Here is a 114,471-nt window from a genome sequence, read left to right on the forward strand (position 1 = left end):
TCGTGGCCGCGCTGCGCACCCTGGTGCCGTGGGCGGCCATCACGGCGGGCATGGCGTCGGCGGCCGCGGTGCTGCCGCTGACCGCGCCGGTCGGACGCACCGTCAACCGGTCGCTGACCGTCCTGCTCATCCTCGTCACGACGATCACCGCCGCCCGGCTGATCACCGGCCTGGTCCAGTCGGTGACCCAGTCCCGCTCGGGCGTCGCCGGTTCGGCCACCATCTTCGTCAACATCACCCGGGTCGTGGTGATGGCGATCGGCTTCCTGATCGTCCTGCAGACGCTGGGGATCTCGATAGCGCCTCTGCTGACGGCCCTGGGTGTGGGTGGTCTGGCCGTCGCCCTCGCCCTCCAGGACACCCTCGCCAACCTCTTCGCGGGCGTGCACATCCTCGCGTCGAAGACGATCCAGCCGGGCGACTACATCCGGCTGAGCAGCGGTGAGGAGGGATACGTCGTCGACATCAACTGGCGCAACACCACGGTCCGTCAGCTCTCCAACAACCTGGTCATCATCCCCAACGCCCAGCTGTCGGGCACCAACATGACCAACTTCACCCGGCCCGAGCAGCAGATGACGCTCCTCGTGCAGGTCGGCGTCGGCTACGACAGCGACCTGGACCATGTCGAGCGGGTCACCAACGAGATCGTCGCCGAGGTGATGACCGAGATCACCGGCGCCGTCCCGGACCACGAACCCGCCGTCCGTTTCCACACGTTCGGCGACTCCCGCATCGGCCTCACCGTGATCCTCGGCGTGGGCGAGTTCAGCGACCAGTACCGGATCAAGCACGAGTTCATCAAGCGCCTGCACCGGCGCTACCGGGACGAGGGCATCCGGATTCCGTCGCCCGCCCGGACGGTCGCGCTGCAGCCCGGCGGTGTGGGGCTCCTGGAGACCGCCATCCCGCATCAGCGCGAGGCCACGAAGCAGACCTGAGAACGGGCCGTGGGGCCGGGCGGAACACGTCCGCCCGGCCCTTCGCCGCTCGACGCGCGGGTCAGAGCGTGGCGGACGAGTCCGGGTAGTGGCCGGGCTCGCGGTGGCGGGGCGCGACCAGGCTCGACACGACCGGGGTGACCGTCCAGTCGGGGTGGTTCGGCATGCGCGGTGTCTTCGTCCCGTACAGCCAGTCGTTCAGGAAACCGGACTGGTCCTGTCCGGAGACCTCGGAGGCGACCGCGATGTAGTCGGCGGTGGTCGCCGCGGAGTTGCGGTACCGCTCCAGGAAGGTGCGCTCGATGCGGTTGAAGACGTCCTCGCCGACGGCCTCGCGCAGCGCGTAGAGGACCAGGACACCGCCCACGTAGCGCTGGTTGTCGAAGAGGTTGACGGCGTTCGGCGCGGCGACGGGCCCGGAGTCCCTGCGCCACTGGTCGCCCTTGGCGTACGTGTCCTTCATCCGGGCTTCGAGGGTGGTCAGACCGAGCGAGTCGGCCCAGCCGCGCTCGTAGCGGTAGAGCAGCCCGTAGAAGTCCGCGTGGCCCTCGTTCAGCCACAGGTCCGCCCAGTTGGCCGGGCTGACGCTGTTGCCGAACCAGGAGTGGACCAGCTCGTGCATCATGTGCGAGCCGATCTTCTTCTCCTCCTGGAGCAGGAAGTTCGGCTTGTAGAGCGTCAGGGTCTGGGTCTCCAGGCCCGTGAAGTCGAAGGCGTTCGCGGCGTCGGAGTTGCAGGGCAGCAACCCGTACGTCTCGAACGGGTAGGCCCCGAGCCGCTGCTCCAGCCAGTCGAGGAGGCCGGGGGTGAGCGCGAGCGCCGGCTCCAGCGCGGCGGCGCGCGCCGTCGGGACGACGTCCCGCAGCCCCAGCCCGTGCGGCCCCTGCCGCTCCTTGACGACGTAGTCGCCGACCGTGATCTGCACCAGCTCGGTGGCTATCGGCGAAGCCGAACGGTAGGTGTACGCCGTCCGGTCGCCGTCCAGGTTCTCCGTGCGGACCAGCGTGCCGCTCGCGACACCGCGCAGGGTGCTCGGCACGGTGATGCGGAAGCTGAAGTCCGCCTTGTCCGTCGGGTGGTCGTTGCACGGGAAGACGGTGTGCGCCGCGTTCGGCTGCGGGCACACCGCGAATCCGTCGACGGTGGGGACCCAGGCGGTGTACGCGAGCGTCCTGGCCGGGTCGGCGCCGTACTCGACGCAGACCGCGACGGCGCAGTGCTCCGGAAGGGTCCGGGCCGGGGTGACGCGCAGCTTCTCGCCCACCTGCTCGAAGGTGGCGGTCGCACCACCGACCCGCACCGAACGCACGTCCAGGCCGAGCGCGTCGAGCGAGAAGCGGGAGAGGTTCTGGGTCGCCTTGATCATCAAGGTCGCCTTGGCGTCGACCAGACGGGTCGTGGCGTCGTACGAGAAGTCGAGGTGGTACGCCTCGACGCGGTAGCCGGCGTTGCCGAGGGCCGGGAAGACGGAGTCGCCGAGGGTCTCCGCGCCCGGGGTGCCCTCAGGCCTTAAAGCCTGGGGGCGCGCCGAGGCCGCGGGTCCGGCGGCGAGCACGGCGGCCGTGCCGATCAGCGCGGCCGCGGGGGCCGTCACTCTGGTGCGATATCTCATGGTTCGCTTTCGTTCGGGCGGCGGGGAGCCTGGAGGCCCGTCGCCGGATCCAGTGGGTGATCGAGTGAGTGATCACCTTCCTTTACGCATGAGCGGGGCGCCCGGTTGCCTCCGGCTCAGCATTTCCGTTTTCACTCGGGCCCGCGTGTTCACTCCGGCCCGCCGCGGAGGGCGGTTTTCCGACGCGCTCGCCCGGCCCGGGACGTACCCCTGTCGAGCCGGGGTCGCTCACGAGATATCTTGATGTCGAGCAATGTTGCAGACGTGGAGCGGAGCACCCGGTGACTGACTCGACCATCATTTACACGCACACTGACGAGGCCCCGGCCCTGGCGACGTATTCGTTCCTGCCGGTGGTCCAGGCGTACGCCTCGCAGGCGGGTGTCACTGTGGAGACCCGTGACATCTCGCTGGCCGGGCGCATCATCGCCCTGTTCCCGGAGTTCCTCCGGGAGGACCAGCGCATCGAGGACGCCCTGTCCGAGCTCGGTGAGCTGGCCAAGACGCCCGGGGCGAACATCATCAAGCTGCCGAACATCTCGGCCTCGATCCCCCAGCTGAAGGCGGCGCTGGCCGAGCTGCAGGCGCAGGGCTACGCGCTCCCGGACTACCCGGACGACCCGAAGTCGGACGAGGAGCGCGACATCCGCGCCCGTTACGACAAGGTCAAGGGCAGCGCCGTGAACCCGGTGCTCCGCGAGGGCAACTCCGACCGCCGCGCCCCCGCGTCGGTCAAGAACTACGCCAAGACCCACCCGCACCGCATGGGCGCCTGGTCGTCGGACTCGAAGACGAACGTCGCCACCATGGGCGTCGACGACTTCCGCTCCACCGAGAAGTCGGCCGTGGTCTCCGAGGCCGGCGCGCTGAAGATCGAGCTGGTCGGCGACGACGGCTCCACCACCGTGCTGCGCGAGTCCGTACCGGTCAAGGCGGGCGAGGTCGTGGACGCGTCCGTCATGCACGTCGCGCCGCTGCGCGAGTTCCTCACCGAGCAGATCGCCCGCGCCAAGGCCGAGGACGTGCTGTTCTCGGTGCACCTCAAGGCCACGATGATGAAGGTCTCCGACCCGATCGTCTTCGGTCACGTCGTGCGCGCCTTCTTCCCGAAGACCTTCGCGAAGTACGGCGAGACGCTCGCCGCCGCCGGTCTCTCCCCGAACGACGGTCTCGGCGGCATCTACAAGGGCCTGGAGGCCCTGCCGGAGGGTGCCGGGATCAAGGCGTCCTTCGACGCCGAGCTCGCCGAGGGCCCGGCCCTGGCGATGGTCGACTCCGACAAGGGCATCACCAACCTGCACGTGCCGTCCGACGTCATCGTCGACGCCTCGATGCCGGCCATGATCCGCACCTCCGGCCACATGTGGGGCCCGGACGGCCAGGAGGCCGACACCCTCGCCGTGCTGCCGGACAGCAGCTACTCCGGTGTCTACCAGGTCGTCATCGACGACTGCCGCGCCAACGGCGCCTTCGACCCGTCGACCATGGGCACCGTCCCGAACGTCGGTCTGATGGCGCAGAAGGCCGAGGAGTACGGCAGCCACGACAAGACCTTCGAGATCCCGGTCACCGGCACGGTCCGCCTCGTCGACCAGGCCGGCAACGTCGTCCTGGAGCAGACCGTCTCCGCGGGCGACATCTTCCGCGCCTGCCAGACCAAGGACGCCCCGATCCGCGACTGGGTGAAGCTGGCCGTCACCCGTGCCCGCGCCACCGGCGACCCGGCCGTGTTCTGGCTGGACGAGGACCGCGCGCACGACGCCGTGCTCATCGAGAAGATCAAGCAGTACCTTCCGGAGCACGACACCGAGGGCCTGGACATCCGTGTCCTGTCCCCGGTCGAGGCGACCAAGCTGTCCGTGGAGCGCATCCGCCGCGGCGAGAACACGATCTCGGTCACCGGCAACGTGCTGCGCGACTACCTCACCGACCTGTTCCCGATCCTGGAGCTGGGCACCAGCGCCAAGATGCTGTCGGTCGTCCCGCTGATGGCGGGCGGCGGCCTCTTCGAGACGGGCGCCGGCGGCTCCGCGCCGAAGCACGTGCAGCAGCTCGTCAAGGAGAACTACCTGCGCTGGGACAGCCTCGGTGAGTTCCTCGCGCTGGCCTCCAGCTTCGAGCACCTCGCGACCACCACGGGCAACGCGCGCGCCCAGGTGCTCGCGGACACCCTCGACCGCGCGACGGCGACCTTCCTCGACGAGGACAAGTCGCCGACCCGTCGCGTCGGCGGCATCGACAACCGCGGCAGCCACTTCTTCCTCTCCCTGTACTGGGCGAAGGAGCTGGCGCAGCAGACCGACGACGCGGACCTCGCCAAGGCGTTCGCCCAGCTCGCCGAGGTGCTGACCGCGCAGGAGCAGACGATCGTGGGCGAGCTGATCGCGGTCCAGGGCGACGCGGCCGACATCGGCGGCTACTACCAGCCCGACCCGGCCAAGGCCGCCTCCGTGATGCGCCCGTCGGCCACCTGGAACGAGGCACTGGCGATCCTCGCCTGACCTGAGCACACCTCGCGGACACGCCCCGCGCACGCCGCCCCGGCCGGATCCCTCAGGCCGGGGCGGCTGTCGTCGTGCCGGGGGCGCCCGCCCGGGCGCGACGGAGTGACTTACTCCAGGCATGTGCGTCAGGCACGGAGTCCGAGCCGAGCGCGGCGCGACCGGCCGCCACGAGCAAGGTCGCTCCGCACGCCACTGTGACTTCGTTCGGCGCGTCACGGTGATGGAGCGGGCCACCTGGACGAGCACCGGTGGCGGGCCCGAACGCCCCTTCATAGCTTCGGCCCATGACCAAACAACAGATGGCCTACCTCGCGTGCACCGCGGTGGTCCTGGCCTCAGGGCTGGGCGCAGCCCCTTCGGCCGACCACCGTTCGGTGCACGTGGTGCGCGCCGGAGAATCCATCCAGAAGGCCGTGGACTCGGCGAAGCGGGGCGACACCGTCCTCGTCCGCCCCGGCACTTATCACGAGAGCGTCCGCATCACGGTGTCGGACCTGACCCTGCGGGGCACCGACGCCCGTTCCACCGTCATCGTTCCGGGTACGGCCACCGCCGACGCGTGTTCCAAGGCGGGCAACGGCGTTTGTGTGACGGGGACGGACAGCAGTCCCGTCCGGGGTGTCACCGTGACCTCACTGACCATCAAGGGCTTCGCCAAGCAGGGCCTGTGGGCGTCGAGGACCGACCGGCTGACGGTCCGCAGGGTGACCTCCGAGAAGAACGGCCAGTGGGGTCTCGCCTCGGAGCGGTCCGTCCGCGGGAGGTTCGTCCACAACATCGCCAAGGACAACGGCGACGCCGGTCTCTTCCTCTCCAACACGGTCGACACCGAGGAGGGAGCCCGTGACACCAAGGGAACGGTGGCCAGGTACAACCTGCTGAGCGGCAACCGGATCGGCATCACGGTGCGGCGGCTGCGGAACCTGACCGTCGCCCACAACGAGGCCACCGGCAACTGCGCCGCGGTCTTCGTCGTGGGTGACGAGAACAAGCCACGTATCGGCGGAATCAGTGTGCGCCGCAACTACATCCACGCCAATAACAAGTCCTGCCCCAAGACCCCGCGGCTGCCCGCGCTCCAGGGTTCGGGGATCGTCCTCACCGGCGCCGAGGACACGCACGTGACCCGGAACCGGGTCGAGGACAACGTGGGCACGTCCCCGCTGTCCGGCGGCATCGTGCTGTTCAAGAGCTTCGTGGGCGCGCTCAGCGAGAACAACGAGGTGCGCGACAACGTGGTCCTGCGCAACGGCCCGTCGGACCTGGCCAACCGCGACACCGGCAAGAACAACTCGTTCCGGGGCAACACCTGCGCGGTCTCCGAGCCCGCCGGAATGTGCTGACGTCCCACCCGTCCACAGGACCGGGTCCGCACTCCCGTACGGCCCGGTCCTGCCTCCGTACCGCCAGGTCCGCCCCCCGTCCGGACCGGCCCGGTCTCCCCGTACAGCACGGCATCAGAATCAGAAGCGAGGCATTGAATGACGACTGTCGATCAGAGTCCCCCGCCGTCCATGCAACTGAGGGAACTCGTCTTCGGAGCGGCCCGCGCAGCCGCCGTACGCGCCGCCGCCCGTCTGGGTGTGGCGGACGCGCTGGACGACACGCCCATGAGCGCCGAGGACCTGGCGGCGGCGGTGAAGACCCAGCCGAAGACCCTGCGCCGGCTGCTGCGCGCCCTGTCCTGCCAGGGCGTCTTCGCGGAACGCCCCGACGGCATGTTCGAGCACACGGAGATGTCCCGGCTCCTGCGCGAGGACGACCCGCACAGCCTCCGCTACATCGCGCTGTGGTGCACCGAGCCGTGGACGTGGAACGTCTGGCCGAAGCTCGACGAGGCGGTGCGCTCCGGCCGCAACGTCTTCGAGGACGTGTACGACAAGGAGTTCTTCACGTACCTCAACGAAGACGCCCCCGAGTCCGCGCACGTCTTCAACCGGGCCATGACGACGTCCAGTTCGCAGTCGGCCCAGGACGTCGCGAACCTGCTCGACCTGCGGGGTGTGAAGGCGGTCGCCGACATCGGAGGCGGTCAGGGACACGTCGTGGCCTGCCTGCTGGAGAAGCACCCGGGCATGCACGGCACCCTGCTCGACCTGCCGGGCGTGGTGGAGAACGCCGATCCCCGCCTGCGGAGCGGCGGGGCGCTGGCCGACCGGGTGCGGATCGTGGCCGGGGACTGCCGTGAGGACATCCCGGTCCAGGCGGACGTGTACATCATCAAGAACATCCTGGAGTGGGACGACGAGAGCACCCGCCGTGCGCTCGCGAACGTCCGCAAGGCCGCGCGGCCCGGTGCCCGCGTCGTCGTCATCGAGAACCTCGTGGACGACACCCCGTCGATGCGCTTCACGACGGCCATGGACCTGCTGCTGCTCCTCAACGTCGGCGGTGCCAAGCACACCCGGCAGAGCATGGTCGACCGGCTCACGGACGCGGGTCTGGTCATCGGCGAGATCCGCCCGGTGAACGCCTATCTGCACGCCTTCGAGTGCACCGTCCCCGGCTGATCCGTCCGCAACGCCGAGGAAAACCCGAGGCCGCCGGTTCCGCTTCTTCGCGGAGCCTGCGGCCTCGGGTTGTGTCACGGTGCTCGTTCAGGAGGCGGAGTCCCGCTCCCAGCGGTAGAAGCAGTGCGCCATGGCGTCCTTGGGGCTCCGCCAGGTCTGCGGGTCGTACGCGCTGACGTACGCCGACAGTTCCTCGCTGACACTGCGGAACTCGGGGTGCCCGACCACCTTCGCGATGGCGGGTGCCGGGTCCCGGTCGGATTCGATGAGGTGCAGATACACATCACCGAACTGGAAGAGGCTGCGCCGGTTGACTCCGATGAGGTGCGGGAGTTCACCCCGGTCGGAGGCGGCGAACACGTCGGAGATCGCCGGCGCCGAGTCGGGCGCCATGCGGGCGACGATCAGGGCGTGATGCATCGGGTTTCCTTCCTGTGCCGGGATCAACGGGGCATGGCGGCCGGGCTGCGGCGCTCACGGGCGGCCTGCTCGATCCGGTCCCGGATGAGCGCCATCTGCGTGACGGAGTTGCGGTTGATGTTGTCCGTCATCCACGCGTCGTCGACCGGGGCCTCGGGCTTCATCGCGAAGTCCTGCACCCAGCGCATGTGGGTGCCGGCCGGGGTCTCCTCGTACTCCCACCGGATGTTCATGTGCGCGAACGGTCCCGTCTCGACGCGGCGGGCCCGGACGGTCCGCCTCGCCCGGTCCACGGTTCTCTGCGAGACCCAGCTCCACACCTTCCCGTTGTCGTCCGGGTGCATGGTGAGGCGGAAGGTGGTCGTGTCGCCGTCCCGGGAGAGGACTTCGAGGGACGCGTACTCGCTGAAGAGCTGAGGCCAGTTCTCGATGTCGTTCGTGATGTCCCAGACGAGGTCGAGAGGAGCGTCGATCGTGATGCTGTTGTCGGTGTGTCCGGGCACTTCAGGCTCCAGCCTTGAGGTTGTCGTTGACGAGATCGAGGAACTCGCGGGGGGTCTTGCAGCGCTCCGTGTCGGGGGGCAGGGGCCGGCTGTACCGGTTCTCCAGCTCGCCGACGATGCCGAGCAGCCCGAGCGAGTCGAGTCCGAGGGTGCCGAACGGCGCGTCGGACGCCTGCGCGAGCTCCTTGGGGTCGACGGTGATCCCGGCCGCCTTCTTCATGAGGGCGGCCAGTTCGTCGTAGGTCACTTCGGTGGTGATCATGCGGGTGTTCCCTTCACTTGCGCCCGGGCTCCCGGGCGGAGTCGCCGCCGCGGCGCACGACCAGCGCCGCGTTGGAACCCATGAGTCCCCTGCTGAGGATCAGGGCCGTGTGCAGCTCGGCGGGGCGGGCGTTCGACGTCACCAGGTCGAGGTCGTGGCAGATGTCGAACACGTTCGGGGTGGGCGGGACCTGGCCGTGCTCCATCGCGAGCACCGCGGCCGCGGTGTCCAGCAGGGGTGCCCCGCAGTAGGCCCGTCCGATTCCCGTCTTGGGTGCCGTGACGGGTACGCGGGTTCCGTGTGCTCCCAGGGCGTCGGCGATGGCCAGGGCTTCGGCGCGGTCGGCCGCCGGGACGCCCAGGGCGTCGGCGAAGACGACGTCGATCTCCTCCGGGGCGCAGTCCGCCTCGGCGAGGGCGCCCCGGATCGCGTGCGCGAGTCCCTCCCGGGACCGCTCCCACTGCGAGGCGCCGGTGAACGTGGCCCCGTGTCCGGCCACGACGGCCCGGACGGCCGCTCCCCGCTCGCGGGCACGCCCCTCGTCCTCCACGACGAGCATGGCGCCGCCTTCCGCGGGCACGAAGCCGCAGGCTCCCCTGGTGAAGGGGCGGTAGGCGCGATCGGGGTCCTCGACGGTGCTGAGCTCGGGGTAGGCGAGCTGGCAGACCATCGAGTACGGGGCCAGGGGCGCCTCCGCGGCTCCGACGAGCATCGCGCCGGTGCCGCGCCGTACGCCGCGGGCGGCGTGCGCGATGGCGTCCAGTCCGCCCGCCTCGTCGCTCGCGACCACTCCGCACGGTCCCTTGAAGCCGCCGCGGATGGAGATCTGGCCGGTGCTGGCGGCGTAGAACCAGGCGATGGACTGGTACGGGCCGACGAACCGGGAACCCTGTCCCCACAGCTTCTGCAGTTCCCGCTGGCCGAACTCGCCGCCGCCTGATCCGGCGGCGGTGACCACACCGATGTCGTACGCCTCCTCGGGGTCGACCGCGCCGAGGCCCGCGTCGTCGAGGGCGAGGACGGTCGCCGCCATCGCGAAATGGCTGAACCGGTCGGTCTGGACGAGGAACCGTTCCTCGATGAGGTCCGCGGCGTCGAAGGCCCGGACCTCACCCGCGACGCGCAGCGGCAGATGCTCGCAGCCCTCGCGGGTGATCCGGTCCAGAACGCCGAGGCCCTCCCTGACGGACTTCCAGTACGCGTCCGCACGCAATCCGTTGGGCGCGATGACACCGATGCCGGTGACGGCCGCGCGCCGGGGGCGCTGAGTACTCATCGTGTCCTCCCACCCGTCCCGGTCAGGAGCACCGCGGACTGGAATCCGCCGAACCCGCTGCCGACGGAGAGCACATTCCTGAGCTTCCGGGGGCGTGCGGTGCGCGGCACGTAGTCCAGGTCGCACTCGGGGTCGGGGGTTTCGTAGTTCGCCGTGGGCGGCACCACCTGGTGCTTCAGGGCGAGGACGCAGGCGACGACCTCGATCGCGCCGATCGCGCCCAGCGAGTGGCCCACCATGGATTTGATGGAGCTCATGGGCGTGTTGTAGGCGTGCTCGCCCAGGGACAGCTTGACCGCGGCGGTCTCGTGCCGGTCGTTCTGCCGGGTGCCCGAGCCGTGCGCGTTGACGTAGTCGATCAGCGTCGGGTCGAGGCGGGCCTGATCGAGCGTGCTGTCGATCGCCCGGGACATCTCCAGGCCCTCGCTGGTCAGACCGGTCATGTGATAGGCGTTGCCGTAGGTGGCGTAGCCGCCGATCTCGCAGTAGATGTGCGCGCCGCGGGCCCTGGCGTGCTCGTACTCCTCCAGGATCAGCACGGCCGCGCCCTCGCCCATGACGAAACCGTTGCGGTTGGCGTCGAAGGGCCGGGAGGCGTGCTCGGGGTCGTCGTTGTTGGGCGACGTGGCCTTGATGGCGTCGAAGCAGGCCATGGTGATCGGGGATATCGGCGAGTCGGACGCCCCGGCGATGCAGACGTCGGCCCGGCCTTCCTCGATGGTGTGGAAGGCGTATCCGACCGCGTCGAGTCCGGAGGTGCAGCCGGTGGAGACGGTCTGCACGGGTCCCTGGGCCCCGAACTGCTCGGCGACGACCGAGGCGAGCGTGCTGGGCGCGAACGCCAGGTGCAGTCGCGGGTCGGCCGCCCGATGGTCCACGTCCCACCGCCGGCCGCCTTCGCTGACCTTGACGTAGTCGTGCTCCAGGCGGGTGGTGCCGCCGACGGCGCTGCCCAGGGAGACGGCGACGCGCCAGGGGTCCTGGCTGCCGGCGTCGAGTCCCGAGTCACGGACGGCTTCTCCGGCGGCGACCACCGCGAACTGGATGTAGCGGTCGGCGTCCCGGATCAGCTCCGGGTCGAGTCCGTGGTCGAGCGGGTCGAAGTCGCATTCGGCGGCTATGCGGGAGCGCAGTCCCGCCGGATCGAACAGCGTGATGCCGCGGGTCGCGGTGCGGCCGCCTGCGAGGAGGTCCCAGAACGCCTTCGTTCCGGTACCGCCCGGAGCGACCACACCGATGCCGGTGACGGCCACCCGCCGGGTCACTGTATGGCCCCACTTCGCTCGGACGGCTGTCCGTGGTCCGGCGCGGACAGGTCCGGGCCGCCGATGACGACCTCGTGGCCGGGCGCGGCGGCGTCGGTCGCCTCCGTGTCGACGTGGCCGAGGCTCGGACGCGGGGCGAGCGGGCCCAGGTGGAAGACCATGCGGGCTTCCTCGTCGCCGACGTTGCGGAAGCGGTGCCGCATGTCGATCGGGATCAACAGGCCCTGGTCGGGCCGGAGCGCGAACGCCTCACCGTCCAGGTCCACTTCGAGGGCGCCGCTGACCACGTACACGAACTCCTCGGAGTACGGGTGGTAGTGCTCGCCGATGCGCTCGCCGGGCTGGATGATGGCCAGACCCATGAAGCCGCTGGTGGACCCCGCCGTGGCGGGCGTGAGCAGGGCCCGGATGTCGCCTCCGCGCCTGCGGTTGGGTTCCGTCTCGCTCAGGTCCACGATGCGTGGATGGTGCTTGATCATGCTTGGTACCTCCGGGTGGGGCGAGGACGTCGGATGGGACGTCCGGGGACGCGGGCTGCGGCGGTCCGTCAGGAGCCCGCCGCGCTGCGGTCGGTGATGGGCAGCATGTCGGCGTGCGACAGGAGGCGGTTGATGTTGCGTTCCGTATCCAGCGAGCCCTCGACGCCGATCGCGGCACCGTCGAGGAGACGCTCGAGCTCGGCGGCCTTCTTGGTGCCCTTGAGGCCGAGGGAGGCGACGGGGTCGCCGTCGAGCTCGCCCACGATGTCGATGAGCCGCACCACGATGTCGTCGCGCTGGAAGACGGTGCTGCTGTACACCGGGCTGTCCTTGTCGTCGGCCGCGGCCTCGTCCTGGTGGGCCAGCAGCCGGGCGAGTTCCATGCCGCTGCCCGGCCGGGCCGGGTAGTACAGCGCGTGCCGGCGCAGCTTCGCGGGTTCCTTGCGGCCGGAGACCACGTGGTGCACGGCCGGGAGCGCCGCCCGGGTGAAGAACACCCGTGCCGAGTCGGGGTCGCTCAGGTCCCGGTCCTGCTCCAGGTAGGGGTTGATGGCCTCCTCGACCGCCCGTACCTCGGGCTGGCGCGAGACGTGGCGCAGTGCCGCGAGGAGGTCGCCCTCCACCTCGACGGCCCGCACGACGCGGTTGCCGTGCATGAAGAGCGAGGTGCGGCGCAGCCGGGTGGTGTCGTCGACCTGGGCCTGGGGCGACTGGTACCCGGCCAGGATCTCGGCGACCTTCGACTCGGATCCGGGCTTGACGGTGAAGGTGAGGGCGTGGCGTGCCACACCGTTGCCGACACGGGCCTCGACCTGCTTGGGCGCCTTGGCCGACTCCGGGGTGAGCGGTTCGGCGGGGCTCGTCTCGCGGAGGATGCTGTAGCGCATCGACCGGGTGTCCCGGACGCAGCTGTGCATCGGCCTGACGGTTTCGACGTGCTCCTCGCTGTTCACCCAGGCGAGGAAGGGCGGGGCGCTCTCCCACTCGCTGGTGATGAGCCACTGCGAGGGGTTCTCGATCGACTGGCACAGCTGGTCACTGATGTGGCCGGGGACCGAGGCGACCTGGTTGCGCATGAGTTCGTACGCGTCGAGGAACTGCTGCTGAGCGCCTTCGTACAGGTCGAGCAGCAGGATCACCCGAAGCCTGGAGCCGTCGAACGCCGACTGCGAGATACGTCCTGAGGGAGTCATTCCGGCACACCTCTCCTTTTCGTCACGGAAAGTCAGGAACGACCGCGGTATCCGAAACGCCGGGGCCGCCATGAGCTGATCGTTGACGCGAGCTCCCCAGTGCGCGAGCCCCACGGGTCGGACGAGTGAACCGCGCGCCATCCGGGTGCCCCTGGCGCGCGAACCGGTCCACAAGGGGCATGGAACCTGCATCCCCTTCCCTCACTCACGTCGCAGGCGACGCTGGAGGCAATCAATGAACCGATTCGAAGAGGCCGGAGAGATCGGTCACCACACGCCCGTCCTCATCGTCGGCGGCTCTCTGGTGGGCCTGTCCACCTCGCTGTTCCTGGGGCGGCTCGGCGTGCCGCACATCCTGGTGGAGCGCCACGCGGGCACCTCGATCCATCCGCGGGGGCGCGGCAACAATGTGCGCACCATGGAGGTCTTCCGGGTGGCCGGGGTCCAGCGGCGCATCGAGGAGGCCGCGTCGGTCCTCGCGGACAACCACGGCATCCTGCAGACGCCGACCCTGGTGGGCGATGCCGGCGAATGGCTGTTCAAGGAGATCGATCCCGGCAACGGACTCGCCCGTTTCAGCCCGGGCGCATGGTGCCTGTGCAGCCAGAACGACCTGGAGCCGGTGCTGCTGGAGAGTGCCCGGGAGCTGGGCGGCGACCTGCGGTTCTCCACCGAGCTGATGTCGTTCGAGCAGGACGCCGAGGGCGTGACCGCGAAGGTCAAGAGCCGGGAGACCGGCGAGCACACCACGATCCGCGCGGACTACCTCGTCGCGGCGGACGGTCCGCGCAGCCCCATCCGCGAAGCGCTGCGCATCGGGCAGACCGGGCCGGGCGACCTGTTCCACAACGTGAGCGTCACGTTCACCTCGCGCGGCCTCGCGGACGTCGTCGGTGACCGGCGGTTCATCGTCTGTTACCTGACCAACCCGGAGGCCGACGGGGCTCTGCTGCCGGTCGACAACAAGGAGCACTGGGTCTTCCACGCTCCCTGGCACCCCGAACACGGCGAGACCCTGGAGGAGTTCACCGACGAGCGCTGTGTGGACCACATCCGGCGGGCCATCGGCGTGCCGGATCTGGATGTGGAGATCACCGGCAGGGCCGCCTGGCACGCCGCCGAGCGGGTCGCCGAACGGTACGCGCGGGACCGGGTGTTCCTGGCCGGCGACTCGGCCCACGAGATGTCCCCCACCGGGGCGTTCGGGTCCAACACCGGTATCCAGGACGCGCACAACCTGGCCTGGAAACTGTCCGCCGTGCTGTCCGGCTGGGCCGGTCCGGGACTGCTGGAGTCCTACGACGCCGAGCGCCGGCCGGTGGCCGAGGCGACGAGCGCGCGGGCCTCCTCGCGTTCGGTCGAGCACAGCCACCCCGGGTACACCCCCGGTCCCGAAGCCGGTGGTCAAGGCGGCCCCGGTGGTCAAGGCGGTCCTGGCGGCCCCGGCGGTCGAGGCGGCCCCGGCGGTCAGGGCGGTCCCGGCGGTCAGGGCGGTCCCGGCGGTCAGGGCGGTCCCGGCGGCAGGAAGGGCGGGATCCTCAACGTGGCGCTCGCCTACCGCTACCCGCGGGGCGCGGTCCTGGGCGCCGATCCGGCCGGTCCGGTCGTGCCCGAGGGGGTACGGCTGACGGGCGAGCCCGGAACCCGGGCGCCGCACCTGTGGCTGACCCGCGCCGGGGCCCGGATCTCCACCCTCGATCTGTACGAGCGGTCCATGGTGCTGCTGAGCGCGGCGGACGGCGCCGGCGGGTGGGACGCCGCGGCGAGGGACCTGGCCCGGCAGATGTCCGTCCCGCTCGACTCCCACCGGATCGGCACGGGGCCCGAGGCGGACCTCGTCCCCGCGGGTGACGCGGACTGGGCGGAGATCCACGGCGTCACCTCGGACGGTGCGGTGCTGGTACGCCCCGACGGATTCGTCGCCTGGCGCTCCGAGGGGCCGGTCAAGGATCCTCGGACGACCCTGCGGGAGGCCCTGATCTCACTGCTGGACCAGGCCTGACCTGCCCGTTCCGGGCGGGTCCAGGACATCGCCCGGCCGGGAGGCCGGCCACCGTCCCCTGAGAAGCGCGGAAACGGCCGGAGGCCGTATCGGAATTCCGATACGGCCTCCGGCCTCGTCTCGGCCCCTCTCGCCTCAACTGCCCCGAAGGCAAAGGAGGTCGAAGCACGTCACGGCTCGGTCCTGCCGCCCTCCCCTGGGCAGACGGCGGTTGACTGTCGCCGGTGAACGCACCGTTCGGGCCGTCGTAGTCGGGCGCCACGGCGTTTCAGCGACTGCTGAACGCCGTTGACCATGGTCGGCTCCGGGATGCCGGCGGCCTCCAGGACGGTCGGCGCGACGTCGATCACGTGGGTGAACCATTGGCGTTCTCCGCCGGGGGCGAGGCGGGGATGGCGGCGGGAGCGGGGGCGAGGCGCAGCGAGAGGACGTAGGAGACCACGACCGCGACGATCACGAGGGGCATGACGGTGAGGCCCTGCGTCCCCAGGAGCAGGGTGGCCAGCAGCACCGCGGTCATCGGCAGTTTCAGCAGCGCGACGCACATCGCGCCGACGCCCATGGCGAAGCCGGATGTCACGTCCAGCCCGGGGAGGTGGCTCATGGCCAGCCCGACGGCCGCTCCCACGAACATCGAGGGAAAGACCGGACCGCCGCGGAAGCTGCTGAGGGAAAGGCTGTAGGCGACGGACTTGCAGACCACGAGGACGACCAGGGTGGCCGCCGTGTATCCGGCCTCACCGGCCAGCAGCGGGCCGAGGGCGCTCTGGCCCGAGTACAGCACGTCGGACGCCGCCCTCCCCGTCCCCTCGGCGTACACGAGCGCTGCCACTCCCACGAGGGCACCGGTCAGCGCCGTGGCCGCCACCCGCCGCCGCTCGACCCGGGGCTGCAGGAAGAGTGCCGCCCGACGGATGCCCGTCCCGAGCAGGGCGGCGACCACTCCGATGACGAGTGCCCAGCCGAACCCGGCCATGTCGGGGCGGTCGGCGTGCGGCACTTGCTGAAGCACCAGGGAGTACGTGCCCAGTCCGGTCCATGACCCGAGTCCGGTGAAGATCAGTGAGCCGACACCGGCGGCGAGCAGGCCCGGCACCAGGACGACGCCCATCATCACGCCGCCGAGGCCCGCCGCCTCCATCAGGAGGAACGCGCCGAGCAGAGGGGAGCCGAGCAGTGTGCTGACGGCCGCGAAGCTCCCCGCGGCCCCCAGCACGGCGCTCGCGCTCGGCTGGATGTCACGCTTCACCGACCTGACGGCGTACACCGCCAGGCCTCCGCCGAGCGCGATGAGCGGTGCTTCGGGCCCGAGCACCACGCCCATTCCCAGCGAGGCCACCGCCGCGAGTGCGATGGCGGGCAGTTCCGCCGCCGACGGAGCTCCCTTGGTGACGAGACCCTCGGCCGGCTTGTGCCCGCCCTCCCCCGGCAGGTACCGGATGGTCAGCGCCACCAGTAGTCCGGCCAGGGTCAGAAGCGGGATCGGCCACCATGACGGCGTCCCGTCGAAGCCCAGACCTCTGGGCAGGTCGGTGTAGGTCAGCGACTGGAGTTCGGACACGAGTGCGAGAAATCCGAACGCGAACGCGGAGATCGGGATGCCGAGAAGCGCCGTCATCACCAGCAGAACCGCGTACCGGCGACTGCGGATCAGCGCGAGCGGATCCAGCGGTGCGGCGGGGGAAGGTCCGGCGGGTGTGGCCGACACGCTCATCGTCTCCTCGGTATCGGAAGCCATCTGAAACACGTCGGCGTACAGGCCTCGTGGCTGTCGTATCACGGGAGTACGGCCTGCTCGTGGTGTGCGGTCGGCGGTGGTCCGGCGAGGTACGGGAACGTCATCCGCACGGCTCAACCGCCAGGTACGGCTCGGGACCGCTCCGGCATCCGGCCACGGATGGCGCCGCCCGGCCCCGAGCGCTCACGGCCTGAGGACGCGCCTATCGCCGGGCTGACTTTTCGCGCCGGGCCGCGACCCGCCGCCAGATCACCCGCTGGCATCGGAGCGTACCGGTGCCCACCACGATCAGCACGGCGACGTTGACCAGCAGCTGGACGAAGGATCCCCAGACCTCGTTCCAGTCGGTGAAGGCGGCTGACACCGCGATGTCCGCGGCGGCCGGGATGGTCGTGACCGAGATGAACACGCCGAGCAGGGCACTGGTCCGCGCCTCGGTCAGCGAGACGATGCCGACGATCCCGGCCAGTGCGGCGACGGCGAACGAGAAGAAGTCGGGGCTGTCGATCAGCTGGGAGACCGGCCGAACGCCCAGGCTGAACGCCTTCGACTCGAAGTCGCACGCGCGGATCAGCAGGCTGAAGAGGAACGTGGCGGCGATGGCCAGGAGGAATCCCACCAGCAGCGCTCGCAGCCCCTCGTGGATCCGTCGGCCGTCGCGCTGGTCGATGCCGAGGGCGACGCTGACGATCGCCCCGTACTCGGGGCCGACGACCATGGCCGCGACGATCAGTACCTGGGAGTTGGTGACGATGCCGACCGCGCCGATGAGGCCGGCGATGACCAGGTAGAGGTAGAAACTCGGCGCGTACGTGCCCTGGGCCCGGATACGTGCCTCGACCTCGTCCCAGACGGGCGCGTGGGTGCGGGCGCCGAGCTTCCGCGCGCCGGTCCCGGCTGCTCCGCCGACGAAGGCCATGTCCACCGGCTCGATGACGATGGAGCCCCGGCTGTCCAGGTGCAGCGCGCGAAGGGCGCGCAGGACGTCGTTCGCCGCTCCGGTCAGCACGTCGCAGGCGATGGCGTCGCCGTCCGGATGGCGCGCGGCGGCGGGTTGCACGATCAGGTTCAGGACGGAGGGATCGCCCGCGAGGAGGTCGACGACCGGGCCGGTGAGGTCCGGCGGGCTCACCGCGCGGACATGGATCATGTCCAATCCCCGAACCTCCACGTCTGTCGGGCCCGGTCCGGCTGCCGGACTCCTGAGGATGATCGCGCACACCGACCGGTCCGCCGCGGCAACGCGCGCGCCGGGTGTCCGGTGGTGCAGGGCCCCGCAAGGAAGCCCGGGCCGACGGCACGTCGGCCTCTTCGCCGGGGAAATCGGCCCCAGCGGTGAACAACTCGGCACCTTCCCGCAGGCGTTCAGCCGTCTCTCGCTCATCATGGCCGCCTACACGCTGGACGAAGCCTCGGCCAACGGCGCGGCTGACACGGCACGAGGAGCGACGGCCATGGGTGCGGAGCACCGGCGCGACCGTCAGCAGCAGCAACGACAGAGCGAGTTCGGGGTCCTGTACGAACGGCAGCCTGGCGCACCGCCCCGACCCGCCCCGACCCGCAGGGCCGAGAACACTCGCGGTGGCGGGGTGATGGAGCACCGCGCGGAACATCAGCTGACGGACAGCGGAAAGGCCGCTCTCGCCCCGTGCGAAAACGGCCTCCGACCTGCAAGAAAGCTGGTCGGGACGACAGGATTTGAACCTGCGACCCCTTGACCCCCAGTCAAGTGCGCTACCAAGCTGCGCCACGTCCCGATGCGTCACCTCGCGGTTCCCCGCGTGATCGCGCATCCGAACCCTACCGCACGTCGGTGGATGGGCGCGCACGCATTGTCATCGTCCCAGCGCAGACGGGTCGCCGTCCGGGAAGAAGCGTCGTCCGGGCGCGGGAGCGGCTGCCGTCCGAGCCCGGGAGGGGTCGCGTCAGGACGGTTCGCCCAGGTCGGCCGCCGCCGCCCGGAGCGCCTCGGCCAGCCGGGCGGCCGGTTCCGGCAAGGGCCCCGGAAGGCGGGCGAGGACGACGCGGCGGCGCTCCTCGGGGCCGCCGCGCACGGACAGGATCCGTACGCCGGCCGGCGCGGCGGGGGCCAGCGAGGCGGGAACGGTGGTCAGGCCGCAGCCCTCGGCCACCAGGTGCAGTTTGGCCAGCCAGTCACGGGCGGTGTGGGCGATCACGGGACGCTCGTCCAGTCCCGGCCAGACGCCCATCAGCCTCTCGTCTCCGACGGAGGAACCGGCGATCCAGCGCTGTCCCCGCAGGTCGGCGACGTCGACCGAGTCACCGGCGGCGAGCGGATGGGTCGCGGGCACCGCGAGCCGCAGACTGCGTTCGCCGAGCGTCCGCACCGTCAGCGGGGGCGACTCGCTGTCGAAGGGCCGGAACGGTGGCGCCGAGGCGAGCAGGGCGAGGTCCAGGGTGCCGGCCCGCAGCGCGCGCACCAGCGCCGGTGTGCTGCCCTCGCGGGTGCTGACGGTGATCGCCGGATGGCTGCGGCGCAGTGCGGCGACGGCTCGGGGCAACAGCACGGCGCCCGCGCTGGCGAACCAGCCGAGGCGGACGGTCCCGGCCTCGGCGGGCAGCCCGGCGAGTTCCCGCGCGGTCGCGTCGATCTGGTCGAGCACCGTCACGGCCCGGCGCAGTACGACGTGCCCGGCCGCGGTCAGCCGCACGCCGTCCCTGCGCCGCTCCAACAGCTGGGCCCGCGCGGCCCGTTCGAGCGAGGCGATCTGCCGGGACACCGCGGACTGCGTGTAGCCGAGCGCACCGGCCGCCGCGGTGAGCGTGCCGCGTTCGGCCACCTCACGGAAGACGCGCAGCGCGACCAGCGAGACGTCGGTGAAGTCCATGAAGATTACGCATACCAGACGTGAGCAGGTTTCGTTGGACGCATGCCCGAGGCGTTCCTAGCGTGGTGGACATGACTGTCGCACGCATCGCTCTCGTCACCGGCGCCAATCAGGGGCTCGGCTTCGCGCTCGTCCAAGGACTCGCCGCCCGGATGGACCGCGACGACCTGGTCCTGCTCACGGGGCGCGACGCCCACCGGGTCGCCGACGCCGTCGCCCGGGTCACCGGGTCCGTGGACACCACCAGCAGGGTCGAGGGCCGCGTCCTCGATGTCACCGACGCGCGGGCCGTGGCGGAGCTGGCGGCCGAACTCGGCGCGCGCCACGGCGGGGTGGACATCGTGGTGTCCAGCGCGAGCGCCATGCTGACGCCGGACCGGTCGCAGGCCGAGCAGGCCGACGCGTTCATCGATGTCGCGAACGGGGGCACGCACGCGATGCTGCGCTCGTTCGGCCCGGTGCTGCGTCCCGGTGGGCGGCTGATCGTGGTGGCCAGTTCGCTGGGCACGCTGGGGTGTCTCGACGCCCGGCTCCACCCGCTCTTCGACGGCGCCTCGCTCGACGAGGTGGAGGCCGTGGTCGCGGCCTGGCGGGCCGCCGTGCACGCGGGCACCGAGCAGGAGCTCGGCTGGCCCCAGTGGATCAACGTGCCGTCCAAGGTGGCCCAGGTCGCTGCCGTACGGGCGGTCGCGGCCGAGCGCCGGGACGCCGACCTGGCCCGCGGCACCCTGGTCGCGGCCGTCTGCCCGGGGCTCGTGGACACACCGCTGTCCCGGCCGTGGTTCACCGACTTCAGCCAGGCCCAGACCCCGGCGCGGGCCGCGGTCGCGGTGCTCGATCTGCTGCTGCGCGAGAAGGCCGATCCTGCGCTGTACGGCGAACTCGTGCGGTTCGGGGAGGTGGTGCCGTGGCACGCGGGCAGGCCACCGCGTCACCAGGAACAGCTTCTCGGCTCCTAGTGCATGCCCGCGAAGTCCCGTCGTCCGCCCGGAGGACGGGGCCTCCGAAGGACGGACGCGCGACGCCCGGCACGGCACCGGCCGCGCCTGTCGGGGCACCGGCCCGTGGTGGGTGACGCCGGGCGCGTCACCCACCACCGGACCGCGGGTCAGGCGTTGGGGTCGAAGGCGATACCGGCCGGCTTGGCCTTCACCAGGTGGGCGTTGAAGTTGCCGTCCTTGAGCCCGAACACGGCGCTGCCGAAGTCGTACGCGCTCAACTTCTCGCGCAGGCCGGCGGGGTAGCCGTTCCAGCCGACCAGGGTGGGGAACTGCCAGGTGTGGTAGTGGTTCTCCGGCGGCTCGTCATTGGTGTTCGCGGGCCGGAAGCAGTGCGTGCCGATGCCGTCCTTGTGGTAGACGACCTTGGGATGTGTGCCGTCCCAGCGGATCTGGTCCCGGCCGTAGATGTTGAAGTTGCCGTGGGCCGAGGTGGACACGTACTTGGCCTCGTTGTCCTGGACCCACACCACGACGTGCTCCCAGTCGTTGCGGTGCCCGCCGAGGCCGCTGCCGGCGACGGCCTGGTCCTTCTCCATGTAGAGGCCGTACATGATGGCGCACCAGCCGTTGTTGCACTTCTCGCGGGAGTACCCGTTGGTGTTGTCGAGGTCCCAGGAGTCGCGGCACTGGCCGTTCAGGGCCCCGGAGGGCTTGAGGCCGCCGTTGACGGTGCCGTCGGGGCCGATGGCTGGCGTCGGGTAACAGCCGTCGGTGTCGTAGTCGAAGGCCGGCTGGAACGTCTGCTCCAGTCCGTCCGCGTTCGCGGGCAAGGCCTTCGGCGGGTCGGCGAGGGCGCTGCCCGGGAAGGCGACGACCAGCGCGACGGCGCTGCCGAGAATCACCGAGACCCTGCGGATCCGCGAGCTTCTTTTCACTGCTTCCTCCAGATCGACCGCGACGTGGGGGCAGGGCAGGCCAGGCGGTCGTCTTGGCATGCCCAGGTCAGCCTTCCGGGTGGGCGCGGAAAACACCAGAGGTCGCGGGTGTCCGAGCGATGAAGGATCCACCAATGGGGAGGGCAGGAAGGCAAGTTGAGAGAGGCCGGGCCCGTCCGGGGCTCGACTCCCGTGCCCGGCGGCCCGGTTGCCGCCGGGCACAGGGTGCGCCGGAACTGGCACGTGATAGCTGGGCGCAGGCTGCGCCGGAGCCACACGCGAACGTAGCTGGGCGCAGGCTGCGCCGGAGCCACACGCGAACGCCGGTCAGGATGTGCCGGAGCTACACACGAACGCGGGGCGCTGGATGTGCCGGAGTTGCACGCGATCGCCGGGCACAGGATGCGCCCGAGCCACACGCGAGCGTCGGGCGCAAGAGGTGCCCGAGCTACACGCGAACGTCGGGCGCAAGCAGCTCCCGAGCCACACGCGAACGCCGGGCGCAGGCAGCTCCCGAGCTACACGCGAACGTCGGGCGCAAGAAGCTCCCGAGCTACACGCGAACGTCGGGCGCAAGAAGCTCCCGAGCCACCCGCGAACGCCGGGCGCAAGAGGTGCCCGAGCTACACGCGGCCGTCGGCCAGCTTCCATTCGCGGTGCAACGTGCCCAAGGGGATGGCGCGTTGGAATACGGGCGTGCCGAAGACGGACAGCTGCATCCGCAGGGTGCCCGTCAGGTCGACACCTCCGTAGAGGGCCCAGGCGCCGGTCGCGGTGGCGTCGGTCTTCGCCGTGGACCCGGTCGCGGTCGCGGCGTCGGCCGAGCCCGCGGCCTCGCCGCGCAAGTACGGCGCCAGGTCGGCGGTGACCCCGACGGCGCCGTACAGGCCGACCGTGGCTTCCGCGCCGAGGGCCGCCTTCAGCCGCCCCGCCGCGCTGACCGAGGTGTGCACCGGACTGCTCGTCATGTGCGACTCGTCGACCGGCTTCCACCCCTGGGCAGCGCCGAAGGTGCCACCGGCCTTGAAATCACCCTTCAGGCGCTGTTCGACGTCGACGCTGACGGTTCCGTCGGCGGCGATCTGGAAGTAGCAGGTCAGATCGAGGTTCACCACGACGGGAATCGGGCCGACCTGGAGCACGGGGTCGGCGTGCAGTTTCGCGAACGCCACCCGCTGGGGCCGCGAGGAGGCGGCGGCACGCCCCTTCACCGTCCACTGCGCGTCCCAGTCGCCGGAGACGCCCAGGTACGCGGCACCCGGACCGGAGCCGGCCCCGTCACCGCCGTAGGAGAAGTCGACGTCGGGCGCGACCTGTACGTACCCGGACACGGACGCGGAGGCCGACGCCGGTGCCTCCGGAGCCGTGGCCACCTTCGCGCCGACATCGATCCGCAGGCTGCCGAGCGGGACCTTCGCGCCCTCGGGACCGACGTGGACGTCTCCGGCCTTCGCCCAGGAGACCCGTACGTCCGGCAGCAGTTTCTCGATGTCGAAGGACGCCGGGTCGACGGGGACGGAGCCCTTGGCGTCGTCGTCGCCGAGCAGCGCGTCCAGGGTCGTCGGCGCGGTCTGCACCTCGGTGCCGTCGCCGTGCTCGCCGATCACCGAGGTCACCTTGGCGAGGAGGCCGTCGGGGGCACCGGGCGCGGGAGCGCTGGCGATGACGTCTCCCACGGCGGTGCCGCGCGGCTTCGCCGTGCTCCCGGCGGTCGGGGACGGCGACTTCGTCGCGCTTCTGCCCGAACCACCCTTGCCGATGGGCGATATGACGGCACGTCGGGTCCTGCTGTCGTAAGAGGCCACCTTGAGCGCGGCCCGGTGGGCCCGGCCGCCGGCCGCGCCCGGACGGGCGACGGCGGTCGAGGTGGCCGCGGCCTCGGGGGCGGCGGCGACGGCGAGCGGCTGCCCGGTGTCCGTGGTGGCGGAGGCCGAGGCCGCGGCGGGCCGGGCACGGTCGGCCCGGGAGGACGACTCCGCGGGACTCGCGGAGCAGCCGGCGGCGAGGAAGAGGGCGGATGCGGCGAGCGCGGGCACGACGGCGCGCGAGGGCCGCTTGCGGATACGCAAGTTCAGTCCTGAGGGGGGTGGGGGGTGGCGTGGGATTACCGGTGGGTAACCAGAGGTGAGGGTGTCATGAACCCGTGAAGCCGCGCTTCACGTTTCGACGCCCGCCGGGGTGATGTACGCCACTCCCACCGGAACGGCCCGATGAGTCGTCAACTGTTCAACTGACCTGCGAGGCAAGCAACATGATGGTACGTCAGCACATTCCGGGACGGGGTGCTTCGACGGACCCGGCCGGTCATCTCGTGGCGGCGGCGGAACCGGCTCCAGCGCCCCTAGGAGACCTCGCTCCGCGGCTCCCATCCCTCGAACGCCGCCGTCAGCAGCCCCAGGACGCCGTTCGCGGTGACCTCGCGGGGGTTGGGATAGGACTCGGCGGCGGCCTGTGTCGCCGCCAGGGTCAAGTCCGTTTCCCTCAGGCCTAGTTCGGCGAGGGTGCGGGGAGCGCCCAGGCCGCCCGCGAGCTCGCGCAGGGCGCGGGGGACGTCGTCGGTGCCCAGGGCGCGGGACAGCACGGCGATCGCCCGCGGCGCGGCGGCCGCGTTGTAGGCGAGGGCGTACGGGAGGACCACGGTGTGCGTCTCGGCGTGCGGCAGGCCGAAGGTGCCGCCGAGGACATGGCACAGCTTGTGGTGCAGGCCCATGGTCGTCGCGCCGAGGCAGGCACCGCACAGCCAGGCGCCGTAGAGGGCCCGGCCGCGCGCCTCCCGATCGGCTGGGGCCGCGGCCACCTCGGGCAGCGCGCCGGCCATCGCCCGTACACCCTCCTCGGCCATCAGGGAGACCAGCGGGGAGGCATCGGGGGCGTACAGCGACTCGACCGCGTGCGCCAGCGCGTTGACGCCGCTGGTCACCGAGAGCGGGACCGGGAGGCCGAGGGTGAGGTCGGGGTCGTAGACGACACAGCGGGGCTGTACGGAGGAGTCGCGGCCGGTGCGCTTGACCCCGCGCTCGGTCAGCCCCCACACGGACGTCATCTCGGAGCCCGAGTAGGTGGACGGGACGGCGATCAGCGGCAGGCCGGTGCGCAGCGCGATCGCTTTGCCGAGGCCGATCGCGGAGCCGCCGCCGACGGCGACGCAGCCGTCGGCGCCCGCCGCGCGCGCCACCTCGACCGCCCGGTCTGCGACCTCCACGGGTACGTGCATCCGGGCGCCGTCGTGCAGGCCGACGCAGCTGTCGCCGAGCGCGTCCGCCACCGATCGCGCGGCCTCCACGCCCCGGCTCCCGCACACCACGAGGACCCGGTGCAGCCCGAGCCGCGCGGCCTCCCCCGGTGTCGCGGTGACCGAGGCGCCGGGCCGGAAGACGACCCGGGCGGGCCGGGTCTCGTAGGAGAAGTCGAGCGGAGCGCTCGGTGGGGTGGTCATGCCGGCTCCAGTACGAGTTCGAAGCGGGCGTGCCGGAAGGGGTTCGCGAGGCCGAACTCCCGTGCCAGGGAGGGATCGTCGGTCTCGGCGAAGTCCTGGACGAGGCTCTTCCTGACGGCGAAGACGGCGTCGGAGCCGAGATAGGGGCCGCCCGCCACGAAGAGGTGCGTGGTGACGGGGGTGTGGCCCTCGGCCGAGGCGATGAAGTGGATGTGGGCGGGCCGGTAGGGGTGGCGGCCGGTGGCCCGGAGCAGGGCGCCGACCGGGCCGTCGGTGGGGATCGGGTACGGGCTCGGCACACAGGTGCGGAACCGGAAACGGCCCTCGGCGTCCGCCGTGAAGAGTCCGCGTCCGTTGCCGGGCGGCTGGACGTCCGGCCGCTGGACGTCGTAGAAGCCCTCACCGTCCGCCTGCCACACGTCGAGGACCGCGCCGGGCAGCGGGGTGCCGTCCCGGGACAGTACCCGGCCGCTGACCACGCACGGCTCGCCGGTGCCCACCAGGTCGATGGTCGCGCCGAGTTCCCGTACGGGCGACGCCGTCATGTGGAACGGGCCGAGGACCGTGGACTCCGTCGCGCCCGGGTCACGGTGGCCGTTCAGGGCCTCCACGAGCATGGAGACGCCGAGCACGTCCGACAGGAGGATGAACTCCTGCCGGGTGTCCGTGCACAGGTGGCCGGTCTCCGTCAGGAAGTCGATGGCGCGCTCCCACTCCCCTGTCGTCGGTCGCGTCTCGCGGGCGAAGGCGTGCAGGTGGCGGGTGAGCGCGCCGAGCAGCTCGCGCAGTCTCGGGTCGGCCGTCCCCGCGAAGCTGTCGACGACCGCTTCGGTGATGTCCGTGGTGAATTCCGTGGCCATGCCGCTCCCGTGGTCCCGCCGGTCGTCCTGCCGGGCGTGCACCAGGCTACGAGGCTGCCGGTGCTCACAGTTCGAAGCTGACGAACCCGTCCGCCGCGTCGGGCTCCGGGGCCGTCACCGTGTACGCGAACCGGTTCCTGAGCCCGGCGACGTCCCACATCGCCGCCCGGTCGCGGTAGTTGAAGACGATGTCCTTCCCGTCGCCGCCGTGCTCCAGGATGCGGGCGACGGCGATCTCGTTGGGGTGGTCGTGCCGTGCGCCGCTGGTGGAGATCAGATAGCGGTCGCAGTCGATCAGTCCGAGCAGGTCGTTCGAGAGGTTGTGGTCGCTGCCGTGGTGGGCGACCTTGAGGACGTCGAGGTGGAGCCGGCCGCCCGCCGCCTCGGCCGGCGCTCGCAGCGAGGCGACCAGCCGGCGGTCGTCCGCGTCGCCGGTGAGCACGATGCGCCGGTCCTCGAACTCGAAGAGCAGGCCGATGCTGGTGAGGTTCGTCTTCGAGGTGTCCGGCTTGAACGGTGTCGCGGCGAGCTGCTCGACGTTCGGTGCGCCGAAGTGCTCGAAGCCCTCCACCGGGGGGAGTTCGTCGGGGTCCCGGCCCGGTGTCAGCCCGTTCTTCGCGCATTCGGCGCTCCATACGGGGGCCAGCCGCTCCAGTTGCCCTCGGTCGGGTGAGAGCACGGTCATCGTGGAACCGTCGTCGAACCAGGCGAGTTCCCGTCCGACCTCGACGCCGCGCCCGCCGAACGCGTCGTTCCAGGGGATCTTCTGGGCCAGCAGGGCGCTGGTGAGCTTCTCGCCGTCGACCGCGCCGAACCCCTCGGCGTCGAGAAGGTGGTCGAAGCCGTTGAACCAGACGTCCCCGAACTCCACGGACCGGTCGGGGTCGTCCAGCAGGGCGAGCACGCCGAGGATGTGGTCCTGGTCGACATGGGTGACCACCAGGAGGTCGACCAGTCCGTCGAGTCCGGCGAGCACGGGCTTGACGAGCGGATAGGTTCCCGAGCGGCCGCCGTCGACCAGGATGCGGCGTACGAAGGTGTCGTCGCCGTACTCCAGGAGCAGGCAGTCGCCGTCCTCACCGGGCATCATCGTGAATCTGATCATCTCGGCCTCCAGGCGAACGGATCCTTGTCGCCCCCACCCGCGGGGCCCTCATCGCGATCTCCCGTGCAGCGACACCACGACGAACGGCTCGCGGGTGTCGACGCGCCAGGAGAGACGGCGGGCCTGATCGAGCCGCGCCGCGCACTCCGGGTCGTCGGGGAACTCGGAGAGTCCATGGATGAGGCGGCTCAGGCCGAGGGTGAAGACGGGCACCCCTCGGTCGAACGCCTCGACGAGCGCGTCCCGCGCCGCCTGGCGTTCCGTCTCGGTGTGCGCCCGGCGCAGATGGCGCATGGCCCACAACAGGGACCCGTCGCTCATCCACGCGAAGTCCTGGCGCAGCCGGGACAGCCACGGGTCCCAGCGGTGCGGCCGGTCGGTCAGTTCGCTGCCGATCAGGACGTAGGCCCCGGCCATGGCGGCGAGCGGGTTCGTCAACTCGTCGTAGAGCATGGCCTCCGCGTCGTGGACGAGGGTCGCGGCGGCGTCGAAGGCGCCGCGCACCATGTAGCCGAGGGCGGGTCCCACACGGCTGTCGCGCACGGTCACCGATACGGCGCTGCCGGTCGGGCTCTGGCGCTCGTTGACGAGGACCTCGATCTGGGCGGTTCCCCAGGGCGCGGGCAGGGTGACGACGTACTCGCTGCCGGCCAGCGAGACGACCAGGAACTGCCGCGGTCCGGTGGCCCCCTCGATGCTGGGTTCGCCCCGCTCGTCGACCGGGCCGTCGGGGCCGAAGCGGTAGAGCCTCGCCGCCGCGTCTCCCAGATCGAGGCTGGGCACGGAGTGCGGCGCGGAGTGGGCGATCTCGAACACGACCGGCCGCCGGCAGGTTTTCTCTGCCACGTCGAGCATGGTGGCGAACTGCCAGCTCGACGGCTTCGGGTCGCCGACCCAGGCCGCGTGGCCCGGTTCGACGACCGAGTCCCACTCCCAGACGCCGGAGCGCGACCCCTGGGACCGGGGCACCGGAATCGCCTCGCCGTGGTGGTAGTCGCCGTACGACTCGATGTTGCCCATGAGGTACTGCCAGGAGTGCGACGCGTAGGGCGAGCGCGCGGTGCGCAGGGTCACCCATGTGTCGGTGCCCTCGCGGGCCTCGGCGTCCTTGGTGAGGACGACACCCGAGGGCAGCGTGGCGGTCACGAGGTAGCGCCCGGGTTCGACGGGGTAGGTGGCCGGCCGCGCCGAGGCACCGCAGGGGAAGAGGACATTGCGGTGGGCGGCTCCGGCGCCGTCGACCGGATAGATGTTGCCGACCACCCTGGCGCCGTCGGACACATCGTTGTCGTCGAGGCTGAGCGCGACCCGGACGCGCAGCACGGTGTTCATGGCTTCACCAGCTGCACACGGCGGAAGACCGGCCGTACGGTGATGGACTTGGTCCGCACGTCCTGATCGCCGAGCCGTGCCTCGAAGTCGTACTCGCCGAAGCGGAGTTCGATGGCCCACTCGCTCTCCGGGTCCGCCTCTCCGACGGCTCCGGCCGGGCGCCGCAGCCGCTCGTGGCCGCCCTCGCGGCAGACGAACTCCGCCTCCGCGTTCTCCTGGGCGCGCTCGCAGCCCACGTACACCGGGACGACGGGCGGGCCGGGCAGCTCGTGCAGGACGAACACGGGCAGTTCTCCGACGGAGGGGACCTGGACACCGGCGACGGCTCCGGCGAACTGCGGCTGGTGCATGAAGTGGTCGATCGCTTCCAGGAGATGGGCGGTGTTGACCCGCCAGTCGCCCTCGGGGTCGTCGCTGGCCGCCCCGGCGAGGCTCCTGAGCAGCGCCTCGGTGAACAGGCTCACCTGTCCGGGGCGCGCGTGCGACCGGTCCCCGGCGAGGGTGGCGTAGTACGGGATGTGGAACCGTCTGGGGAGATCGAGCGGTCGCGACCCGGCACCGAGCGGCGAGCGTCCGGCGAACCGGGTGCCCGAACTCTCGATCAGCACATCGGAGTTGGACCGGCAGGCGTCGACGAAGAACACCTGCTGGCCGGCCTTGCACCGCTTGAGTCCGTTCATCAAGGCCGCGAAGTCCAGTGCGCCGTTGAGGGGGTTGTGCCGGTCGGCGAAGATGTCGGCGGCCAGGAGCGCCATGTCGTCGCCCTGCGAGACGCCGTGTCCGCAGAAGTAGAAGACGAGCCGGTTGTCGACGTGGCTGTCGCCGCGGTCGAACCACGCGGTGACCGCGGTGAGGATGTTGTCGATGGTGGCGGCGTCGACGTCGTGCGCGGTGCGGGTGCGGGGGTCGGTGAAGGGTGCCGGTTGTTCCTCGCTCAACAACAGGGCGACGCTGCCTAGCGGTCGCGTCGGATCGTTGTACTCGGCCAGCAGCCAGTGCGCGAGGGCGCGTGCGGAGAGCGGGGGCGAGCTGAGCTGGCGCATCCCGTCCGGGTCCGCCACCGGTGCGTCGCCACCGGCCAGATGCGGATACTTGCCGACGCCGATCACCAGTGCGTGGGTGCGCGGAACACCGGTGTCCTCTTCGAGGTGGATCACGGAACCGGCCATGGCCCCTCCGGAACCCGACTGAGCCGGAGACTGCCGACGGAGCCAAGAACCGCCCACCGACAGCATTTCCTTTATTATATTTCTGGACGCTCTTTATGTCCTGATATGCCCCGTCTTATTCCTTGCTCGTTTCTCGGCCCGTCCCCCGGCCCTCCCCTCTGGCCCATCGGGATCGCGACCGATCGGTGAACGTGAGGCCCGGCATGCCCAAGAACCTCGTCATCTGCCTCGACGGCACCGGCAACCAGGTGAAGGCGAAAGGGAACACCAACGTCGTCCGGCTCTACGAGATGCTGGACCTCTCCGATCCCGCCCGCCAGATCGCCTACTACGACCCCGGCGTCGGCACCTTCTCCGCGGTCGGCGCGTGGACCCCCGTGGGCCGCCGCCTGTCGAAGCTCCTCGGCCTCGCCTTCGGTTCCGGAATGAAGACCAACCTGGCCGAGGCCTACACATATCTGATGGGTCATTACCAGCCGGGCGACCACATCCATGTCTTCGGGTTCAGCCGGGGCGCGTACACGGCCCGCGCGCTCGTGGGCATGCTCAAGGCCGTCGGGCTGATGCGTCCCGGAATGGAGAACCTCGTCCCGTACGCGGTGTCGGTGTACGCCAGGAACAAGGACTGGACCCGGCAGGACTGGGACCAACTCCACCATTTCGCGGGCGCCTTCAGCAACGCGGTCGAGGGCCGCGTCGGCATCTCCGTCGCCTATCTGGGGCTCTGGGACTCCGTGAAGGCGGCCGGTGTGCTGCGCTGGAACCTGCGGTGGCCCTACACCCGTCAGGTCCCGAACGTCGCGCACATCCGCCACGCCGTGTCCGTCGACGAGAAGCGCAGGCCCTACCGCGAGTACCTCGTGGCACCGGGCGACGGCAGGCGCCCGGCACCCGGGCTGGTCGAGCAGGTGTGGTTCGCCGGGGTCCACTCCGACGTCGGCGGCACCTTCGACGACGATCCCCGGACGGCGACCGTCGCCCTCAAGTGGATCGTGGACGGCGCCCTCGACGCGGGTCTCCTGCTGAAGAAGGGGGCGTACGCCCGCGAGGTGACCCTGGTGCCCGATGACGCCCTGGGCCGGATCCACCGGATGGGCCGGATCTGGGCCCTGCTCACCTACCGGCGCCGGAAGGTGCCCGCGGACGCACGGGTTCACGCCAGCGTCCGCGCACGCGACGCACGCTACCGGGACCGGATTCCGTCGACGGCTCTCTGGGCCGACACCGCCTGGCTGACGCCGAGGGATGCGCGATGACCCTTGCCGTGGGGCATCGTTGAGCTGGAGCATCACGCCCGCAGCGGACGCACGGAAAGTATGATCAAGCAATGTCTGACTTGACCGAAACCACGCCCGGCTGGCTGTCCCGTGACGAACTGGAATCGGCCCGCGCCCGCCTGCCGATCCTGTACGTCGAAGCCGTACCGGTGCGCGTCGACGACAACGGCGAAGTCACCCACATCGGGCTGCTGCTCCGTATCGGTCCGGACGGGACGGTCAGCCGCACCCTCGTCTCCGGCCGGGTGCTGCACCACGAGCGGGTCCGCGACGCCCTGCTGCGCCACCTGGAGAAGGACCTCGGCCCGGTGGCACTCCCCCGGATCCCGGCCTCCCTTCAGCCCTTCACCGTCGCCGAGTACTTCCCGACGCTGGGTGTCACGCCGTTCCACGACCCCCGCCAGCACGCCGTGTCCCTGGCCTACATCGTCCCCGTGACCGGCGACTGCCGCCCCCGGCAGGACGCCCTCGACCTCGTCTGGTTCAGCCCGGAGGAGGCCGCTTCACCGGTGGTCGCGGACGACATGCCCGGCGGCCAGGGCGTGCTGCTGAGGCAGGCGCTGGCGCATGTCGGGCGCCTTTCCTGACGCGCCTTTCCTGACGCGAGACCCCGCCGGACGCCCCGGGAACCGGGGAGGGCCGACGTCCCGCCCGTCGCGGCCGCCGGGTCACATCCCGCCCGGCGCCGCCCGGCGGAACGAGCCGGTCCGCCCGAGAAACCGGAGGACGGGGACGACGGGCCGCGGAGGAAACCGACGGGCCGTCACGTCCTGTCCTACCGGCCGCTCCACACCGGGCTGCGCTTCTCCGCGAACGCCGCGGCGCCCTCACGCGCGTCCTCGAAGGCCGGATGCCGAACCCTCCGACCGGCAGCGCCGGACCGAGCAGGGGCGCCCGGTCACTTCCCGGGCGGCTGATCGGCCTGGTGCCTGCTGAGGGACGCCCGCGCGGAGAGCACGTGCGCCGTCATGACCGACTGCGCCCACATCCCGTCGCGGGCGGTGAGGGCGTCGACCAGTTCCCGGTGCTGACGCAGGCTGCGCCGCATCTCCTCCGGGGAGTAGTGGTGGAACGTGTGCCGTACGAGGGAGATCTCGATGACCCCGGAAAGGATTCCGGGGAGCAGCGCGTTGCCGGCCGCCCGGTGCAGCGCGCGGTGGAATTCCAGGTTGAGTTCGGTGATCCTGTCGTCGGCGTCGTCACCGCCGGCGCTCGCCACCTCGTCCATGGCGTCGCACAGCGCGCGCAACTCCTCGCGCTCGGCCTCCGACCCGTCGCGCTCGGCCGCACGACGCGCCGCGTAGCCCTCCAGCAGCGCCCGCAGGCTGAAGATGTCGTCGAGGTCGGCGGCGTCGAATCCGGTCACCTGCGCACCGCGGTTGGGGTGCAGGGTGACCAGCCCGTCCGCCTGGAGCCGGCGCAGCGCGTCGCGAACGGGAGTGCGGCTCACCTCGTAGGTGGTCGCGATGTTCTCCTCGCGCAGCCACGCGCCCGACGCGTGCGCTCCGGTCAGGATGCGCCTGCGCAGGTCCTCGTAGACCCTCACCGACGGCTTCGTCATCGTTTCTGCTCCCGGTACGGCGCCACGACCTGCGCGCGGCTGGACACCGCCGCGCGACCGTTCCGTGGGGTCATCGCGCGGGCGCGGGGAACCGTCCGGCGCGCAGCAGCTGTCCCGGCAGCGGCCTGCCGAGAACCTCCGTGATCCACGCTGCGGTGGACAGCAGCGCGTCGAGATCGATGCCGGTGTCCACGCCCTGCCCTTCGAGCAGGTAGACGAGGTCCTCGGTGGCGATGTTACCGGTCGCCTTCGGAGCGAAGGGGCAGCCGCCGATGCCGGCGACGGAGCTGTCCAGGACCGACACGCCGGCTTCCACCCCCGCGTAGGCGTTGGCATAGCCGGTGTTGCGCGTGTTGTGCAGATGGAGGCCGAGCGGGATGCCGAGCCCTGCCGCGCCGGTGAGGAGCCGGGTCACCTGGCGGGGCACCCCGACGCCGATGGTGTCGGCGAAGACGAGTTCGTCGGCGCCGGTGGCCGCGACCCGCTCGGCGATGGCCAGCACCCGGCCGGGGTCGACCGCCCCCTCGAACGGGCAGCCGAACGACGCGGCCAGGGTGACCGCGGCCCGGCGGCCGTCCGCGTGCGCCGCCGCGACGATGTCGGCGGCCTCCGCGATCGACTGCTCGACGCTGCGGCCCTGGTTGCGCTCGTTGAAGGTCTCGGTGACGCAGAAGGCCATCCGGGCCTCCACGCACCGGGTCTCCGCCAGCCGGGTGTAGCCGCGGCCGTTGAGCACGAGCGCCGCGAGGCCGACGCCCTCCGCGGGCCTCACCGCGGCGCAGACCTCTTCCGCGCCGGCCATCTGCGGCACACGGGCGGGGTTGACGAAGCTGGCGATCTCGATGCTGTCGACGCCGGTGGCGGACAGCCGGTCGACGAAGTCCGCGCGCTGCCGCGGACTCAGGTGTTCGGGTTCGTTCTGCAGGCCGTCGCGCGGTCCCACTTCACAGATTCTGACGTTCACGGGGTGTCTCCTCTCGTTGCCCGGTGTCCGCGGCCGGACCGCTAGATGACGCCCTGCTCGTGCAGGAGGGCGCGGGCAGCGGTGTCGAGGCCGAGGATTCCGCCGTACACCTCGTCGTTGTGCTGTCCCAGTTCCGGGCCGAGCGTGTGCACCGCGCCGGGGGTTCCGGACAGCCTGGGGGCGACGTTCTGCATCGGGAACGAGCCCAGCCTGTCGTGCATCAGCCGGACGATCGTCTGCCTGGCCTCGAAGTGCGGGTCCGCGAACATGTCCTGCGCGGTGTACGTCAGCCCGGCCGGCACCCCGCTGTCGTGCAGGAGCTCCAGCAGCGCCTCGGCATCCTGGCCCTCGGTCCACTCGGAGACCAGCTTGTCGAGCTCGGCCTGGTGCTCCCCGCGGGCGGCGTGGGTCCCGAACCGCTCGTCGGTCTGCCACTCCGGCCTGCCCATCAGCTCGGCGAGCCGGTTGAACACCGTGTCCCGGTTGGCGGCGATCAGGACGGACGAGCCGTCGCGGGTGGGATACACGTTGCTGGGCGAGACGCCCGGCAGGACCGACCCGGTGCGCTCGCGCCGCGACCCGCTCAGCTCCCACTCCGGCAGGATCGACTCCATCATCGCCAGTACGGCTTCGTAGATCGCGGAGTCGACGACCTGACCGCGGCCGGTGTGCTCACGGGAGAACAGGGCCATCACGGTGCCGAGCGCGGCGAACGTGCCGGCCAGCGAGTCGCCGATCGAGATGCCGGTGCGGCTGGGTGCGCGGTCGGGTTCCCCGGTGATGTGGCGCAGGCCGCCCATCGCCTCACCGATGGAGCCGAACCCGGCGCGACGGGAGTACGGCCCGTCCTGGCCGTAGCCCGTGACCCGGGTGACCACGAGCCGGGGGTTCAGCCCGGCGAGCTCGGCGGGTCCGAGCCCCCATCGCTCCAGGGTGCCGGGCCGGAAGTTCTCGATGAACACGTCGGCCGTCGCGAGCAGGTCCCGGAGCAGTCGCTGCCCCTCGGGCCTGCGCAGGTCGCACGTGATGGACTTCTTGTTGCGGGCGATGATCGGCCAGGTCAGGGAGAGGCCCTGCGGGAGGTTGCTCCCCCACTGCCGCATCGGGTCGCCGTTGCCGGGGTCCTCCGCCTTGATCACTTCGGCCCCGAAGTCGCCGAGCAGCTGTCCGCAGAACGGCCCCGCGATCAGCGAACCCGTCTCGACGACCCGCACCCCCGCCAAGGGTCCCTGGGCAGCCGCCGCCGTAGAGCAGTCACTCGGCCGATCGTCAGCCATGGGATGTCCACCTCTCGCCCGCATCGTGCACCTCGGCACCCTGTCGCCGACTTGTACACAACTTTGGTTTGCCGTCGAGGCCTCAGCGCCCTCTGCGCTGGCACCATAGCCGCTCCCTGACCGAATGGCACGGCTGATTGTGTCCAATTTTTGATGCGATCAGCCTGCCGGGCGCCGGCGGGCCTGTACCCGTGGCCGCGGGTCGAGGTCGAAGTGGGGGTCGGGGTGGGGTCGGGGTGGGCGCCATCGGCAACCGGGCGGGCGGGATACGCGCGACGGCACCACGGCACCCGACGGCGAGGAGGCCGACGGCGCCGGACGAGAGGGAGGCCGGAGGAAGGGGGCGCACCGGCGGCGCCGAGGTGACACACCATCAGGATCCTGCCGACGCGCCCCGGGACATCGGGCGGTGATCAGTCGGCGGAACAGCGAAAAGGCCGTTCCCGCGGAAGCGGAAACGGCCTACGACCTGCGTTCGTGCAAGTCGGGACGACAGGATTTGAACCTGCGACCCCTTGACCCCCAGTCAAGTGCGCTACCAAGCTGCGCCACGTCCCGGTGCGTTCACCCGCGGAAACCCGCGTGATCGTGCGAACAGAACTTTACCCCACGCCGGGGGCTGCTCCGCAGGGGGACGGGGCGCGGGACAATCGGCGTATGACCGGGACATCTGAGACGCGGCAGTACGGCGGACGTGATCGGGACACCGAGGGGCGGGCGCGGAACGCCCGGCCCCGCGACGGACTGGGGCGCCCCCTGCCGTACGGCGCGGACGGCGTGGAACGGCAGCCGGAGGGGGTCGTGCGCGGTCCGGAGGCGACGGTCACCGAGGCGCAGGCGCTGCTGGACGCGGGCAGGCCGTTCCACGCGCACGAGGTCTTCGAGGACGCCTGGAAGTCCGGTCCGCCGGACGAGCGCGGGCTCTGGCGGGGGCTGGCCCAGCTCGCCGTGGGACTCACCCACGCGGCCCGGGGAAACACGACCGGCGGCGCACGGCTGCTGCGACGCGGCGCCGGGGCGGTCGAGGAGTGGACGGCGGGCACCGGCCGGCCGGTGCCCCACGACCTGGCCCTCGCGGAACTCATCGGCTGGGCAAGGGAGTTGGCGGACGTAGTGGAGCGCGACGGCGGGCCGGTCGACGCGGCGGCGTCGTCACCACGGCTGCGCGGCCGGGCCGCCTGACACGTGCGAGCCCCGCCCGACCCGGTACGGGCCGGGCGGCCGGCCATGCGGTCCGTCGGCCCCCCGAACAGGCACACGCCGGGTGCCGGACCGCGCTCCGCCGGGTGCGGTGCGTCCACGGTCAGTGGCGTGCGGCAGACTCTGGGTGTGCGAAAGATTCATGTCATCGGCATCGGTGCGGGCGACCCCGATCAGCTCACGCTGCAGGCGGTCAAGGCGCTGAGGAGCACGGACGTGTTCTTCATCCTGGAAAAGGGCGAGGTGAAGTCGGACCTCGTCCAGCTGCGCCGCGACATCCTCGACGCGCACCTGCCCGAGGGGGCGTACCGCCTGGTCGAGGCCCGCGACCCGGACCGGGACCGGACGGCGGGGGGCCAGGCCTACTCGCCGGCCGTCGGGGACTGGCGCAGCGCCCGGGCCGCCATCTACGAGCGGCTGATCGCCGAGGAACTGGGCGAGGACGAGAGCGGCGCGTTCCTTGTCTGGGGCGATCCCGCCCTGTACGACAGCACACTGGGCATCCTGGAGGAGATCCTGGACCGGGGCACGGTGGCGTTCTCGTACGACGTGGTGCCCGGCATCAGCAGCGTCTCGGCGCTCGTCGCCCGGCACCGCACGGGACTGAACCGGGTCGCCCGGCCCGTGCAGATCACCACGGGGCGGCGCCTCGCGGAGGGCTTCCCGGAGGGGGTGGACGACGTGGTCGTGATGCTCGACGCCCACCAGACGTTCCGGCAGTACGTGGACGAGGACATCGACATCTACTGGGGTGCCTACATCGGCACGCCCGACGAGATCCTCGCCTCCGGTCCGCTGGCCGAGACGGCCCCCCGTATCGAGCGGCTGCGCGCAGAGGCCCGGGAACGCAAGGGCTGGATCATGGACACCTACCTGCTGCGCAGGAACCCACGGGCGTAGTCCGCCGGGTGTGAGGCCGCGGACCCGGGTCCTCCGCCGGACCCGGCGGAGGCCTCCCCGCCGGTACACCGGGCGGGTCGCCCCGCATGCACGGGGAGCGCACCGGTGTGAGGGTGGCGATTGTGACGATCACGGAGGATTCCGCGCCGCCCGCGGCGGGGGCGCCCGGGCCACCGGTGCTGGACAGCCGACGCCGCAACATCGTCTTCGCGACGATCGTGCTGGGCATGCTTCTCGCCGCGCTCGACCAGACGATCGTGGGCACCGCGCTGCCGACTATCGTGTCCGATCTGGGCGGCGCGGCCCACATGTCGTGGGTGGTGACCGCGTACCTGCTGGCCGAGACCGTGGCGACGGTGCTGGTCGGCAAGTTCGGCGACCTGTTCGGCCGCAAGGTGGTCTTCCAGGTGTCGGCGATCATCTTCATCACGGGTTCGTTCCTGTGCGGGCTGGCCACGAACATGTCGCTGCTGATCGCCTGGCGGGCGTTGCAGGGCATCGGCGCGGGCGGTCTGATGGTGACCTCCATGGCGCTGATCGCGGACGTCATTCCGCTGCGCGAGCGGGGCAAGTACCAGGGCGCGATCGGCGCCGTGTTCGGTGTGGCCACGGTCATCGGGCCGCTGCTCGGCGGACTGTTCACGGACCATCTGTCGTGGCGGTGGGCGTTCTACGTCAACGTGCCCCTCGCGATCGTGGTGGTGATCGCGGCGGCCCGCACCATCCCGGTGGTGAAGTCGGTGACCCGGCCGGTCATCGACTATCTGGGCATCGCGCTGATCGCGGTCGGCGCCAGCGCCCTGATCCTGGCGACGAGTTGGGGCGGCAACGAGTACGCCTGGACATCACCGACCATCATCGGCCTCTTCGTCGGCGGTGTGGTCGCGCTCGGCCTGTTCTGCCTGGTGGAGACGCGTGCGGCCGAACCCATGCTGCCGATGCGGCTGTTCTCCAACCCGGTCTTCACGGTCTGCTCGATCCTCAGCTTCATCGTGGGGTTCGCGATGCTCGGCGCGATGACGTTTCTGCCGACGTATCTGCAGTACGTGGACGGGGATTCGGCCACGATCTCCGGTGTGCGCACCCTGCCCCTGGTCCTGGGGCTGCTCATCGCGTCGATCTTCAGCGGCAACGTGGTCAGCAAGACCGGGCAGTACCGGATCTTCCCCATCGTCGGCTCCCTGGTGATGGCGGTCGGGCTCTATCTGATGTCGCGCATGGGACCGGACACCGGGGCCTGGCTGGAGTCCCTGTACATGTTCGTGCTCGGCACCGGGATCGGGCTGTGCATGCAGGTGCTGACGATCGCCGTGCAGAACACCGTCGAGTACACCGACCTCGGCACCGCGACGTCCGGTGTCACCTTCTTCCGTACGCTGGGCAGTTCCTTCGGTACGGCGGTCTTCGGCACGATCTACACCAACGCGCTGAAGCCGAACCTGGCCGAGGGGGTCAGATCCGCCGCGGAGACCGGAGCGGCCGGACCGGCCGTCATCGCCAGGGCGGCGCAGAGTCCGGAAGGCCTGCACCGACTGCCGCCGGAGGCGGCCCAGCCCATCGTCGACGCGTACGCCGACACCATCCACACGGTGTTCCTGTGGACGGTTCCGGTCGCGGTCCTCGGCTTCGTCGTGGCGCTCTTCCTCAAGCAGGTGGAGCTGCGCGACAGCGCGCGGATGGGGTCGACGGACATGGGCGAGGGCTTCGCGTCGCCGTCCACCGCGGACTCCCAGCGGCTGCTGGAGTTCTCGGTCGCGAAAATCATCGGCACCACGGAGATGGACACCGCGCGCCGGATCGTCGCCGAGTCCGACACCCGGCTGGATGTGGCGGGCTCCTGGGCCGTGATGCAGGTGGAGCTGTTCACCCGGATGGTCGGCCACGCCAATCTCGCGCTGATCGCCGCCCGGCGCCATCTGCCGCCCGAGGTGCTGGTCCCGGTGTTCAACCGCATGGTCGAGGAGGGCTATCTGACCCGGCACGGCTCGTTGTTCTCGCACACCGCGGCGGGTGAGCGCGAGGCACGGGTGATCAGCGAGGCGTGGGGCCGCTGGCTCGCCGAACGGGTGGAGCAGGATGTCGGCCGCCCGTCCGGCGCGGAACTGCGCGCCGCCGTCGACACCATCGCCAAGCGTCTGCTGGTCGAGGACCTGACCCAGGGCCTGCCCGGCCGGACCCCGGAACTGGCCTCGGCCACGAAGAGTTGACCGCCCGGAGGCGGTCACCCAGGGCCGAGGTCGAGCAGGGCCAGCACCGACGCGACGTCCGGTACCGCGCTCACGTCCTTCGGGAGGGGCGGCCGGCGTACGACGACCACGGGGAGGCCGAGGTCGCGGGCGGCCGTCAGTTTCGCCGCCGTCGCGGCTCCGCCGCTGTCCTTCGTCACCAGGACGTCGATGCGATGCCCGCGGAGAAGGCGCGTCTCGTCGTCCGGAGTGAAGGGACCGCGCGCGAGCAGCACTTCGGTGTCCGCAGGCAACGGCGGCTCGGGGGCCTCCACCGAACGTACGAGAAAGTGCAGCCCGGCGAGATCCGCGAAGGCCGCGAGACCGAGGCGGCCCGTGGTGAGAAAGACACGGCGGCCCAGCGCGGGCAGCAGCGCGGCGGCTTCGGCGAGGGAGTCCACCGGGTGCCAGCGGTCGCCGGGGCCCGGGCTCCAGCCGGGACGGCGCAGCACCACGGCGGGAATCCCGGTCGCCGCCGCGGCCCGTGCCGCGTTCGCGGTGATGCCGGACGCGAAGGGGTGCGTCGCGTCGACCACGGCGTCGACCCGGTGCTCGCGCAGCCATCGCGCGAGTCCGTCCGCCCCGCCGAACCCGCCGGTCCGTACGGCCCCTTCGAGCGCTCCGGGCCGCGACACCCGGCCCGCCAGCGAGGTCGTCACCCGCACGCCGGGGCGCGTCGCCAGCTCGGCGGCGAGTTCGCGGGCCTCGGTGGTGCCGCCGAGGAGGAGCACGTGCGGGGACATGGAGCGAGCGTACGGGGTACGGGAACGGCTGTGCGCATGCCCCGGTCGCCGTGGCTCGGTATCGTCCTGGCATGGATGCGGTGCGTGCGGTCCTGATCGACATCGACGGCGTCCTCACCGTCTCGTGGGAGCCGATTCCCGGCGCGGTCGAGGCGCTGCGGCAGATCCGCGACTCCGGCCTCGGTGTCGCCCTGGTCACCAACACGACGTCCCGCACCCGCGCTTCCCTCGCCGCCACGCTGGCCGGAGCGGGCTTCCCGGTGGACGCTGCGGACATCCTCACCGCGCCCGCCGTCACCGCCGCGTATCTCGCCGAGCACCATCCGGGTGCCCGGTGCGCCCTGCTGAACAGCGGTGACATCCGGGAGGATCTCGAAGGCGTGCATCTCGTCGAGGAGGACGCGGATGTCGTCGTGGTGGGGGGTGCCGGTCCCGAGTTCGGCTACGCGGCGGTGAACCGGGCCTTCGGACATCTCCAGCGGGGTGCCCGGCTGATCGCCATGCACCGCAATCTGTACTGGCGCACGGACCGGGGGCTCCAGCTCGACGGCGGCGCGTTCCTGCTGGGGCTCGAACGGGCGGCGCGCACGGAGGCGGAGATCACCGGGAAGCCGTCGCCCGCGTTCTTCGAGACGGCGCTGGCACGTCTCGGGGCCGGTCCCGGCGAGGCGCTGATGATCGGCGACGACATCGAGTCGGACGTCCTCGCGGCGCAGCGCACCGGCATAACCGGCGTCCTGGTCAGGACCGGGAAGTACCTGCCGGAGAGCCATCGGGCGGCCGACGGCACGCCCGATCACGTCCTGGACTCCTTCGCGGACCTCCCGCGCCTGCTGGCCTCCGCCGCTCCCCGATAGCACCGGGGCGCGTCCCGGAGGTCCCGGACTCAGCGCAGCAGCAGCTGCACTCCCCCGACGATCGTCGCCCCGATCACCAGGCGCTCGAAGAGCAGCTGGTTGATGCGGTTCACCGCCCGTTTCCCGATGAACGCTCCCGGCACGACGAACGCGGCCAGGGCCGCGTCCAGCAGCAGGGAACGGCCGTCGATCAGGCCGAGGCCCACGCTGAAGGGCACCTTGGAGACGTTGACGATGAGGAAGAAGAAGGCGGAGGTGCCGAGGAAGCCGAGCTTCCGGAAGCCCGCCGAGAGGAGATACATCGACATCACCGGGCCGCCGGCGTTGGCGACCATCGTGGTGAAGCCGCCGAGCACACCGTAGGAACGGGCCTTGACGCGGCCCGTGCGGGTCACCACCGAGTCGGGCTCATCGTCCTGGCCGGCGGCCCGGCGGCGCCACAGGGTGACCCCGGTCATCAGCAGCAGGATCGCGCCGATCGAGGTCCGTACGGCACCGTCGTCGGCCCACAGCAGGAACAGCGTGCCGAGGACGACGCCGGCGGCGACCGCCGGGAACAGCCGCCACAGCGTGGGCCAGTGGGCGTGGCGCCGGTAGGTGAGGACGGCGAGCACGTCGCCGACGATCAGGAGGGGCAGCAGGACACCGGTCGAGGCGCGGGCGGGCAGCACCGCGGCGAAGATCGCCAGACTCACCGTGTTGGCGCCGCTGACGGCGGTCTTGGAGAAGCCGACGAGCAGAGCCGCGGCGGCGAGAGCGGCGAACTCCCCGATGGATATGTGCCAGAGCGTCATCGTGTTCATGCGGGGGCCGATGCTATGCCCACGCAACTCCCCCGCGTACGCGGGGTCCCGCCGCTCCTGCCGAGGTCACGCCGTGTACCGGGCGCGCAGCTCCCTCTTGAGGACCTTCATGCTCGGGCCGAGCGGCATGGCGTCGGTGAACTCCACACGGCGCGGGTACTTGTGACGGCCCAGATGCTCCTTGGACCAGTCGGTGATGTCGGCCGCCTCCGCCGAGGCGTCCCCGGCGCGTACGACGACCGCGCACACCTCCTCGCCGTGCAGCTCGTCCGGCAGTCCGATCACCGCGACCTGGGTGACCGCGGGGTGGCGCATCAGCACTTCCTCCACCTCGCGCGGGTAGACGTTGTAGCCGCCGCGGATGATGACGTCCTTCTTCCGGTCGACGATGGAGAGGAAGCCCTCGTCGTCCTTGGTGCCCAGGTCACCGGTGCGGAACCAGCCGTCGACCACGGCCTCCGCGGTCGCCTCGGGCCGGCCCAGATAGCCGGAGAAGACGTTGTGGCCGCGGATGACGACCTCGCCCAGCTCGCCCGGCGGCAGCAGTTCGACGCGTCCCTCGACGTCCGCCCGCGCTATCTCCACGTCCACGCCCCAGAGCGGGTGGCCGATCGTGCCCGCCTTCGTGCCGAAGAGGGGCTGGTTGACGGACGCGGTCGGTGAGGTCTCCGACAGCCCGTACCCCTCGTAGATCTTCGCGCCGAACGCCGCCTCGAACCGTTCCAGGACCGCGACGGGCAGCGAGGCTCCGCCGGAGATGCAGATGCGCAGCTCCGGGAGGGCCCCCGCGTCGGCCGCCGCCGCGGCCAGGGCGACGTACATGGTGGGGACGCCGTGGAAGGTGTTCACGTCCTCCTTCACCATCAGCTCGATCGCGCGCGCGGCGTCGAAGCGCGGCAGCAGGACGAGGGTGGCGCCCGCGCGCCAGGTGGAGTTGAGGGAGACGGTCTGGCCGAAGGCGTGGAAGAGGGGCAGCGCGCCGAGCGCGATGTCGTCGGGGCGGATGTCGTTGGCGTCGAAGGCGTTGACCGTCGCGTTCATCACCAGGTTGAAGTGGCTGAGGACGGCGCCCTTGGGGACGCCGGTGGTGCCGCTGGTGTAGAAGACGACGGCCGGGTCGTCCGCGTCGCGGGTGACGTACGCAGGGAGGGGTTCGGCGTCCGCGGCGAGCTGCTCGAACTCGGCTCCCAGCGTGACGGTCCGGACGCCGAGGGCCCGCGCGGCCGCGGCGCCCGTCCCGGCCTGCGCCGGGTGGCAGAGCAGGAGGGTGGCGTCACTGTCCTTCAGCACGTGCTCGACCTCGGACGCCGACAGGAGCAGGTGCACGGGGACGACCACTCCGCCCGCCGCCGCGATCGCGTAGTAGGCGTGCGGGAACTCCGCCGTGTTGGGCGCCATCAGGGCCACCCGGTCCCCGGGCCGAACGCCGAGACCGACGAGCGCTCCGGCCTGGGCCAGGACACTCCGCCAGACCTCGGCGAAGGTGAGGCGCAGGTCGCCCTCGACGAGTGCCGTCTTCGTGGGACGGCGCCGGGCGTTCTCGGCGAGGATCGCGGCGAGGGACAGGGTTGCCATGGAGGAGTGCTCCGTTTCTTGCCGGTGCGGCTCTGAACCAGGTGGGGGCGCGTCTGGGGCGCGAACCGGGCCGGGGTGGCCGGCGGGCACGCGTGACGGCGTAGGCCGACCCACGCGCCCCGCGCGCCGCCCCACGCGTACGAAGGCGGGTGGGGGCGGTCGGGGCGTCAGTGGCGTTCGACCAGGACCGCGCTGCCCTGCCCGACGCCGACGCACATCGTGGCCAGGCCGCGCTCGGCGCCCGTGCGGCGCATGCGGTGCAGCAGGGTGGTGAGGATGCGGGCGCCCGAGCAGCCGAGCGGGTGGCCGAGGGCGATGGCGCCGCCGGTCGGATTGACGAGGTCCGGGTCGATGCCGAGCCGGTCCACGCAGGCGAGGGCCTGGGCGGCGAACGCCTCGTTGAACTCGGCCTCCTGGATGTCTCCGATGCTCCAGCCGACGCGTCCGAGCGCCTTCTGGGTCGCGGGCACGGGGCCGATGCCCATGACGTCGGGATCGACGCCGGCCGAGGCGCCGGCGACATACCGTCCGAGCGATTCGAGACCGAGTTCGTTCAGGGCCTCCTCGCTGACCAGCAGCACACCGGCGGCGCCGTCGTTCATCGGCGAGGCGTTGCCCGCGGTGACCGTGCCGCCGGCGCGGAACACCGGCTTGAGGCGGGCCAGCTTGTCGAGCGAGGTGTCCTCCCGTACGCATTCGTCGCTGTCGACGACCACACCGTCGGGGCGCTCGACGGGCAGCAGCTCTGCGTCGAAGTACCCGTTCTTGCGCGCGTCGGCCGCACGCTGGTGGCTGCGGAGCGCGAACGCGTCCTGACGCTCGCGCGAGACGCCGTACCGCTCGGCGACCTGCTCCGCGGTCTCCCCCATCGACAGGACGCCGTGCAGCTCCTTCATCGCGGGGTTGACCAGGCGCCAGCCGAGCCGGGTGTCGACGGTCTCGATGCGGTGCGGCAGCGCCTCGTCCGGGCGGGGCAGGACGAAGGGGGCGCGGCTCATCGACTCGGAGCCGCCGGCGAGCACGATCTCGGCCTCGCCGGAGGCGATGGCGCGGGCCGCTGTCGTGACGGCCTCGAGGCCGGAGGCGCAGAGCCGGTTGACGGTGGCGCCGGGCACGCTGTCGGGCAGTCCGGCGAGCAGCGCGGCCATCCGGGCGACATTGCGGTTGTCCTCACCGGCCTGGTTGGCGGCGCCCCAGTAGACGTCGTCGACGCGGGCCGGGTCGAGCGTGGGCACCTCGGCGACGAGACCGCGGATGACGCTCGCGGCGAGGTCGTCGGGCCGCACGCAGGACAGGGCTCCGCGCAGCTTGCCGATGGGTGTGCGGCGGGCGGCCGCGAAGTGGACGGGACGCACGACAGGACTCCTGACGGAACACCGAGATTAATTAGCACTGCTAGTTTTGGACTATAACCCCGCACCGGGCCCTTGGGAAGATCCCCCCGGCGGCCGGTATCCACCCATCCGTCCCGGGACACCCGCACCCTCCCCCTCACCCGGCCCACCCCCACACTCGCACCCATCCCCCCACCCGCATGGAGCGGGGCACCGCGGGCAGACGGGAGGACGGGGCGGCTCGGAGGGACCCTCGGTGCCGCTCCTCGTCTCGAATCAGACCCACGGGAACACCGAAGGGGGCACGCCATGACCGACGCCGTCGAGCTCGACGCGCTGTGGGACGAGTTCCACCGCGTGGTGAACATGACCTCCCAGGAACTCGCGGCCTGGCTGCGGGTCGGCGACGCCGGGGAGCCGAGCGAGCCCCCGCCCGCCGAGGCGGGTCCGTCGACCGGCCGTCATGTGCTCGCGATCCTGCAGAAGCGCCGCACGGATCTCACCGACGACGACATCCGGACCATGTACGAGGTGGTGGACATCGTCTCCGCCGAGGAGGACGGGGAGAACGGGGACGCCGGGGCCGGGGACGTACGGCTGCGCCACCGTCTCATGGCGCTGGGCCACGATCCGCTGAAGCCGGACCGCTGAGAACCGCTCCGCGGCCGCGCCGACCGCCGGATGGCCGGGGATCGACTGTCCGAGGACCCGCGCTCCACACGGATGGCACACTGCTCACGCACCCCGCCGGACACGGGTTGGCGGGGTGAACCAGCCCAGCGGAGCAGGGAGTTGGCGTATGACGGGGACGGAGTCCACCGCGGACCGGATCGACACCAGCAGGCCACATCCGGCACGGGTGTACGACTGGTACCTGGGCGGCAAGGACAACTACCCCGTCGACGAGCGGCTCGGGCAGCAGATCACCGCGCTCGATCCCGGCGCCCGACGGGCCGCGCGCAGCAACCGCTGGTTCATGCAGCGGGCCACCCGCCACCTGGTCCGCACGGCGGGAATCCGCCAGTTCCTCGACATCGGCACCGGCATCCCCACCGAGCCCAACCTCCACCAGATCGCGCAGACCACCGCTCCGGACGCACGGGTGGTGTACGTCGACAACGACCCGATCGTCCTCGCCCACGCCGAGGCGCTGCTGCGCGGTACGCCGGAGGGCGTGACGCGGTACGTCCAGGCGGACGCGCACGAGCCGGGGAAGATCCTCGAAGAGGCCGCGCGGGTGCTCGACCTCGACCGCCCCGTGGCCCTGTCACTGATCGCGCTGATGCACTTCATCGCCGACGACAGCGGCGCGTACGAGCTGGTGGAGACCCTGGTCGACGCACTGGCGCCGGGCAGCTGTCTGGCGCTGTCCGCGATGACCGCCGATTTCGAGCCGGAGAACGTGCGGCGGGGTATCGAGCACTACGCGCGCGGCGGAGTCACCCTGGTGGGCCGTTCGCACGCCGAAGTGAGCCGCTTCTTCAAGGGACTTGACCTGGTCGAGCCAGGCGTCGTCTCCGTGAAGGACTGGCGCCCCGAACTCGCGGAGGGCGAGACCCCGATCGGCGACGAGCCGGTGTCCCTGTACGGCGGGGTCGGCTTCAAGGGCTAGCGTCGTCCGCCCATGCGTCTCCGGCGCCGTACCTGCCGCCCCGAGGCCGCGCGTCGCGTTCCGCACCGGTGCTCGACCGCGGGTGCGGCCGGTCGGGCATCATGGCTCCGACGGGCGGCAGTGAGGGGAACACGCATGGACCGGGGCGCGCGCCTTCCGGAGGAGCCTTCGGTACCGCAGTTCCGGCTCGACGCCCTGCTGGAGGACCTGCAGGAGCAGGTCGAGCGTGTGCGCGGCACCCAGAACCGGGTGCACACCCTTCTCGAAGCGGTCCTCGCGATCGGCAGCGACCTGGACCTGGATGTGGTCCTGCGGCAGATAGTGGAGTCCGCCGTGCAGCTCGTCGACTGCCGCTACGGGGCGCTCGGCGTCCTCGGCGACGAGGGCGGCATCAAACAGTTCATCACGGTCGGGATCGACGAGGAGACCATCGCCCGCATCGGTAACCACCCCCGGGGCGAGGGCATCCTCGGCCTGCTCATCCGGGAGCCGCACGCACTGCGGCTCCCCGTCCTGAGCGACCACCCCGACTCGGTCGGCTTCCCTCCCGGGCACCCCCCGATGACCACGTTCCTCGGCACCCCCGTGCAGGTCCGCGGCAAGATCTTCGGCAATCTGTACCTCACGGAGAAGCACGGCGGGACCGCGTTCGACGCCGAGGACGAGGCGGTCCTGCGCACGCTCGGCGCCGCGGCCGGTGTGGCCATCGACAACGCCCGGCTGTACGACGACGCGCGGCGCCGTGAGCGCTGGCTCGCCGCGAGCAGCGAACTGACCCGCACCCTGCTGTCCGGCGTAGATCCGACCGAGGTCCTGCACGCGTTCACCGCGACGGTCCGGGAACTGTCCGACGCGGATCTGGTCACCCTGGCGCTGCCGGTGACCGGCACCACGGACCTGGTCATCGAGTCCGCCGAGGGACGCGGCGCCGACCAGGTGCGGGGGCTGGCCCTGCCGGACGGAACGAGTCTGGCCGCCAAGGTGTTCGCCTCCGGCGAGAGAATCGTCAGTACGTCGCTCAGCCAGGACCCGCGCACGGGGACGGGCAGCGCGTCGGTCCTTGACCTCGGCCCGGCGTTCGTGATTCCGCTGGGCACCCAGGAGCGGGTGCGCGGCGTTCTCCAGGTCGCGAACCGGCAGGGCGGCACCGTGTTCCCGGACGCCACCGTCGAGATGATCGCCGGCTTCGCCGGTCATGCCGCGCTCGCCCTGGAGATCGCCGAACACCGCCGCGACGCCGAGCAGTTGCTCGTCCTCAACGACCGCGACCGCATCGCGCGCGACCTGCACGACCTCGCCATCCAGCGGCTCTTCGCCGGCGGGCTCAGCCTGCAGTCCGTGCTCAACCGGCTCGCCGACCGGCCCGACGTGGCCGCACGTGTCCAGCGGGTGGTGGACGATCTCGACGACACGATCAAGGTCGTACGCTCCACGATCTACGCCCTGCGCGAGAGTGACCGGGCGGGTGCCACCGGTCTGCGCGCCCGGCTCGTCACCGAGGTGGGCCACGCGGCCGAGACGCTCGGCTTCGCCCCCGCCCTGCGCATGAGCGGCCTGCTGGACACCGACGTGTCCGACGAGCAGCGCGATCACCTGCTCGCGGTGGTGCGGGAGGCCCTGTCGAACGCCGCCCGGCACGCCCACGCCACCGCCGTGGAGGTGACGGCCGAGGCCACCCCCACCACGCTGCGGCTGCGGGTGGCGGACAACGGCCGTGGCATCGGTCCCGACGCCACCCGCCGCAGCGGTCTCGGCAACCTCCGTACCCGCGCCGAGAACCTCGGCGGCGCGTGCGCCCTGACAGCCAACGAGCCGAGCGGCACCGTCCTGGAGTGGACGGTGCCGCTGCGCCCCGCCGACCCGGCCTGACCCCCGGGGTGGCGCTCCCGTACCGTGTGGCGGCTGCGCGAGCGCCCGTCGCCCCCGCCACCCGGCACGCCCGGGCCCCGGGGCCCGCGTTCAGTGCTGGTCGGCCGGTGCGGGGCTGTCGTCGATGAAGCCGCCCGACTGGTGCCGCCACAACTTCGCGTAGGCGCCGTCCGACGCGAGAAGCTCCTGGTGCGTGCCCTGTTCGACGATGCGCCCCTGGTCGAGGACGACGAGCCGGTCCATGGTGGCGACCGTGCTCAGCCGGTGCGCCACCACGAGCGCCGTGCGCTTCTCCATGAGCCGCCACAGCGCCTCCTGGACGAGGATCTCGCTCTCCGAGTCCAGGGCGCTGGTCGCCTCGTCGAGCAGCAGGATCGGCGCGTCGCGCAGGATCGCGCGGGCCAGGGCGACCCGCTGGCGCTGGCCGCCGGACAGCTTGATGCCGCGCTCTCCGACCATGGTGTCGAAACCGTCGGGCAGCGCGTCGGCGAACTCCGTGACGTGCGCCGCCTCGGCCGCGCGGCGGATCTCGGCGTCGCCGGCGTCCGGCCGGGCGAAGGCGATGTTGTCCCGCAGCGTGCGGTGGAACATCGCCGGGTCCTGGGGCACGTAGGCGATCAGGCTGCGCAGGTCGGCCTGGCGCAGCTTGCTGATGTCCTGGCCGCCGATCAGGATGCGGCCGTCGTCGATGTCCGTCATCCGCAGCAGCAGCCGGGTGAGCGTGGTCTTGCCCCCGCCGGACCGGCCGACCAGACCGATCTTCGCTCCGCTGGGCACGGCCAGTTCGAGCCCCGTGAAGAGCGGCTTCGCACCCCCGTGGGTGAAGGTCACCCGCTCGAAGCGGACGTCGGCGTCGCGGGACAGCAGGGGCTCCGGGGCGACCGGGTCGAGCACGGTCGGCGGCGTCAGCAGCAGTTCGGTGAACTGGGCGGCCTCCGTCATCGAGCTCTCCAGACGCCGGTAGATCTGGTTGAACTCGAACATGATCCGGGTCGCGTTGGCGTAGTAGGTGAAGGCGACCACGACCGCCTCCACGCCGTGCCCGCCCCCGCCGAGGGCGACCGCGAGCAGCAGGCCGAGCGCGTTGGTGAGCACGGACATCGGCGCGACCAGGGTGTCGATGCGCAGATTGCCGTAGTCCCACGACCGCAGGGTGAGCCGCCGCGAGGCCGCGACGCGGGACCGGTGTTCGGCCGCCTCGCGTTCCTCGGCGGCGAAGGCCCGGACGGTGTCCATGTTCATCAGGCTGTCGGCGACGTGGCCCGAGACCCGGGCGATCGCCTCCTCGCGCTGGTCGACGAGTGCCTGGCGACGGCGGATGAGGGGCACCACGCACAGGCCCGTCACGGCGATCATCACCAGGAGCCCGACGACGAGCAGCGGTTCGTAGCGCCACAGCACCACCGATCCGAACACCAGCGGCACCAGGCTCCCGACGACCTGGAACGTCATCGTGTCGACGAATTCCTCGAAGCGGGAGGCGAAGCTCAGCACCCGCTTGGTCAGCGATCCGGCGAAGTTGTCGTGGAAGAACGAGGCGTCCTTGGCGAACAGTTCGTCCATGCCGATCACGTACAACTGCTCGATGCCCAGGGCGTCCAGACGGTTCAGGCAGTGCAGACCGAGGCGCCAGAACGCCTCCGCCAGCAGCAGCACGCCGCCGAAGCCGAGGACGTAGGGCAGCGCCGCGCCCATGGACATACCGCTGCCGTCGCCCGCGATGCGGCCGACGAGCTTCGCGACGATGAGCGGCGCGACGTAGCTGATGCCGATGTTGCCCAGCGCCGGCAGCAGCATCGCGGGCACCGTCAGCCGCCGGAGCCTGCCCAACTCCCTTCCGTAGTAACGGAGTGCGAGGAGCACAGAGCCCCTGCCCGGTATAGCCTTGCGCGATTCAGGCGATGCCATCCCAACCCTGTGTCGTCGTACGGCAGCCCGCCACGCGCGACCGGTCACGAAAACGGTGATGTCCGCATATGGGCAGGCCAGGACTTGCAGTGTCCCGTGACGGTGTCCGCGCGGTCCAAGCGTTTTTCTCGGCCATCGGGCCGTCCCGGACACCCTGGACGAGCTCGGCCGAGGAGGGCCGGACGGCAGCGCCCGGGTACGACAGAAGCCGCTTCCTCATCGCTGAGAAAACGGCCTCTGAACCACGACTCAAAAAGTCGGGACGACAGGATTTGAACCTGCGACCCCTTGACCCCCAGTCAAGTGCGCTACCAAGCTGCGCCACGTCCCGGTGCCCGTCTGACCTGGGGTTTCCCCTGGTTGGACGTGCACGGAAACAATACCGCACTCGTGACGGTGGTCGCGCACCCGTTTTCCGCCGACCGGGCGGCCGGCGCCACGTGGAAGCGGGTGGGCGGCACGTGTCCGGTGCCGGCCCGGAGCCCGGTCGAGGTCGCCGAGATCCGCGTACGACGATCTCGGCGACGTACGGCCGTACCTAGCCCGACCTGCCCCGACCCGCACGGACCGGGGTGACCGGTTCCCGCTGTCCCAGGGGCACGGGGCCGTCGGCGCGCACCAGATTGCGGATCGCGGGCACCGACAGCAGGGCCGTGGAGACGACGAGGGTCATGACACCGGCCAGGAGAAGGACGTGGTCGGCGCCGAGGGCCGCGGCGGCGGGTCCCGCAAGTGCCTGGCCGACGGGCATCATCGCCAGGGAGCCGGCGACGTCGTAGGCGTGGATGCGGTTGAGGACGTCGGGCGCGACCTGCGTCTGCACACTGGTCGCCCACATCACGCCCCACAGTGACGTGCCCGCGCCGGCGATCACCGCTCCCGCCGACATGGCGGCCACACCGAGCCCAGCCCCGACGGACGCCGGGAAGCACGCGAAGGCGAAGAGGGCGAAGGAACCGGCGCGCAGCATGCGGCGCGGCCGCAGCCGCAGCGCGACGAGCCCGCCGATGACGGTGCCGGCGCCCAGGGCGGAGTTGATCAGGCCGTAGGCGCGCGGGCCGTGCTCCCGCACCACCTCGGTCGCCACCAGCGGTACCGTCGGGCCCCAGATGGAGATCATGTAGACGCACCAGATGACGATGACGGCCCACATCCAGGTACGGGATCTGAACTCCCGCCACCCTTCGGCGAGATCGGCCTTGAAGCTGCCGCTGTGCGCCCGGCTTCCGGGAGCGGCCGGGGGCAGGCGGAGCAGCAGCAGGCACAGGGCGCTGAGCGCGAAGGTGGCGGCGTGGGCCACGAAGACCCCGCCCGCGGAGGCGAACGCCACCAGCAGACCCGCGAGGGCGGGGCCGGCGAGCTGGGCGGAGGACTCGGCGATCCGGATGGCGCCGTTGGCGCCCTGCACGTCGGTGGCGAGGCGCGGCACGGTGCTGGCGACGCCGGGCTGGAAGACCGCGCCCGCCACGCCGTTGGCCGCGCCGATCACGCAGATCTGCCAGAGGACCACGTGGTCGGCGAAGAACAGGGCGGCGGCGACCGCCTGGGCCACCAGCCGCACGAGGTCGGCGCCGATCATCAGCTTGCGGGTGCTGAACCGGTCGGCGATCACTCCGCCGAAGATCACCAGTCCGGCGAAAGGGGCGGCCGACGCGGCCATGGCGACGCCGACGGCACCCACCCCGTAGCCGTACTGCAGCAATCCCGCGGCGAGGGCCACCGGCAGCATGGTGTCGCCGAGCCGGGCCATGGCGCGCGCGACGAAGAACAGGGCGAAGTCGCGCGACCAGACCGGCCGCGCCGGCCGGTCGGCAACGATGTCAGGCCGGACGGGACCCGAGCCCGCCACCGTGGACGCCTCGCTCCACGGCTCAGCTGATCCGCCCCGGGCCACACCGACGCCGGTCGATCTGCGACCCGCCGATCCATGGTCCGCCGAGCCGCGCTCTGCCACACCGTCGCCTTCCGAGACGCGCCCGGCCACACAGACATCCGCGTGACTACGCCCCACCGATCCGTCGTCCGCCGAGCCGTCCTCGGCCGGGTTGCGCCCCGCCGATCCGTCCGCAGCCGACCTGTCCGCCGGCGCGCGGTCCGAGCGCTCTGCGCGCAGTGGTTCCTCGCCCGATGACGTCATGGTCATCCCGCTCGCACCTTCCCCCTGGCCCCGCCCCGCGGCTCCCCCACGAAGCGCCCGTCCCGCTCCCCACTCCCTTTTCCGGATCATGCCACGGGGCGCCGACAGCGCCGAGGCCTTTTCAGCCGGCGGACGGGAGCCCCAATTCGGGGTGGGCGTCGATCAGCCGGGGCGGGGCCGCCTGGCGCCAGGAGTCGGCGAGGATGTCACGGAGTTCGCCGTCGTCCTCCAGCGCGGAGAGCCGGGCCCGGACCCAGGCGAAACCGGCTTCGTGGTCGGCGATCCAGAACTTCCCCGGCTCGGCCAGGACGAGTTCGTCGCGCTCCTCCTTCGGGCAGCGCACGGCGATGGAGGTCTCCGCCTCGGGCAGCGTGACGAACATCTTTCCCGCGACCCGGAAGGTGGGCATGCTCCAGGCGATCTTCTCCGTCGTGTCCGGCAGGGAGAGGGCGATACGGCGTACGTCTTCGGCATCCGGCATGAGACGCACGGTAGCCAATGGCACTGACATCGACGCGACGAAGCACGACGTCAGCGGCGTTCCCGACGCGGCGGGGCCGCCAGAGACCGGAGACCGGACCCCGGTCTCCGTCTCCGGCGGCCCCGATCCGGCGGTGTCTCCCCGCCGGGCCCTCACGTGTGTCCGCGCGGCCGCGGGGGCCGAGGCCGGTCACGTGTCGTCCGCGAGCGCTCCCTGCCTCTTGTAGAAGATCGTCGTCGGACGCAGTTCGCCCGAGGGCGTGGCCGCGTAGTCGGGTATGGCCCCGAGCCGGGTCCAGCCCGCCGAGAGGTAGAGGGACTCGGCGGGGCTGTCGGTCTCGGTGTCCAGGTGGAGGAGGGTGACTCCGGCGGCGGCCGCCTCCGTCTCCGCGGTCGCGAGGAGCGTCCGGCCGAGGCCCTGCCCGCGGCCGTCCCGGTGCACCATCAGCTTGACGAGTTCGGCGCGGTGGCGGCTGTTCGGCTTGTCCGGGAACGCGAGGGCGACGGTGCCGAGCAGCCGGTCACCGCCGTGGGCCACCCAGACCGCGAGGTGCCCCGCCGAGACCGCGGCCGCGCGCTCCCGCCACCAGGCGACGGCCGCCGCCCGGTCGAGCGGGGCGAGGAACCCGATCGAGGCGCCGCCCTCCACGGTGTCGATGAGCAGGTCCGCCAACTCGTCTGCGGCTGCGAGGAGTTCGGCTGAGGTGAGGCGCGCGACGGTGCTCACGGCAGCACCACCGCCAGCGCGTACCGCACGTCCGCGGGGCCGGGGCAGCGAAAGCGCGTCGGGCCCCACACCCGCAGCCGGAGGCAGTCGCCGGCGCCGAGGCGGTGTTCGGCATCCTGCGCGGTCACGTCGAGCGTTCCGCCGAGGACCCAGATGTGCTGCTCCAGGCCGGGCACGGGAGGCCTGTCGTACGCGATGTCCGCGCCCGCCGTGAGCCTCCCCTCGACCAGTTCACCGCGGAGTCCCGGATGCGGCGGCGACACCGATCGCCGGACGAAGCCGGAGGCCTTGTCCGTCCAGACCGCCTGGTCGGCGGCGCGGACCAGCAGGGCGGGTTCTCCCTCCACCTCGCTGAGCAGATGCGACATGGTCCGCCCGTACACATGGCAGAGGCGGTTCAGGAGGGAGGCCGTGGGGCTGATCTCGGCGCGCTCGGCGCGGGAGAGGGTCGACCGGCTGATCCCACTGCGCTCGGCCAACTCGCCCAGGGTCCAGCCCCGTTCGGCCCTCAGCTCGGCCAGTCGGGCCCCGAGCCGGGCGTCGACGGCGGCATCGTCATCAGTTCCCATATTCGGGATGCTATCCCAGATACGAGATGACGAGCCGTCGGGCTCAGTCCACGGTCGCCGCTCGGGTCAGAGCGTCCAGGACGGGCCGGATCAGCGGATGGTCCTCCGCGCCACGGCGTACGGCGGCGAAGACGCGGCGGGTGGGCGCGACGCCGTCGACGGGGCGGACGACGACACCGGTGAGCTCCATGCCGCGCAGCGCCGAGCGGGGCACCAGAGCGACGCCGGCGTCGGCGGAGGCGAGGGCGACGACGGCACGGAAGTCGTCCGAGGAATGTTCCAGGCGCGGCTGGAATCCCGCGTTCTCGCAGGCCAGGACCACCACGTCGTGGCAGGGATTGCCCGGGTACGGGCCGATCCACGGATCCTTGGCCAGCTCGGCGAGCGGCACCTCCTCCGCGTCGGCCAGGCGGTGGCTCACAGGGACGACCGCGTCGAAGGGCTCGGCGTAGAGCGGGACGTGCGTCAGCCGCGGGTCGTCCGCGTCCGGGGCACCCCGGTACTCGACGGCCACCGCGATGTCGACCTGCCGGTCCAGCACCATCGGCAGGCTGGCGTCGCCCTCGGCGTCGTGGACCCGGAGACGGATGCCGGGGGCCGTGACGGCGAGGCGGGCCAGCGCGGGAGCCACGACCAGGCCGATGCCGGTCGCGAAGGAGGCCACGGTGACCGTACCGGCGGAACCCGAGCTGTACGCGGCCAGCTCGGCTTCCGCGCGCTCCAGTTGGGCGAGGACGGCGTTGGTGTGTCCGAGCAGGATCTCGCCGGCGGCTGTCAGCCGTACGCCCTTGGCACCGCGCTCGACCAGCCGGTGGCCCGTCTCCTGCTCCAGGGCGGTCAGCTGCTGCGAGACCGCCGAGGGCGTGAGATAGAGCGCGGCGGCTGCCGCCGTCACCGTGCGGTGGTCGGCCACCGCACGAAGGATGTGGAGCCGCCGCGCTTCGATCATGCGACCGATTCTCTCAGGTCACACGCCTTTCCCGGCCATCAGGCCGGAGTGCACCCCCGGGCGCGAGGGCGCACACACGCTCGGCCGTACACGGCCGCGAGCACCCGCACGCCGCCCGGGGCCGCCGGGGCCGTGCGGGCACCTGCGGTTCCGGCCGCTGTCGGGCCGAGGGCGCGCGCCCGTCAGGCGTCGAGTTCCGCCCGCGCCGCCACGAAGGCGTCCACGGCCCGGTTCACGTCCTCGGTGGAGTGTCCCGCGGACAGCTGGACCCGGATACGGGCCTGTCCCTGCGGAACGACCGGGTAGGAGAAGCCGATCACGTACACGCCGCGCTCCAGGAGCAGTTCCGCCATGCGGCCGGCGACGGACGCGTCACCGATCATGACGGGAGCGATCGCGTGGTCGCCGGGGAGGATGTCGAAGCCCTCCGCGGTCATCCGGGACCGGAACAGCGCGGTGTTCTCGGCGAGCCGGACGCGCAGGTCGTCGGCGGACTCCAGCAGGTCGATGACCTTGAGGGAGGCCGCGGCGATCACCGGGGCGAGCGTGTTCGAGAAGAGGTACGGGCGGGACCGCTGGCGCAGCAGGGCGACGATCTCGGCGCGGGCCGCGACGTAACCACCGGAGGCGCCGCCCAGGGCCTTGCCGAGAGTGCCGGTGATGATGTCGACGCGGTCCATGACGCCGTGCAGCTCGGGGGTTCCGCGGCCGCCGGGACCGACGAAGCCCACCGCGTGCGAGTCGTCGACCATGACCATCGCGTCGTAGCGCTCGGCGAGGTCGCAGATCTCCTTGAGCGGAGCGACGTAGCCGTCCATGGAGAACACGCCGTCGGTGACGATCAGACGGCGGCGGGCGTCGGAGGCCTCCTTGAGCTGGGCCTCCAGATCGGCCATGTCGCGGTTGGCGTACCGGAAGCGGCGCGCCTTGGACAGCCGGATGCCGTCGATGATCGACGCGTGGTTGAGGGCGTCGGAGATGACCGCGTCCTCGGCGCCGAGCAGGGTCTCGAAGACACCGCCGTTGGCGTCGAAGCAGGAGGAGTAGAGGATCGTGTCCTCCTGGCCGAGGAACGCGGACAGCCGCGCCTCCAGCTCCTTGTGCACCTCCTGCGTACCGCAGATGAAGCGCACGGAGGCCATGCCGTAGCCCCAGCGGTCGAGCGCCTCGTGGGCGGCGGCGACGACCTCGGGGTGGTCGGCGAGGCCGAGGTAGTTGTTCGCGCAGAAGTTGAGGACCTCACCGGGGCGGCCGCCCGCGGTGACGTTCACGGTCGCGGACTGCGGGCTGCCGATGACCCGTTCGGGCTTGTGCAGCCCGGCGGCGCGGATCTCTTCGAGGGTGGTGCGGAGGTCGTCACGGACGGAGTCGAACATCATCAGTTCCTTAGAGTCCTCAGAGGGTCCAGTCGAGAATGACCTTGCCGCCGCGGCCGCTGGCCGCGTCGGCGAATGCTTCCTCGTAGTCACGGAATCCGTACCGGCCGGTGATCACGGGGGCGAGGTCGAGGCCGCCCTCCAGGAGGACCGACATCGCGTACCACGTCTCGAACATCTCGCGGCCGTAGATGCCCTTGATCGTGATCATGGAGGTGACGATCCGGGACCAGTCGACCGGGAACTCCTGGGACGGCAGGCCCAGCATCGCGATGCGTCCGCCGTGCGTCATGTTGGCGATCATGTCGCGCATCGCCTCGGGGCGGCCGGACATCTCCAGGCCGATGTCGAAGCCCTCGCGCAGGCCGAGCGTGCGCTGACCGTCGGCGATGGTCGAGCTCGCGACGTTGAGGGCGAGGCTGACGCCGATCTTGCGGGCCAGCTCCAGGCGCTCCTCGCTGACGTCGGTGATGACGACGTTGCGGGCGCCCGCGTGGCGCGCCACCGCCGCGGCCATCAGGCCGATCGGTCCGGCGCCGGTGATCAGGACGTCCTCGCCGACCAGCGGGAAGGACAGCGCGGTGTGCACGGCGTTGCCGAACGGGTCGAAGATCGCGGCGACGTCGAGGTCGACCGGGACGCGGTGCACCCACACGTTCTGGGCGGGCAGTACGACGTACTCGGCGAACGCGCCGTCGCGGCCGACGCCGAGGCCGACGGTGGCACGGCAGAGGTGGCGCCGCCCGGCGAGACAGTTGCGGCACTTGCCGCAGACCAGGTGTCCCTCACCGCTGACGCGGTCGCCGATGTTGATGTCGGCGACGTCGCGGCCGGTCTCGACGACCTCGCCGACGAACTCGTGCCCAAGGACGAGCGGCGTCTTGATGGCCTGCTGCGCCCAGCCGTCCCAGTTGCGGATGTGCAGGTCGGTGCCGCAGATCCCGGTCCTGAGGACCTTGATCAGTACGTCACCGGGGCCGGCCTGCGGCTCCGGAACGTCCGTGAGCCAGAGTCCGGGCTCCGCCTTCTCCTTGACCAGCGCCTTCACTCGACGGCTCCTGTGCGTGAGGTCCCGGGAACGGGCACGCCGAAGGGGCCCGCACCGGGGAGAGGGGTGAATTCACCCAGAAATCTGCCGTACGACGGTGCCCCCGGTCCATCGAGGATTTCTTAAGCGCGGCCCCAGCTTTCCTTCACACCCCAGTTCTCCCTAGCCCTGCCCGGGGTCGGATGTCGGGCCGCCGGAGTGGCCCAAGAGAGGGACCGCGGTGCCGGAGGTGACTACGTGGACATGCGTGATCCCCGTCCCATGGGGGCTCATCACATGCATCAAGCAGGTCCCGGGGCGGCCGGCAGGGCCGACTCCCGCGTCCCGGCACGTCGTCAGAACCCCTGGACTCCCTCCCGCCGTTCGAGCCGCTCGACCATCTCGGCCGCCATCGCCTTGATGGTCTCCAGGCCCGCCTTTCCCCAAGGGCGCGGCTCGACGTCCACGACGCAGATCGTGCCGAGGGCGATGCCGGTGCGGTCGATCAGCGGGGCACCGAGGTAGGAGCGGACGCCGAAATCGTCGACGACCGGATTTCCGGCGAAGCGCGGGTAGTCGCAGACGTCCTCCAGGACGAGCGCCTTGCGGCGCACCACCACATGAGGGCAGAAGCCGTGGTCCCGGGCCATGTAGCGGCCCACGTCGAGTTCGGCCCTGTCCGCGGTAGCGGCGAGGTCGCTGCCCTTGGCGCCGCCGTCGGGGGTGTGCAGGCCCGCGAAGAACTGCTGTTCCTCGTCGATGAAGTTGACCATCGCGTACGGCGCCGCGGCGACCTCCGCGAGACGGTCCGCGAAGGCGTCGAAGGCGGGCTCCGCGCGCTCCCCCAGCCCCAGTCGGCGCAGCCGTCGCACCCGGGCCGGAGCGTCCTTGTCCTCCGGCGTGAGCAGCAGACGACCGGCCGGCCGCGGCGGGTCGTAACTCACGTACGGGCTCCGTGGCTCGGGGAGTGGGCCGGCGCGTGGGCCAGGAGGTGGCGGACCAGGGTGAGCAGGGTCTGCACTCCCGAGCTGGAGATCCGGGCGTCGCAGCGCACGACGGGGATCTCGGGGTCGAGGTCGATGGCCGCGCGGACCTCGGCCGGGTCGTAGCGGTACGAGCCGTCGAACTCGTTGACCGCGACGATGAACCCGAGACCGCGCTGCTCGAAGAAGTCGACGGCGGCGAAGCAGTCCTCCAGGCGCCGCGTGTCGGCGAGGATCACCGCGCCGAGCGCGCCCTCGGAGAGCTCGTCCCACATGAACCAGAACCGCTCCTGCCCGGGTGTGCCGAACAGATAGAGCACATGTTCCGGATCGAGGGTTATGCGTCCGAAATCCATCGCGACGGTCGTCTCGACCTTGTTCTCGATGCCGTCGAGCTTGTCGGTCGCGGCGCTGACCGTGGTGAGCAGCTCCTCCGTACTGAGCGGCGCGATCTCGCTCACCGCGCCGACGAAGGTCGTCTTGCCGACCCCGAACCCGCCCGCCACCAAGATCTTCAGTGCGGTGGGGAAGAGGTCAGAGTTGTCGTCGTAATCCATCGAGCACTGCCTCCAGAAGAGACCGGTCAGTGGGGTTGTGGTGGAACTCCGGGGGCTTCGTCGTGAGCGCCCCGCAGTCGACGAGGTCGGACAGCAGCACCTTGGTGACCGCCGCCGGAAGCTTCAGATGGGCGGCGATCTCTGCGACCGAGACCGGTGCCCGGCAGCGTTCGAGTGCCTGGCTGTGCTCGGGGCCGAAGTAGCCGAGGGGTGTGGCTCCGGTCGCCATGACCTGGGAGAGAAGGTCGAGCGCGGTCGTCGGCCGGGTCCGGCCGTTGCTGACGGTGTAGGGGCGCACCAGGCGTCCTGCCGCGTCATCGAGCCAGGGCCCGTCACCGGCCGCGGCCACGCTCAAGGCCTCATCGCCGGGGGTTCGACGGTGTGCTGCCGGGGCGCGGTGATCAGATAGGGGCGGACGCTCTTGACCAGCATGGCCATCTCGTAGCCGAGCACGGCCGCGTCGGCCTCGCGGCCCGCGAGCACGGCGAGACAGGTACCGGAGCCCGCCGTGGAGACGAACAGGAGGGTCGAGTCGAGTTCGACCACGACCTGGCGTACCTCGCCGCCGTCTCCGAAGCGCACGCCCGCGCTGCGCCCGAGGGAGTAGAGGCCGGAGGCCAGCGCGGCCATGTGGTCGGCACTGTCGGGGTCGAGGCCGTGGACCGACTTCACCAGCCCGTCGCAGGAGAGCAGCACCGCGCTCGTGGTGTGGGGTACGCGCTGGACGAGGCCGCTCATCAGCCAGTCGAGATCGGATACGTGGCCGGTCGGCGCATCGCTCGCCATGGGGGATCGACTCCTTGGGGTACGAAGGTCAGCGGGAGCGGTGGGGGTGGGTGTGGGGGTGGTCATCCGGCCGGTGCGCTCCCGTCGTGCCGGGTGGTGCGGTCGTGAACGGACGCGGTGTCGCGCGCTCCGTGCGGCGCGGGCGCGTGCGTCGTGCGGGCTTCGCCCAGGAACGCCGTCGGGGTGCCGTACTTCAGGGGTACGTCGCTGGGGTCGCCGCCGCCGAGAGGGGTGTCCGTGGAGGACTCCCCGTGGACCCGCGCCGCGCCGTCCGCGCGCGGTGCTTCCAGGCGCGGCCGCTCCAGGCGCGCCCGGTCCGGGAACGACGCCGGGGCGGCCGCCGCCGACGCCCCCCGGGCCGGCTCCGGCTCCTCCAGGTCCGCCGTGTCCGCGTGGACGGCCTCGGCGAGCCCGATCCCGCGCTGGAACGCCGCCATGAGACCCGGGTCGTGCCCGACGACGTACTCCGTGTCCTGGCGGGGAGCCGGGCCTTCGCGCAGCTGGGGAACGATGTGCTCCTGAGCCCGCCGCTTGGGCAGATGGGGCTTGCCCATGGTGCCTCGGACGACGCCGGAGCGCGGCGTGGGCGGCATGGCCGCGTTCTCGGCGGCGGTGAGCCGGTCCTCGGGGCGGATGCCGGGCACGGCCTCGGCCGGATTGGGCCGCTCCGCGCGGGCGCCGCGCACGGGGAGCGGTGTGGGACCGCCGCGTCCCGCGACCGGCTCGCCCGGCACGACGCGCGGAGGTGTCCGCTCCCCCCGTACCGGCTCCCGCTGCGACTGCCGTGGCACGGGGGCGACCATGCGGCCCGCGGGAGCGACCGGGACCTGCGCCGGTGCGGGCGGCGTGGGCCCGGGTCCGAGGGACGGCCGGGTCCCGCCGCTGGTCTCCTGACGCGGCCCCTGCGTCACGCCCCCGTCCCCCAGAGCACCGGGCCTCGCGCCCAACAGCGCCTGTGGGACGACGAGTACGGCCTGGACACCGCCGTAGATGTTGCCCTGGAGCCGGACGTGGATGCCGTGCCTGCGGGCGAGCTGCGAGACCACGAACAGACCGATGCGCCCGTCCTGGAGCAGGCCGGCGACGCTGACCTGGTCGGGGTCGGTGAGCAGGGCGTTCATCCTGTCCTGTTCGCCCGGCTGCATGCCGAGCCCGCGGTCCTCGACCTCGATGGCCAGTCCCGAGGTGACGAGATTGACGCGCAGCAGCACTTGGGTGTGCGGGGCGGAGAACACCGTGGCGTTCTCGACGAGTTCGGCGAGCAGGTGGATGACGTCGGCGACCGCGTGGCCGCGCAGGGTGCCTTCGATCGGGGGTACGAGCTTGACCCGCGAGTACTGCTCGACCTCGGCGATCGCGGAGCGCAGCACCTCGGTCATGGAGACGGGGTTGCTCCACTGACGGCGCGAGACGGCGCCGCCGAGCACGGCCAGGTTCTCGGCGTGGCGCCTGATCCGGGTGGCGAGGTGGTCGACGTGGAAGAGCCCCTTGAGGAGGTCCGGGTCCTCGATCTCGTTCTCCAGCTCGTCGAGGATGGAGATCTCGCGGTGCACGAGGGACTGCAGGCGCCGGGCCAGATTGACGAAGACCTCGACCTTCTGTTCGCTGCCGGCGTGGCTGGAGAGCTGCGCGGCCTGCACGACGGCGGCGACGGCGCCGTCGTGGGCACGGGACATGTCCGCGGCGAGCAGTTCGAATTCGTCGGCGTCCGCGGGAGGCCGGCGGCGCGTCTTGCGCTCGGGCGGGTTCTCGCCGCGGCGCAGCCCCTCGACGACGGCGCGCAGATCGGCCTCGGTGCGGGCGCTGGCGCGGCGCAGGGCTCCTATGCGTTCCCGGACGGACGTGGCGGCGCGATCGGCTGCCACGGCGGCGATCAGGATGCCGGCCAGGGCCACGCTCACGGCTCCGGCCAGGACGGCCCACAGGGTGAGGCCGGGCCGGGCTCCGGTGGAGCGGACGGTGAACAGTACGGCGGCGCACGCGCTGAGGGCCACCGCGGTCGGCGGCAGCACCGCGAGGCGCAGCAGCTGGGGCCGCAGGTGCGTCTCGGGCAGCGAAGAGGTGGCGCGGGCGACCGGTCGTCCGTGCCGTCCGCCCTCACGGCGGTCTGCGCGTGCGGCCGGTGCGCGAAGGTGAGACATCGGCGTCCTCGTACTGGATGCGTCGGGGGCACGGGGCTCCCGCGGGTCTGCGCGACTCGGGCATGTGCCATCGCGGTGCCGGTCGAGAGAGCCGAAGAAATCGGCCCTGCGTCGCCCGACGGCAACTGACAGTAGTCGCCAACGCATCATGTGCGGTGGGCTGTTGACAAACTCCCCCAGCCGACATCCCGCTCTGGTATGAGCCGTCGTACGGCTGACCGATATCACCGTCGGACACACGTTCGCGCCACACCCGGATCCGATCGGAGCTGGTCAGAAGCGGTCGCAAACAAACGGCGAGGGCCGAGGAGCATGGCGCTCCTCGGCCCTCGCCTCAGGTCGGATGATCAGCCCGCAGGCACCGTTTCCGGCTCTCCGGTGCCCTCCGCGGAGGTGCGCCCGACGTCACCCGGCGTGTCGGCGACGGTCTGCTCGACGACCGGCCAGCCGCCCTTCGGCGCACGGGCCACACCACGCCACCACGGCTCGGAGGGGACCGTCTCGGCCGTGGGCTCGAAGGGCTCGCCGGGCCGCGGCAGCGCGACACGCGCTCCGGCCGCGCGGGCGGCGGCCACGGTGCCCTCTCCCGGGTCGGCCCAGGCGTGGGTCGAGAGGTTGAACGTCGCCCAGTGGATCGGCAGCATCACTCCGGAGGGCTGCCCGCCCTGGAGGTCGAGGTGAGAGCGCATCCCCTCCTCGGGCGTCATGTGGATGTCGGGCCAGAACTCGCTGTACGCGCCGATCTGGATCATCGTGGCGTCGAACGGGCCGTGGGCGGCACCGATGTCCTTGAAGCCGTCGAAGTAGCCGGTGTCACCGCTGTGGTAGATCCGGTGCGCATCGCCCTCGGCGACCCAGGAGGCCCACAGGGTGTGCTGCGTGTTGCGCAGTCCGCGACCACAGAAGTGGCGCGCCGGTGTCGCCGTCAGGGTGATTCCGCCGACCTTCGTCGACTCCTGCCAGTCCAGCTCGCGCACGCGGTCCGCCGAGATGCCCCAGTGCTCCAGGTGGGCGCCGACGCCGAGCGGCACCGCGAACACCGTGTCCGTGTCGGCCAGCGCCTTGATCGTGGGCATGTCGAGGTGGTCGTAGTGGTCGTGCGAGATCACCACGACGTCGACCGCGCCGAGCGCGGCCAGCGGCAGGGGCACAGGATGGAGCCGCTTGGGACCGGCGAAGGCGAACGGAGAACAGCGCTCACCCCACACCGGGTCGAACAGCACGCGGTGGCCGTCGATCTCGGCGAGCACGCTGGAGTGCCCCATCCAGGTGAGCCGCAGCCCGGTCGCGGCGGGTTTGGCCAGGTCGGCAAGGGTCGTGGCGTGCACCGGCACCGTGCCGGTCGGGGCGCGGTGGGCCCGCTCCTCGCTGCGGAAGTAGGCCTTCGCGAACTCCACCATCGAGCCGTCGGGGCGGGTCCGGGCAGGCTCCGGGTTCTGGAAGACACCGTCCGCGAAGTTCGGCGAGTTGCGGATGCGCTCCATGCGCGCACCCCCCGGATCCGCGCCGAAGGCGGCGGGCCGCAGAGCGCGGAGCCCGGAGCTCAAGGTACGGAAACCGGTCACGGATACCTCCAGAAGGAGTCGGTCAGGCTTTCATTATGGTCGTCGCCTCTGACAGCGCCGGGTCGCCCCGGTCACAGCGCGATGTCCATGGCCCCGGGTCTGTATGTGCTCAACCCCGGCGCGCACGCGGTTCTTCCTCGGAAGCGAAACGTTCTCGTACACCACCGCGCGACGAGCGTCCCTCCGGCACCCTCACCCGATGGTCGATCCCGTGCGTTGACATGACCCGGCCCTCGTTCCGATACTGACTCATGATTCAGTAGTACGGGAATCGTCCCCGTGGCCCACGGGTCGCGTCCGCCCGTCCGCTCCCTGGAGGCACCGTGTCCGACCGCCACGCCGGGCCGACCGTGACCGAGGACGTCTCGGGCATCGTGCGGCGCGTCATCACGCGGAGCCCGTGATGGGCGAGACGATCACCGGCGGCGAGGCCCTCGTCCGCGCCCTGCGGGGCCACGCCGTGACCCAGGTCTTCGGCATCCCCGGAACGCACAACCTGGAGATCTACCGCCATCTGTCCTCGTACGGCATCCGGCACCTCCTGACCCGCCACGAGCAGGGAGCCGGATACGCCGCCGACGGCTACGCGCGCGTGACCCAGCGCCCGGGTGTCGTGATCACGACGACCGGTCCCGCCCTGCTGAACGCGGCGGCGGCCATCGGCCAGGCCTACTCGGACAGCGTGCCGCTGCTCGTCGTCTCCCCCGGGATGCCCCTGCGCCACCCCCGTCTCGCGACCGGCCTGCTGCACGAGACGCGCAGCCAGACGGAGACCCTGCGGGGCGTGGCCGCCTTCAGTCACCGCGTGTCCTCGGTCGCGGAGATCGACGCCGCGGTGGCGCGCGCCTTCACCCTGTTCCGCACCCGCCGGCCGCGCCCCGCGCACATCGAGATACCCCTCGATCTCCTGGAGGCCGCCGAGGAGACGGGCCCCGTCCGCATCACCCCTCCCGTCCTCCCCCTCACCCCCGACGCGGCGGCCGTGGAGCGGGCCGCCGGAGTCCTGCGCGGGGCACGCCGTCCGGCGCTCGTGCTCGGCGGCGGCGCGCGCGGCGCCGCCGTCCCGGGCCTCGCCCTCGCCGAGGAGCTGGGCGCTCCGGTCCTCACCACGGCCAACGGCAAGGGGATCGTCCCCGAGACCCACCCGCTGTCCCTCGGCGTCTCCCTCCACAGCCCCTCGGTCCTGGGCTGGCTCGCGGAACGCGACGCCGTGCTCGCCGTCGGCACCGAACTCGCCGAGTCCGATCTCTGGACCGCGCCGCCCGCCCTGAACGGCACGCTGATCCGCGTGGACCTGGACCCGGACCAGATGTACGCCGGCCTCCCGGCGGACATCGCCGTCGTCGGCGACGCCCGGGTCTCCCTGACGGCCCTGCTCGCGGCCGTGGAAGGGTCCGGCGGCCCGCGCCGCCACGCGCGCGTGGCGGACGAGGACCCCGTCCTGCGGGCCGGAGTCCTGCGGGCCGCGCGGAACGCCGAGACCGCGCGGCGCGACGCCCGCTGGATGCCGTACCTGCGGGCCGTCCGTTCCGTCCTCGCCGAAGACGCCGTGATCACCTCGGACAGCGCCCAGTGCTGCTACTACGGAGCGCTCCCGCACCTCCCGCTCGGCCCCGAGGGCCGCTATCTTCACCCGACCGGCTTCGGCACGCTCGGCTACGCGCTGCCAGCGGCGATCGGCGCCAGGACCGCCTGCCCCGACCGCCAGGTGGTGGCACTCAGCGGGGACGGCGGCCTCCAGTTCACGGTGCAGGAACTGGCGACCGCGGCACAGCTCCACCTCCCGCTGCCCGTCGTGGTGTTCGACAACGGCGGCTACGGGGAGATCCGCGACGAGATGGCCGCCCGGGGCGACACCCCCACGGCGGTCGACCTCGCACCGGTCGACCTGCCCGCCCTGGCCCGCGCCTACGGAGGACAGGGCACGCACGCGTGCAGCCCGGACGAGCTGACCGCCGCGCTCACCGAGGCACTGCGCACCCCCGGCCCCACCCTGATCGCCATCCCCGAGGAGACCCGATGACCGCCCCCCTGATGACGCTCACCTGGACGGACCATGTCACCGGCCGCCCGGGCTTCCTCGTCGTCGACCGGCTCGTGCGCGGCGTCTCCAGCGGCGGTCTGCGGATGCGGCCCGGCTGCACGCTGGAGGAGGTCACCGGGCTCGCCCGTGGCATGACCATGAAAGAGGCCCTGCACTACAACCCCGAGGGCCGGTACATCCCGCTGGGCGGCGCCAAGGGCGGTATCGACTGCGATCCCCAGGACCCGGCGGCGTACGGCCTGCTGGTGCGCTACCTGCGCGCCATGCGCCCCTACATCGAGGCCTTCTGGACCACCGGCGAGGACCTCGGGCTCACCCAGGACCTGGTCGACCGGGCCGCCGAGGAGGCCGGGCTCGTCTCGTCCATCCAGGCCGTGTACCCGCTGCTCGACGACGAGACGGCGGCCCGCAACCGGCTCGCGGACGCCTTCGCGGTCGAGGTGGACGGCATCGGCCTCGACGAACTGGTCGGCGGCTGCGGCGTCGCCGAGTCGGTCCTCGCGGCCCTGGACCGGGCCGGGGTGGAGTACGCCGGTACACGCGTCGCCGTGCAGGGCCTCGGCACCATGGGCGGGGCCACGGCGCGCTTCCTGTCCCGTGCGGGGCTCAGCATCGTGGCCGTCGCCGACGTCAAGGGAACGATCGCGAACCCGGACGGACTCGACGTCGAGGCGCTGCTCGCCGGGCGGGACGCGTACGGGACGGTCGACCGCGGGGTGCTGCGCGGCGCCGACCGTGAACTCCCGGGTGACGCCTGGTTGTCCGCCGATGCCGAGGTTCTGGTGCCCGCCGCCGTGTCGTACGCGATCGACACGGCGAACCAGGCCGGGATCAGGGCCCGTTGGATCGTGGAGGCGGCCAACATGCCCGTCCTGGCGGACGCGGAGACCCTGCTCGCCGCGCGCGGGGTCACCGTCCTGCCGGACGTGGTGGTCAACTCCGGCACGAACGCCTGGTGGTGGTGGACGCTGTTCGGCGACATCGGCGCCGACGCGGACGAGGCGTTCGCCCACACCCGGCGCTCGATGCGCGCCCTGATCGACCAGACACTCGCCCGCGCCGAGGCCGACGGCACGACACCGCGGGCAGCCGCCCACGCCATCGTCACCGACCGGCTGCCGGTCATCGCGGAGCGATTCGGGTGGTACGGATGACGTCCGCGCAGCCCTGAGCATCTGCCCCGCCTTCCGTCGCCGGGTTGCCGGCCGGAGTCGCCCGAGCGGGTCGGGCCGTCGAGGGAGCCGAGGGAGGGGTCAACTCCCGCGGGGCCTCTTCTCCGAGGGGGCTGTGTAGGGTTGCCGCGTGGCGAGAGTGCGGTTGAGCGTGGCGGAGCGGCGTGAGGAGTTGCTGCGCGCCGCCGTCGAGCAGATCCAGGCGCGGGGCGTGGCGGCGGTACGGATCGCCGACGTGGCCTCGTCCCTCGGGGTGAGCAACGCGCTGGTGCTGTACCACTTCTCGACGAAGGAGAAGCTGGTCGCCGCCGCGTTCACCTACGCGGCCGAGGACGACCTCGCCCATCTCCGCAAGCTGCTCGGCCGCCGTACTACCGCACTGCGACGCCTCCGTACCGCCGTGCGCTGGTACGCCCCGACCGGCCAGGCAAAGGGCTGGCGCCTGTGGATCGAGGGCTGGGCCGCCGCCCTGCGCGAGCCCGCGCTGCGCGAGGTCACCCGCGATCTGGACAGGCAGTGGAAGGCCGCGATCACCGAGGTCATCGCGGAGGGCGTGGCCGCGGGCGAGTTCCGCTGCCCGGACCCCACGAGTGCGGCCCTCCGGCTCACGGCGCTGCTGGACGGCCTGGCCGTCCAGATGACGGCGTACGCGGGCGCCGTGTCACGGGCCCGGACCCAGGAGTGGGCGGACGAGGCCCTCGCCCGCGAACTGGGCCTCGAACGCGAGGCGTTGGTGGCGGCAGTGCGCTAGGGCTGGGCACGGCGCCCCACTTGCATGGGCCCGTTCCCGTGCCCCTTCCGGGCACCCGTGCCCATGCCCGTTCCCGAGCACCCATTCCCGTTCCAGGGCACTCGTTCCAGTGCCCATTCCCGGGCCCATTCCCGTTCCAGGGCACTCGTTCCAGTGCCCATTCCCGGGCCCATTCCCGTTCCAGGGCACTCGTTCCAGTGCCCATTCCCGGGCCCATTCCCGTTCCCGGGCCCGTTCCCGTGTGCCCAGCCCCGTTGCCCCGTCCGCGCCACTCCGTCGCCGTCGCCGGCACCTCACCGGTCGGCCCGGTCCGCCCCGGGCCCATTCCCGTTCCAGGGCCCGATCCCGGGCCCACTTCCGCGTGCCCGTTCCCGTGTGCCCAGCCCCGTTGCCCCGTCCGCGCCACTCCGTCGCCGGCACCTCACCGGTCGGCCCGGTCCGCCCCGGGCGCCGTCACCGGACCTGCGCCGGACCTGCGCCGGACCTGCGCCCGACCGGCCGAGTCAGGCCCGTACCCTCGCCGCCCGTGGCGCCGCGACGGGGGTCGTCGCGTCTCAGGCCACCGACTCGATGCGCATCTTGATGTCGTCCGGTGACAGGGCACCCTTGGCCGCCACATGGTCGCCCGAGGACTCCCCGCGCAGCCGCCGGCCGATCCACGGGACCAGATACTCGCGCGCCCACTGGATGTTGTCGCGCCGCATCTCGAGCGTGCCGCGCGGCGGCAGGGGCGGCCAGGGCTGGTCCGGGTCGGCGGGCACCTCGAGGCCCAGCACCTGTCCGGCACGGAGCGCCACCCGGGTGTGGCCCTCGGGCGAGAGGTGCAGGCGGTCGCCGTCCCAGGCGCGGCGGTCCTGGATCGTCTTCAGGGACCAGAGGTCGAGGACGGGACAGCCGTAGCGGTCCGCGATGGCCCGCACATGTCCGTTGTACGTGGCGATCTTGCCGCGCAGATGCTTCAGCACGGGGACGCCACGGGTGTCGAAGCCGGTGGTCACCATGACGGTGCCGACGGCGGAGGTGAGGTCGATGATCGCGCGCTCGAAGCGTTCCGCGACCTCGTCGGGGTCGGTGCCGGGCCGGATGATGTCGTTGCCGCCCGCGCAGAACGAGACCAGGTCCGGGCCGAGTTCCTTCGCCCGCAGGAGCTGGGTCTCGACGATCTGGTCGAGCAGTTTGCCGCGCACGGCGAGATTGGTATAGGTGAAATCGCCCTCGGGACGCCGGTCCGCGAGAAGGACCGCGAACCGGTCCGCCCAACCGACGAAGGCCCCGTCGGGCCCAGGGTCGCCGACGCCCTCGGTGAAGCTGTCCCCCACCGCCACGTACGACCCGATCACTGATCTGTTGTCACTCTTCGAATCGTCTGCCACATCGAGCCATGATTCACCCTCGGATGTGAGCTACGCGACCGTAGGGAAGGGTTGACGTGCGGTGAGAAAGGCCACTGGCCAAGTATTGGTCAACTCCGGAATAGGGCTCCGATCAAGGCTGTTGAAGCAGCGACCACCCACGGGCAGCGGAAATCACAGGAAATCGCTCAGCGGCGGTCACGCGCCTTGCACGAGAGACACCGAAGGCCGGACCCCGGGGATCGTGGGGTCCGGCCTTCGGAGGCAGTCCTGCCGTCAGGAGCAGGGCTTGGCTTCAGGGGCGGGCGTCAGTTGACCGTGACACCGTGCGCGCGCAGGTACGCGACGGGGTCGACGTCCGAGCCGTAGTCCGGCGTGGTGCGGACCTCGAAGTGCAGGTGCGGGCCGGTGACGTTGCCGGTCGCGCCGGAGAGGCCGATCTGCTGGCCCTCGGTCACGGTCTGCCCCGCCGAGACGGACAGGGACGACATGTGGGCGTACTGGGAGTACCGGCCGTCGGCGTGCTGGATGACGACCTGGTTGCCGTAGGCGCCGCCCCAGCCCGCGGAGACGACCGTGCCCGCGGCGATGGACTTGATCGTGGTGCCGGTCGGGACCACGAAGTCCACGCCCGTGTGGTAGCCGCTGGACCACATGCTGCCCGCCAGCTTGTAGCTGGTGCCGAGGGTGGCGCCGTCGACGGGCAGGGTGTAGCCGGAACTGCTGCTGGCGGAGGCCGCGTTGGTGGCCGTGGTCGCCTTCTCGGCCTTGGCCGCGGGGGCCTTCGCCGCGGGAGCCTTCGCCGCAGGAGCCTTCGTCCGGGCGGACGAGTGGGTGGCGCCGGCGGAGACGGCCTTCTTGCCGAGGGACAGCTTCAGACCGGGGTGGATCAGCGACGGGTCGCTGCCGATGGCCGAGCGGTTGTCGGAGTAGATCTTCTTCCAGCCGCCGGTGACGTTGTGCTCGTCGGCGATCTTCGAGAGGTAGTCGCCGGACTTCACCGCGTACGTCTTCGTCGTGGCGGCCTTCTTGGCCGCGGGAGCGGCGGTCGCGGCCTTCTCGACGTGCTGCGCGACGGCGGTGGCCGGGGTCGCGGCGTGGGCGCCGGTGGCTCCCATCAGAGGCAGCGCGAGCGCGGCGCCACCGGTGCCGGCCACGGCGATCGAGCGGGTGAGACGCAGGGACTTCGGACGGCGGTGCTTACCCTTGGCGGGCATGACGAATTCCTCTCCGGCGCCTGCGAGGTGAGCTGTCGGGTGCGGGCTGGAGATGCCCGGCCACGCTGCTGCGCGGCTGTACCCCTAGCCTGTTCCGGAGACCGGACCAGGCACGGAACCTGTGGGTCCCCCGCTCCTGCCGTGTACGGGTGAGTGTGCGGATTCCGGGCGGCGGCAGGATTGGGCGTCCGTCCGGATTGAGGCAGAACGTAAGCGAGATGAGAGCGCGTCGACAACTATGTGCGGTTTCTGTGCGCTCACCTTTCTTGATCCATGCGGGAATTGCCGTCACCCTCTGTGGAATGACGATCTTTACGGCCCTTCAACCCGCCCGGGAATGCGGGCCGGTTGAGAAATGGGGACGGCAACGCATCGTCACGAATATGACGCTCCTCACGCGACTCGTCCCACGGTGCCTTATTTCAGGGACAGTTGGAATGAAGGCGCTATTTCGGACAGAACAGTCACATGCGACGCCAACGGATATCCGTCACATCCGGACTCTCGCCGAGTCCGGTCCGCGCACCGTGATGCGGTGACGTCACATCTGTGCCGATTTGATCGCTTTCTCAGCACTCGTGCACTTATGTGAGGTCCCGGCTCGCTCATTCTGTGAGCCAGGTGGCCGGCCCGGCACGGCGCCGTACCTCGGCGCGCGGGCGCCGGAGGTGATCCCCGGGCCCGGTGCGGACGCGGCGGCTCGTCGCGTCCGGTGACGCGCGTCGCGACCGCCGCATGGTCGGTGACGTGTGTCGCGTGACCGCCACTCGCCCCGCGAACGCCTCACCGCCACTCGCCCCGCAAAAGAGGCCAGGTCCGGGCATCCGCGCCGATCTCGATGATCGGCCCCGCGGTGTCGACCAGGCCCGATCGGGACCGACATGATCATGGGCGCCTCGCGCCCTGAGGCGTCGGCTGTGGACAACTCATTGCCTCAGGAACCCATGTCGTATCGTCGAGAGCGCGAGCCGAAGACAACTGCCGACGAGTGGCGCCGAGTCCAGCCGGGCGACGCCGACGGCCGAATGGGAGGAGCCCCCGTGACGCAGCAGGTCCCGTCGACCGAGCCCGAGCTCGGCGGAGTGCGCAACTTCCGCGACGTGGGCGGACTGCCCACCGCGGACGGCCGACGAGTGCGTTACGGGCACCTGTTCCGCAGCGGCCACCTCGCGCACGCCACGGAGGAGGACGCCGCGTTCCTCGCCTCCCTGGGGCTCCACACGATCTTCGACTTCCGCAACGCCGCGGATCAGAAGCTGGAGGGCCCGGACGTCGAGCTGCCGGGCGTGCGGAACGTGAATCTGCCCCTGTCCGACCCGGCCGACGGCAGCGAGTTCTGGAAGATGGTCCGCGACGGCGACCTGGACCAGCTGCACGCGATCCTCGGCGACGGCAAGGGCGCGGACCGCATGATCGGCTCGTACCGCAGGATCATCAGGGAGCGCACGGCCGAGCACTCCCAGGTGCTGCGCGCGATGGCCGAGGACAGCGTGCCCGCGCTGATGCACTGCGCGGCCGGCAAGGACCGCGCGGGACTGTCCATCGCCATCACCCTGCTCGCCCTCGGCGTCGAGCGGGACGCGATCGTGGCCGACTACCTGGAGTCGAACGCCGCGCACCGCCGCTACAAGGTGCACCGCACCAACTCCTCGGCCTCCGCGTACTCCCCCGAGGTCATGGAGCTGCTCAGCCCCCTGTTCGACGCGCGCGCGGAGTACCTGACGGCCGCCTTCGAGGCGATCGAGGAGAACTGGGGCAGCGTCGACGTCTATCTGGAGCAGGGCCTGGGCCTGACGCCGGAGCTGCGGGAGCGCCTGCGCGGGCGACTGCTGGACTGAGCCGCGCGCCGGGCCCGGGCGTCCACCGCTTCCCCGCGCCGGGCCCGGGCGTCCACCCGTCCCGCGCGCCCGGCCGAGGGGCTACTGGTTCTGCGCGCCCAGCGTGAAGAGCAGGTAGATGAAGGCCGCGAAGAGGTGGCCGACGGCGACATAGATGATCAGCCGTACCCACAGGGCGCGCGGGAACTTCTCCTCCATGGAGCGCCGGCGGGGTTCTGTGGGTTCGGTCATGACGTCTCTCCCGGGGTGGGGTGGCCGGTCGCCTCGCCGAGGCACAGCGCGGCGACGGGGCTCTGCAAGAGGGTGTGTACGAAGAGGAGCTCGGCCCCGTCGCGCTCGGCGGCCGCGATGCGGTGCGGGGTGAGCGAGTCGAAGTGGGCGCTGTCCCCCGGTGCGAGCACGTGCGCGGTGTCCCCGAGGCGCAGCCTGAGCCGCCCCTGGAGAACATACAGCCACTCCTCGCCGGGGTGGACGCGCACGATGTCGCCCTGTGAGCCGTACGGGACGTGCACGCGCAGTGCCTGCATGCCGCGGCCGGCCGCACCGGCCTGCCAGTAGGTCCAGCCGCCCGCCGGGGCCGGGTCCATGTCGCCGGCCCGCACGATCGCGTCACGGTCGGCGACCGTCTCGCCGAGCAGTTCGGAGACCGTCGTACCGTAGACGCGGGCCAGTGTGAGCAGCATCGGCAGCGAGGGCTGGCGCTGCCCGGTCTCCAGACGGGAGAGATGGGCGGGTGAGAGTCCCGCGGCACGGGCTGCGGCCTCCAGGGTGAGGGAGCCGGCGCGGCGCAGCCCGCGGAGCCGGGGCGCCACGGCGTGCAGCTCGTCGGACGGCTCGTCGACCGTCCCTGGATCGGGGCTCATAGGTCCATTGAGCCCGATGATTGCCTCCGGGGCAATTTTCTTGCCCCAGAGGCAAAGAGCCCGGCCGCGTCGCCGTCGGCCCGCCGGAGAGGGCGGGCCCGGCGGGCCTCAGCGGTTCGCCACCGCCTGCTTCACCAGCGTCTTCCCGAAGTCCCACATCAGCCCGCCGCCGCTGTGGGCGTCCTCCATGACCGCGGTGAAGGCCTCCACGAACCGGTCGACATCGTGCTCGTCGATGACCAGCGGCGGGATCAGCTTGATCACTTCGAGGTGGTCGCCGGAGACCTGGGTGAGGATGCGGTGCCGCTGGAGCAGCGGGACGACGACCATCTGCGCGAACAGGCCCTTGCGCGCGGCCTGCAACATGGTCCAGCGGCTGCGCAGTTTGAGCGACTTGGGCCGGCCGAACTCGATGCCGATCATCAGGCCCCGGCCGCGCACATCGCTGAGCAGCTCGTACCGGTCGATCAGCGCGGCCAGCCGGGACCTCAGCTGTTCGCCGGTGGCCCGGGCGTTGGCGACGATCTGGTCGTTCTCCATGACGGAGAGCACGGCGAGGCCCGCCGCCATGGCCTGCGCGTTGGAACCGAAGCTCGCCGAGTGCACGAGGACCCGGTCCATCGAGGAGTAGACCTTCTTGAAGATCCAGTCCTTGCCGAGGGTCGCGCCGACCGGCACATAGCCTCCGGAGAGCGCCTTGGCCACGCACACCAGGTCCGGTTCGACGCCCTCCTCGTGCTGGTAGGCGTAGAAGTCCCCGGTCCGGCCGAGGCCGGTCTGCACCTCGTCCGCGATGAGCAGGGCCTTGTGCCGGTGCAGCAGCTCCTGGGCGGCGCGCAGATATCCGGGCGGGGCCTCGTGGACGCCCTTGCCCTGGATCGGTTCCACGATCAGCGCGGCGATGTCGCCCTTCTTCAGCTCCTTCGCCAGGGCGTCGAGATCACCGAGCGGGACGGCGGTGTCGGGCAGCAGCGGTGCGAAGCCGTCGCGGAAGCCGTCCTCGCCGTTCACGGACAGGGAGCCGGTGGTCAGTCCGTGGAAGGCGTGCGAGCAGTACAGGATCCGCGGCCTGCCGGTGGCGTACCGGGCGAACTTCAGCGCGGTCTCGACGGCTTCCGTTCCGCTGTTGCCGAAGAACACCCGGTCCAGATGCGGGCTGTGGGTGAGCAGCCGCTCCGCGAGCAGACCCGGCAACGGCTGGCAGTCGAAGCGGGTGAGGTCGGCGAGCGAGGCGTCGAGGACGTCGTGCAGCGCCTGCCGGACGACGGGGTGGTGGCGGCCGAGGCCCATCACCCCGAATCCGGCGAGCATGTCGAGGTAGTCGTTGCCGTCTGCGTCCCAGAAGTGCGCGCCCTCGGCCCGCTCGTAGACCTTGTCGAATCCGATGGTGTGCAGCATGCGCGGGAGCTGGTGGTTCAGGTACTTCGTGTGCAGCTCGTAGCGCTCGGCGCCGCGCTCGGCGAGGAGCGCGCCGAGGTCGAACTCCCCCTTCTCCGCAGGGTCGGTCATTCCTTCTTCTCCTTGGACAACTCATCCTCGGCCGGCACGTCGGCGGCCTTCGACAGCTCGTGGGCGGCCGCCTTGGACCGCTCGTCCTTGACCGCCAGGCCGGCGCTGATCCGCCCGGCGATCTCCACGGGCGTGAGCCCGATGTCGGCCAGCACCTCGGCGCGCTTGGCGTGCGCGAGGAACTGCTCCGGGATGCCGAACCGCCTGACGGGCACGTCGACTTCGGCGTCCCCGAGGGCCAGCGCGACGGCCGCGCCGACGCCCGAGGCCCGGCTGTTGTCCTCGACGACGGCGACGAGCCGGTGCTCGGCGGCCAGCGGGGGCAGCGCCGGGTCGACGGGCTTGACCCAGCGGGGGTCGACGACGGTGCAGCCGATGCCGCGGGCCTCCAGCAGGTCGGCTGCCTGGAGGCAGACCGGGGCCATCACTCCCACGGCGACGAGCAGCACCTCGGGGCGCTCGCCCCGGTGCAGGACGTCGAGCCCGCCCACGCGGTCCACCGCGGGGATCGCGGGGCCGACCGACTCCTTCGGGAAGCGGATCATCGTCGGCGCGTCGTCGACGGCGACCGCCTCCCGCAGCTGGGCTCTCAGCTGGTCGGCGTCGCGCGGCGCGGCGATCCTGAGGCCGGGCACGACCTGGAGGATCGACATGTCCCACATGCCGTTGTGCGAGGCGCCGTCGACACCGGTGATGCCGGCCCGGTCGAGGACGAAGGTCACGCCGCAGCGGTGCAGGGCGACGTCCATGAGGAGCTGGTCGAAGGCCCGGTTGAGAAAGGTCGCGTAGACGGCGACGACGGGGTGGAGACCGCCGGTCGCGAGTCCGGCCGCGGAGACCGTGGCGTGCTGCTCGGCGATGCCGACGTCCCACACACGGTCGGGGAACCTCTCGGCGAACTTCCCGAGCCCCACCGGATGCAGCATGGCCGCCGTGATGGCCACGACGTCCGCGCGCTCCTCGCCGATCCGGACGATCTCGTCGCCGAACACGGAGGTCCAGGAGGGGCCGTTGGACGGTGCGAGGGGCTCGCAGGTGAGCGGGTCCATCACCCCGACGGTGTGGAAGTGGTCCTCCTCGTGGGCGAGCGCGGGCTCGTAGCCGCGCCCCTTCTCCGTCAGGCAGTGGATGAGGACGGGACCGTGGAAGCGTTTCGCCCGGCGCAGGGCGGACTCCACGGCGCCGAGGTCGTGACCGTCGATCGGTCCGACGTATTTGAGCCCGAGGTCCTCGAACATGCCCTGCGGCGCGAAGGCGTCCTTGAAGCCCTTCTTCGCGCCGTGCAGGGACTCGTAGATCGTGTTGCCGACGACGGGGGTGCGCAGCAGGACGTCCTTGCCCCAGGCGAGGATCTGCTCGTAGCTGTCGGTGGTCCGCAGGGTCGCGAGGTGGTTCGCGAGGCCGCCGATGGTCGGCGCGTAAGAGCGTTCGTTGTCGTTGACGACGATGATCAGAGGCCGGTCCTTGGCGGCGGCGATGTTGTTCAGCGCCTCCCACGCCATGCCGCCGGTGAGCGCGCCGTCGCCGATGACCGCGACGACATGACCCTTCTCGCCCTGCACCTGGCGGGCCTTGGCGAGCCCGTCCGCCCAGCCGAGCGCCGTGGAGGCGTGGCTGTTCTCGATGACGTCGTGCTCGGACTCCTCGCGCGAGGGATAGCCGGACAGGCCGCCCTTGCCACGCAGCTTGGAGAAGTCCTGACGCCCCGTCAGGATTTTGTGCACGTAGCTCTGATGGCCGGTGTCCCACAGGATGCGGTCGACAGGCGACTCGAAGACCCGGTGGAGGGCGATGGACAGTTCCACCACTCCCAGATTGGGTCCGAGGTGACCGCCGGTCCTGGCGACCGCGTGCACCAGGAACTCCCTCACCTCTTCGGCCAGTTCACCGACTTCTGCCTCGGACAGCGCCTTCAGGTCGCGTGGTCCCCGGATGTTCTCCAGAATCGTCACGTCGGGCCCCCTCTCGGTCCGTGCTGATCAGCTCACGGTGACGGCCGGTTCTCCGGACACGACGCCGTCCTTCTCCATCTGCTCGGCGATCTTCATCGCCTCGTCGATGAGGGTCTCGACGATCTTCGACTCGGGGACGGTCTTGATGACCTCGCCCTTGACGAAGATCTGCCCCTTGCCGTTGCCGGAGGCGACTCCCAGGTCCGCCTCCCGCGCCTCGCCGGGACCGTTGACGACGCAGCCCATGACCGCGACGCGCAACGGGACCTCCATCCCCTCCAGGCCGGCCGTGACCTCGTCGGCCAGCTTGTACACGTCGACCTGGGCACGCCCGCAGGACGGGCAGGAGACGATCTCCAGGCGCCGCTGCCGCAGCCCGAGCGACTCCAGGATCTGGATGCCGACCTTGCACTCCTCGGCGGGCGGCGCGCTCAGGGAGACCCTGATGGTGTCGCCGATGCCCTCGGAGAGCAGCGCCCCGAACGCCACGGCCGACTTGATGGTCCCCTGGAAGGCCGGCCCGGCCTCGGTCACGCCGAGGTGCAGCGGGTAGTCGCACTGGGCGGCCAGCTGCCGGTAGGCGTTGACCATGATCACCGGGTCGTTGTGCTTGACGGAGATCTTGATGTCCTGGAACCCGTGCTCCTCGAAGAGCGACGCCTCCCACAGCGCCGACTCCACGAGCGCCTCGGGCGTCGCCTTCCCGTACTTCTCCAGCAGCCGCCGGTCGAGCGAGCCGGCGTTCACCCCGATACGGATCGGGATCCCGGCGTCCTTCGCGGCCCGCGCGATCTCCTTCACCTTGTCGTCGAACTGCTTGATGTTGCCGGGGTTCACCCGCACCGCCGCGCAGCCCGCCTCGATCGCCGCGAACACGTACTTCGGCTGGAAGTGGATGTCCGCGATCACCGGGATCTGCGACTTGCGGGCGATGGTCGCGAGGGCGTCCGCGTCGTCCTGCGTGGGGCAGGCGACGCGGACGATCTGACAGCCGGACGCGGTCAGTTCCGCGATCTGCTGAAGGGTGGCGCCGACGTCCGACGTACGGGTCGTGGTCATCGACTGCACCGACACGGGCGCCCCGCCCCCGACCGCCACCGGTCCGACCTGGATCCGCCGCGACACACGGCGGTCCGCGATCGGGCGGACCGGCACTTCGGGGAGGCCCAGGGAAACGGCGGTCACGTTGTCACCCGCGGCTTTCCGTGAAGGTCTCGCGGGCGGCCCGGATCGACTCCTTGAGGGAGCCCATGGTGGCGAGGACCGCAGTCGGCTCATAGCCGCAGTGCGCCATGCAGTTGGCGCACCGGTCGTCCTTGCCGCGCCCGTAGGAGTCCCAGTCGGTCTCCTCCAGGAGCTGCTTGTACGTCTGCACGTACCCGTCGCTCATCAGATAGCAGGGCTTCTGCCAGCCGAAGAGCGAGTAGCTCGGGATCGCCCACGCGGTGCACGGGAAGTCGACCTTGCCCTCCAGGAAGTCCAGGAAGAGCGGGCTCTGGTTGAGCCGCCAGCGGCGCCGGTTGCCGCCCGCGAAGGCCTTCTTGAACAGCTCCCGGGTCTGCTGGACGCCGAGGAAGTGCTCCTGGTCGGGGGCCTTCTCGTAGGCGTAGGCGGGCGAGAGCATCATCTCGTCGACCTTCAGGTCGTCATTGAGGTAGTTGAGCACCTCGATGATGGTCTGCGGGGTGTCGGTGTTGAAGAAGGTCGAGTTGGTGGTGACCCGGAAGCCGCGGCGCTTGGCCTCCTTGATGGCCGCGACCGCCTCGTCGAAGACACCCTCCTTCGCGACGGACTCGTCGTGCCGCTCGCGCAGCCCGTCGATGTGCACGGCCCAGGCGAAGTACGGCGAGGGCTTGAACTTGTCCATCTTCTTGCGCAGCAGCATCGCGTTGGTGCAGAGGAAGACGAACTTCTTCTTGGCCACCAACTGCCGCACGATCTCATCGATCTGAGGGTGCATCAGCGGCTCACCGCCGGCGATGGACACCATCGGCGCACCGGATTCGAGGACTGCTCCCACGGCCTGGGCCACGGGCATGCGCTGCTTGAGCACACCCGCGGGGTGCTGGATCTTGCCGCAGCCCTCGCACGCGAGGTTGCACGCGAAGAGCGGTTCCAGCTCGACGAGCAGGGCGAACTTGTCCCGCTTCCTGAGCTTCTGTTCAAACAGGTACGCAGCGACCTTCATGGACTGCCGAAGCGGCATGGCCATACGGCTCACCTCCGAGGGAGCAACAAAGAACGGTGCCATTCAAAGAAAGCGGGAAGCACGGCACGAAGAACGCGGAAAGCTGATATTCCACCGCGCACCGTGCCAATACGGACGAGTTCATGTTCTGGAGCATCCACGACCACCCGTACGGCCGCAACGGGACGCGGCCCCGTGCGGACCGCGCCGAGCAGGGTGGCCGCGGACTCCATGTCGACGGCGATGGCGCCGGTCGCGAGCAGATCGGAACGCTCGTGACCGCGGACGACGTGATCGGAGCCGGTGAGCGGCCCCGTGTGGACGGTGCGCCCGGGCACGGCGCGCACGAGTTCCTTGACCAGGAGATCGGTGCCCACGCACGGCGTGGCGCCGCTCGGGTCCCGGGTCTCCTCGGCGACGACCAGGTCACCGGGGTGCATGCCCGGGGCGAGCCCCGCGCAGAAGCCGGTGGCCAGCACGGCCGCAGCGGCCAGCGCCGGGTCGGCGAGCACCCGGGTGACCGACCGGTCGGCGGCCTTGGGCCCCATGCCCGTACGCAGCACGGTGACCGGCCCGCCGGCGCCGCTCCGGTCGCCGATGCGCAGGGCGAGGTGCTCGATGCCGAGCGCGCAGGCGATCAGCAGCGGGGCCGGTGCGGGCTGCCTGTCCATCAGCCCCCCTCGGCCGCGGAGAAGGGCTCTCCGTGGACGTAGCGACCGAGCGCGGTGAGCGGGAAGACCTGCCGGTAGAGGTGATAGTTGATCGAGAAGTCCCACGGGAAGCCGGTCCCCGTGAAGTACGGCTCGTCCCAGGAGCCGTCGGACAGCTGGGTCTCCGCGAGCCAGGCGACCCCGCGCTCCACCGCCTTGGAGTCGCCTTCCCCCCCGGCCAGCAGGGCGAGCAGCGCCCAGCCGGTCTGGGAGGCGGTCGAGGCGCCGCGCCCGCTCCACCCGGCGTCGTCGTAGGAGCGCATGTCCTCGCCCCAGCCGCCGTCGTCGTTCTGCACGGCCTCCAGCCAGGCCACGGCCCGGCGGATCGCCGGGTGCGAGCCGGGCAGCCCCGCCGCCACGAGAGCCGGGACCACCGACCCCGTGCCGTACACGTAGTTGACACCCCAGCGCCCGAACCAGGACCCGTTCGGCTCCTGGTTGGCGAGCAGCCACGCGACGCCCCGGCGGGTGCGCGGGTCGTGCGCGAGCCCCTCCACCGCCAGCATCTCCACCACGTGCGCGGTGACATCGGCGGACGGCGGATCGATCACCTCCCCGAAGTCGCAGAACGGCAGCCGGTTGGGAAAGGCGCTGGTGTTGTCGACGTCGAACGCGCCCCAGCCGCCGTCCTTGGACTGCATGCCGAGATTCCAGCGGACCCCGCGTCCGATGGCGTTCTCGACGCGGTCCGGGTCGTGGTGCCGGACGCGGCGCAGCGCGAGCACGACCTCCGCGGTGTCGTCGATGTCGGGGTAGTTGTCGTTGTGGAACTCGAACGCCCAACCGCCGGGCGGCAGTTGGGGCCGCTTGACCGACCAGTCGCCGGGCCGGACGATCTCCTCCCCGAGCATCCAGTCCACGGCCTTGACGAGCTGCGGATGGTCGGCCGGCACCCCGGCGTCGGCCAGCGCGATGGTCGCCAGGCAGGTGTCCCACACCGGTGACTGGCAGGCCTCGATCATCCGGGCACCGTCCTCGCGCCACACGGCGAAGCGGTCCAGCGAGGCCAGCCCCTCACGCATCACCGGGTGTTCGAGGTCGTAGCCCAGCAGATGGAGGGCGATGACCGAGTAGACGGCGGGCGGCTGGATGCCGCCCCAGCAACCGTCGTTCTCCTGGCGCTCGATGATCCAGCGGGCCGCCGTGTTCATCGCCGCCCTGCGCAGAGCGCGCGGCGCGACCTTGCGGTACTGATGCAGCACCTTGTCGAGGCGCTGGAAGGCGCCGTCCCAACTGGCCACGCGAGCAAGGCGCTTGGCCGGGTTGGGATGGCGTGGGTCGGTGTGCAGCTCGTCGAGCGGGAACGGCGCGGGCCGCACCGGACGCTTCGCCGAGACGATGGTGAGCGGCACGATGGTCTGCCGCGCCCAGCAGCCGAAGTCGTAGATGTTCAGCGGCATCCACTTGGGGAAGTAGATGAGCTCCGGCGGCAGTTCGGGCAGGTCGTCCCACTTCCACCAGCCGAAGAGGGCGAGCCAGATCCGGGTGAAGACACGGGCCGCGGCGAGGCCGCCGCGCTCGCGGATCCACGCGGACGCCTTCGCCATGTGCGGCTCGTCCGGGGCGTCCCCGGCCAGCCGCAGGGCGACGTACGCCTCGATGGTGGTGGAGATCTCGCCCGGACCGCCGAAGAACGAGGCCCAGGTGCCGTCCTCGCGCTGCTCGCCGCGGATGAACAGCGCGGCGCCGCGGGTGGTCGGCTCGTCGCGGATTCCCAGGAACTGACGGAGAAGCAGGTCCTCGGCGTCCATGGTGACGTTCGTCTCGAGGTCGCCCTTCCACCAGCCCTGGGCGTCCTGCTGCGCGAGCAGGAAGTCCGTGGCACGCTCGATGGCGCGCGTGGCGGCGTCTCGGGTCTCGACTGTCCCGGCCGCCGCGGGCGTCGTCTCGTACTGGGTTTCGCTGGCCGAGGCAGCGCGGGGAGGCAGTGCCCCGGTGCTTCCGTCGGTCGTCGCTGTCATGGCTTCCCCTTCGTGCAGTGGTATGTCTCTGCTGTGGGTCCGCCGTCGGCCGGTGCGTTCGTTCGGATGGATATCCCCCCGCTCGAACGAGGTTCGAAGCTTGGGAAAGGCACCGGCCGGCGACTACGCGAGGTTTATTCGACCGATAACGATCATCTCTTCCGTACGACTACGAAGTCGGCGAGCGCCACGAGCTGGGCCCGTACCTGCTCGGGCATCGGGACGGCGTCCAGTGCCTCGATGGCGATCGCGTGCTGGCGACGCGCCTCCTGGGCGGTCCACTCGCGGCCGCCCGCCTCCTCGATGAGCGCGGCGCGCGCGGCGAACTCCTCCTCGGAGAAGTTCTCGAAGTCGCTGGCTTTGGCGTCCTCGGCGAGCAGGTCGCCGAGCCGCTTCGAGGCGGGACCGCCCGCGGCGAGCGCGGCCACGACCGGCAGGGACTTCTTGCGCTGGCGCAGATCGCTCCAGGTCTGCTTTCCGGTGGCCTCCGGGTCGCCCCAGATGCCGAGGAGGTCGTCGACTGCCTGGAAGGCGAGACCGAGGTGGTAGCCGTACCGTTCCAGCGTGTCGGCGGTGAGGTCGTCGGCGCCGCCGAGGACCGCTCCGATGGAGCAGGCGCAGGCGAGCAGGGCGCCGGTCTTGTTGCCCTCCATCTCCAGGCACTCCTCGACGCTGACGCGGTCGCGGTGCTCGTAGGAGATGTCCTGGGCCTGGCCGTCGATCAGAGCCCGGGTGGCGGTGGTCAGACGCCGGGTGGCGCGGCCGGCCTCGACGGTGCCGAGCTCCAGGAGAACCTCGTTGGCCAGCGCGAACAGGGCGTCGCCGACCAGGATGGCCTGGGCGGGGCCGTGCACCTTCCACACGGTGTCACGGTGGCGGCGCTGCTCGTCGCCGTCCATCAGGTCGTCGTGCAGGAGCGAGAAGTTGTGCACCAGCTCGACCGCGACCGCGCCGGGGACGCCCACCTCGGGCTCGGCTCCGGCGGCCTGCGCGGAGAGCACGGCGAGCGCGGGGCGCACCGCCTTGCCGCCGTCGCCGTCCGCGGGGTTGCCCTCGGCGTCGATCCAGCCGAAGTGGTAGGCGGCGACGGTGTCCATGGGCGCCGCCAGACGGTCGACGGCCGCCTTCAGTACCGGTGTGGCCAGGGTCCGGCCGCGCTCCAGGAGCGCGGTCACGTCCACCGCGTCGGCAGCCGTTTCGGCCGGGGGCACAGTGGGCACAATCTCTCCTCTTGTTGCGGTACCGGGGGTGCGGGGGCCTGCGATGCTCCGGTCGAGCGTCATGCCGCCTCCTCGAAGAGTCCGAGGAGGTGATCGCGGGGCCGCCCCAGGGCGTCCAGCGCGGCGCCCGCCGCACCGACTCCACTGCGAACCGCACTCTCCATGGTCGCGGGCCACCCTGTGGCGGTCCACGCTCCGGCCAGGTACAGGCCGGGGGCCTTGGTACGGGCACCGGGCCGCAGCCGCCCGACGCCCGGGGCGGGAGCGAACGTCGCGGTGCGCTCCCTGGTCACGAAGAAGTCCTTCACCTCGGCCCCGCGCGCGCGGGGCAGCAGCCGCTCCAGCTCCGGCAGATAACGCTCCCGCAGCGCGGAGACGGGCTCGTCGATCTCGTCCTGCGCCGCCGACTGCGACAGGGCCAGGTACTGGCCCTCCCGGAGTCCGGACGCCTCGGTGCGGTCGAAGACCCACTGCACCGGGGAGCCGAGCGCGGCGAAGAACGGCGCGGTGAGGACCTTCCGGTCGTAGACGACGTGGATGTTGAGGATCGGCGCGGTGCCGATCTCCAGGAGCCGCTCGGGGGCGTCGAGCGCGCCCTCCGGCAGAAGATCATGGGCCTCGCGCTGGGGTACGGCCAGCACCACGGTGTCGGCCTCGATGCGCTCGCCGGGAACCTGAACGCTCCAACGTCCGTTTTCGTAGGGGGAGATGGAGGTGACGCGTGTACGGATCTCGGTACGCACGCCCGCGGAGTCGAGCGCCTTGCGGGCGAGGGTGTCGTGCAGTTCGCCCAGCGGGACGCGCGCCCAGCCGATGTCGGCCGCGCCCGGGTCGGACAGCAGACCCGTCTTGAACACCATCGCGGCGAGCCCGAGCGAGGAGTCCCGGGCCACCGCGTTGAGGGTGGCGACCCCCACGAGGTCCCACAGTGCTTCGACGGCACGTTCCGACTGACCGTGCCCGGCGAGCCAGTCGCCGAAGTTCTGCGCGTCGAGTGCCGGATCGGTGAGATCCAGGCCCTTGAGCGCGAGCGCGGCACGGCCGACGTTGGCACGCTCGGCGAGCGACAGATGCTGGTACGTCGCGAGGCTGCGCGCCAGATGCAGCGGCACGGGCAGAGCGCTGCGGCCGATTCTGCCGAGCCGTCGTCCGGGAGCCGCCTCCGCGTCGAGAACGGGCACGTCGAGACGATCCTGCAGGGGTGCGAGCGAGGATCCGTCGACGCGGTCGAGGAACCAGCGGTAGGCGGTGCAGCAGCGCAGATAGACGTGCTGTCCGTTGTCCACGGTGAGCGCGCCGCGCTGGAAGGAGAACGCGAGACCGCCGAGGCGCGGCCGGCCTTCGAGCAGCGTCACCCGCAGCCCGGCGTCGGCCAGCGCGAGCGCGGCGGTGATCCCGGCGAGTCCGCCGCCGATCACCACGGCGGCGGCCCGGCCGGAGTCGTCCGTGGACTCGACCTCGCTCATCGTGCACCCTCCCCTGCGGCCGCGCCGTGTTGATTGAACGATGCACGGCAGGCCGTTGCAGTCAGGGACGCCGCCCGGCTCCGGAGGGTTGCGCGCCACTTTTCTCCGGTGGAGTCACCTTGGCCCATATTGTCCATCAGACGCGCCTCCGGACGGTACGGCGGGAGACGTGCCGGGCGTCCAGACCGGAGAGGCCGCGCACGGCGACGTACGCCTTCTCGCGCCCCGGCAGCGACACCCGGCCGCGCAGCACGGCCTCCGGCTCGCGCTCGATGCGGTCGAGGAGACGCCGGTAGATGCCCGCCATGGCCGCGACGCACGCGCCGCTGCGCCGGTCCAGCATGGGCAGCAGCCGGTAGCCCTCGGCGAAGAGGGCGCGGGCCCGGCGTACTTCGAAGTGCACGAGGCCCGCGAAGTCGGAGCCCGGCGGCGGAGTCGGCCCGTCGAACCCGGCCGAGCAGCCGAACTTGGCCAGGTCGTCGGCGGGCAGATAGGTGCGTCCGCCCTCGGCGTCCTCGCGGACGTCCCGCAGGATGTTGGTGAGCTGGAGCGCGAGCCCGAGCGTGTCGGCGTACTCCGGCGCGCGCTCGGCGCCACGCGCCCCCGGTTCGGTACCGAAGACCCCGAGCGAGAGCCGCCCGATCGCCCCGGCCACGCACCGGCAGTAGATCTTCAGGTCGTCCCAGGTCTCGTACGTCTCACCGCGTACGTCCATCAGCACGCCGTCGATGAGTTCGTCCAGGCCCGCGAGGGGTACCGGAAAGTACTCGGCGGTGTGGCTGAGGGCGACGGCGACCGGGTCGGTGTCGTCCTCCTCGACGGTGCCCGCGCGGACGCGGGCGAGCACCGCCCGGGTCTCCTCGAGGCGCACGGCCTTAACGTCCGGCGCCAGCGTGCCGTCGCCGATGTCGTCGACGCGCCGTGAGAACGCGTAGAGCGCCGACATCGCACGGCGCTTGGACGTCGGCAGCAGCCTGATGCCGTACGCGAAATTACGTGCCTGCTGACCGGTCACCGCCTCGCAGTAGCTGTACGCGGCGAGTACCGGTGCGGACACGTGCTGTTCCGACTCCACGGTCCGGATCACCCCTCTCCTCGCAGAGTCACTCCCACCTCGCGCAGCAACTGGAGCTTGCCGGGCTTGGGCGGGCCGGGAAGTACGTCGTATTCGGCGGCGGCAATCGCACGGATTGCCGCCCTTCCCCCCGCAACGAACCCCGCGAGCAGCAGTTTCAGCCTGCCGTGGACGCTACCCACGAGGGGGGTGCCTTCATTCAGGAGGTTCAAGGCGCGTTCTGCTTCGTATGCAACCAGTGCTCGCACCGATGCGCCTGCTGTGGGGACGGCCAGGTCCGCTTCGACGACATGAAAACGTTTCATGTCCTCGGCGGGCAGGTAGACGCGGTCGCGGCCGAGGTCCTCGGCGACGTCCTGGAGGTGTTCGACGATCTGCAGCGCCGTGCACACTGCGTCGGAGTGGCGGACCCGCTCGGGCGTGGACGTTCCGGTGACGGAGAGGACCAGGCGGCCGACGGGGTTCGCGGAGAGCTCGCAGTAGGCGAGCAGATCGTCATACGTCTCGTAACGCTGGACCAGCTGGTCCTGGCGGTTGGCCGCGATCAGGGCGAGGAAGGGCTCGGGGGTGAGACCCGCGCGGCGGACGGTGGGCTGGAGCCGGCGCAGCAGGGGGTGACGCGGGACCGAGTCGAACACGCGGTGAAGATCGGCTTCGAGGGCGTCCAGGAGGGCCATGCGGTCCTCCGCCCGGGGGGCCGCTACACCGAGGAGGCGGGCGTCCGCCCCGCCGGGGGCGAGGTCACCGTCACCGATGTCGTCGACGAGACGGGCGAAGCCGTACACGGCCATCAGATCGTCGCGCCAGGCCCGGGGCAGGAAGAACGGGGCGACGGGAAAGTTCTCGTCCGCGGCTTTGTCGAGGGTGCCGCGCGCCGGATCACCGGAGCGGGCCGTCCCGGCTTCGGTCACCGCTCGCCGCCCGGCGCGAGGACGGCACACGCATCGCGGAGCTGGAGAGTCACCGTAGCCATTGCCGTCACATCTCCCGTTCTACACTGCCGACCCAACACTGCCCATTTCGGACACGCCGCCCGGAGATCCGCACAGCGCGACGGTGCCGGGTGTCGCGTATTATCGCCCTACTTGCCGCGATTCAGCACCGGTACAGCTTACGTTGTACAACGCGACACAGTCCGTCGGGGTGTCCTGCACATCACAACAACACACCGATTGGCGTCAAGATTCCTAAGGCCGACGGGAGTTGGCGTTTCCTTTGCAGACGCAGGGCCCCGCCGGAGAGTTCCGGCGGGGCCCTGGGCGAAACGGGCTACTCGCGCTACTTGCCCGTGAACTTCTCGTACTCCTTGAGGACCTCGTCGGTCGGTCCGTCCATGCGCAGTTCGCCGCGCTCCAGCCACAGGACCCGGTCGCAGGTGTCGCGGATCGACTTGTTGTTGTGACTGACCAGAAACACCGTGCCCGCGCTCTTGCGCAGCTCGCGGATGCGGGCCTCGGACCGCTTCTGGAAGGAGCGGTCGCCGGTCGCGAGCGCCTCGTCGATCATCAGGACGTCGTGGTCCTTGGCCGCCGCGATGGAGAACCGCAGCCGGGCCGCCATTCCGGAGGAGTAGGTCCGCATCGGCAGGGTGATGAAGTCGCCCTTGTCGTTGATCCCGGAGAACTCGACGATGCCCTCGTAGCGCTCCCTGATCTGCTCGCGGGACATGCCCATCGCGAGCCCGCCCAATATGACGTTCCGCTCGCCCGTCAGGTCGTTCATCAGGGCGGCGTTCACGCCGAGCAGCGAGGGCTGGCCGTCGGTGAAGACCTTGCCCTTCTCCGCGGGGAGCAGGCCGGCGATGGCCCGCAGGAGGGTCGACTTGCCGGAGCCGTTCGAACCGATGAGGCCGATGGCCTCGCCCCGGTACGCGGTGAAGGAGACGCCCTTGACGGCGTGCACCTTGCGCACACCGCGCTCCTCGCCGCGCTTGAGGATGCGGCTGAGTGCCGAGGTGGCGCTGCCCTTGCCGGTCTTGGCGCCGTTCACGCGGTAGACGATGTGCAGTTCGTCCGCGATGACGGTCGGAATGTGCGACCTCTTCTCGAGCTCAGCCACGGCCGTACCTCTCTTCAGCCTTCCAGAAGTACACGAACCCGCCGACGGAGATGACCACGGCCCAGAAGACGGCGATGGCCCACACGTGCGGCGGCAGGTTGGAGGAGCCGTAGCCGTCGATGAGCGCGAAGCGCATCAGGTCCATGTAGACGGCGGCCGGGTTCGCCTGGAGCACGCGGGCGATCCATTCGGGGCGGCCGGCGAGCATGGTGCTGATGGAGAACATGACGCCGGAGGCGTACATCCACGTGCGCAGGATGAACGGCATCAGCTGGGCGAGGTCGGGCGTCTTGGCGCCCATCCTCGCCACGATCAGCGCGAGGCCCGTGTTGAAGAGGAACTGCAGGCACAGCACGGGGATGATCAGCAGCCACGACAGGCCCGGGTAGCTGCCGAAGGCGATCACCACGATGAACAGCACGATCATCGAGAACAGCAGCTGCTGGAGCTGCTGGAGCGCGAACGAGATCGGCAGCGAGGCACGCGGGAAGTGCAGCGCGCGCACCAGGCCGAGGTTGCCCGAGATCGCCCGGACGCCCGCCATGATCGAGCTCTGCGTGAACGTGAAGACGAAGACGCCGGTCACCAGGAAGGGGATGTACACCTCGCGTGACAAACCCTTGTTGGCCTGCAGGATCAGGCCGAAGATCAGGTAGTAGACGAGCGCGTTCAGCAGCGGCGTCGCCACCTGCCACAACTGGCCCAGCTTGGCCTGGCTGTACTGGGCGGTGAGCTTCGCCTGCGAGAAGGCGAGGATGAAGTGCCGCCGGCCCCAGAGCTGACGAACGTACTCGACGAGCCCGGGACGGGCACCGCTGACCGCGAGCCCGTACTTGGCGGCCACCTCGGCCGCGGAAAGCCCGTCATCGGGCGACGGCCGGTCGCTCACCGCGACTCCACCGTCCTGCGTTGTCTCACTCACAAGTGGAAACTTTCGTCTTCAAGATGCACACAGCCGGGTCGGGCATAGGCATGAGCCGGGGACCGGGTACGGCCCGAATGCTCTCAGAATCGAGCTTGTCAGATGACGGGAGGTCGGCCCAGTCGAGTCAGCCGCCACACCGTACGCCACTTCATGGGGCGGCGGGGTCCGCACGGACTGGTCCAGCCTTCCCTGAATCCGCCGAACCAGGCACGCAGCGCCGCTCGCGAGGGGCGGCGCAGAAGTGTCAGGAGCATCCAGACACCGAGGTAGACCGGGACGAGCGGCGCGGGCAGGTTGCGGCGTGCGAGCCAGACGCGGTTGCGGGCCACCATGCGGTGGTACACCGCGTGCCGCGAGGGGGCGGTCGTGGGGTGGTACAGCACCATGTCGGACCGGTAGTCGATCATCCAGCCGGCGTCGAGGGCCCGCCAGGCCAGGTCGGTCTCCTCATGCGCGTAGAAGAAGGCGTCCGGGAGCCCGCCGACCTCGGCGAGGACCTTCGTGCGGACCGCGTTGGCGCCGCCCAGGAACGTGGTGACGCGCGAGGAGCGCATCGGGTCGGCGGCGCGCAGCCTCGGGACATGGCGGCGCTGGGTCTCGCCGGTCTCGGGGTCGGCGATGCGGAAGCTGATGATGCCGAGGTCCGGGTCGTCGGCGAAGGCCCGGCGGCACAGCTCGGCCGTGTCGTGGCGGGCCAGCAGGCCGTCGTCGTCCAGGAAGAGGAGAACGTCCACGTCGGTGCCGCCGGGGCCGAAGGCCTCGATGCCGACGTTGCGTCCGCCGGGGATGCCGAGGTTCTCGGGCAGCTCGACCGTGCGGACGCCCGCGGGGACGTCCGGGACGGGTGAGCCGTTGCCGACCACGACCACCTCGACGCGGTCGCCGTCCTGCTTGGCGACGGAGTCGAGAAGGGCCCGGAGTTCGTCGGGACGGTTGCCCATGGTGATGATCACCGCGCCGACCTTCGTCGCCGTACTCACTTGAGCCTGCTCGAAGCGAGGATGGACACGAGGTGCAGCACGGTCTGCAGGATCGCGATGCCGGCGAGCACGGCGGTGCCGAGCCGGGTGAAGAACAGGTCTCCCCTGATCTGGTCCGCGACCGCGAGGACGAGGATCAGCAGGGAGGCCTCGATACCGAGGATCAGCCGGTGGAACTTGAGGGCCGCGGCGGCCCTGCGGGCCAGCGCCACGCCCGAGGAGCGGGGCTCGGAGGCGGACTCCTTGACCGGTGGCAGGCCGCCCTGATGGCGGGCGACGCCGACGAGATCGGTCTCGGCCTTGATCAGGATCGCGCCGAGGGCGGCGAGTGTGCCGAGGAAGGCCCACAGCCAGTCGACGCCGCCCGTGCCCCACAGGTCGGCGGCGCGCAGACCGAGGCCGACGAGGACGGCCGCGTCGGTCAGGTAGGCGCCGACACGGTCGAGGTAGACCCCGCCGAGCGAGTACTGCTTCTTCCAGCGCGCGACCTCGCCGTCGACACAGTCGAGCAGCAGATACAGCTGGACCATCACCACGCCGAGCACGGCGCCCGCGATCCCCGGCACCAGCAGGGCCGGGGCCGCGAGCACGCCGCACAGGGTCATCAGGTACGTGAGCTGGTTGGGCGTGATCCTGGTGTTCACCAGGTAGCGGTCGCAGCGCAGCGAGATCTCTCGCATGTACAGGCGTCCCGCCCAGTGCTCACCGCTGCGCCGGTCCTTCACCCCAGGGGGGTGAACGACGGGGCGGAGTTCAGCTACTGATGGCCTTGGCATAGTCGGAGTAGATGTCCTTGATCTGGTTGGGTTTCAGGTCGAGGTGCTCGAGGATCGTGTAGCGGCCGGGCCGGGTCTGCGGAGCGAACTCCACGACCTGCACGAACTCGTCCACGGTGAAGCCGATCTCCTCGGGCAGTACCGGCAGTCCGTGCCGGTGCAGCACCTCGGCCATGAACGCCGCTTCCTCGTGCGCCCCGCGCATGTACATCGCGAAGGCCGCGCCCAGGCCGCACTGCTCGCCGTGGCTCGCCGCGCGCTGGGGGAAGAGGAGGTCGAAGGCGTGGTTGATCTCGTGGCAGGAGCCGGAGGCCGGGCGGGAGTCGCCCGAGATCGACATCGCGACGCCGGTGAGGACGAGCGCCTCCGAGAGCACCTGGAGGAAGCCGTTGTCGCCGACACCGCCGGGGTGCCGGAGCACGGCCTCGCCCGCCTGGCGCGCCATGGCGGCGGCCAGCCCGTCGATCTTCTCTCCGTTGACCCGGTTGGCCAGCTCCCAGTCGGCGATCGCGTTGATGTTGGAGATCGCGTCTCCGATGCCAGCGCGGACGAACCGGACCGGCGCCTCACGGATCACGTCGAGGTCGATGAGCACGGCGATCGGGTTGGGCACGCCGTACGAGCCGCGGCCCGCGTCGTTGTCCAGGGTGGCGACCGGCGAGCACAGACCGTCGTGCGCGAGGTTCGTGGGCACGGCGACCAGGGGCAGCCCGATCCGTGCCGCGGCGAACTTCGCGCAGTCGATGATCTTGCCGCCGCCCAGGCCCACGACGGCGTCGTAGTGCCCGGACTTCATGTCGCCGGCCAGCCGGATCGCGTCGTCGAGCGTGCCGCCGCCGACCTCGTACCAGGTGGCGCCCGGCAGCGTCGGGGCGATCCGCTCGCGCAGCCTCGCGCCCGAGCCGTTGCTGACCGCTATGGCCAGCTTGCCCGAGTGCGAGATGCGCTCGTCGCTGAGTACGCTCGCCAGGTCGTCCAGGGCACCCGGACGGATGTCGACGACGACCGGCGAGGGGATGAGCCTCGTCAGTACTGGCACGCGATCTCACGTCCCTTGGCCAGGTCGTCGTGGTTGTCGATCTCGACCCACTTGACCTCACCGATCGGCGCGACGTCGATCTTGAAGCCGCGGTTGACGAGCTCCTGGTAGCCGTGCTCGTAGAACTGCTGCGGGTCCGTCTCCCAGACCGTCTTCAGGGCGTCGGCCAGCTCGTCGGCGGCGGCGCCCTCGATGAGGGTCACGCCGATGTACTCACCGGTGGCCTCGGACGGGTCCATGAGCTTGGTGATCTTCTGGACGCCCTTGTCGGGGTCCACGACGACCTTCATCTCCTCGTCGGCGAGCTTCTTCACCGTGTCGAGGGCGAGGATGATCTTCTTGCCCTCGCCGCGGGCGGCGAGCAGCGTCCGCTCGACGGAGACCGGGTGGACGGTGTCGCCGTTGGCGAGTATGACGCCGTCCTTGAGGGCGTCACGGCCGCACCACAGGGAGTAGGCGTTGTTCCACTCCTCGGCCTTGTCGTTGTCGATGAGCGTGATCTTGAGGCCGTACTTCTCCTCAAGGGCCGCCTTGCGGTCGTACACGGCTTCCTTGCGGTAGCCGACGATGATGCCGACCTCGGTGAGACCGATCTCGGCGAAGTTGCCGAGGGTCAGGTCCAGGACGGTGAGGGAGTCCTCTGCGCCCGCGGGGCCCACCGGCACGAGAGCCTTCGGGAGGCTGTCGGTGTAGGGGCGCAGACGCCGTCCGGCGCCGGCTGCCAGTACAAGGCCGATCATGCGGGTTCTCCTTCATCGTGTACGGCGGGCGCCCCGGTGGACACCCAGAAGCGGATGCTCTCGGCGAGCACCAGTAGGGCGACGGCCACGGCGAATACCGTGAGCGCGACCTTGAACTGTGAGGCGGCGAGCAGCGCGGCCAGGACGGTGACCAGCAGCGTCCTGCCTTCGTGCCCGCCGATCGCCCGCACCAGCCAGTGCGGGGGGGCTCCGGCGTTGCCGCGGATGCGGTACACCGTGTCGTAGTGATGGTAGGCGACGGCGGCCACCAGGCCGAAAGCCGCCGGAAGCGCTCCGTTCACGTCTGCGTTGGCCGCCAGTACCAGGACGGTGAGGTACTCGGCCGCGCGGTAGAACGGCGGCACCAGCCAGTCGAGGGCGCCCTTCAGGGGCCTGACCAGGGCGACCGGCGACAGCAGGACGTACACGGCGGCGCCCAGGACGGGCCACCAGCTGCCGTAGGGGGCGAGTGCGGCGGACGTCACGACGATCGCCCCGGCCACGAAGGCGACAAGGGCCGGGCCGATCCGCGGGAGGCGGCCGGCGAAACGCGTCAGGTACTCGGCCAGCGGGCCGGAGTCGGTGAGGTCCACGAGCGCCCGGGCTGCGCGGTCCGTGCGGCGCGCCTTGCGGGTCAGCGAGCGCAGCACCCGGCCCGCCGAGGTGTAGGTGGCCGCGAAGGCGCAGCCGGCGAGCAGCGCGTAGAAGGTGATACGGGGGGTCGTCAGCGCCGTGAGAACGGCGATCATCGCCCATCGTTCGCCGATGGGCAGAACTATCATCCGGCGCACCCAGACCGTCCAGCCGACACTGTCGAGCTTGCCCGAGAGGGCGGCGGTGGGGCTGGTGTTGGCCTCGGCGTCGTGGTTCGCCTCGTTGAAGGAGAAGTCCACGACGTGCCGGCAGGTCTGCAGGATCATCGCGCCGAGCGCGAGCGCCCACACGTCGTCGCCGCCGCGGGCCGCGCCGAGCGCGAGGCCCGCGTAGTAGGCGTACTCCTTGGCGCGGTCGAAGGTCGCGTCCAGCCAGGCGCCGAGCGTCGAGTACTGGAGGGAGTAGCGGGCGAGCTGTCCGTCCGTGCAGTCCAGGACGAAGGAGAACAGGAGCAGCAGCCCGGCCGCGACGAAACCGGGGCGGGTGCCGGTGGCGGCGCAGCTCGCGGCGATCAGCGCGGTGATCAGCGAGGCGGTGGTGACCTGGTTCGGGGTCAGACCGCGGCGGGCGCACCAGCGGGCGATGTAGCGCGAGTACGGGCTGATGCAGTACGTGGTGAAGAAGCCGTCGCGGGCCTTGACGGCGCTGCGCAGCCGTACGGCCTCGTCGTCGACGGCCAGCACGGACTGCCGGACCTCGTTGCGCTCCTGCGGATCGGCGGGGACGGCGGCGACGAGGCTGCCGAGCTCAGGGCGGTGGACGGCGAGACCGTCGGCGTCGAGTGCCGCGCCGAGGCGGTCGACGAGGTTCTCCGTGGTGACGGCCACACTGCCCGCGGCGCCGGTCTCATGGGCCATGGCGCGGGCCAGCGCCCGCCGGGCCTCGGGCTGCACGGATACGGCGCCGGGCAGCGCGGAGGCCGCGAAGCGGGGGTCGGTGAGGCCGAGGCGCAGGGCGTGCACATGGCCCACGAAGCGGGCGTCGACGACGGCGACCCGTTCGTTCGCCGGCGCGGCGGCGAGCAGTGCCCCGGTCTCGCCCGTGTCGGAGGCGAGCCGCACGTCGAAGCCGAGCGACCGCAGATCGCCTTCGAGCGACGATCCGGGGACCGGCTGGCCGGTGAGGATGGCGGTCGACAGCGAACTCACTCCCTGAGTGCCGGCGCGGCCTGACGCCTGGCGTGTACGTGATGGGATGGCCCCGGCCCGCGGCGGCGGGCCCGGCGGCATGTCGGCAGAGGGTATCCGATGAACGGAAGACAGCGTTCACCGCCCGTTCACGGCCTGATCGACCGGTTTTGCCTTGCAAGCACCGCGATCATCATCGGGGATTCCGGGCCCGGGTCACAAACCCGGGTTCACAGACCGGCGCATTCTCGGCACGCTGCGCCGCGCGCCCCGCACCCTCGGGAGCGGGGCCCGGCGGACACCGCGCGGGACCGGCATAGGGTGGTCCTCCATGACATGGCTGATCACAGGCGGAGCCGGATACATCGGGGCACACGTGGCCCGGGCGATGGCGGAGGCCGGAGAGCGGGTCGTCGCCCTCGACGACCTCTCGTCCGGGATACCGAACCGGCTTCCGGAGAGCATCCCGCTGGTTCAGGGGTCGTCGCTGGACGGGGATCTGCTCAAGCGGGTCCTGGCGGAGCACGCGGTGACGGGCGTCGTGCACCTCGCCGCGCGCAAGCAGGTCGGTGAGTCCGTGGCCGAACCCACGCGCTACTACCAGGAGAACGTGGGCGGTCTCGCGACGCTCCTGGAGGCGGTCGCCGGGGCGGGCGTCAAGCGCTTCGTGTTCTCCTCGTCGGCGGCCGTCTACGGCAACCCCGATGTGGACCTCATCACGGAGAGCACCCCTTGCGCCCCGATGAGCCCCTACGGCGAGACGAAGCTCGCCGGCGAGTGGCTGGTGCGGGCGGCGGGCCGGGCGCACGGTATCGCCACCGTGTGCCTGCGCTACTTCAACGTGGCGGGCGCGGCATCGCCGGAGCTCGCCGACACGGGCGTCTTCAACATCATCCCGATGGTGTTCGACCGCCTCACCCGTGACGAGGCCCCACGGATCTTCGGCGACGACTACCCGACGCCGGATGGCACCTGCGTACGCGACTACATCCATGTCGCCGACCTCGCCGAGGCGCATCTCACGGCGGCCCGGCGGCTGGCCGACGGTGCGAGCGGTGATCTGACGGTGAACATCGGCCGCGGCGAAGGGGTCTCCGTGCGGGAGCTCATGACGCTCGTCGCCGAGGTCACCGGGGACACCCGGCAGCCGCTCGTCGAGCCGCGCCGCCCGGGTGACGCCCCGCGCGCGGTCGCCTCAGCCGCCCTGGCGGCGGACGAGCTGGACTGGCGCGCGCGGCGCGAGGTGCGCGAGATGGTGGAGTCGGCCTGGCGGGGCTGGCTGCTGCACCACCCGGAGACCACGTCCGCGTGATCGTGCCGGTGCTCTGACCTGCAGATCGTTTCCGCAGGTCAGAGCATATGACAACGGTGTTCAGTGCCGCGTTGCCCGGTACCCCCCGCCCGTAGTTCACTGTGACGACCGAGCGGAATACAGGAGGCGGCTTTTCATGGGGGCTGGGCACGACCACGGGCACGCGCACGGCGCTCCCCCGACCGGTACGGCGGCAGCCGCGTACCGCGGGAGGCTGCGGGTCGCGCTGGCGATCACGCTCACCGTCATGGTCGTCGAGATCTTCGGTGGCCTGCTCGCCGATTCGCTGGCGCTCGTCGCGGACGCGGCGCACATGGCGACGGACGCGCTGGGGCTGGGCATGGCCCTGCTCGCGATCCACTTCGCGGCCCGCCCGCCGAGCGAGAACCGCACCTTCGGCCTCGCGCGGGCCGAGATCCTCGCCGCGCTCGCCAACTGTCTGCTGCTGCTCGTGGTCGGCGGCTATGTGCTCGTCGAGGCGATCCAGCGCTTCGTGACGCCCGCGGACACCGAGGGCGGACTGACCATCGTGTTCGGTGTGATCGGTCTGGTCGCCAACACGGTGTCGCTGACGCTGCTGATGCGCGGACAGAAGGACAGCCTGAACGTGCGCGGCGCCTTCCTGGAGGTGGCCGCGGACGCGCTGGGCTCGGTGGCGGTCATCATCTCCGCGGTGGTGATCATGACCACGGGCTGGCAGGCCGCGGACCCGATCGCCTCGATCGCCATCGCCCTGATGATCGTCCCGCGCACCTGGAAGCTGCTCCACGAGACGCTCGACGTGCTGCTGGAGGCGGCGCCCAAGGGCGTCGACATGGCGGACGTACGCGCCCACATCCTGGCTCTCGACGGTGTCGAGGACATCCATGACCTGCACGCCTGGACCATCACCTCGGGCATGCCGGTCCTCTCCGCGCACGTGGTCGTCAGCTCCGACGTCCTGAGCGCGATCGGGCACGAGAAGATCCTTCACGAGCTCCAGGGCTGCCTGGGCGTCCACTTCGACGTCGAGCACTGCACCTTCCAGCTGGAGCCGAGCGGACACGCGGAACACGAGGCGAAGCTCTGCCACTGACGGAAATCCGGAGGCGGCACCGCGGCACCGCCTGTTAGCGTGGCAGGCGATCCCAGGAGGTGGGTTGATGACGGCCGCTCTCGGCGCTGCCACGCGCAGCGACCTCGTCGTCCCCGTTTCCCGGGCCCGGGGCTGACCCGCCGTTCCGCGACGCGTCGGCCGGGCCCCTCATCAAGGGTTTCCACGTTGACCGACCACATCGAACACCGCACTGAGCACACCACCGGTCAGAGCACCGGTCACAGCACCGGGCACAGCACTGTCTGGCGCACCCGCCGGGAGACCTCCGCCGACATCGCCGAGGTGTACGCCGTGACCGCCGCCGCCTTCGAAAGGGCGGAGGAGGCCGATCTGGTGGACGCGCTGCGCACCGACCCCGGGGCGTGGCTGCCCGGCCTGTCGTACGTCGCCGAGGCACCGGACGGCACGGTCGCGGCGTACGCGCTGATCACCCGCTGTCACGTCGACGGTGTCCCCGCGGCCGCGCTGGCGCCGGTCGCCGTCCGCCCGGACCAACAGCGCCGGGGCGCCGGATCGGCTGTCGTACGCGCGGTGCTGGAGGCGGCACGCGCGCGGGGTGAGGGGCTCGTCCTGGTACTCGGGCATCCCGGGTACTACCCGAGGTTCGGTTTCGGGCCCGCCGCCGCCTACGGCATCCGGCCCGGATTCGACGTCCCGTCCGAACACCTGATGGCCCTCGTCCTCGACGATTCCGTGTCGGTGGCACCGGGCACGATCAGGTATCCGGCCGCTTTCGGCGTCTGACCCACGTCGGCCGCGTGTCCCGCCCCCGGGGCTCCCGGGGGCGGGACATGCGGGAGCCGCGAAGTGCCGGGAGTGCCGGTTTCGTACGGCAGACTGGGGCTTGAAGACCGATGCGAAGGATGGGTATGCCGATCACACCTGCCACCGCGACGCACAGTTCGTCGAACGGCACCGTTGAAGCGATCTTGCTGGAACTGGTCGACGAGGACGGCAACACGATCGGTACGGCCGAGAAGCTCGCGGCTCATCAGGCCCCGGGGCAGTTGCACAGAGCGTTCTCGGTGTTCCTCTTCGACGAGCAGGGCCGGCTGCTGCTGCAGCAGCGCGCCCTCGGCAAGTACCACTCGCCCGGTGTCTGGTCGAACACCTGCTGCGGCCACCCCTACCCGGGCGAGGCACCGTTCGCCGCGGCGGCCCGGCGGACGTACGAGGAGCTCGGGGTGTCGCCGACCCTGCTCGCCGAGGCGGGCACGGTCCGTTACAACCACCCGGACCCGGACTCGGGCCTGGTGGAGCAGGAGTACAACCATCTGTTCGTCGGGATGGTGCAGTCCGCGCTGCGGCCCGACGCGGAGGAGGTCGGCTCGACGGCCTTCGTGGACGCCGCCGAACTGGCGGAACGGCACGCGAAGGACCCCTTCTCGGCGTGGTTCATGACGGTGCTGGACGCGGCCCGTCCGGCGATCCGGGAGCTGACGGGCTCGTCCGCGGGCTGGTAGGCCGGTCTCTACACACCCGGAGCGAGCGGCAGGGCGGCCCAGATCACCTTGCCGCCGCTCGCGGTGTGCTCGACGTCGCACACGCCGCCGTACTCCCTGGTGACCTCACGCACCAGCAGCAGGCCCCGGCCCCCGGTCTGCCCGTGGTCGGCCTCCAGGGCGGTCGGCCGGTAGGGGTGGTTGTCCTCGACGGACACCCGCACCCACTCGGCACCGACCGCGACCTCCACCGCGAGCATCGGCGACAGAAGTGCCGCGTGCTTGACGGCGTTCGTGACCAGTTCGGACACGATCAACAGCAGTCCCTGAACGAGATCGTCCGAGACCGGTACCCCCTGGCGGACCAGCAGATCACGGACGGCGTGCCGCGCCTGCGGCACCGAGGCGTCGACGGCGGTGGCGGTGAACCGCCACACCCCCTCGTACGGCAGCGGTCCCGGCGATCTGACGCCGGAGGTCGCGCCTCCGCCTTCAGGGCTGGGGTCGGACCCCGGCCCGGGGTTCTCCATCGTCCGGTCGCCACCCTTGCGCTCGATTGTCACCACACATTGAGTGTTGGTAATGCGCCGGTCCGTACCGGTTGACTGAACAGAAGTCAGCAATTATCGATAGTTTCTGATCGTTCGCGTATGACACGGTCAGTTCCACGACATCTCCTGTCTGTCTTATGCCGACTTCGGAAACTCTTCGGGTTGTACGGGTTTGCCCCTCAGCTGACCCGATTCGTTCCCCCGCCTTTCCGGAGCCCACGAGTCGGCCCGGGAAGGTGCCCGGGAGGGTGCCCGCGATCCGGAGCCCGCTGTAGGTGCAGATAGCATCCGGCGCATGGAGCCGCAGCTGTTGCACCACGTCGGCGACGGAGTCGCCACCGTCGTCATCCATCACCCCGCCAAGCGGAACGCCATGACGACGCGGATGTGGCGAGCGCTGCCGCCGTTGCTGGACGAGTTGACCGTTCGTGCCGATGTGCACGCCCTGGTGCTCACCGGTGAGGGCGGGACGTTCTGCGCCGGAGCCGACATCTCGACGCTGCGCGGCTCGCCCGACGAGGCCCAGGGCCTGGCCGTGCTCGCCGAGGAGTCACTCGCCGCGTTCCCGAAGCCGACGCTGGCCGCGATTCGCGGCTACTGCGTGGGCGGCGGATCCCAGCTCGCGGCCGCCTGCGATCTGCGGTTCGCCCAGGAGGGATCGCTGTTCGGGGTGACTCCGGCGAAGCTCGGGATCGTCTATCCGGCCTCCTCCACACGGCGGTTGGCGGCACTGGTGGGTCCGTCCGCCGCCAAGTACCTGCTCTTCTCCGGCGAGTTGATCGACAGCGAGCGCGCGTTGCGCACAGGTCTGGTTGACGAGGTGCTGCCCGAGGGCGAACTCGACAAGCGGGTGGCGGAGTTCACCCGCATCCTGGCGTCACGCTCCCTGCTGACGCAGGCGTCGGCGAAGGAGTTCGCCAACGGGCGCACCGACCGTGACGCGTACTGGGCGGAACAGGCGCGCGGCGGCGGCGACACCGCGGAGGGGGTCGCCGCCTTCCTGGAGCGCAGGCAGCCGCGCTTCACTTGGGCTCCGTGAGGACCTGACGGCCTTTCGGGGCACGGCTCTTCGGGGGCGTGTGAGGCGGGCGGTCCGCGCGCCTACGTCAGAATGAAACGGCTCTTGCTCCGGAACTCCGCGACCAGGTGCGCGGGCGCCTTCTCCGGGGACCCGGCTTCGTAGGGCGGCTGCGGGTCGTACTCGGTCAGCAGCTGTACGGCCTGGGCGTGTTCGTCCCCCGCGATCCGGCCGAGGAGGGTGAGCCCCATGTCGATGCCGGCGGAGACACCCGCCGCGGTCACGTACTTGCCGTCGAACACGACCCGCTCCCCCGTCGGCTCGGCGCCGAACCGCTCCAGGTGGCCGAGGGCCAGCCAGTGGGAGGTGGCCCGGCGGCCGTCCAGGAGCCCCGCGGCGGCGAGCAGCAGGGAACCGGTGCACACCGAGGTCGTCCAGACACTGGTGCCGTCGGCGTCCCGCAGCCAGTCCAGGAGGACCCGGTTGTCCATCTGCGCGCTCTGGCCCGGCCCTCCCGGTACCACCACGATGTCCGGGTTCGGCACCTCCGCGAGGCTCCTGTCGGCGGTCAGCGCGAGCCGGCCGGTGTCGGAACGGACCGGGCCGGTGCGCTCGGCGACGAAGACGGTGTCCGCGTCCGGCAGGCGGCCGAGGGTCTCGTACGGGCCGACGGCGTCCAGGGCGGTGAAGCGGTCGAAGAGGACGATGGCGATCTGCATCGGGTTCCTTTCGGCGAGGGGCGCGGTGGCGGCCCCTGGGTGAGCGGGAGTCGCGAGCGAGCCGAGGCGAGGCCCCGGCACACGGGACGGTGAGGCGGCCGGCCCGCGGCGGGGCCGGCTAGTGGGGTGGGCCGCCGTCAGCCCGTGGGCGCGGGCCGGAAGCGGCGCCGGTACTCGGCCGGCGCCGAGCCGAGGATCTTCACGAAGGCGCGGCGCATACCCTCGGGCGTGCCGTAACCGCAGGCCCGGGAGATCTCCTCGATGCCGTCGGTGGTGTCCTCCAGGAGACGGCGGGCCTGCTCGAGACGGACCCGCTCGACGTACCGGCCGGGCGTCGTGCCCGTCTCGCTCTGGAAGGCGCGGGCGAAATGGCGGGGCGAGAGGCGGGCACGGGCGGCGAGCGACTCGATGCTCAGGTCGTCGCCGGGGTGCTCGGAGATCCAGTGCTGGACCTCGCGCAGCGGTTCGCGTCGCGCGGTCTGGGCGGCGAGCTGGGCGCTGAACTGGGCCTGGTTGCCCGGACGCCGGAGGAAGACGACGAGGTGACGGGCGATGGTCAGGGCGGCGTCGCGGCTCAGATCCTCCTCGACGAGGGCGAGGGCCAGGTCGATGCCGGAGGTGACGCCCGCCGAGGTGGACACGTTGCCGTCGCGTACGTAGATGGGGTCGGGGTCGACGGCGACCGCCGGGTGGTCGTGGGCGAGCTGGTCGCAGTACGCCCAGTGGGTCGTCGCGCGGCGCCCGTCGAGGAGGCCCGCCGCCGCGAGCAGTCCGGCGCCGGTGCACACCGAGACCAGGCGCTCGGCGTGCGGACCGTGCGCGCGCAGCCAGTCGACCAGGCGGGGGTCCGGGCGCCGGGTGCCGCGGCCGCCGGGGACCAGCAGGGTGTGCGCGGCGGGAGCGTCGGCGAGCGCCTGGTCCGGGACCAGGACGAGGCCGCTGGAGGTGCGCACCGGGGCACCGTCAAGGGAGGCCGTGCGGATGCGGTACGAGCCGCCGCGGTAGGTCTCGGCGCCCGCGAACACCTCCAGGGGGCCGGTGACGTCGAGGCTCTGCACCCCGTCGAAGAGGACGATCAGCACCGTTCGCATGTCTCGATTCTCGACCGGCGCACCGATGGCCGCAATGACATGGATCCCACCCTTCCTGCCATCGCGGGTCTCGCTGTTCCCGACGTACCGACCAGTCGGTAATGTGCGGGGCATGACCCCTCCACTTCCGGAGCGCGCCGGGCGCCGCTGCCACAACGTCCTCAACCCGCTGCACTCGACGCACTACTTCTCGCCCGATCTGGGGCGTGAGCTGGCCGCGGTCGGTATCGAGGACGACCGGGCCGCGTACTTCGCGGCCCGGGCCGCCGCGATGGGCGCGGTCGGCGCGGGCACCGTGACGGCGACGTTCTACAACTTCCGGCACGACCTGGTGGCCGCGCATGTGCCGGCCGTGTGGCAGGCCGCCTCTCCGGAGACCGTGCTCGCGGCACGCGCGCGTGCCGTGGACGCGACGCTCAGGCGGCTGCTCGGCGAGGACCTCATCGCCTCCAAGGACGTGGCCGAGGCCGCGGAACTCGCGCTGCGCGCGGCCGAGGCCTGCGGCTCGACCGCCCGTCCGCTCTACGCCGCGCACGCGGACCTCCCCGTGCCCGAGGCACCGCACCTGGCCCTCTGGCACGCGGCCACCCTGCTGCGCGAGCACCGGGGCGACGGGCACCTCGCGGTGCTGCTCGACGCGGAGCTCGACCCGGTGGAGGCTCTGGTGAGCCACACCGCGACCGGCAAGGGCATGGCTCCCAAGTGGGCGCTGGGCACGCGCGGCTGGTCACGGCAGGACTGGGAGACTGCGTCCGGGCGGCTGCGGGAGCGCGGGCTGCTCGACGCGCAGGGCGAGCTGACGCAGGCGGGCGTGGACCTGCGCCAGGACATCGAGGCCAGGACGGACCGGCTCGACCGCGCTCCCTACGAGCACCTGTGCGCCGCCGGGGTGGAGCGGCTCACCGAGATCGCCAGGAACCTGCTGATGACGGCGATCGCCGCAGGCGCGTTCCCGGACGGAATGATCGGCAAGGAATGACCGGCGAGGCATGACCGCCGAAAGTTGAGGTACCCGGACGTCTCCCGGCACTCCGTGCCGGGAGACGAAAGGGGAGATACATGCTGCGTGCCATCGCGGACGTGCTGCGGCAGATCGGCGGAGCGATCGCCACGGTCGTGACGCTGCCTTTCCGGGCCCTGGCCCGGCTCTTCGGCGGGGCCTCGCGCTCCGGGCGGGCCCGCGGGGCGTGAGGAACACGGCCCTCGGAGGCCGAGGGCCACGGCCGCCCGCAGGAACCGGGAGGCACGGAATGCCGCGGGTCCCGCGGCATTCCGTGTCCCTGGGGCCGGACCCGCGGCGCGCGACCCCTCCGAGTGCCGCCCTGATCCCCCGTTGTCCGTGTCACCTGCCACAATTGCCGCGCAACCTCAGTGGAGAAGGCGGTACGGGATCGTGACGACACCCCTCGTAGGGTCCATCGAAGGCAGGATCGCCGAGGAACTCGGCGTACGGGAACGGCAGGTCAAGGCCGCCGTCGACTTGCTCGACGGCGGGTCGACGGTTCCCTTCATCGCCCGCTACCGCAAGGAAGCGACCGAGATGCTCGACGATGCGCAGCTGCGCACCCTCGAGGAGCGGCTGCGCTATCTGCGGGAGCTGGAGGACCGGCGCGCCGCGATCCTCGACTCGGTGCGCGAGCAGGGCAAGCTCAGCGCCGAGCTCGAGGCGCAGATCAGGGCCGCCGAGACGAAGGCGCGTCTCGAGGACATCTATCTGCCGTTCAAGCCCAAGCGGCGCACCAAGGCGCAGATCGCGCGCGAGGCGGGCCTGGAGCCGCTGGCCGACGGCCTGCTCGGCGACGCGACGGTCGACCCGCTGGCCGCGGCGGCGGCGTTCGTCGACGCCGACAAGGGCGTCGCCGACCCGCAGGCCGCCCTGGACGGCGCCCGGTCGATCCTCACCGAGCGGTTCTCCGAGGACGCCGACCTGATCGGCGAGCTGCGCGAGCGCATGTGGGTGCGCGGACGGCTCGCCGCCAAGGTGCGCGAGGGCAAGGAGGAGGCGGGCGCCAAGTTCGCCGACTACTTCGACTTCGCCGAGCCCTTCAAGGCGCTGCCCTCGCACCGCATCCTCGCCATGCTGCGCGGCGAGAAGGAGGACGTCCTCGATCTCGTCCTGGAGCCGGAGGAGCCCACCGAGGGGCCTTCGTCGTACGAGGGGATCGTCGCCCACCGTTTCGGGATCGCCGACCGCGGCCGTCCCGGCGACAAGTGGCTGACGGAGACGGCGCGTTGGGCCTGGCGCACCCGCATTCTCGTGCACCTCGGCATCGACATGCGCCTCAGGCTGCGCACCGCCGCCGAGGACGAGGCGGTGAACGTCTTCGCGGCCAACCTGCGGGACCTGCTGCTGGCCGCCCCGGCGGGCACGCGCTCGACGCTGGGCCTGGACCCCGGCTTCCGTACGGGCGTGAAGGTCGCCGTCGTCGACGCGACCGGCAAGGTCGTCGCGACGGACGTCATCCACCCGCACGTCCCGGCCAACCGGTGGGACGAGGCGATCGCCAAGCTCGCCCGGCTCTCCAAGGAGCACGCGGTCGAGCTGGTCGCGATCGGCAACGGCACGGCGTCCCGCGAGACCGACAAGCTCGCCGGTGAGCTCATCACCAAGCACCCGGAGCTCGGCCTCACCAAGGTGATGGTGTCGGAGGCGGGGGCGTCGGTGTACTCGGCGTCGGCGTTCGCCTCCCAGGAGCTGCCCGACATGGACGTGTCGCTGCGCGGCGCCGTCTCCATCGCGCGCCGGCTCCAGGACCCGCTGGCCGAACTGGTGAAGATCGACCCGAAGTCGATCGGTGTCGGGCAGTACCAGCACGACCTGTCCGAGGTGAAGCTGTCCCGGTCGCTGGACGCGGTGGTCGAGGACTGCGTGAACGGCGTGGGCGTGGACGTGAACACCGCCTCCACCCCGCTGCTGGCCCGGGTCTCCGGCATCACCTCCGGCCTCGCGGAGAACATCGTGGCGCACCGTGACGCCAACGGTCCCTTCACCTCCCGTACGGCTCTCAAGAGCGTGGCCCGGCTGGGCCCCAAGGCGTACGAGCAGTGCGCGGGCTTCCTGCGGATCCGGGGCGGGGACGACCCGCTGGACGCGTCCAGCGTGCACCCCGAGGCGTACCCCGTGGTGCGGCGGATGGTGAAGTCGGCGGGCAGCGAGGTCGCGTCCCTGGTCGGCAACACGGGTGTGCTGCGCACGCTGAGGCCGGCCGACTTCGTCGACGAGAAGTTCGGTCTGCCGACCGTCACGGACATCCTGAAGGAGCTGGAGAAGCCTGGACGCGACCCGCGCCCCGCCTTCAAGACGGCCACCTTCAAGGACGGCGTCGAGAAGATCTCCGACCTGGCGTCCGGGATGATCCTGGAGGGGGTCGTCACGAACGTGGCCGCGTTCGGCGCCTTCGTCGACATCGGCGTCCACCAGGACGGGCTCGTGCACGTCTCCGCGATGTCCAAGACGTTCGTCAAGGACCCGCGTGACGTCGTGAAGCCCGGCGACATCGTCAAGGTGAAGGTCCAGGACATCGACATCCCGCGCAAGCGGATCTCGCTGACGCTGCGGCTGGACGACGAAGCGGCGGCCCCGGCCGCCGAGGGCGGCGGTCGTCCCCAGCGGGGCGGGCGGCCGCCTCAGCAGCGTGGGCAGCGACAGGGCGGTCGCGGAGGCAGCGGCGGTGGGGGCGGGGGCGGCGGCTCCCGGCAGGCTCCGCCGCCGGCGAACAGCGCCATGGCGGACGCCCTGCGGCGCGCGGGCCTGACCGACCCCAAGCGGGGCCGGGGCTGACACGGGAGGAACGGCTCCCCTCGGCGAAAGCCGACGGGGGGCGCCCTCTTCGGTCAAACAGTCGGGGCGGCCGTCCCTCGGTGGAATCCGGCGGAGGGCTGCCCTCTTCGGTCAAGCCCCGCGGGAACGGCAGCCCTCGGTGAATGCCGACGGAGTTTCTTCGGTGAAGCCCGGCGGATTGCCTCGGTGAAGCCCGGCGGATTGCCTCGGTGAAGCCCGGCGGATTGCCTCGGTGAAGCTCTGCGGAGGGGTGGCTGCCTTTTGATGGTGGCCGCCCCTTCGCGGTTCTTCTCAGCGCTCCGTCACCTTGCCGTCCGCCACCTCCAGGCGGCGGGTCGTGCGGACCGCGTCCAGCATGCGGCGGTCGTGCGTGACCAGCAGGAGGGTGCCCTCGTAGGTGTCCAGGGCCGATTCCAGCTGCTCGATGGCCGGGAGGTCCAGGTGGTTGGTCGGCTCGTCCAGGACCAGCAGATTGACTCCCCGGCCCTGGAGCAGGGCCAGCGCCGAGCGGGTGCGCTCTCCCGGGGAGAGGGTGGCCGCCGGGCGCAGGACGTGGTCCGCCTTCAGGCCGAACTTGGCCAGCAACGTGCGGACTTCGGCGGGTTCCGTGTCCGGGACGGCCGCGCCGAACGCGTCCAGCAGTGACTCGGAGCCGTGGAAGAGCTTGCGGGCCTGGTCGACCTCGCCGACGACCACGCCGGAGCCCAGCGTGGCGTGCCCGGAGGACAGCGGGACCCGGCCGAGCAGCGCGCCCAGCAGGGTCGACTTGCCGGCGCCGTTCGCGCCGGTGACGGCGACCCGGTCCGCCCAGTCGATCTGGAGCGTCGCCGGACCGAAGGTGAAGTCGCCGCGCCGCACCTCCGCGTCCCGCAGGGTGGCGACCACCGCGCCCGATCGCGGGGCCGCCGCGATCTCCATGCGCAGCTCCCACTCCTTGCGCGGCTCCTCGACGACGTCCAGCCGCTCGATCATGCGCTGCGTCTGCCGGGCCTTCGAGGCCTGCTTCTCGCTGGCCTCGCTGCGGAACTTGCGGCCGATCTTGTCGTTGTCGTTGCCCGCCTTGCGCCGCGCGTTCTTGACGCCCTTGTCCATCCAGCCGCGCTGCATCTGGGCGCGGCCTTCGAGGGCGGAGCGCTTGTCGGCGTACTCCTCGAAGTCCTCGCGGGCGTGCCGGCGGGCGGTGTCGCGCTCTTCGAGATAGGCCTCGTAGCCACCGCCGTACAGCGTGATCTGCTGCTGTACCAGGTCGAGTTCGAGAACCTTGGTGACCGTGCGGGTGAGGAACTCGCGGTCGTGGCTGACGACGACGGTCCCGGCCCGCAGGCCGGAGACGAAGCGCTCGAGGCGCTCCAGACCGTCCAGGTCGAGGTCGTTCGTCGGCTCGTCGAGCAGGAAGACGTCGTAGCGGGAGAGGAGGAGGGAGGCGAGTCCGGCTCGGGCGGCCTGGCCGCCGGACAGGGACGTCATCGGCTGGTCGAGACCGACGCCGAGCCCCAGGGAGTCGGCGACCTCCTCGGCACGTTCGTCGAGGTCGGCGCCGCCGAGGTCGAGCCAGCGCTCCAGGCTGGTCGCGTAGGCGTCGTCGGAGCCCGGCGCTCCGTCGACGAGCGCCTGCGTCGCCTCGTCCATCACCCGCTGGGCCTCGTCGACGCCGGTGCGGCGCGCGAGGAAGTCCCGTACGGTCTCGCCCTCCCGCCGCTCCGGCTCCTGCGGCAGGTGTCCGACGGTCGCGGTCGGCGGGGAGAGCCGCAGCTCGCCCTGTTCCGGGGCGAGGAGGCCGGCGAGCAGCCGCAGCAGCGTGGACTTGCCCGCGCCGTTGGCGCCGACGAGCCCGATCACGTCGCCGGGCGCGACGACGAGGTCGAGTCCGGCGAAGAGCGCGCGGTCGCCGTGTCCGGCGGTGAGGTTCTTGGCGACGAGAGTGGCAGTCATCAGGGAGCCGATTTTAACGGCCCGCGGGATCGCTCCGCGCCGCCGATCCCCGGGGTCCGTGACCACCTGGGCCACCCACGCCCAGGGCCTCCCGTACGACCGAGCCCAAGGCCCCCTGACCACCTCCAAGGGGCTTCCCGAGCGCCCACCTCCACGGCCCTCCGACCACCCCCTCCGGTTTCCCGCACCGCCCGGAGCCACGGCCGGTGACCACGGGCCTCCGGCTTCCCCCACCGCCCGGGTCCGCAGCCCCTGACCACTGCCTCCGGCTTCCCGGGCCCCCAGGGTCCACGGCCCTCTGGCCCGCGGGGCCCGGCTTCGCGGACCGGCGGGCCCACGGCGCCCATCCCCGGGGGCCGCCAGACAGCGAGGCCGCAGGGCCGCAGGGCCGCAGGGCCCATGACTAGTGGGTTGGCGGTCAGTGGGCCATGCGTTCCACCAGCACGCTCCCGGACGTCCGTGCCACGATGAACGACTCCCCCTTCACCGCGCGGGCCTGCAGTGGAATCCGGTGCCGGCCCGTTTCCAGGATGCCGTCGAACACGTCGTGCGCCTGGGTGCGCGAGAGGCGGTCCAGGCGGTAGGCGGTCAGCTGGACCCGGCAGGTGGAGGTGACCTCGACGCCGGCCTCGCCCTCGGCGGCGACCAGGCGCGTGAGCCGGCGCAGCTCCCGCGGGCCGCGGTCCAGGGCGTGCTCGATCTGGGCGACGAGCAGCGGAACGATCGGGGCGAGGCCCTCGACGTGGGCGACGTCGACGCCCGCGTCGCGGAAGGACTCCCTCACCGCGGCCCGTTCCGTCTCGGGGACGGCCCGGCCGAACACCACCGCGCCGTAGGCGCGCAGTTCGTCCGCCGGAACCCCCGTGGCGTCGCGGGCGATGTCGGCGCCGATACCGATGACGCGCAGGGCGGCGGCCAGCTTAGCGAGGAGGGCGACCCGGGCGCCGATCAGCAGGACACGGCGGCGGGGTCCCGGATCGCCGTCGAGCAGGGAGTTCAGGGCACTGCGGTACTCGGCGCCGTGGAAGCGGAACGGCCCTATGCCGTGGTAGCCGTTGCGTTCCAGATCGGCCCGTTCACCGGTCTGCCAGGCGAAGTCGCGCCAGACGTAGTCGTCCCCCTCTCTTTCGATGAGCGCGGTGACGGCACCGCACTCGATGCCCTCGCACTCGGGGCATCCGTAGATGACGTGCCTGCCCCCGTCGAGCGGGGCGTCGGCTTCCAGGAGAAGGCCGCGCACCTGCGCGGTGAAGATCGCGGGCGGCACGTCGGAGGCGAGCGGGGACACCGCGTCGAGGTCGGACAGCTGGAACAGCAGCGGGCGTCCGTCGACGACGAAGTCGACGAAGTCCCGGTGCACTTGGTAGTCACCGTTGGCGAGGACTCCACCGGCGCGCATCGCCGGTGCCAGGCCGAAGGTGGCGTACTCGGCAGACATGCTGTGAGTATCCCCAGACGGAGAGTGATGTGAGCACGGCATGACATATTCCGCTAACGTCCCGGCATGGAGAAGCCCGGGAACGGCGATGTGATCGTGGTCGGCAGCGGAGTCGTCGGTCTGACCACGGCCGTGGTCCTGGCCGAGACCGGCAGGCGGGTCCGGGTGTGGGCGCGGGAGCCCGCCGAGCGGACCACCTCGGCGGTTGCGGGGGCTCTGTGGTGGCCGTACCGCATCGAGCCGAAGGCGCTGGCCCGTGAATGGGCGCTCGTGTCCCTCTCCGTGTACGAGGAGTTGGCGGCGCGGCCCGGGGAGACGGGCGTACGCCTGGTCGAGGGGGTCATGGGCGAGACGCGGCTGGACGAGCTGGGCGCGTGGGCGGCCCGTGTGCCCGGACTGCGCCCGGCTACGGCCGAGGAGTACCCGGGGACCGCTCTGCGGGCGCGGCTGCCGTTGATCGACATGCCCGTGCACCTGCGCCTGCTGCGTGAGCGCCTGCTGCGGGCGGGCGGGACGGTCGAGGAACGGACGGTGACGGACCTCGCGGAGGCGCGGGCGCCGGTCGTCGTCAACTGCGCGGGCCTCGGCGCCCGCGCCCTCGTCCCGGATCCGGCCGTACGGCCCGTGCGCGGCCAGCTCGTGATCGTCGAGAACCCCGGCATCCGCGAGTGGCTCGTCTCGACGGACCCGGCGGCCGGGACGACCACGTACGTCTTCCCGCAGCCGGACCGGCTGGTCCTCGGCGGGACCACCGACGAGGACGACTGGTCGCAGATCCCTGACCCCGCCGTGGCGGCGGAGATCGTCGAGCGGTGCGCGGCGCTGCGCCCCGAGATCGCCGGAGCGCGGGTGATCGACCACCGGGTGGGGCTGCGCCCGGTGCGCGACGCGGTGCGGCTGGAGCGCGAAGTCCTGCCGGACGGGCGGGTGCTGGTGCACAACTACGGCCACGGAGGTGCCGGGGTCACCGTGGCGTGGGGATGCGCGCGGGAGGCGGCCGGACTCGTCGGTCCGACCGCCTCCGTCTGAGAGGTGCGTTTCCCCCCGTCTGAGAGGTGCGATTCCCTCCCGTCCGAGAGGTGCGTTTCTCTCCGTCATCCGGCCCGGGAGCCGTCGATCAGGGGGCTCAGCGGCTCTCCCCCGGGACGCGGAGCGCGGTGCGCGGATCGCGTACGCCGTCGAGGACGGACGCGGCCGGGGCCGGGGTGGAGCCCGCCGTCGCGCGCGCGAACGCGCCGGCGCCGCCGACGAAGGGGACGCGGGCCGAGGTACGGGACAGGTCGAGGGTCAGGGTCGGTGTGGTGGAGGGCGGGTCGATGAGGTCCTTGTCGGTGCCCGCGACGATCAGTGCGAGCCGGTGGCCCTCGGGGACGATGTGGTCGGTGGCCGCCAGCTCGAGCGTGATGGTGTACGCCTTGCCCGGGGTGAGCGGGACGCCCTGGTCGGAGGCGTGGTTGCCGAGGTCGGCCCAGCCGCGGCTGATGACCGTGTAGTCGACGTCGGTCCTGGTCGCCTGGGTCACCTTGTAGCACGAGCTGTCGCCGGTGGTGCTCGGGCCCCAGCAGGTGCGGTCGGTGAGGGTGGTGACGCCCTCTCCGGAGGCGGCGTAATCGCGGATGGTGTCGGCCCCGAGGTCGACGAGTACGGCCGAGAGATGCGCCGTCGAGGTCGTCGGCATGGCGGTGACGGTCACCTTGGACGAGCCGGAGAGGCGCAGGTCACGGCTGAGCGGCTTGGTGACGAAGCCCGCCTTGCCGGGGGTCGGCTCGTCGATGTGCGCGGCCCAGTCGGTCTCGCTCAGCCGCGGGTCGTCGGTGAAGGTCTCGGTTCCGGTGTTCCGGTGGCGTCCGAGGGTGCCGACACCCGCCTGCGGGCCCGTGCCCGGTCGCAGGGTCGTCGCCGCGGTGGTGCGGGGCGGCCAGACGGCGGAGGTGGCCCACCGGTCGGGGTGGCGTTCGATGTCGGCCATCGGTTCGTCGTCGATGCCGTTGTCGTAGCCGAGGAGTTCGTGGTCGAACCAGCGGTGCAGGGTGTCGACCCAGGTGGCGCGGCGGAAGTCGAAGGGGTCGACATGGCCGGTCTGGGAGAGCCAGATCTTGCGCTCGACACCGTTCCTGGCGAGCGCGTCCCACCACTGGCCGAAGTTCTTGGCGCGGACGTTGAGGTCCTGCATGCCGTGCACCAGGAAGACGCTGGCCTTCACCTTCGCGGCGTCCTTGACGTAGTCGCGCTCGGTCCACAGGGACGTCCAGTCGCCGGTGCGCGGCGCCTCGTCGACCAGCTTCCGTTGCACGGCGGCGCACTTGGCGCGGGCGTCGGGGCTGTCGACGTAGCCGGAGAGCCAGTCGGGGCCCGAGTCGTAGAGCGGGGCGCCCTGGGCGAAGTAGTAGTCGTACCAGGAGGAGATGGCGCTGATCGGCACGATGGTCTTCAGGCCCTTGACGCCGGTGGCGGCGACGCCGTTGGCGATCGTGCCGTCCCAGCTCTTGCCGATCATGCCGGTCCTGCCGTTGGTCCAGGTGGCCTTGGCCGTGGCGGCTCCGGTGCGGGTGGTGTACGCCCTGGCCCGGCCGTTCAGCCAGTCGACGACCGCTTTGGCGGACTGGATGTCGGAGCGGCCGCCCACGTCGACGCAGCCGTCGGAGCGGTTGGTGCCGGCGAGGTCGACGCCGACGAAGGCGTAGCCGCGCGGCACGAAGTAGTTGTCGTAGAACAGCGGCATCTGGACGACGTGACCGTCCGCGTCGTACGTCTTCTTCTGGCTCTCGTTACCGCGCCCGCAGCAGGAGTAGTACGGGCTGGCATCCATGATCACGGGGATCTTGCGTCCCTGGCGGGCGAGTTCGCGCGGCCGGACGATGTCGACGGCGACCCGGTCGTGTTTTCCGTCGCTGTCGCCGTCGAGACCGGTGTCGACCCAGACGGACTCCCGGATCGCGTTCTCGTACGAATAGACCGGGGCGCTCTCCCTCGGGGCCGCCTGTGCGGTGGCGGGAGCGAGGAAGGCGGCCAGCAGGGCGGCAACGGCCGCCGTCGCGAGCGATCTCCAGGTCGTTAAGCGCGCGCGGCGCACTGGTATCGGCATGCGCGGAACGTACCCCGGTCAACTCCCGTGCAAAAGAGGGTCGATGAAAGGTCTCTGGGGCTGGATGACTCATGTCGGCCGAATGGCGATCGTGTGACAGGGGTGGCCGTGGACATGACCGGGGCCACAGGGACTGAATAGGCTCCGGACAACTTCATGCCCCCACGACTTGGAGCTTGACGTGCACCGCAGACTCATCGCCCCGGGCGCCCTCGCCGCCTCCCTGCTGCTGGCGATCCCGGCATCGGCGGCCAGTTACACACCGGGAGCACCGGGCATCGGCGACCCCTACTACCCGGCCTACGGCAACGGCGGATACGACGTCTCGCACTACGACCTGCGGCTCACCTACCAGCCTCGGACCGACGAACTCGAGGGCACGGCCACCCTCCTGGCGACCACCACACAGGACCTGTCCCGGTTCGATCTGGACTTCCTGCTCGACGTCAGCGAGGTCCGGGTCAACGGCGCGAAGGCGTCGTTCGCGACGTCGGGCCAGCACGAACTGGAGATCACTCCGGCCAAGCCGCTGGCCAAGGGCACGACGGTCACCGTCGTCGTCCGCTACAGCGGTGTGCCGTCCACGAAGAGCGCGTACGGCTTCTCGACCTGGCACCGCACCCCGGACGGGGCGGTCGCCGCGGACGAGCCCGAGTCGGCGTGGTGGTGGTACCCGAGCAACGACCACCCGCTCGACAAGGCGACCTACGACGTGTCGGTGGCCGTCCCGGACGGCACCCAGGCGATCTCCAACGGCACGCTCCAGTCGACGAGTTCACGGCTCGGCTGGACCCGCTACAACTGGCGGTCCAACAAGCCGCAGGCCACCTATCTCACCACCCTCGCGGTCGGGAAGTTCGACATCACCACCGGCACGTCCGAGGGCGGCGTCCCGGTCGTCAACGCCTACAGCAAGGACCTCGGCGACAACGACGGCGCGGCGCGCGCCAGTGTCGAGCGGACGGGAGAAGTCGTCGACTGGCTGAGCGGCTACTTCGGTCCGTATCCCTTCAGTTCGGCCGGCGGGTACGTGCCCAACACCACCACCGGGTACGCGCTGGAGACCCAGACGCGCGTGTACTACAGCCCGCGGCAGTTCGCGAACGGCTCCAACACCTCGGTGGTCGTGCACGAGTTGGCGCACCAGTGGTACGGCGACGATGTGTCGCTGAAGGGCTGGAAGGACATCTGGATCAACGAGGGCTTCGCGCGGTACGCGCAGTGGCTGTGGTCGGAGCACGAGGGCGAGGGCACGACGCGGGAGCTCGCGGACTACGTGTACGCCTCGCATTCGGCGGACGACACCTTCTGGACGGTGGCGCCCGGCGACCCGGGGCCGGACAACCAGTTCGACATCGCGGTCTACGACCGGGGCGCGCTGGCGGTGCAGGCGCTGCGCGACGAGGTCGGCGACGACGCCTTCTTCGCCGTCCTGAAGGGGTGGCCGAAGGAGCACGCGTACGGGAACGCGTCGGTCGGCGACTTCCGGAAGTACGCCGAGCAGGTGTCCGGCAGGTCGCTCGCGGCGCTCTTCGACACCTGGCTGTTCCAGCCGTCGAAGCCGGCGGCTCCCGTGGCTCGGGGTGCCGGGCTCACGGTGGCCCCGGGAACGTCGGGTGCCGTCGCCCGGCCGAAGTCGTGGAAGAAGATCGCCGCCACTGACACGGTCCACTCCGGCTGAGGTACGCCCGCCCGCCGGGTGTCCCCTGCCCGCCCTCCCTTCCGGGGACGGGCGGGCAGGAAGGCCCGGCGGCGGCGGTGAGCGGGCTGCGGCTGCGGCTGCGGCTGCGGCTGCGGCTGCGGCTGCGGCTGCGGGCAAGCGTCAGCGGTGAGCCGGTGGCCGCCCGCACGGTTCAGCGACGGGTGGTCGCGTTCTCCAGCTCGTCGACCTGGGCGAGGAGTTCGTCGCGGCCGATGGCGTCGGCCCGGGTCGCGGGCACGGTGCAGGCGTAGGCGCCGGCGACCGCGCCGTACAGGGCGCAGCGCCGGACCGGTTCGCCGGTCAGCCGGCCGAAGAGGAAGCCCGCGGCGAAGGAGTCCCCGGCGCCGTTCGAGTCCACCACGGGCGTGCGCGGCGGGACCGCCGGGACGTGGGTCAGCTCGCCGTCGGCCAGCAGGTACGCGCCCTCGGCGCCGGCCGTGGCGACGACCGCCTCGGCCCGGCCCCGTTCCACGATCCGCCGCATGGTGCGCTCGGGGTCGGCGAGGGCGGTGGTGGAGACGAACACGACGTCGGCGGCGTACGCGAACGGCTCGTGGTAGGGATTCTCGCCGTCCCAGTTGTGCAGGTCGGTCGAGAGGGTCACCCCGGCCTCCCGCAGCGCCTGGAGGGCGAAGGCGCACGGGTGGGTGATGGAGACGTGGGCGTGACGGCTCGCCGCGGCCAGGTCCCGCACCGTCTTCTCCGGCAGCCGGTCCCCTTCGTGCGAGCGGCTGTCGTCGTACAGGGACAGGCGGCGCCCGTCGGGGCCGACGAGGTTGACCGCGCGCTTGGTGCCCGCGGGCTGGGGCACCTCGGTGAGCGCGATGCCGCGTTCGCGGTGCAGGGCGCGCACGAGGTCGCCCTCGGGGTCGTCGCCGAGCATGTCGAGGTGGTGTGTGCGCAGGCCGAGTTCGTGCAGGCCCAGCGCGACGAAGTCTCCGGTCTGCCCGGCCCGGGTCTCGATCCCGGGACGGATCATGTAGCTGTCGGCGTACGGGAGCGGCAGTTCGGGGACGTGGACGATCGTGTCCACCCCCGCGCCGCCGAGGACGAGGACGTCGATGTCGCGGCTCATGACTCTCCCTCTCGGATCCGAGCAGCGAGTCAAGCAGGCCTGGTCCACAACAGCAAGAAATTGCAGAAACTTTCGCAACTTCCTTCATCGGAGCTCCGGTTGGCTCCGAACCGGACCGCAGCGGCCGCGCCGCCCCACCGGTCAGCCCCCGTGGTCGTACACCGTCACGGCCAGCCCGCGGCGCACCAGCCGCTCGGTGACGAGGGGTTCGACCCGCGACCATCTGCCGCCGGCCAGGCCGCACCCGATGCGCGGCATGTGCACGGACGCGCCGAGTTCGACAGCCTTGTCCGCGAGCAGGCCGAGCGACGCGTCGATGGCCTCGTAGCGCACGGGCACGCCCTTGCTGCCGGTGCGTATCCCCCGCTGGCCCACCAGGTTCGCCACCCACACGTACGGTTCGACCTGGACGAACTGGGCCGCGCCCAGGCCGAAGTCGTTGCCCGCGCGACCGCGGTGCCAGGCCCGGTACGCCGCCTCCGGCTCCGGCCAGCGGCGTGAGAGGGCCAGCACGAAGCCCTTTCCCCAGCCCCCGATGTCGTTGCACACGTGGGCGATCAGCTTGACGCCCTTGGCCGACGGGACGGTGGCGTCACCCCGGACGTACGTGATCTCCGACATGACACCACCGTAGAGGCCGCCACTGACAGTGGCCCCGCTCCGCCGTCCCGTGCGCCTACGGCTCGCGCGCCGCGCTAGCGGGTGAGCCTGTTCAGCTCCTGGTCCACCGCCTTCGAGACCCGGCTGCGGACCGCGAACCAGCCGCCCACGAGCAGGACGGCGATGAGCGGGACGAGGAGGAGGGTCTTGCGGCCGACCTCGGGGTCGTTCCACATCAGGCCGAGGACGGCCAGCAGGAAGGCGATGGTGACGATCTCGGTCACCGGGCTGCCGCGGAGGCGGAACGACGGGCGGGTCACCAGCCCCTCCTCGGCCCGGCGGACGAACACCAGGTGGCAGATCATGATGATCACCCACGTGCTGATGATGCCGAGGGACGCCACGTTCAGGACGATCTCGAAGGCCTGGCTGGGCATCAGGTAGTTCAGGACGACGCCGAGCACGCACACCGCGCAGGTGAGCAGGATGCCGCCGTACGGGACCTGGCTGCGGTTCATCCTCGCGGTGAACCGGGGCGCCGAGCCCGCCGTCGCCATGGAGCGCAGGATGCGACCGGTGGAGTACAGGCCGGAGTTCAGCGACGACATCGCGGCCGTCAGAACGACCAGGTTCATCACGTCACCGGCGGCCGGGACGCCGATCTTCGACAGGACGGTGACGAACGGGCTCTCACCGGCCGAGTAGACCGAGCCGGGCAGCAGCAGGGTCAGCAGGACGACCGAGCCGACGTAGAACAGACCCACCCGCCACATGATCGAGTTCACCGCGCGCGGGACGACCTTCTCGGGCTCGGCGGTCTCGCCCGCGGCGACGCCGACCAGTTCGAGGGCGGCGTACGCGAAGATCACGCCCTGCATCACCAGGACGACCGGCATCATCCCGTGCGGGAGGAGGCCGCCGTGGTCCGTGACGAGCCCCGGACCGGGCGTGGTGCCGCCGACCTCGTGCTGTGTGGCCAGCAGGAAGATGCCGATCAGCATGAAGCCGACGAGGGTGGCGACCTTGACGATCGCGAACCAGAACTCCATCTCGCCGAAGATCTTCACCGAGATGAGGTTCACGGCGAGCACCACCGCGAGGGCGATCAGTGCCAGGACCCACTGCGGGATGTCGGTGAAGACGCTCCAGTAGTGCGTGTAGAGCGCGATCGCGGTGATGTCGGCGATCCCGGTCGTCGACCAGTTGAGGAAGTACATCCACCCGGCGACATAGGCGCCCTTCTCGCCGAGGAACTCGCGGGCGTACGACACGAAGGAG

At 71.3% G+C, this 114,471-nt stretch carries 99 protein-coding genes, 3 tRNA genes and 1 riboswitch (1 of these 103 only partly in view); of the genes, 29 read left to right on the top strand and 73 right to left on the bottom strand.

Annotation, left to right across the window (positions count from 1 at the left end; all coding sequences use genetic code 11):
• Positions 1-941: mechanosensitive ion channel family protein (locus OOK38_RS00005; protein WP_266847979.1), on the top strand; the 941-nt coding region annotated here is incomplete at its 5' end.
• Positions 942-1,002: 61 nt separating this feature from the next.
• Here the strand turns inward: OOK38_RS00005 and OOK38_RS00010 are convergent.
• The gene (locus OOK38_RS00010; protein ID WP_266764163.1) at positions 1,003-2,553 is read right to left on the bottom strand and encodes a M1 family metallopeptidase; all 1,551 of its coding nucleotides are present in this window, start codon (positions 2,551-2,553) and stop codon (positions 1,003-1,005) included.
• A 281-nt stretch (positions 2,554-2,834) separates the two neighbouring features.
• Here OOK38_RS00010 and OOK38_RS00015 point away from each other — a divergent pair, with 281 nt between their 5' ends.
• The 3 genes from OOK38_RS00015 (at position 2,835) to OOK38_RS00025 (ending at position 7,567) form a co-directional block, all read left to right on the top strand.
• A complete protein-coding gene (locus OOK38_RS00015) occupies positions 2,835-5,054 on the top strand; it encodes an NADP-dependent isocitrate dehydrogenase (RefSeq protein ID WP_266847981.1) in 2,220 nt (739 codons plus the stop codon).
• A 287-nt stretch (positions 5,055-5,341) separates the two neighbouring features.
• On the top strand, positions 5,342-6,400 hold the full coding sequence (locus OOK38_RS00020) for a nitrous oxide reductase family maturation protein NosD (RefSeq protein ID WP_266764161.1): 1,059 nt from the start codon (positions 5,342-5,344) through the stop codon (positions 6,398-6,400).
• 138 nt (positions 6,401-6,538) lie between these two features.
• A complete protein-coding gene (locus OOK38_RS00025) occupies positions 6,539-7,567 on the top strand; it encodes a methyltransferase (protein WP_266764160.1) in 1,029 nt (342 codons plus the stop codon).
• An 87-nt stretch (positions 7,568-7,654) separates the two neighbouring features.
• Here OOK38_RS00025 and OOK38_RS00030 read toward each other — a convergent pair whose 3' ends face one another.
• The 7 genes from OOK38_RS00030 to OOK38_RS00060 form a co-directional block, all read right to left on the bottom strand.
• On the bottom strand, positions 7,655-7,987 hold the full coding sequence (locus OOK38_RS00030) for a TcmI family type II polyketide cyclase (protein ID WP_266764159.1): 333 nt from the start codon (positions 7,985-7,987) through the stop codon (positions 7,655-7,657).
• A 23-nt stretch (positions 7,988-8,010) separates the two neighbouring features.
• Positions 8,011-8,490, bottom strand: a complete 480-nt coding sequence (locus tag OOK38_RS00035; RefSeq protein ID WP_266764158.1) for an SRPBCC family protein — start codon at positions 8,488-8,490, stop codon at positions 8,011-8,013.
• A gap of 1 nt (position 8,491) precedes the next feature.
• The gene (locus tag OOK38_RS00040) at positions 8,492-8,752 is read right to left on the bottom strand and encodes a phosphopantetheine-binding protein (protein ID WP_266764157.1); all 261 of its coding nucleotides are present in this window, start codon (positions 8,750-8,752) and stop codon (positions 8,492-8,494) included.
• A 13-nt stretch (positions 8,753-8,765) separates the two neighbouring features.
• Positions 8,766-10,028, bottom strand: a complete 1,263-nt coding sequence (locus tag OOK38_RS00045; RefSeq protein WP_266764156.1) for a ketosynthase chain-length factor — start codon at positions 10,026-10,028, stop codon at positions 8,766-8,768.
• Positions 10,025-11,293 carry a beta-ketoacyl synthase gene (locus tag OOK38_RS00050; protein ID WP_266764155.1) on the bottom strand — a complete coding sequence of 423 codons (1,269 nt, stop codon included), beginning with the start codon at positions 11,291-11,293 and terminating at the stop codon, positions 10,025-10,027. The genes OOK38_RS00045 and OOK38_RS00050 overlap by 4 nt, the downstream gene beginning before the upstream one ends.
• Positions 11,290-11,772 (bottom strand): cupin domain-containing protein, encoded by a 483-nt coding sequence (locus tag OOK38_RS00055; RefSeq protein WP_266764154.1) that lies wholly within the window; start codon positions 11,770-11,772, stop codon positions 11,290-11,292. The genes OOK38_RS00050 and OOK38_RS00055 overlap by 4 nt, the downstream gene beginning before the upstream one ends.
• A gap of 68 nt (positions 11,773-11,840) precedes the next feature.
• On the bottom strand, positions 11,841-12,965 hold the full coding sequence (locus tag OOK38_RS00060; protein WP_266847983.1) for a SchA/CurD-like domain-containing protein: 1,125 nt from the start codon (positions 12,963-12,965) through the stop codon (positions 11,841-11,843).
• 235 nt (positions 12,966-13,200) lie between these two features.
• On the opposite strand from OOK38_RS00060, the gene OOK38_RS00065 reads away from it, so the two are divergent.
• The gene (locus tag OOK38_RS00065; protein WP_266847984.1) at positions 13,201-14,967 is read left to right on the top strand and encodes an FAD-dependent monooxygenase; all 1,767 of its coding nucleotides are present in this window, start codon (positions 13,201-13,203) and stop codon (positions 14,965-14,967) included.
• A gap of 346 nt (positions 14,968-15,313) precedes the next feature.
• Here the strand turns inward: OOK38_RS00065 and OOK38_RS00070 are convergent, their stop codons facing one another.
• The 4 genes from OOK38_RS00070 to OOK38_RS00085 all read right to left on the bottom strand — a co-directional run bounded on the left by OOK38_RS00070 (position 15,314) and on the right by OOK38_RS00085 (position 19,554).
• Positions 15,314-16,681 (bottom strand): chloride channel protein, encoded by a 1,368-nt coding sequence (locus OOK38_RS00070; protein ID WP_266849306.1) that lies wholly within the window; start codon positions 16,679-16,681, stop codon positions 15,314-15,316.
• Between the two features lie 226 nt (positions 16,682-16,907).
• Complete coding sequence (locus tag OOK38_RS00075) at positions 16,908-17,861, bottom strand: DUF389 domain-containing protein (protein ID WP_266764151.1); 954 nt, start codon at positions 17,859-17,861, stop codon at positions 16,908-16,910.
• Between the two features lie 524 nt (positions 17,862-18,385).
• Positions 18,386-18,462: transfer RNA gene (locus OOK38_RS00080), tRNA-Pro, on the bottom strand.
• Between the two features lie 168 nt (positions 18,463-18,630).
• On the bottom strand, positions 18,631-19,554 hold the full coding sequence (locus tag OOK38_RS00085) for a LysR substrate-binding domain-containing protein (RefSeq protein ID WP_266847986.1): 924 nt from the start codon (positions 19,552-19,554) through the stop codon (positions 18,631-18,633).
• A gap of 71 nt (positions 19,555-19,625) precedes the next feature.
• Here OOK38_RS00085 and OOK38_RS00090 point away from each other — a divergent pair, with 71 nt between their 5' ends.
• Positions 19,626-20,513, top strand: coding sequence for an SDR family NAD(P)-dependent oxidoreductase (locus tag OOK38_RS00090; RefSeq protein WP_266847988.1), 888 nt, complete (start codon positions 19,626-19,628; stop codon positions 20,511-20,513).
• Positions 20,514-20,662: 149 nt separating this feature from the next.
• Here the strand turns inward: OOK38_RS00090 and OOK38_RS00095 are convergent, their stop codons facing one another.
• The 7 genes from OOK38_RS00095 to OOK38_RS00125 form a co-directional block, all read right to left on the bottom strand.
• A complete protein-coding gene (locus OOK38_RS00095) occupies positions 20,663-21,430 on the bottom strand; it encodes an NPP1 family protein (RefSeq protein ID WP_266764148.1) in 768 nt (255 codons plus the stop codon).
• A gap of 623 nt (positions 21,431-22,053) precedes the next feature.
• Positions 22,054-23,493, bottom strand: coding sequence for a hypothetical protein (locus OOK38_RS00100; protein ID WP_266765950.1), 1,440 nt, complete (start codon positions 23,491-23,493; stop codon positions 22,054-22,056).
• Between the two features lie 278 nt (positions 23,494-23,771).
• Positions 23,772-24,866, bottom strand: coding sequence for a maleylacetate reductase (locus OOK38_RS00105; protein WP_266764147.1), 1,095 nt, complete (start codon positions 24,864-24,866; stop codon positions 23,772-23,774).
• Complete coding sequence (locus OOK38_RS00110; RefSeq protein WP_266764146.1) at positions 24,863-25,726, bottom strand: intradiol ring-cleavage dioxygenase; 864 nt, start codon at positions 25,724-25,726, stop codon at positions 24,863-24,865. The genes OOK38_RS00105 and OOK38_RS00110 overlap by 4 nt, the downstream gene beginning before the upstream one ends.
• A 64-nt stretch (positions 25,727-25,790) precedes the next feature.
• A complete protein-coding gene (locus OOK38_RS00115; protein WP_266764145.1) occupies positions 25,791-26,831 on the bottom strand; it encodes a ComEC/Rec2 family competence protein in 1,041 nt (346 codons plus the stop codon).
• Positions 26,832-26,879: 48 nt separating this feature from the next.
• Positions 26,880-28,163: a hypothetical protein gene (locus OOK38_RS00120; protein WP_266764144.1), complete on the bottom strand. Its 1,284-nt coding sequence runs from the start codon at positions 28,161-28,163 to the stop codon at positions 26,880-26,882.
• The gene (locus OOK38_RS00125; protein WP_266764143.1) at positions 28,160-29,332 is read right to left on the bottom strand and encodes a caspase family protein; all 1,173 of its coding nucleotides are present in this window, start codon (positions 29,330-29,332) and stop codon (positions 28,160-28,162) included. The genes OOK38_RS00120 and OOK38_RS00125 overlap by 4 nt, the downstream gene beginning before the upstream one ends.
• Before the next feature lie 203 nt (positions 29,333-29,535).
• Here OOK38_RS00125 and OOK38_RS00130 point away from each other — a divergent pair, with 203 nt between their 5' ends.
• Both OOK38_RS00130 and OOK38_RS00135 read left to right on the top strand, forming a co-directional pair.
• Positions 29,536-30,588, top strand: coding sequence for a DUF2235 domain-containing protein (locus tag OOK38_RS00130; protein ID WP_266764142.1), 1,053 nt, complete (start codon positions 29,536-29,538; stop codon positions 30,586-30,588).
• Between the two features lie 71 nt (positions 30,589-30,659).
• Complete coding sequence (locus OOK38_RS00135) at positions 30,660-31,196, top strand: NUDIX hydrolase family protein (protein ID WP_266764141.1); 537 nt, start codon at positions 30,660-30,662, stop codon at positions 31,194-31,196.
• Positions 31,197-31,507: 311 nt separating this feature from the next.
• Here the strand turns inward: OOK38_RS00135 and OOK38_RS00140 are convergent, their stop codons facing one another.
• From OOK38_RS00140 to OOK38_RS00155, 4 genes are all read right to left on the bottom strand, one after another.
• Positions 31,508-32,170 carry a GntR family transcriptional regulator gene (locus OOK38_RS00140; protein ID WP_266764140.1) on the bottom strand — a complete coding sequence of 221 codons (663 nt, stop codon included), beginning with the start codon at positions 32,168-32,170 and terminating at the stop codon, positions 31,508-31,510.
• A gap of 70 nt (positions 32,171-32,240) precedes the next feature.
• The gene (locus OOK38_RS00145; protein WP_266764139.1) at positions 32,241-33,134 is read right to left on the bottom strand and encodes a hydroxymethylglutaryl-CoA lyase; all 894 of its coding nucleotides are present in this window, start codon (positions 33,132-33,134) and stop codon (positions 32,241-32,243) included.
• Positions 33,135-33,175: 41 nt separating this feature from the next.
• Positions 33,176-34,411, bottom strand: coding sequence for a CaiB/BaiF CoA-transferase family protein (locus OOK38_RS00150; RefSeq protein ID WP_266764138.1), 1,236 nt, complete (start codon positions 34,409-34,411; stop codon positions 33,176-33,178).
• Positions 34,412-34,895: 484 nt separating this feature from the next.
• Positions 34,896-34,969: transfer RNA gene (locus OOK38_RS00155), tRNA-Pro, on the bottom strand.
• A gap of 99 nt (positions 34,970-35,068) precedes the next feature.
• Here OOK38_RS00155 and OOK38_RS00160 point away from each other — a divergent pair.
• The 3 genes from OOK38_RS00160 to OOK38_RS00170 all read left to right on the top strand — a co-directional run bounded on the left by OOK38_RS00160 (position 35,069) and on the right by OOK38_RS00170 (position 38,718).
• Positions 35,069-35,593, top strand: a complete 525-nt coding sequence (locus OOK38_RS00160) for a DUF309 domain-containing protein (RefSeq protein WP_266764137.1) — start codon at positions 35,069-35,071, stop codon at positions 35,591-35,593.
• 147 nt (positions 35,594-35,740) lie between these two features.
• The gene (gene cobF, locus OOK38_RS00165) at positions 35,741-36,511 is read left to right on the top strand and encodes a precorrin-6A synthase (deacetylating) (protein ID WP_266764136.1); all 771 of its coding nucleotides are present in this window, start codon (positions 35,741-35,743) and stop codon (positions 36,509-36,511) included.
• 122 nt (positions 36,512-36,633) lie between these two features.
• A complete protein-coding gene (locus tag OOK38_RS00170; RefSeq protein WP_266764135.1) occupies positions 36,634-38,718 on the top strand; it encodes an MDR family MFS transporter in 2,085 nt (694 codons plus the stop codon).
• Positions 38,719-38,732: 14 nt separating this feature from the next.
• On the opposite strand, the gene OOK38_RS00175 is transcribed toward OOK38_RS00170, so the two are convergent.
• Positions 38,733-39,479 (bottom strand): cobalt-precorrin-6A reductase, encoded by a 747-nt coding sequence (locus tag OOK38_RS00175; protein ID WP_266764134.1) that lies wholly within the window; start codon positions 39,477-39,479, stop codon positions 38,733-38,735.
• A gap of 71 nt (positions 39,480-39,550) precedes the next feature.
• Between OOK38_RS00175 and OOK38_RS00180 the strand changes: the two genes are divergently transcribed.
• Entirely contained in the window at positions 39,551-40,336 is a 786-nt protein-coding gene (locus OOK38_RS00180) for an HAD-IIA family hydrolase (protein WP_266764133.1), read from the top strand.
• A gap of 29 nt (positions 40,337-40,365) precedes the next feature.
• Here the strand turns inward: OOK38_RS00180 and OOK38_RS00185 are convergent, their stop codons facing one another.
• From OOK38_RS00185 to OOK38_RS00195, 3 genes are all read right to left on the bottom strand, one after another.
• The gene (locus tag OOK38_RS00185) at positions 40,366-41,139 is read right to left on the bottom strand and encodes a sulfite exporter TauE/SafE family protein (protein ID WP_266764132.1); all 774 of its coding nucleotides are present in this window, start codon (positions 41,137-41,139) and stop codon (positions 40,366-40,368) included.
• 66 nt (positions 41,140-41,205) lie between these two features.
• Positions 41,206-42,714 (bottom strand): long-chain fatty acid--CoA ligase, encoded by a 1,509-nt coding sequence (locus OOK38_RS00190; RefSeq protein ID WP_266764131.1) that lies wholly within the window; start codon positions 42,712-42,714, stop codon positions 41,206-41,208.
• Positions 42,715-42,881: 167 nt separating this feature from the next.
• Complete coding sequence (locus tag OOK38_RS00195; RefSeq protein WP_266764130.1) at positions 42,882-44,069, bottom strand: thiolase family protein; 1,188 nt, start codon at positions 44,067-44,069, stop codon at positions 42,882-42,884.
• 288 nt (positions 44,070-44,357) lie between these two features.
• Here OOK38_RS00195 and OOK38_RS00200 point away from each other — a divergent pair, with 288 nt between their 5' ends.
• The 3 genes from OOK38_RS00200 (at position 44,358) to OOK38_RS00210 (ending at position 47,529) form a co-directional block, all read left to right on the top strand.
• Positions 44,358-44,699 carry a DUF3140 domain-containing protein gene (locus OOK38_RS00200; RefSeq protein WP_266764129.1) on the top strand — a complete coding sequence of 114 codons (342 nt, stop codon included), beginning with the start codon at positions 44,358-44,360 and terminating at the stop codon, positions 44,697-44,699.
• 148 nt (positions 44,700-44,847) lie between these two features.
• Positions 44,848-45,660 (top strand): SAM-dependent methyltransferase, encoded by an 813-nt coding sequence (locus OOK38_RS00205; protein WP_266764128.1) that lies wholly within the window; start codon positions 44,848-44,850, stop codon positions 45,658-45,660.
• Positions 45,661-45,795: 135 nt separating this feature from the next.
• On the top strand, positions 45,796-47,529 hold the full coding sequence (locus OOK38_RS00210) for a GAF domain-containing protein (protein WP_266764127.1): 1,734 nt from the start codon (positions 45,796-45,798) through the stop codon (positions 47,527-47,529).
• A 90-nt stretch (positions 47,530-47,619) separates the two neighbouring features.
• Here the strand turns inward: OOK38_RS00210 and OOK38_RS00215 are convergent, their stop codons facing one another.
• The 15 genes from OOK38_RS00215 to OOK38_RS00285 all read right to left on the bottom strand — a co-directional run bounded on the left by OOK38_RS00215 (position 47,620) and on the right by OOK38_RS00285 (position 62,734).
• Entirely contained in the window at positions 47,620-49,437 is a 1,818-nt protein-coding gene (locus OOK38_RS00215; protein WP_266764126.1) for an ABC transporter ATP-binding protein, read from the bottom strand.
• A 257-nt stretch (positions 49,438-49,694) separates the two neighbouring features.
• Positions 49,695-49,768 (bottom strand) — tRNA-Pro (locus tag OOK38_RS00220).
• Between the two features lie 207 nt (positions 49,769-49,975).
• On the bottom strand, positions 49,976-51,580 hold the full coding sequence (locus tag OOK38_RS00225) for an MFS transporter (RefSeq protein WP_266764125.1): 1,605 nt from the start codon (positions 51,578-51,580) through the stop codon (positions 49,976-49,978).
• A gap of 115 nt (positions 51,581-51,695) precedes the next feature.
• Positions 51,696-52,055 carry an MmcQ/YjbR family DNA-binding protein gene (locus tag OOK38_RS00230; RefSeq protein ID WP_266764124.1) on the bottom strand — a complete coding sequence of 120 codons (360 nt, stop codon included), beginning with the start codon at positions 52,053-52,055 and terminating at the stop codon, positions 51,696-51,698.
• A 189-nt stretch (positions 52,056-52,244) separates the two neighbouring features.
• The gene (locus tag OOK38_RS00235) at positions 52,245-52,781 is read right to left on the bottom strand and encodes a GNAT family N-acetyltransferase (protein WP_266764123.1); all 537 of its coding nucleotides are present in this window, start codon (positions 52,779-52,781) and stop codon (positions 52,245-52,247) included.
• The gene (locus OOK38_RS00240) at positions 52,778-53,350 is read right to left on the bottom strand and encodes a helix-turn-helix domain-containing protein (RefSeq protein WP_266764122.1); all 573 of its coding nucleotides are present in this window, start codon (positions 53,348-53,350) and stop codon (positions 52,778-52,780) included. The genes OOK38_RS00235 and OOK38_RS00240 overlap by 4 nt, the downstream gene beginning before the upstream one ends.
• Positions 53,351-53,393: 43 nt before the next feature.
• The gene (locus tag OOK38_RS00245; RefSeq protein ID WP_266764121.1) at positions 53,394-54,299 is read right to left on the bottom strand and encodes a LysR family transcriptional regulator; all 906 of its coding nucleotides are present in this window, start codon (positions 54,297-54,299) and stop codon (positions 53,394-53,396) included.
• Between the two features lie 182 nt (positions 54,300-54,481).
• The gene (locus OOK38_RS00250; RefSeq protein ID WP_266765949.1) at positions 54,482-55,675 is read right to left on the bottom strand and encodes a glycine C-acetyltransferase; all 1,194 of its coding nucleotides are present in this window, start codon (positions 55,673-55,675) and stop codon (positions 54,482-54,484) included.
• Between the two features lie 19 nt (positions 55,676-55,694).
• The gene (gene tdh / locus OOK38_RS00255) at positions 55,695-56,723 is read right to left on the bottom strand and encodes an L-threonine 3-dehydrogenase (RefSeq protein WP_266764120.1); all 1,029 of its coding nucleotides are present in this window, start codon (positions 56,721-56,723) and stop codon (positions 55,695-55,697) included.
• Positions 56,724-57,058: 335 nt separating this feature from the next.
• Positions 57,059-57,646, bottom strand: a complete 588-nt coding sequence (locus OOK38_RS00260; protein ID WP_266847991.1) for a GAF domain-containing protein — start codon at positions 57,644-57,646, stop codon at positions 57,059-57,061.
• A complete protein-coding gene (locus tag OOK38_RS00265) occupies positions 57,643-58,242 on the bottom strand; it encodes an ATP/GTP-binding protein (RefSeq protein WP_266764118.1) in 600 nt (199 codons plus the stop codon). The genes OOK38_RS00260 and OOK38_RS00265 overlap by 4 nt, the downstream gene beginning before the upstream one ends.
• Entirely contained in the window at positions 58,220-58,591 is a 372-nt protein-coding gene (locus OOK38_RS00270) for a DUF742 domain-containing protein (RefSeq protein ID WP_266764117.1), read from the bottom strand. Before OOK38_RS00270 ends, OOK38_RS00265 begins: the two co-directional genes overlap by 23 nt.
• Positions 58,592-58,593: 2 nt before the next feature.
• Positions 58,594-59,028: a roadblock/LC7 domain-containing protein gene (locus OOK38_RS00275; protein WP_266847992.1), complete on the bottom strand. Its 435-nt coding sequence runs from the start codon at positions 59,026-59,028 to the stop codon at positions 58,594-58,596.
• A 62-nt stretch (positions 59,029-59,090) separates the two neighbouring features.
• Entirely contained in the window at positions 59,091-61,169 is a 2,079-nt protein-coding gene (locus OOK38_RS00280; RefSeq protein WP_266847994.1) for a sensor histidine kinase KdpD, read from the bottom strand.
• Between the two features lie 347 nt (positions 61,170-61,516).
• Positions 61,517-62,734, bottom strand: coding sequence for an MBL fold metallo-hydrolase (locus OOK38_RS00285; RefSeq protein WP_266847996.1), 1,218 nt, complete (start codon positions 62,732-62,734; stop codon positions 61,517-61,519).
• Positions 62,735-63,137: 403 nt separating this feature from the next.
• Between OOK38_RS00285 and OOK38_RS00290 the strand changes: the two genes are divergently transcribed.
• The 3 genes from OOK38_RS00290 to OOK38_RS00300 all read left to right on the top strand — a co-directional run bounded on the left by OOK38_RS00290 (position 63,138) and on the right by OOK38_RS00300 (position 66,701).
• On the top strand, positions 63,138-64,757 hold the full coding sequence (locus tag OOK38_RS00290; RefSeq protein ID WP_266847998.1) for a thiamine pyrophosphate-binding protein: 1,620 nt from the start codon (positions 63,138-63,140) through the stop codon (positions 64,755-64,757).
• The gene (locus OOK38_RS00295) at positions 64,754-65,932 is read left to right on the top strand and encodes a Glu/Leu/Phe/Val dehydrogenase dimerization domain-containing protein (RefSeq protein WP_266764112.1); all 1,179 of its coding nucleotides are present in this window, start codon (positions 64,754-64,756) and stop codon (positions 65,930-65,932) included. Before OOK38_RS00290 ends, OOK38_RS00295 begins: the two co-directional genes overlap by 4 nt.
• 148 nt (positions 65,933-66,080) lie before the next feature.
• Entirely contained in the window at positions 66,081-66,701 is a 621-nt protein-coding gene (locus OOK38_RS00300) for a TetR/AcrR family transcriptional regulator (protein WP_266764111.1), read from the top strand.
• Positions 66,702-67,255: 554 nt separating this feature from the next.
• Here the strand turns inward: OOK38_RS00300 and OOK38_RS00305 are convergent.
• Positions 67,256-68,041 (bottom strand): SGNH/GDSL hydrolase family protein, encoded by a 786-nt coding sequence (locus tag OOK38_RS00305; RefSeq protein WP_266765948.1) that lies wholly within the window; start codon positions 68,039-68,041, stop codon positions 67,256-67,258.
• Between the two features lie 320 nt (positions 68,042-68,361).
• Positions 68,362-69,270, bottom strand: coding sequence for a LysM peptidoglycan-binding domain-containing M23 family metallopeptidase (locus OOK38_RS00310; protein WP_266847999.1), 909 nt, complete (start codon positions 69,268-69,270; stop codon positions 68,362-68,364).
• Positions 69,271-69,274: 4 nt separating this feature from the next.
• A riboswitch (cyclic di-AMP (ydaO/yuaA leader) is annotated at positions 69,275-69,432 on the bottom strand.
• A gap of 878 nt (positions 69,433-70,310) precedes the next feature.
• Here OOK38_RS00310 and OOK38_RS00315 point away from each other — a divergent pair.
• Positions 70,311-71,108, top strand: coding sequence for a tyrosine-protein phosphatase (locus OOK38_RS00315; protein WP_266764109.1), 798 nt, complete (start codon positions 70,311-70,313; stop codon positions 71,106-71,108).
• An 81-nt stretch (positions 71,109-71,189) separates the two neighbouring features.
• Here OOK38_RS00315 and OOK38_RS00320 read toward each other — a convergent pair whose 3' ends face one another.
• The 20 genes from OOK38_RS00320 to OOK38_RS00410 form a co-directional block, all read right to left on the bottom strand.
• Entirely contained in the window at positions 71,190-71,339 is a 150-nt protein-coding gene (locus OOK38_RS00320; RefSeq protein ID WP_266764108.1) for a DUF6126 family protein, read from the bottom strand.
• Positions 71,336-71,971 carry a helix-turn-helix domain-containing protein gene (locus tag OOK38_RS00325; protein ID WP_266764107.1) on the bottom strand — a complete coding sequence of 212 codons (636 nt, stop codon included), beginning with the start codon at positions 71,969-71,971 and terminating at the stop codon, positions 71,336-71,338. Before OOK38_RS00325 ends, OOK38_RS00320 begins: the two co-directional genes overlap by 4 nt.
• Positions 71,972-72,079: 108 nt before the next feature.
• Positions 72,080-73,480: an aspartate aminotransferase family protein gene (locus OOK38_RS00330; RefSeq protein WP_266764106.1), complete on the bottom strand. Its 1,401-nt coding sequence runs from the start codon at positions 73,478-73,480 to the stop codon at positions 72,080-72,082.
• Entirely contained in the window at positions 73,477-75,432 is a 1,956-nt protein-coding gene (dxs, locus tag OOK38_RS00335) for a 1-deoxy-D-xylulose-5-phosphate synthase (RefSeq protein ID WP_266848001.1), read from the bottom strand. The genes OOK38_RS00330 and dxs overlap by 4 nt, the downstream gene beginning before the upstream one ends.
• Positions 75,433-75,459: 27 nt before the next feature.
• Entirely contained in the window at positions 75,460-76,617 is a 1,158-nt protein-coding gene (ispG, locus tag OOK38_RS00340) for a flavodoxin-dependent (E)-4-hydroxy-3-methylbut-2-enyl-diphosphate synthase (protein ID WP_266764104.1), read from the bottom strand.
• Positions 76,618-76,621: 4 nt separating this feature from the next.
• Positions 76,622-77,644 carry an adenosyl-hopene transferase HpnH gene (hpnH, locus tag OOK38_RS00345; RefSeq protein WP_261706226.1) on the bottom strand — a complete coding sequence of 341 codons (1,023 nt, stop codon included), beginning with the start codon at positions 77,642-77,644 and terminating at the stop codon, positions 76,622-76,624.
• A 5-nt stretch (positions 77,645-77,649) separates the two neighbouring features.
• A complete protein-coding gene (locus OOK38_RS00350) occupies positions 77,650-78,291 on the bottom strand; it encodes a 1-hydroxy-2-methyl-2-butenyl 4-diphosphate reductase (RefSeq protein ID WP_266764103.1) in 642 nt (213 codons plus the stop codon).
• Positions 78,291-80,291, bottom strand: a complete 2,001-nt coding sequence (gene shc, locus OOK38_RS00355) for a squalene--hopene cyclase (protein ID WP_266848003.1) — start codon at positions 80,289-80,291, stop codon at positions 78,291-78,293. The genes OOK38_RS00350 and shc overlap by 1 nt, the downstream gene beginning before the upstream one ends.
• A gap of 152 nt (positions 80,292-80,443) precedes the next feature.
• The gene (locus OOK38_RS00360; RefSeq protein WP_266764101.1) at positions 80,444-81,574 is read right to left on the bottom strand and encodes a polyprenyl synthetase family protein; all 1,131 of its coding nucleotides are present in this window, start codon (positions 81,572-81,574) and stop codon (positions 80,444-80,446) included.
• Positions 81,571-82,977: a hydroxysqualene dehydroxylase HpnE gene (gene hpnE, locus OOK38_RS00365; RefSeq protein WP_266764100.1), complete on the bottom strand. Its 1,407-nt coding sequence runs from the start codon at positions 82,975-82,977 to the stop codon at positions 81,571-81,573. Before hpnE ends, OOK38_RS00360 begins: the two co-directional genes overlap by 4 nt.
• Positions 82,974-83,114: a DUF6380 family protein gene (locus OOK38_RS34600; protein ID WP_354006127.1), complete on the bottom strand. Its 141-nt coding sequence runs from the start codon at positions 83,112-83,114 to the stop codon at positions 82,974-82,976. Before OOK38_RS34600 ends, hpnE begins: the two co-directional genes overlap by 4 nt.
• Positions 83,114-84,064, bottom strand: a complete 951-nt coding sequence (gene hpnD, locus OOK38_RS00370) for a presqualene diphosphate synthase HpnD (protein ID WP_266848005.1) — start codon at positions 84,062-84,064, stop codon at positions 83,114-83,116. The genes OOK38_RS34600 and hpnD overlap by 1 nt, the downstream gene beginning before the upstream one ends.
• Complete coding sequence (gene hpnC, locus OOK38_RS00375; RefSeq protein WP_266848007.1) at positions 84,061-84,963, bottom strand: squalene synthase HpnC; 903 nt, start codon at positions 84,961-84,963, stop codon at positions 84,061-84,063. The genes hpnD and hpnC overlap by 4 nt, the downstream gene beginning before the upstream one ends.
• A gap of 367 nt (positions 84,964-85,330) precedes the next feature.
• Entirely contained in the window at positions 85,331-86,110 is a 780-nt protein-coding gene (locus OOK38_RS00380; protein ID WP_266764097.1) for an ABC transporter ATP-binding protein, read from the bottom strand.
• Complete coding sequence (locus tag OOK38_RS00385; RefSeq protein WP_266764096.1) at positions 86,103-87,032, bottom strand: ABC transporter permease; 930 nt, start codon at positions 87,030-87,032, stop codon at positions 86,103-86,105. The genes OOK38_RS00380 and OOK38_RS00385 overlap by 8 nt, the downstream gene beginning before the upstream one ends.
• A 98-nt stretch (positions 87,033-87,130) precedes the next feature.
• Positions 87,131-88,015, bottom strand: coding sequence for a glycosyltransferase family 2 protein (locus OOK38_RS00390; protein ID WP_266764095.1), 885 nt, complete (start codon positions 88,013-88,015; stop codon positions 87,131-87,133).
• Positions 88,012-88,791, bottom strand: coding sequence for a CDP-alcohol phosphatidyltransferase family protein (locus OOK38_RS00395; RefSeq protein WP_266764094.1), 780 nt, complete (start codon positions 88,789-88,791; stop codon positions 88,012-88,014). The genes OOK38_RS00390 and OOK38_RS00395 overlap by 4 nt, the downstream gene beginning before the upstream one ends.
• Positions 88,769-89,830 (bottom strand): iron-containing alcohol dehydrogenase family protein, encoded by a 1,062-nt coding sequence (locus OOK38_RS00400; protein ID WP_266764093.1) that lies wholly within the window; start codon positions 89,828-89,830, stop codon positions 88,769-88,771. The genes OOK38_RS00395 and OOK38_RS00400 overlap by 23 nt, the downstream gene beginning before the upstream one ends.
• Entirely contained in the window at positions 89,818-90,570 is a 753-nt protein-coding gene (locus OOK38_RS00405) for a phosphocholine cytidylyltransferase family protein (RefSeq protein WP_266764092.1), read from the bottom strand. Before OOK38_RS00405 ends, OOK38_RS00400 begins: the two co-directional genes overlap by 13 nt.
• The gene (locus tag OOK38_RS00410; RefSeq protein WP_266765947.1) at positions 90,567-92,363 is read right to left on the bottom strand and encodes a DUF5941 domain-containing protein; all 1,797 of its coding nucleotides are present in this window, start codon (positions 92,361-92,363) and stop codon (positions 90,567-90,569) included. The genes OOK38_RS00405 and OOK38_RS00410 overlap by 4 nt, the downstream gene beginning before the upstream one ends.
• Before the next feature lie 319 nt (positions 92,364-92,682).
• On the opposite strand from OOK38_RS00410, the gene galE reads away from it, so the two are divergent.
• The 4 genes from galE (at position 92,683) to idi (ending at position 96,222) form a co-directional block, all read left to right on the top strand.
• Positions 92,683-93,663 carry a UDP-glucose 4-epimerase GalE gene (gene galE / locus OOK38_RS00415; protein WP_266764091.1) on the top strand — a complete coding sequence of 327 codons (981 nt, stop codon included), beginning with the start codon at positions 92,683-92,685 and terminating at the stop codon, positions 93,661-93,663.
• A 136-nt stretch (positions 93,664-93,799) separates the two neighbouring features.
• Entirely contained in the window at positions 93,800-94,738 is a 939-nt protein-coding gene (locus tag OOK38_RS00420; protein WP_266764090.1) for a cation diffusion facilitator family transporter, read from the top strand.
• Positions 94,739-94,924: 186 nt separating this feature from the next.
• Positions 94,925-95,503: a GNAT family N-acetyltransferase gene (locus tag OOK38_RS00425; protein WP_266764089.1), complete on the top strand. Its 579-nt coding sequence runs from the start codon at positions 94,925-94,927 to the stop codon at positions 95,501-95,503.
• A 125-nt stretch (positions 95,504-95,628) separates the two neighbouring features.
• Positions 95,629-96,222, top strand: coding sequence for an isopentenyl-diphosphate Delta-isomerase (gene idi / locus OOK38_RS00430; protein ID WP_266764088.1), 594 nt, complete (start codon positions 95,629-95,631; stop codon positions 96,220-96,222).
• A gap of 8 nt (positions 96,223-96,230) precedes the next feature.
• On the opposite strand, the gene OOK38_RS00435 is transcribed toward idi, so the two are convergent.
• The gene (locus OOK38_RS00435) at positions 96,231-96,731 is read right to left on the bottom strand and encodes an ATP-binding protein (protein WP_266765946.1); all 501 of its coding nucleotides are present in this window, start codon (positions 96,729-96,731) and stop codon (positions 96,231-96,233) included.
• Positions 96,732-97,047: 316 nt separating this feature from the next.
• Here OOK38_RS00435 and OOK38_RS00440 point away from each other — a divergent pair, with 316 nt between their 5' ends.
• Positions 97,048-97,791, top strand: a complete 744-nt coding sequence (locus OOK38_RS00440) for an enoyl-CoA hydratase/isomerase family protein (RefSeq protein ID WP_266764087.1) — start codon at positions 97,048-97,050, stop codon at positions 97,789-97,791.
• Between the two features lie 62 nt (positions 97,792-97,853).
• On the opposite strand, the gene OOK38_RS00445 is transcribed toward OOK38_RS00440, so the two are convergent.
• On the bottom strand, positions 97,854-98,489 hold the full coding sequence (locus OOK38_RS00445; protein ID WP_266764086.1) for a DJ-1/PfpI family protein: 636 nt from the start codon (positions 98,487-98,489) through the stop codon (positions 97,854-97,856).
• 137 nt (positions 98,490-98,626) lie between these two features.
• Complete coding sequence (locus OOK38_RS00450; protein ID WP_266764085.1) at positions 98,627-99,580, bottom strand: GlxA family transcriptional regulator; 954 nt, start codon at positions 99,578-99,580, stop codon at positions 98,627-98,629.
• Positions 99,581-99,692: 112 nt separating this feature from the next.
• Between OOK38_RS00450 and OOK38_RS00455 the strand changes: the two genes are divergently transcribed.
• From OOK38_RS00455 to OOK38_RS00465, 3 genes are all read left to right on the top strand, one after another.
• Positions 99,693-100,559 carry a hypothetical protein gene (locus OOK38_RS00455; protein WP_266848008.1) on the top strand — a complete coding sequence of 289 codons (867 nt, stop codon included), beginning with the start codon at positions 99,693-99,695 and terminating at the stop codon, positions 100,557-100,559.
• 80 nt (positions 100,560-100,639) lie between these two features.
• Positions 100,640-100,771, top strand: a complete 132-nt coding sequence (locus OOK38_RS00460) for an LPFR motif small protein (RefSeq protein WP_266764083.1) — start codon at positions 100,640-100,642, stop codon at positions 100,769-100,771.
• A gap of 202 nt (positions 100,772-100,973) precedes the next feature.
• Positions 100,974-103,361 carry a Tex family protein gene (locus OOK38_RS00465; protein ID WP_266764082.1) on the top strand — a complete coding sequence of 796 codons (2,388 nt, stop codon included), beginning with the start codon at positions 100,974-100,976 and terminating at the stop codon, positions 103,359-103,361.
• A 291-nt stretch (positions 103,362-103,652) separates the two neighbouring features.
• Here OOK38_RS00465 and OOK38_RS00470 read toward each other — a convergent pair whose 3' ends face one another.
• Together OOK38_RS00470 and OOK38_RS00475 are read right to left on the bottom strand one after the other, a co-directional pair.
• On the bottom strand, positions 103,653-105,293 hold the full coding sequence (locus OOK38_RS00470) for an ABC-F family ATP-binding cassette domain-containing protein (RefSeq protein ID WP_266764081.1): 1,641 nt from the start codon (positions 105,291-105,293) through the stop codon (positions 103,653-103,655).
• A 418-nt stretch (positions 105,294-105,711) separates the two neighbouring features.
• Complete coding sequence (locus OOK38_RS00475; RefSeq protein ID WP_266764080.1) at positions 105,712-106,731, bottom strand: oxidoreductase; 1,020 nt, start codon at positions 106,729-106,731, stop codon at positions 105,712-105,714.
• A gap of 66 nt (positions 106,732-106,797) precedes the next feature.
• Between OOK38_RS00475 and OOK38_RS00480 the strand changes: the two genes are divergently transcribed.
• Positions 106,798-107,760, top strand: coding sequence for an FAD-dependent oxidoreductase (locus OOK38_RS00480; protein WP_266764079.1), 963 nt, complete (start codon positions 106,798-106,800; stop codon positions 107,758-107,760).
• A gap of 97 nt (positions 107,761-107,857) precedes the next feature.
• Here the strand turns inward: OOK38_RS00480 and OOK38_RS00485 are convergent, their stop codons facing one another.
• Positions 107,858-109,816 carry a Xaa-Pro dipeptidyl-peptidase gene (locus OOK38_RS00485; protein WP_266848010.1) on the bottom strand — a complete coding sequence of 653 codons (1,959 nt, stop codon included), beginning with the start codon at positions 109,814-109,816 and terminating at the stop codon, positions 107,858-107,860.
• Between the two features lie 181 nt (positions 109,817-109,997).
• Here OOK38_RS00485 and OOK38_RS00490 point away from each other — a divergent pair, with 181 nt between their 5' ends.
• Entirely contained in the window at positions 109,998-111,497 is a 1,500-nt protein-coding gene (locus tag OOK38_RS00490; protein ID WP_266764077.1) for a M1 family metallopeptidase, read from the top strand.
• 172 nt (positions 111,498-111,669) lie between these two features.
• Here OOK38_RS00490 and OOK38_RS00495 read toward each other — a convergent pair whose 3' ends face one another.
• The 3 genes from OOK38_RS00495 to OOK38_RS00505 all read right to left on the bottom strand — a co-directional run.
• Positions 111,670-112,593, bottom strand: coding sequence for an adenosine kinase (locus OOK38_RS00495; RefSeq protein ID WP_266764076.1), 924 nt, complete (start codon positions 112,591-112,593; stop codon positions 111,670-111,672).
• 141 nt (positions 112,594-112,734) lie between these two features.
• The gene (locus OOK38_RS00500; RefSeq protein WP_266764075.1) at positions 112,735-113,214 is read right to left on the bottom strand and encodes a macro domain-containing protein; all 480 of its coding nucleotides are present in this window, start codon (positions 113,212-113,214) and stop codon (positions 112,735-112,737) included.
• Between the two features lie 74 nt (positions 113,215-113,288).
• Positions 113,289-114,471 carry the 3' portion of an amino acid permease gene (locus OOK38_RS00505; RefSeq protein WP_266764074.1) on the bottom strand. The gene runs 284 nt beyond the window's last position, so only the last 1,183 of its 1,467 coding nucleotides appear in the window; its start codon lies off the right edge, out of view — the gene reads right to left on this strand; the stop codon is at positions 113,289-113,291.

It is taken from the genome of Streptomyces sp. NBC_00568, from assembly GCF_026341855.1.
Lineage (GTDB): Bacteria > Actinomycetota > Actinomycetes > Streptomycetales > Streptomycetaceae > Streptomyces.

What these genes read in the sequence shown, in the direction of transcription:
- OOK38_RS00010 (WP_266764163.1), bottom strand. Translation starts at nt 2,553, where the DNA reads ATGAGATATCGCACCAGAGTGACGGCCCCCGCGGCCGCGCTGATCGGC.
- OOK38_RS00020 (WP_266764161.1), top strand. Translation starts at nt 5,342, where the DNA reads ATGACCAAACAACAGATGGCCTACCTCGCGTGCACCGCGGTGGTCCTG.
- OOK38_RS00025 (WP_266764160.1), top strand. Translation starts at nt 6,539, where the DNA reads ATGACGACTGTCGATCAGAGTCCCCCGCCGTCCATGCAACTGAGGGAA.
- OOK38_RS00030 (WP_266764159.1), bottom strand. Translation starts at nt 7,987, where the DNA reads ATGCATCACGCCCTGATCGTCGCCCGCATGGCGCCCGACTCGGCGCCG.
- OOK38_RS00040 (WP_266764157.1), bottom strand. Translation starts at nt 8,752, where the DNA reads ATGATCACCACCGAAGTGACCTACGACGAACTGGCCGCCCTCATGAAG.
- OOK38_RS00045 (WP_266764156.1), bottom strand. Translation starts at nt 10,028, where the DNA reads ATGAGTACTCAGCGCCCCCGGCGCGCGGCCGTCACCGGCATCGGTGTC.
- OOK38_RS00055 (WP_266764154.1), bottom strand. Translation starts at nt 11,772, where the DNA reads ATGATCAAGCACCATCCACGCATCGTGGACCTGAGCGAGACGGAACCC.
- OOK38_RS00060 (WP_266847983.1), bottom strand. Translation starts at nt 12,965, where the DNA reads ATGACTCCCTCAGGACGTATCTCGCAGTCGGCGTTCGACGGCTCCAGG.
- OOK38_RS00065 (WP_266847984.1), top strand. Translation starts at nt 13,201, where the DNA reads ATGAACCGATTCGAAGAGGCCGGAGAGATCGGTCACCACACGCCCGTC.
- OOK38_RS00070 (WP_266849306.1), bottom strand. Translation starts at nt 16,681, where the DNA reads ATGAGCGTGTCGGCCACACCCGCCGGACCTTCCCCCGCCGCACCGCTG.
- OOK38_RS00085 (WP_266847986.1), bottom strand. Translation starts at nt 19,554, where the DNA reads ATGGACTTCACCGACGTCTCGCTGGTCGCGCTGCGCGTCTTCCGTGAG.
- OOK38_RS00090 (WP_266847988.1), top strand. Translation starts at nt 19,626, where the DNA reads ATGACTGTCGCACGCATCGCTCTCGTCACCGGCGCCAATCAGGGGCTC.
- OOK38_RS00105 (WP_266764147.1), bottom strand. Translation starts at nt 24,866, where the DNA reads ATGACCACCCCACCGAGCGCTCCGCTCGACTTCTCCTACGAGACCCGG.
- OOK38_RS00110 (WP_266764146.1), bottom strand. Translation starts at nt 25,726, where the DNA reads ATGGCCACGGAATTCACCACGGACATCACCGAAGCGGTCGTCGACAGC.
- OOK38_RS00115 (WP_266764145.1), bottom strand. Translation starts at nt 26,831, where the DNA reads ATGATCAGATTCACGATGATGCCCGGTGAGGACGGCGACTGCCTGCTC.
- OOK38_RS00120 (WP_266764144.1), bottom strand. Translation starts at nt 28,163, where the DNA reads ATGAACACCGTGCTGCGCGTCCGGGTCGCGCTCAGCCTCGACGACAAC.
- OOK38_RS00125 (WP_266764143.1), bottom strand. Translation starts at nt 29,332, where the DNA reads ATGGCCGGTTCCGTGATCCACCTCGAAGAGGACACCGGTGTTCCGCGC.
- OOK38_RS00130 (WP_266764142.1), top strand. Translation starts at nt 29,536, where the DNA reads ATGCCCAAGAACCTCGTCATCTGCCTCGACGGCACCGGCAACCAGGTG.
- OOK38_RS00135 (WP_266764141.1), top strand. Translation starts at nt 30,660, where the DNA reads ATGTCTGACTTGACCGAAACCACGCCCGGCTGGCTGTCCCGTGACGAA.
- OOK38_RS00140 (WP_266764140.1), bottom strand. Translation starts at nt 32,170, where the DNA reads ATGACGAAGCCGTCGGTGAGGGTCTACGAGGACCTGCGCAGGCGCATC.
- OOK38_RS00150 (WP_266764138.1), bottom strand. Translation starts at nt 34,411, where the DNA reads ATGGCTGACGATCGGCCGAGTGACTGCTCTACGGCGGCGGCTGCCCAG.
- OOK38_RS00160 (WP_266764137.1), top strand. Translation starts at nt 35,069, where the DNA reads ATGACCGGGACATCTGAGACGCGGCAGTACGGCGGACGTGATCGGGAC.
- OOK38_RS00175 (WP_266764134.1), bottom strand. Translation starts at nt 39,479, where the DNA reads ATGTCCCCGCACGTGCTCCTCCTCGGCGGCACCACCGAGGCCCGCGAA.
- OOK38_RS00180 (WP_266764133.1), top strand. Translation starts at nt 39,551, where the DNA reads ATGGATGCGGTGCGTGCGGTCCTGATCGACATCGACGGCGTCCTCACC.
- OOK38_RS00185 (WP_266764132.1), bottom strand. Translation starts at nt 41,139, where the DNA reads ATGAACACGATGACGCTCTGGCACATATCCATCGGGGAGTTCGCCGCT.
- OOK38_RS00190 (WP_266764131.1), bottom strand. Translation starts at nt 42,714, where the DNA reads ATGGCAACCCTGTCCCTCGCCGCGATCCTCGCCGAGAACGCCCGGCGC.
- OOK38_RS00200 (WP_266764129.1), top strand. Translation starts at nt 44,358, where the DNA reads ATGACCGACGCCGTCGAGCTCGACGCGCTGTGGGACGAGTTCCACCGC.
- OOK38_RS00205 (WP_266764128.1), top strand. Translation starts at nt 44,848, where the DNA reads ATGACGGGGACGGAGTCCACCGCGGACCGGATCGACACCAGCAGGCCA.
- OOK38_RS00210 (WP_266764127.1), top strand. Translation starts at nt 45,796, where the DNA reads ATGGACCGGGGCGCGCGCCTTCCGGAGGAGCCTTCGGTACCGCAGTTC.
- OOK38_RS00215 (WP_266764126.1), bottom strand. Translation starts at nt 49,437, where the DNA reads ATGGCATCGCCTGAATCGCGCAAGGCTATACCGGGCAGGGGCTCTGTG.
- OOK38_RS00225 (WP_266764125.1), bottom strand. Translation starts at nt 51,580, where the DNA reads ATGACCATGACGTCATCGGGCGAGGAACCACTGCGCGCAGAGCGCTCG.
- OOK38_RS00230 (WP_266764124.1), bottom strand. Translation starts at nt 52,055, where the DNA reads ATGCCGGATGCCGAAGACGTACGCCGTATCGCCCTCTCCCTGCCGGAC.
- OOK38_RS00240 (WP_266764122.1), bottom strand. Translation starts at nt 53,350, where the DNA reads ATGGGAACTGATGACGATGCCGCCGTCGACGCCCGGCTCGGGGCCCGA.
- OOK38_RS00245 (WP_266764121.1), bottom strand. Translation starts at nt 54,299, where the DNA reads ATGATCGAAGCGCGGCGGCTCCACATCCTTCGTGCGGTGGCCGACCAC.
- OOK38_RS00250 (WP_266765949.1), bottom strand. Translation starts at nt 55,675, where the DNA reads ATGTTCGACTCCGTCCGTGACGACCTCCGCACCACCCTCGAAGAGATC.
- OOK38_RS00265 (WP_266764118.1), bottom strand. Translation starts at nt 58,242, where the DNA reads ATGGATTACGACGACAACTCTGACCTCTTCCCCACCGCACTGAAGATC.
- OOK38_RS00275 (WP_266847992.1), bottom strand. Translation starts at nt 59,028, where the DNA reads ATGGCGAGCGATGCGCCGACCGGCCACGTATCCGATCTCGACTGGCTG.
- OOK38_RS00280 (WP_266847994.1), bottom strand. Translation starts at nt 61,169, where the DNA reads ATGTCTCACCTTCGCGCACCGGCCGCACGCGCAGACCGCCGTGAGGGC.
- OOK38_RS00290 (WP_266847998.1), top strand. Translation starts at nt 63,138, where the DNA reads ATGGGCGAGACGATCACCGGCGGCGAGGCCCTCGTCCGCGCCCTGCGG.
- OOK38_RS00295 (WP_266764112.1), top strand. Translation starts at nt 64,754, where the DNA reads ATGACCGCCCCCCTGATGACGCTCACCTGGACGGACCATGTCACCGGC.
- OOK38_RS00310 (WP_266847999.1), bottom strand. Translation starts at nt 69,270, where the DNA reads ATGCCCGCCAAGGGTAAGCACCGCCGTCCGAAGTCCCTGCGTCTCACC.
- OOK38_RS00320 (WP_266764108.1), bottom strand. Translation starts at nt 71,339, where the DNA reads ATGACCGAACCCACAGAACCCCGCCGGCGCTCCATGGAGGAGAAGTTC.
- OOK38_RS00325 (WP_266764107.1), bottom strand. Translation starts at nt 71,971, where the DNA reads ATGAGCCCCGATCCAGGGACGGTCGACGAGCCGTCCGACGAGCTGCAC.
- OOK38_RS00330 (WP_266764106.1), bottom strand. Translation starts at nt 73,480, where the DNA reads ATGACCGACCCTGCGGAGAAGGGGGAGTTCGACCTCGGCGCGCTCCTC.
- hpnH (WP_261706226.1), bottom strand. Translation starts at nt 77,644, where the DNA reads ATGGCCATGCCGCTTCGGCAGTCCATGAAGGTCGCTGCGTACCTGTTT.
- OOK38_RS00350 (WP_266764103.1), bottom strand. Translation starts at nt 78,291, where the DNA reads ATGGACAGGCAGCCCGCACCGGCCCCGCTGCTGATCGCCTGCGCGCTC.
- shc (WP_266848003.1), bottom strand. Translation starts at nt 80,291, where the DNA reads ATGACAGCGACGACCGACGGAAGCACCGGGGCACTGCCTCCCCGCGCT.
- OOK38_RS00360 (WP_266764101.1), bottom strand. Translation starts at nt 81,574, where the DNA reads ATGACGCTCGACCGGAGCATCGCAGGCCCCCGCACCCCCGGTACCGCA.
- hpnE (WP_266764100.1), bottom strand. Translation starts at nt 82,977, where the DNA reads ATGAGCGAGGTCGAGTCCACGGACGACTCCGGCCGGGCCGCCGCCGTG.
- OOK38_RS34600 (WP_354006127.1), bottom strand. Translation starts at nt 83,114, where the DNA reads ATGGACAATATGGGCCAAGGTGACTCCACCGGAGAAAAGTGGCGCGCA.
- OOK38_RS00395 (WP_266764094.1), bottom strand. Translation starts at nt 88,791, where the DNA reads ATGCCAAGGCCATCAGTAGCTGAACTCCGCCCCGTCGTTCACCCCCCT.
- OOK38_RS00405 (WP_266764092.1), bottom strand. Translation starts at nt 90,570, where the DNA reads ATGATCGGCCTTGTACTGGCAGCCGGCGCCGGACGGCGTCTGCGCCCC.
- galE (WP_266764091.1), top strand. Translation starts at nt 92,683, where the DNA reads ATGACATGGCTGATCACAGGCGGAGCCGGATACATCGGGGCACACGTG.
- OOK38_RS00420 (WP_266764090.1), top strand. Translation starts at nt 93,800, where the DNA reads ATGGGGGCTGGGCACGACCACGGGCACGCGCACGGCGCTCCCCCGACC.
- idi (WP_266764088.1), top strand. Translation starts at nt 95,629, where the DNA reads ATGCCGATCACACCTGCCACCGCGACGCACAGTTCGTCGAACGGCACC.
- OOK38_RS00435 (WP_266765946.1), bottom strand. Translation starts at nt 96,731, where the DNA reads ATGGAGAACCCCGGGCCGGGGTCCGACCCCAGCCCTGAAGGCGGAGGC.
- OOK38_RS00440 (WP_266764087.1), top strand. Translation starts at nt 97,048, where the DNA reads ATGGAGCCGCAGCTGTTGCACCACGTCGGCGACGGAGTCGCCACCGTC.
- OOK38_RS00445 (WP_266764086.1), bottom strand. Translation starts at nt 98,489, where the DNA reads ATGCAGATCGCCATCGTCCTCTTCGACCGCTTCACCGCCCTGGACGCC.
- OOK38_RS00450 (WP_266764085.1), bottom strand. Translation starts at nt 99,580, where the DNA reads ATGCGAACGGTGCTGATCGTCCTCTTCGACGGGGTGCAGAGCCTCGAC.
- OOK38_RS00455 (WP_266848008.1), top strand. Translation starts at nt 99,693, where the DNA reads ATGACCCCTCCACTTCCGGAGCGCGCCGGGCGCCGCTGCCACAACGTC.
- OOK38_RS00460 (WP_266764083.1), top strand. Translation starts at nt 100,640, where the DNA reads ATGCTGCGTGCCATCGCGGACGTGCTGCGGCAGATCGGCGGAGCGATC.
- OOK38_RS00470 (WP_266764081.1), bottom strand. Translation starts at nt 105,293, where the DNA reads ATGACTGCCACTCTCGTCGCCAAGAACCTCACCGCCGGACACGGCGAC.
- OOK38_RS00475 (WP_266764080.1), bottom strand. Translation starts at nt 106,731, where the DNA reads ATGTCTGCCGAGTACGCCACCTTCGGCCTGGCACCGGCGATGCGCGCC.
- OOK38_RS00480 (WP_266764079.1), top strand. Translation starts at nt 106,798, where the DNA reads ATGGAGAAGCCCGGGAACGGCGATGTGATCGTGGTCGGCAGCGGAGTC.
- OOK38_RS00485 (WP_266848010.1), bottom strand. Translation starts at nt 109,816, where the DNA reads ATGCCGATACCAGTGCGCCGCGCGCGCTTAACGACCTGGAGATCGCTC.
- OOK38_RS00495 (WP_266764076.1), bottom strand. Translation starts at nt 112,593, where the DNA reads ATGAGCCGCGACATCGACGTCCTCGTCCTCGGCGGCGCGGGGGTGGAC.
- OOK38_RS00500 (WP_266764075.1), bottom strand. Translation starts at nt 113,214, where the DNA reads ATGTCGGAGATCACGTACGTCCGGGGTGACGCCACCGTCCCGTCGGCC.